This is a genomic window from Dyella flava (assembly GCF_016904955.1).
Classification (GTDB): Bacteria; Pseudomonadota; Gammaproteobacteria; order Xanthomonadales; family Rhodanobacteraceae; genus Dyella_B; species Dyella_B flava.
Genome location: NZ_JADIKE010000037.1, coordinates 458,199 through 540,994, shown reverse-complemented (window position 1 = coordinate 540,994; position 82,796 = coordinate 458,199). Strand labels below are relative to the sequence as shown.

The window sequence follows — 82,796 nt, the reverse complement described above, 5'->3', positions numbered from 1 at the left end:
CTCTATCCGTTCCAGGCGCGCATTACCTCCGCCGACCACAAGACCATCAATCAAGCTCATCGTGGGCTGTTTGCGCATCGCCGTTCCTCTTCGTCGGATGGGGATAGTTTTGCAAACATCCCGCGAAAGCGGGAACCCATCTTGCTCTTGCCTTTAAAGCAGCTCTTGCCATTAAAGCAACATGGGTTCCCGCTTTCGCGGGAATGACGGCCGCGCACGTGTCCCTTTGTTTGAACGTCGAGGGCGGAGCGCTGTCGCTCCGCCCGCCGCCGATCGTCACGGCTTCTGCTGCGACGGAATGAACTGCGTGCGCACTGCTTCCGCCAGCTGATCCGGCGGGAGCAAGCCCTGGCCGACGATAAAGTCGTTGAAAGCCTGGCGATTGAAGTTCTTGCCCAGCGCCAGTTCGGTCTGCAGCCGCAATTGCTCCAGGCGCATGTAGCCGTAGAAATACGCCGTGGCCTGACCGGGGCTGTTGAAGGTGAAGCGGTCCAGTTCCTCGTGGGTCATCGCTTCAGATAAACCCACGTCATAGCGCAGTACATCGTGTGCGCGTTCCTTGCTGATCAAGCCGAGATTCAACATCGGGTCGAGGAAGGCACGCGCTGCGCGCACGAGGCGGAACTGCAAAGTGATGAACTGACCCGCGGGCGGTTCGTAGGGCATCATCTCCGCTTCCGAATACAGCGCCCAGCCTTCCACGTTGACGCTGTTGAAGGCGAAGATGCTGCGCGCCAGCGACACGCCGCGCTCTACCATCGCGGAGAATTGCAGTTCGTGGCCGGGGCGTCCTTCGTGGGCGGTCAGCGTCCACGCGGCGGCCTTGAAGGTGAAGTCGTCATAGGCATCGGCCGCATTGGCCTGGGTGGTTGGATTGCCCATGGTCAGCACAAACGTCCCGCGTTCGCCGTGGTTATTGATCAGGGGCGGCGGGTCCATATGTGGCGCGGGCTGGTTCGCGGTCTCCGCCTCGGAAGCCAGGCGCATCTGCATCTCGCGTTGCGGCAGCGTCGCGATATGTTCGCGGCGGATGATGTCTTCGATCTTGCCGATCACTTCGTGGTACCACGGCACCACGTCGTCCTTGCCGAGTTGCTGCTTCTTCAGCGCCTTGAGCACATCGCGATAGTCGGTGGCGTCGATGCCTTCGGCCTTGGCGACGACGGGTGCCATCATCTGCATGGTCGAGCGCACTTCCACGAACTCGAGCTGCGCCTGCTTGATCAGCTCTTCCGGCGGAATATCGATGCCGACCTGTTTCAGGTTGTACGCATAAAGCGGTTCCGGCAGACGGAAATCGTCGCGCTGGCGCGGCACGATGGTGCTGTGCACCCAGGCGTCGTAATCCTTCAGCTGGGCTTGCATCGCATCCAGCGCCGCCTTGCCCTCGGCATTGTCGAGCTTGTATTTGGCGAAGAGTTGACGAATGCCGTCGACGTAATGCTGCGTGTTGGACAGCTGCTGATCCACATCACCCTTGTACGGGCCAAGCAGGTTTTTTTCGCCAAGGCGTGCGGTGGTCTGTGCTTCGGCCAACTGAGTGATCGGAGTGCAACCGGGCGCCTGGCCCACGTAGCATTGCAGACGCTTGAGCGCGAACGGACGGCGCTTGGCGTCCACCTGATCAGTGAGCAGGGCGAACTCGCCGTTGAAGATCAGCTGGCCCATGTCCTGATAGGGCAGCATGTATTTGTGGTTGAGATCGATGCCTTCGATTTGCAGATCGGCGGCGTGGATCATGATCTGCAGATCCTGACGAACATTCGGATCTTTCTCTGTCGTCAGCATGCCCTGCAGTTTGGTCTTGGCCTGGATAAACGCGGCGCGTTCGCGCGCATCCACATCCGGCTTGAAGTCAGCAACTTTGTCGTCGTAGCCCGGCAGGCCGAGTTGCGACGCGCTTTCAGGGTTGAAGCGGGCCTGCGTATCGAGCAGCACCTGGGCATCGGCATTGCTGCGCGCGACCCAGGCGGGCGGTTGGTGGGTTTGGGCGCGTGCGGATCCAGCGGCGGCCAGCGCCATCGTGATGGCCAAGGCAAGACGTTTGGTCATGAAGACATCCCCAGGGTTTAGTGGGGTGAGCTTATCGGTGTCTCCCGCCGGGCGTCATGTACCTAAAGACGTACCTAAAGATGCAGTAGCCAGACACCCGCGGCCATCGCCACCATGATCAGCGACAGCACCAGCTTGACCAGCGCGCCAAACAACAGGCCCAGCCACGTGCCCATGCCGACATGGGCCGAACGCAGGACGCTGCCACTGGAAAACAATTCGCCCGCCAGGGCGCCGACGAAGGGGCCGAGGATCAGGCCGGGCAATCCGAAGAACAGGCCCACGATGGTGCCGATCGAGGCGCCCCATACCGCCAGCGAACTGGCCCCCACGCGTTTGGCGCCAAGCGACGCCGCGATAAAGTCCATCGCGATGCCGAACGCGGCGATGAGGCCCAGGACGATCAGCCAGGTCGTGCCGAGGTGGCGATAGTTATCCACGGCAGCCGCCAGCCAGATGCCGCCGAAGATCATCGGAATGCCCGGCAGGTTGGGTAGCACCGCGCCGATCAGGCCGATCACGACCAGGGCGGCGGCGAGTACGTAAAGTGCGGCATCCAGCATGGTCGTCGCTCATCCTCACGCGGTTTGGCCGCGAATCGTCCACAATAGTCCGTTGACAGCCTGCGGCGGGCAAGCCGCAGGCGCCACCCTGGCGAAAGGCCCGTGCCACATAGCGATTCCACCCTGCTGAAGGCCGACGAGCTCGGCCGCATCGAGATCGTCCAGCGCGACGGGATGCAGATCATCCGCCGCGATATTCGCGCGGCCCGTTGGTGGGCGCGTGCTTTCGCGCGTAGCGCCGCCGCGCGCGAAGCCCGTGCGTTGGCCAAGCTGGATGGCATAGACGGCGTACCACACCTGCTCGGCTGGGATGGCTACGAGTTATTGCGCGGCTACATCGCCGGTCAGCCGATGCAACAAGCGCAGCCGCGTGACCCTGCCTATTATCGCGACGCCCTGCGCCTGCTTGCGCAACTGCATCGCCGTGGCATTGTGCATAACGATCTGGCCAAGGAGCCGAACTGGCTGGTGCGCAGCGATGGACGTCCGGCGCTGGTGGATTTTCAGATCGCGTGGACACGTGGCCGTCGCGGCGGTCTGTTTCGCTTGCTGGCACGCGAGGACCTGCGCCATCTGCTCAAGCACAAGCGTACTTACTGCGATCATGCGCTCAGCCTGCGCCAACAGGCGATGCTGAAAACGCCGGCGTTGCATTCGCGGCTGTGGCGGGCGACCGGCAAGCGCCTGTACAAACTCATTGCCAGGCGCGTGTTTGGCTATTGGGACAACGAAGGCAAGGGCCGCGTGCGCGACTGACCACATGCACGCGCAGGTCGAGTAGGTTGGGTAGGTTGGGTTAGCGCAGCGTAACCCAACGATGTTTGTCGCTTCGATGGAATTCCGTTGGGTTACGCTGCGCTAACCCAACCTACCCACTGCGTGCCACGCAGCAAGCATCGCGACTGCTGCGCGATGTGACCTTACTTCTCGACGAACGCCCGCTCAATCACATAATCACCCGGCTCGCGCGTGCGTGGCGACGCCTGGAAGCCACGCGCATCGAGCAAAGCGCACAGGTCATCAAGCATGGCGGGACTGCCGCACAGCATCAGGCGATCGGTTTCCGGATTGAGCTGGGGCAGGCCGATGGTCTGCGCCATCGCGCCATCGACGATGTTGTCGGTGATGCGGCCACGATTGCGGAACGGCTCGCGCGTGACGGTGGGGTAGTAGATCAGCTTTTCACGCACCAGTTCGCCGAGGTATTCGTGCTGCGGCAGTTCGTTCTGCAGATAGTTCGAATAGGCCAGGTCGTTGATGTTGCGCACGCCATGCGCCAGCACGATCTTCTCGTAGCGATCATAGGTTTCCGGATCGCGGATGATGCTCATGAAAGGCGCCAGGCCGGTGCCGGTGCCGAGCAGGTAGAGATGCTTGCCGGGTTTCAGGTCGGTCAGCACCAGCGTGCCGGTCGGCTTGCGGCTCAGGGTGAGCTGGTCGCCGGGCTTGAGGTGTTGCAGGCGCGAGGTGAGCGGTCCGTTTGGCACCTTGATCGAGAAGAATTCCAGATGCTCTTCCCACGCGGCGCTGGCGATGGAATACGCGCGCATCAACGGCCGTCCATCCACCTCCAGGCCGATCATCACAAACTGGCCGCTGTCGAAACGGAAGCTTGGATCGCGCGTGGTGCGGAAGCTGAAAAGGCTGTCGTTCCAGTGATGTACGTCAATGACTTGTTCGGTCGCCAAAGCCACCATAGGTTTGTCTTCTCGGATTGTGCGGTTGGGGAAGCGCGCTGTGCCACACAGCGGGCTGGCTCGCGGGGAGAGGCTGGGGTGCCGTTGCCGTACGAGCGCCAGACGTTTGTCCGGCAATAGGGGCTATAGGTTACGCGATTTGGCCCGTGGCTGTGTTATGGACGCCGTTCATATGGGGCCGCTGGCGGCTTGGACAAGCGGTCTGCCGATCGGACCGCCTGGGATCAGGGCTTGATGGGCCTGTCGCGCCGCCGGTTTCGCCGACGGCGGAAGTGGGCGTATGGCAACGCCCACCACGCACACCAATCGCCGGAAAACCCCTACATTTTTCAATGCTTCGTTTCGATACATTAGACCCCGTCATCAGCGTCAACGCGTACCAGGCAGCGCCGATGACCCATGCAGCAATGTATGGAAGTCGCGGATCGTGAGAGGTCTCAACTCCCACGACCCGCTAAACCACAACAACTGTGAGGTAGTTGAAATGGTCTCCACAGATCATACGGCACCTGTTTGCCCATCGGTTCCCCCCGAACCGCAATCCAAATCCGTCCCATTCGCCGACTATCAGCTTTATCCCCTGAGCCTTGCGCAGGAAAAAAAGCTGACCGACACCATGCGACTCGCCGGCACCGCGCTGGCCGGTCAAGTGATTCAGGACCTGCTCGCGTACAGCGACGCCTACCAGCGTGCTTTTCCCCGAGCCCGGCGCAACAACGTCAGCCCCTGGCCGTTAACCCCCGCACAAGCCAGTGGGCTGCATGCCGCGCTGTACTACCTGCGTCAGTACGTCGGCACGCTTAGAACGGAGACGGATGGATAACACGCTCGTGCCGTAGGATCGCTTCCCGGCACACTGCGTGAGGAACAGTGTGCCGTTTTTAAGGTGAGGCGATCTGGTGGGGCGAATGGGGCAACATCTTGCGTGGATATTTCTGTAGTGCGTTGTCGGTAGACACGATCACAGCTGTCATTACCCCGCAGACAGATCATCACAAACTTTTCACGTGCCGACGGGCAGGTTTCCGCCGGTTGTCACTCGCTACAACGACAGGGGAAAACAATGGACGTCAGTCGTACCGCTTCGCTGGGGCGGCGTTTGTCAATATTGCGGCGCGGTTACCGCATCGGGTGAGTCGCATCAAGAATCATGGCGTTGCTGCGAGCACAGAACGTGCGCGCGGGATGTGGCCTTTGATCACGTAGGCCGTGCAATCTATATGCTTACTCGCAAAAAATCATTTCATCAATCACCTTCATTATGGGGGATCCATGGAAAGACGGAAATTTCTTGGCGCTGTTCCTCTGGTAATCGGTGGCAGCTTGGCGATGGTTTCCAGCGAATCGAGTGCTCAAACACAGGCCTCGACAATATGGACGAATGTTAAAGACTTCGGAGCCACAGGGAATGGAGTCACAGACGATACGGCGGCAATCCAGGCGGCGATCAGTTCCCTTCAACAAAACAACGACTACCGTGGCGGTGTCTTGTACTTCCCGGCCGGGCAATACATATGCAGCGCGACTCTTGCTTTCACGTCATATGCTACTGGCGACGTGCACAACATTATCGTCCGTGGTGATGGGCCTCAGTGCACGTATTTGGATTTTACGGCGGCCAGTTCTGGATCAGCAGGTCTGACATTCAATTTCGGCGCGCAGTTTGGTGTTGAAGACATCATGATCAACGGAGCGCCTGGCGACGGCGTTTTGGTTGGCGCGGGTAATACAGTGGGTGGATCAACTTACTGCTCACTTTTCACCATAAGGAACGTTCGAGTTCAAAATTGTGGTAACAACGGATTTGCGTTCATCAATGCTTATATGGGAACAGTCGAGGAATGCTGGTCAACTGGTAATAATGGCATAGGCTTTCTCTTCAATGGCTACCATACGTCGATTAAGGCGAGCCGCTGTTGGGCCAGCAACAACACTGGAATTGGATGGTCACTAAACGGCATGACTTATTCATCTTTTATATCATGCGGCGCCGACAATAACCTCTGGGGCTATGCCATGACGAATATGGTGGGAATTGCTTTCGTCAGTTGCGGTGCCGAGAGCAACAAAAATGATGGATGGTTGATGGAAACATCTACGTCGTCTACCACTGGACTTCCATCGGAAGTCGTGGACATTCATGGCATGACGTTTACTTCATGTTCCAGTTACTTCAATAGCCAAGCCGGAGAAAATGCATACGCCTCTCACATTGCGGCGCTTGCTACAAATAACCGCCCCATTGAATTCAAGATGTCTGGGAATACGTCGTTCTGTAATACAGGGTCTAGCGTAAGCATGGTGCTAAATGCAACATCAGGGCCCATTACTGTGTATGACGAGCTTTCCTACTTCAATGGCAGTTGGGTGACTAGCGGCACGGTGACGCATAAAACGTTCTGAAGATTTTTGCGCACATTCGTAATTTGAGGGAAAGGTTCGAGCGGGGAAAGGGGCTGCCATTTCCCCGCTCTCGTCAATAGGCAAATAGATACCCGTCTCCGTGATGACCAGAGACAGGTATCTCCCATACAGTCTTGACCCTCAGCCGCTGTTTTGTGTGCGGTGCCAAGAACGGACCAGTCACCGTTCTGGATCTAGGTCGTATGACCATCCCGTCCAAACACTCATCGGTCACCACGGTGTCCGTCCATGTGTACGCAACGGATCGGGTTGGGGCCACCCATCAACCGTTCAAATAGTGAATGCCCTGATTGTACGCAAATCGTAGGGTGGTCGGTAGCGTGAGAGAATGCTGGCGTGTGCGTAAAGACACGTTCGCGATTGCTTTTGCCCAAGGCAGACTTGCGTGATCGACGTGCTCGGGAGATTTTGATGGCGATCGACGGTATCAGCCACGTGACCTTTCTGGTCCGGGACCTGGACCGAATGGCGACGTTCTTATGTGATGGCCTGGGCGCGAAAGAGGTCTATGACAGTCAGGGCGAGAACTTTTCGCTATCCAGGGAAAAGTTTTTTGTGCTGGGTGGCGTGTGGATCGCCGCGATGGAAGGCTCGCCTCCTGCAGAGCGAACCTATCGGCACCTGGCTTTCAAAGTCGATGAAGCCGACTTGCCGCTGTTCGAGCAAAGGCTACGCCGACTGGGTGTCGATATCAGGCCGCCGAGATCCAGAGTGGAGGGTGAAGGCGCTTCGCTTTACTTCTACGACTTCGATAACCACCTGTATGAGTTGCATGCCGGCACGCTGGAGGAACGCGTTGCCTGCTACAGGCGTTGAGTGTGAAGCAGTTCAAAAAGGGATGGAGAGAAGTAGCTGAGCAATTAAGCAGGTTTACTGGAAACTCCATGCGATGCTTCGCTTGTCCGTAGCCCGCATGATGAAATGGATCGATAGTGCCCGCGGAGTCCTGGTGCGACTGGCTTTATGGAGTGCCGGCAACTCGTATGTTGCATTCTTGTTGCACTCCTGATCGGACGCCAATTGACAAGTGCCGCTTCGACCTAAAGACTCTCAAAGGGTGGCCGAGAAAGCGGAAAAGGCCTTGGGGTCGACACGGATCACGCGGAGGGGGCATGAAAGTCAAAAAGGGTGTGGGATGCGCGCTGGCTCTTATCGGGATGGTTGGCGCGGCGAATGGCAATGCGCAAACTGAAGCTCCGAATGCTGCCGACGGTTGGCGTCCGATTACGCGTTCCTGGGCGCACAATTTCACAGTGCTATGCAAAAGAGGCAAGGACCTCATCTATGGCGTTTACGACCATGGTCCCGGTAATACAAGTAACTGGGCCATAGCCCGGCATATTTCTATTAAAACAGCGCCGGACGGACGCATCACGGCTATTTCTCTTACCCGTGGCTTCCATTATGCGGACATCCCTGACACCTATTTCCCCGCTAGCGATGTCTCGTGTGATATCGCCGAAGAGTAGTGACGGGAAGGTATGACTGTGGCATCAGTCAGCGCGGAGTTTGCCGCGCTGACTGATACTTTGTGCTGATTTATTGCATCGAGCCCATTCGGGTGAATCGGGGGGGGCTCAGTGTCTTTCGGTCCATCCATTTCTGGCGGTTCGCGTGCTGGCCGGATGGATAAATTACAGCGACGCCGGGCGATTGGATCACCGGCCGCGATGTCGACGCTTTAAGTTTGAGCCGCAATATCGGGAGCGCGTCGTAAGCTTTAGCGATGACGTTGACGCATGTGTATCCATATGGATACACTATGCGCATGTTCACGATCAAACAAACGGACGAGTTCTCCAAATGGATGAAAGGCCTGCGGGATATGACTGCACGCGCCAAGGTGATCGTACGCATCAAGCGCCTTGCTGAGGCGCAACTTTGGGGACGCCAAGCATTTTGATGGCATCACGGAGTTGCGCATCGACCACTGACCAGGCTATCGGGTGTACATGGCCAAGAAGGGCCAGACGATCTATTTGCTGCTGTGCGGTGGTGATAAGTCGAGCCAGCGCAAAGATATCGAGAAGGCGAAAAAGATACTCGCGGACTGTGATACGTGAGCGTCCGAGCAATATCCAGAAAGAAATAGAAAGTGGAGCGTAGCCATGTCTACTAAATTATCGACGTTCGACCCTGCCGAATATCTCGACAGCGACGAGGCCATTGCGGCCTACATGAATGAAATCCTCGCCACGGGCGATGATGACCTTTTCTTGTCCGCGGTGTCGGACATCGCGCGTGCTCGTGGCATGTCACAGATCGCCGAAATTAGCGGCCTGGGTCGCGAGAGCCTTTACAAGGCGCTCAAACCAGGCGCCAAGCCGGGGTTTTTCACCATCGCTAAGGTTGTGGCCGCGTTGGGCGTCAATTTTCGGGTGACCGCAAAATCCGCTAAGCCCCCAAGGCCCAAGACAATGAAGGTGGCCAAGGTGGCTAGGCCATCTAACTCAAAGCCAGTGAAAGCCGCTGCCAGGACCGCGCGTAAGCGGTCGGCGGCCTGATGGTGAGTCCCCAGTCGATGGCTGTCCTCTACGTGTCGCTGTCCTGGACGTCGTCCAGGGCTACGTGATCGCTTACCGAAGCTCTGTTCTCCAGTTTGACCGATGTGATGTCACCAATCTCCTTGCGATATCACTTGATCAAATCGCCCAGCATATAGCGTTTGCCAAATGGCTCGCCCTGCGCTCGGCTGCTGTCTAGATCCGATTCGCGCCGCCGCATCCACTCGTTGGCGAGTGCTTTGCGGCCAAACGTTTCGAATTCACTATGGACAACTTTTCCGCCTTTTTTAAAACGGATGATGGCCGAATATCGAGTCACGCCCTGTCTGTTGGGGCGCGTAAGAATCGGTCCCACGGTGCAACATGCCTCCTTGCGTTGCACTTCATGTTACATCGAGGTCGAAAAAACGTGCGAAAATGGCCGAATATATCCGGCAATAAATTATGAGTGATCCCGCAAAAAGCGCTGAAAAGAACGGCCTGTCGCTCAATAGCGAGAGTTGGCGTTTGTCCGTCGCACCGATGATGGACTGGACCGACCGCCACTGCCGGTATTTCCACCGGCTGCTGTCGCCCCATGCCCGGCTTTATACCGAGATGGTGACCAGCGCCGCGCTGGTACGCGGCAAGCAGCTGCGCCTGCTGGAGCACAGCCAGCAGGAACATCCCGTCGCTTTGCAGCTGGGTGGCAGCGATCCGCAGGAACTGGCCGAGGCGGCGCGTTACGGTGCGCAGGCCGGCTATGACGAGATCAATCTCAATGTGGGATGCCCGTCCGATCGCGTGCAGTCCGGGCGCTTCGGCGCCTGCCTGATGCGCGAGCCGGAGCTGGTGGGCGATTGCGTGAAGGCGATGCGCGATGCGGTATCAGTGCCGGTGACGGTGAAGTGCCGGATCGGTGTGGATGATCAGGACGAGTATGCGGACCTGCAGCATTTCACCGAGACCATGCTTGCGGCCGGTGTCGAGATCCTGGTGGTGCACGCACGCAAGGCCTGGCTGCAGGGTTTGTCGCCGAAGGAGAACCGCGAAATTCCGCCGCTCGACTACGAGCGTGTGTATCGCCTGAAGCGTGAATTTCCGCAGTTGCTGGTGATTATCAATGGCGGCATCACCACGGCGGAAGCAGTGCAGGAGCATCTAACGCACGTGGACGGTGTGATGCTGGGGCGCGCGGCGTATCACGACCCCTACGTACTGGCGCGGGTCGAGGCGGCTTTGTACGGCCTGCCGTTGCCGGCGCGTGAAGATGTTTTGCAGCATATGCGTCCATATATCGAGGCGGAGCTGGCGCGAGGCACCTCGCTGAAACATATCTCCCGGCACCTGCTGGGCCTGTATCAGGGCGAGCCGGGGGCGCGTGGATTCCGGCGTACCCTGAGCGAGGGGGCGCATCAATCCGGTGCGGGCTGGTCATTGATTGAGCAGGCGATCACCCCGATGCGGGTTGCGGCCTAGCCTGGCGCCCGCGCCTATTGGTCGTCCGGTCATTATTCAGCCCCGATTCCGCAGTATGTCGGCTCAGCCGGATGCCTTTCCGGCCCCTCAACTCACGGGTCTATGGGTTCACATCACGGTCTAACATGGGCGATGGCAGTTGCAGGGCTGCTGGTGGCTGGCACGGCCGCAGCCCAGTCGTCGCCACAAAACGGCTTGAGCCTGGATCAGGCCGTTGTGCGTGTACAACAACAGGTCGGCGGCAAGGTACTGTCGGCTGAGCCGCGCCAGATCGGGCACAGGGTGGAATATCGGATCAAGGTTCTGACGCCCGAGGGACATGTTCGTGTCCTGGCCGTTCCGTCAGATGCCACCCGTGCACCGGCTGCGGCACAATCCACCAAGAAGTCCCCCAATGGCGGAAGCAAGAAGGAGAAACACTAATGCGCATCCTCCTGGTCGAAGACGAAGCGCCGCTGCGCGAGACGCTGGCAGCCCGCCTCAAGCGCGATGGGTTTGCCGTGGATACCGCCCAGGACGGCGAAGAGGGCATCTACCTGGGTCGCGAAGTTCCATTTGACCTGGCCATCATCGATCTTGGCCTGCCCAAGATGTCGGGTATGGACCTGGTCAGGGCCTTGCGTGAAGCCGGTCAGCGCTACCCCATCCTCATTCTCACCGCACGCGGCAGCTGGCAGGACAAGGTCGAAGGCCTCAAGCACGGTGCCGACGACTATCTGGTGAAGCCTTTCCATGTCGAGGAATTGCTCGCCCGCATCAACGCGCTGGTGCGCCGCGCGAGCGGCTGGTCCAAGCCGGTGCTGGCCTGCGGTCCGATCAAGCTCGATACCACGGCGCAGACCGTGTCGGTGGAAAGCAAGCCCGTCGATCTCACCAGCTACGAATATAAGGTGCTGGAATACCTGATGCTGCACGCCGGTGAACTGGTGTCGAAGGCCGATCTTACCGAGCACATCTATCAGCAGGATTTTGATCGCGATTCAAATGTGCTCGAAGTCTTCATTGGCCGTCTGCGCAGGAAGCTGGATCCGGACGCAGCGATGAAGCCGATCGAGACGGTGCGCGGACGCGGGTATCGCTTTGCCATTCCTCGCAGCGAAGACGAATGATGCAGCACAGCGCCGCCCGTTCTCACTGGCGGCGCGCGCTGCGCTTACTACCGGCCTGGTGCTGGCTGCATTCCTGGGCGCCATCGGCTGGACGTTGTCGCGCACCTATGCGGCCAGTGAGCTCAACAAGCTGCAGGATCGCCTGCACGACAATGTGATCTCCTACATCACCGGCACCGACGTGCGCCGCGATGGCAAGCCGTTGATGCCGGACACGCCGCCGGATCCGATGTTCGCGCGTCCGGGCTCGGGCCTGTATGCGGTGGTGCTGGGCAACGATTTCCACTGGGAGTCGTCGTCTGCGCTGGGGCGTGATTTCAGCTTCCTGCATCAGCTGGAGCCGGGGCAATCGCAGTTTGTCGGCCCGGTCGATACCGAATTGGGACGACTCTATTACTACAGCTTCGGCGTGGCGCTGGACGTGCCCGATCACGATCCCGTGCGCCTCACTTTCACCGTGGCGCAGACCGAAGACGAACTGGAGGGTAATACCGCCGTCTACCGGCGCAGCCTGGTTGGCTGGCTGGCCACGCTGGGCGTGATGCTGATCGTGCTGCAGCTGATGCTGCTGTACTGGAGCCTGACGCCGCTGCGCAAAGTGGCCAATGACATGAGCCGCGTCGAGCGCGGTGATACCGATCACCTGGATAGCCAATATCCGATCGAGCTGACTGCGCTTACCGAGCGCATCAATGCCTTTATCGATAGCGAACGCGAGCAGCGCACGCGCTATCGCAATACGCTCGCCGATCTGGCGCACAGTCTGAAAACGCCGTTGGCGGTGATTCGTTCGCAGCTTGAATCGTCCAGCGACATTTCCGTGACGGCGCGTCTTCCGGTGCTCGACCAGGTGCGCAGGATGGATGAGCTGGTGGCCTATCAGCTCGCACGCGCCGCCACCACCGGACGCCAGACGTTTGCCAGCGCCGTGCCGGTTGCCGGTTACGCCGAAGATCTGGTGCAAAGCCTGGAAAAGGTCTACGCCGCGAAAAACGTACTGTGCGAATTTGATATCGAGGATGGTGCGGCGTTTTACGGCGAACAGGGTGATCTGCTCGAGCTGATGGGCAATTTGCTGGAGAACGCCTTCAAATGGGCCGGCCACCACGTATTGCTGGTGGTGAAGGTGCTGCCGCAGGCAGGGCGTCAGCGCCCGGGCCTATTGATGAGCGTGGAAGACGATGGCCCCGGCATCGACGAGCACAAGGTCGAGAAAGTCCTACAACGCGGCGTGCGTGGCGATGAACGCGTGCAGGGGCATGGCATCGGCTTGTCCATCGTGCAGGACATCGTGCGCGCCTATCGGGGCGAGTTGACGGTGGATCGCTCGGAAGAGTTCGGCGGCGCGCGTTTCAGCGTGATGTTGCCGCCCAACTAAAACCTGTTCGGGCAAGGCTTATTGAATCGAACCGGGCAGCAGGGATTGCCACCCCAGCCCAGAGCTGCGCGACGAATCGCCTGACGTTGCGTCGCTGCCGCCCATATGAGCCGGGGCATCGTCCGAAGCGCTACTGGAACTGGAGGCATGGCTGCTGCTGGATGATCCAGACGAGCCGCTGGCGCCGCGCGGAATACTCAAAGCGTCACCGCTCACCGGCGACGTGTCGTGGCTGGCACTGTGTTCGGCGGTATGGCTGGTGCCGCTATAGCTGGAACCGGATGTACCCGTACCCATGCTGCTGGTAGCCGTCGTCCCGGCGGCCGTCGCGTTAGCGATGGCGCCTAGACTCAGCAAGTATCCGAGCAGTAGCGGTGTGGCACGCATGGCAATCAGCCCCTCTATCTCCCGGATGGTCCCAGAAACCCCGCCGGTACGCCAGTGCCCTGGCCGGGAGCGTGGCTGGAAGCGCGCCAGCCGGTAGAATCTGCCGATGCTACGTTCTTGTTCCCATTACCTTATGCGGCCCCTGTTGGTCGATTGTCTCCTGGACTACTGAGACCATGCAGCCGCAACAGATCCTGGCCGCCCTGGCCACTGGGGAGTCGTTATCCGGTTCGCGCCTGGCCGCCGAAGCGGGTTTGACTCGCGCGGCGATCTGGAAGCAGATCGAAACCTTGCGTCATCGAGGCGTGCCGATCGAGTCCGCCGGCGCGGCCGGCTACCGTTTGCCGTGGCCGATCCAGATGCTGGATGAGCCTGGTATCCGCGCCGGATTACCCACGGCCATCGCCCGTCGCGTGGGGGCGCTGGATCTGTATTGGGAGCTCGATTCCACCTCAAGCGAATTGCAGCGGCGCGGCATCCAGGCGCCGGATTTCAGCATCGTGATGGCGGAGACACAGACGGCGGGACGCGGAAGGCGAGGGCGCACCTGGCTGTCGCCGCCGGGGTTGAATCTTTATGTGTCCTGCCTGAAGCGGTTCGAGGCGGGCTTTGCCGCGCTATCGGGCTTGTCGCTGGCCACGGGGGTGATTGTGCTGCGTGCCTTGCATGCCCTGGGCATCGATGGAGCCCGGCTGAAATGGCCCAACGATGTGTTGGCCGATGGCGGCAAGCTGGCCGGCATCCTGGTTGAACTCAGCGGCGAGTACCAGGGGCCGTGTGCAGCCATTGTCGGTATCGGACTCAACCTGCGGCTGACCCCGGCCTTGCGCGAGCAGGCGGGACAAGCCGTGTGCGATCTGGCCAGTCTTGCCGATGGTGTGCCGCCTGATCGTAACCACATGGCGGCGGCCTTGATCACGAGCCTGGTCGAGGGGCTGGATCAGTTCGAGCGCGAAGGCTTCGCGGCTTTTATCGACGAATATGCCGGGCATGATGCCTTGTGCGGTATTCCACTTCGCATAAGTAGTGCTGCCGGTGAATTCGATGGCATGGGGGCCGGCATCGATGCACGCGGCGCGCTGCAGGTGCAAACCGCCAACGGCATGCAATGTATCGATAGTGCTGACGTGACGGTGCGCCGCGCATGAGACTTCTGCTTGATCTGGGCAATACGCGATTGAAGTGGGCTTTCGCGACAGCCGATGGCTGGTCCGCGCGTGGTGCGGTGGCGTGGAATGAAAATGTTTCCGCGGTGCTGCCATCGGCGTGGAAAGCACTTGGTTGTCCGGATCGTGTGCTCGGCGCATCGGTCGTCGATGCGGCCCGTGAGGCGCAACTGGAAACACTCGTCAAAGACGTTTTTGCCCGCGATGTCATGTGGGTGCGCACGCCTGCCGAGGGCTGCGGCGTGCGCAATGCATATGCCGAACCGCATCGCCTGGGCGTGGATCGTTTTCTTGCGATGGTGGCCGCGCACGCTGCCGGACACGCGCCCTGCGTGCTGGCCGGCATCGGCACTGCGCTGACACTTGATGCGCTGACCGCAGACGGGCAGCACCTGGGGGGCTTGATTGCGCCGGGGCCCCTGCTCATGCAGCAGTCATTGCTTGGCGCCACGGTGCGCGTGCGTCCCGAGCATCCGGGTGTAATACGTGACGTGGCCGACAACACCGCCGATGCGGTGGCGTCGGGTTGCTGGCAAGCCGTGGCGGCATTGGTGGAACGCTTCGCCAAAAATATCAGCAGGCAGCACACCCATGGCATGCAACGCGTGTTGCTGGATGGCGGCGACGCCACCCTATTGCTGCCGCTGTTGGATCTGCCTGCCGAAGTGGCGGCCGACAGCGTCTTGCGCGGCCTGCTTGTGTGGGCTGACTCACATCCGGGATGCACCTAGCCCTAGAATCGCTCGACCCAAGACGGTGGATGGCCGATGTTCCTGCGCCTGCTGTTCGTGCTGCTGATTGCCCTCAATATCGCGGTTGGTGCATGGCTGCTACTGGGCCAGAACGACACGCACGCGCGCCTGGCGACCGACCCTGGCGTACCGAAGCTGCGCCTGCTGTCGGAGTTGCCGCCGCCGGCAACCACGGTTGCACATGCCGCTTCGGTTGCCACGCCGTTCACCCCGTCATCCGCGGCTGCTCCGGCGCCGGCAGTGACCGCCGCGCCGGCAGCCTCAGCGAGCATACTGCCGCCCTCGCCGAATGCGCTCAGCTACGCCTGCATGGCATTGGGTCCGTTCGCGACGCAGGAAGATCTGCGCATTGCGCGCAACGCACTTGGCTCAGAAGTGCAGCGCATGCGTGCGCGCCAGGAGCAGACGACGGAAAGCAAGGGCTGGTGGGTGCATCTGCCGCCCAGCCCGAATCATGCGGCGGCGTTGGCGCAGGCGCGTGAGCTTGGTGCGCGCAATATCCAGGATTACTTTGTGGTGGGCTCCGGCGATAACCAGAACACCGTGTCGCTGGGTTTGTTCAAGGATCCGGCCAATGCACGCAAGCGGCGGGATGAGATCACCGCCGCCGGCTTCCCGGCCCAGATGAGCGAGCGTACCGAAACGGTGCCGGAGTACTGGCTGGACCTGATTCCGGTCGATAGCAACCACTTCGACTGGCGCAGCCGGGTCCATGATCCGGCGATCGGATCGCACAGCACGGGCTGCTTTTAAGCGGGTGCTGAGCGTTCGCGGCGCTCAGCTGGTGATCGCAAGGTGAGCGCCGAGGTCAGACAATGGCGCGGCGATCAGGATGCGCGCCAACAGCAGCACAATCACCACCACGGTCGGAGAAAAATCAATGCTCCCCACCACCAGCCTGCCCCGCAGCGGACGCAGCACCGGTTCGACGATGTGGCCGGCCAGCCGGACCAGCGGTTGATACGGATCCACTGACAACATCGTGAGCAGCGACCAGCCAAAGATCACGATGATGTAGAACAGCAGGATGAAGTCGAGCAGATCGGCGAGCGACAGCACCAGCAAGCCCGGTATGAGCGGCATGAAACCGCTGAGGACAAAGATCAGCAGGCGCTCGATAAGCAAGGCCAGCCACACGACCAGCAGGGCGGCAAGGTTGATGCGCCGCCAGTTCCGCAGCACGCGGCGGACCGGCGCCAGCACCGGATTGGTGTAGCGATAAATAAACTGGCTGAGCGGGTTGTGAAAGTCCGCACGCGTGGCTTCAGCAGCCAGACGCACCAGGAACAGCGTGGCGATGGCACCGAAGGCCACCTGGACCAGCATCGACAAAGCGTTTAGCAGATATGGCATCAGGGTTTTCCTAATTATTCCTTGTCGAGCGCGGCAGCCAGTTCTTCGCCGCGGCGTGTCGCAGCGGCTACGGCGCGAGCCACGACACGTGGGAGCTGGTCGGCGCTGAAACTTTCCAATGCCGCCTGGGTGGTACCGTTCGGTGAGGTCACGCGCTGGCGCAAGGTGGCAGGTGCTTCGTTGCTTTCCGCCAGCATGCGTCCTGCGCCAAGGCAGGTCTGGGTAGCCAGGATCCGCGCGGTTTCACGCGGCATGCCCTGCGCGACGGCGGCATCCTCCAAGGCTTCGACGATGGCGAAGAAATAGGCCGGACCGGAGCCGGAAACGGCGGTCACCGTATCCATCAGCTTTTCATCATCGATCCAACGGGTGACGCCCACCGCATCCAGGATGTGCTGCGCCTGCTCCCGCTGTTGCGGTGTCACACGCGGATTGGCGCACAGGCCGGTGACGCCGGCGCCGATCAGGGCAGGGGTGTTGGGCATGCAGCGCACGATCGGCAGCAGACTGCCGAACCAGCGCTCCAACTGGTCGATGCGCACGCCGGCTGCAATCGAGAGCAGCAACGGGCGGTTGCGCTGCAAGGTGTCGCGCAGTTCGGCGTAGATGGTCGGCATGATCTGCGGTTTTACCGCCAGCACCAACACGTCCGCGTCAGCCGTCGCTTGCCGGTTATCGGCAAAGGTAGCCACGCCAAAGTCGCGGGCCAGGGCGTCGCGTGCCTGTGCCAGCGGCTCGGCTACGCGCAGGTTGCTGGCCGCCGCGCCGGTTTTCAGCAGGCCGCCGATCAGGCTGCGCGCCATGTTGCCGCCACCGATGAATGCGATACGTGTCATGTTGCCCAAATCCGGCTGATTCCAAGTGGCATACCTTACCGGAGGTGGGGTGTTACTAAGAACTGGTTGGTCCGGCTCTGGCGAACGCGGAGGGCCAGAACCGGGCGTCTTCGATCGAGGAAAGTGACGGGGGCCGGGCCTTCGCCGGAGCGGCGGCGAGCCCGAAGATCGCAGCAGGCGCGTGCTGTGCGGCGCTTGCTTCCCCCGACTTTTCTGTGCTCACGCGCGCATTTAGGCAATTGAAAGACTGGCTGTTTCACCACTGCCCCGAGTAGTATCAAGCCGGCTGCAAGGGATAGGGGGAGCGGCGGGCAGATCTGCCCGTGTCCGCGCGTCCATCCAAGGTGACTTACCGTCGTCCTGTTTGTGGCCGAGCTTCCATCATTGACGATCGGTTTAGGGGAAACATCCGATGGATATCGCCGAACTGCTTGCCTTCTCGGTGAAGAACAAGGCGTCCGACTTGCACCTGTCGGCGGGCCTGCCGCCGATGATTCGCGTGGATGGCGACGTGCGTCGCATCAACATCCCGGCACTGGAACACAAGCAAGTGCATGCGCTGATCTACGACATCATGTCGGACAAGCAGCGCCGCGACTATGAAGAATTCTTCGAGGTCGATTTCTCCTTCGAGATTCCCGGCCTGGCCCGCTTCCGTGTCAACGCGTTCAACCAGAATCGCGGCGCGGGTGCGGTGTTTCGTACCATTCCGTCCGAAGTGCTGACCCTGGACGACCTGGGTTGTCCGAAGATCTTCCGCGAGCTGATCGAACAGCCGCAGGGCCTGATCCTGGTGACCGGCCCGACCGGTTCGGGCAAGTCCACCACGCTGGCGGCGATGGTCGATCACATCAACAAGAATGAATACGGTCATATCCTCACCGTCGAGGACCCGATCGAATTCGTGCACACCTCGCAGAAGTGCCTGGTCAACCAGCGCGAAGTGCATCGCGACACGCACGGCTTCAATGAAGCCTTGCGTTCGGCACTGCGTGAAGACCCGGACTACATTCTGGTGGGCGAGTTGCGCGACCTGGAAACCATCCGCCTGGCGCTGACCGCCGCGGAAACTGGTCACTTGGTGTTCGGCACCCTGCATACCAGCTCGGCCGCCAAGACCATCGACCGCATCATCGACGTGTTTCCGGCTGGCGAAAAGCCGATGGTGCGCTCGATGCTGTCCGAGTCGTTGCGCGCGGTGATCTCGCAAACGCTGCTGAAGAAAGTCGGCGGCGGCCGTATGGCGGCGCACGAGATCATGGTCGGCATTCCCGCCATCCGCAACCTGATCCGCGAGGACAAGGTGGCGCAGATGTATTCCTCGATCCAGACCGGCCAGCAGTACGGCATGCAGACGCTGGATCAGAACCTGCTCGACCTGGTCAAGCGCGGCCTGATCGCGCGCCAGCAGGCGGTCGGGTATGCGAAGAACAAGGAAGTGTTCAAGTAAGGCCGGATGGGGAGTCGTCTCCCCGTCCTGATAGATATCCCTAGGGGAGAGTGCCATGAGTGAATTCGACTTTACCTCGTTCTTAAAGTTGATGGTCCACAAGAAGGCCTCGGACCTGTTCATCACGGCTGGCGTGGCGCCCTCCATGAAGGTGCAGGGACGTATCGTACCGATCACCCAGAGTCCGCTCTCGGCGCAGCAGTCGCGCGACATGGTGATCAACGTGATGACGCCTTCGCAGCGCGAAGAATTCGAAAAGACCCACGAATGCCAGTTCGCGATTTCCGCGCAGGGCGTGGGCCGTTTCCGTGTGTCCTGCTTCTACCAGCGCAATTGCGTGGGCATGGTGCTGCGCCGGATCGAATCGAAGATCCCCACCATCGAGGAACTGAGCCTGCCGCCGGTGATCAAGCAGCTGGCGATGACCAAGCGCGGCATCATCATCTTCGTGGGTGCGACCGGCACCGGTAAATCCACCTCGCTGGCGGCGATGGTCGGCTACCGCAACCAGAATTCGACCGGCCACATCATCACCATCGAAGACCCGATCGAATACGTGCACAAGCACGAGGGTTGCATCATCACCCAGCGCGAGCTGGGCATTGATACCGACAGCTGGGAAAACGCGCTGAAGAACACGTTGCGCCAGGCGCCCGATGTGATCCTGATCGGCGAAGTGCGTACCCGTGAAACGATGGAGTACGCGATCAACTTCGCCGAGACCGGTCACCTGTGCCTGTGCACGCTGCACGCCAATAACGCCAACCAGGCGATCGATCGCATTCTTCACTTCTTCGCGGAAGATCGGCGCCAGCAGTTGTTCATGGATTTGTCGCTGAATCTCAAGGGCATCGTGGCGCAGCAGCTGATCCCCACGCCGGATGGCAAGGCACGCCGCGTTGCGATGGAAGTGATGCTGGGCACGCCGCTGGTGCAGGACTACATCCGCCAGGGTGAGATCCACAAACTCAAGGAAGTGATGAAGGAATCCACCAACCTCGGCATGATGACGTTCGACCAGAGTCTGGTGACGCTCTACCAGGCGGGCGAAATCAGTTACGAAGATGCATTGCGCCACGCTGATAGCGCCAACGAAGTGCGCCTGCGTATCAAGCTGTCGCAAGGTGGCGATGCGCACACCCTGTCACAAGGCCTGGAAGGTGTGGAACTGGAGGAGGATCGCTCCAACCAGAACGGTCTTGGTGGCGGATTCCTGCGCCGCTAGCACAGGCTTGCATCACGGCAACAAAAAAGGAGCCTGAGGCTCCTTTTTTGCGAGTGGGCGTTGCTCAGCCCGTTTACTTCAACTCGGTATGCGTCGTGATCACCAGGCCCTGATCACCCATCTGCACATTCGCGCCAATCGCCTTGATGTGCTCCGCTTCCGACTCCATCGCCGCAAATTGCGCCTTGGTGTTGGCAAGCGCCGTGTCGGCTTTCTTCTGGTCAGTCTGCGGATCGGAACTGTCCGGGTTCATCGTGGCCGCCATGCTCGCTTCATTTTCGGCGCGGTCGGCCAGCAGCTTGATCCAGTTGGCGTACATGTCACCGTCGAGGTGCATGCGCATCAGTTCGCCGGTGTCGCCGGAGGGTTGCTTGAGCAGATCGGCCAGCTTGCCGTCTTCACCGTCACCCACTGCTATGCCAAGCGACTTGCTGCCCATGGCTGCCCAACCCGTTTCGCCCAGTGCATTGGTGAGCGGCTGAGGCAAGGCGGCCGGCTTGCCGTCCATGGTGAGTTTCAAGCCTGCCATCAGGGGGCTGGTGACCTGCGCCATCGCCAGCAGACCGGCTGGGTTGTTGGTGCCAATCACCAGGCGACCCGAGAATTTCGGCATACCGCCGTTCGGGTTGGGCGTGTAGCTGTCCAGCGCAATGTGCAGGCCAAGCAGATCGCCGATCGGCGGTACGGCTGCCTTCTGCGCGCTTTCGCCGATATTGCTGAAACTGTCGTTGAGGTTTTCCAGCATCGGGCAGCTGAAGGGCTGGGCTGCCACGGCATCGGCCTGTGCGCTCCAGAAAGCGCGCAACTGGCTCATGGGTAGGGCGAGGCTCAGTTCGAACGGCGCGCTGGGGTCGCTGCCCAGACCAGGCAGTTCCACCTTCAGGCCATTGAACGCGCTGACGATATCGCTGGCCAGCGATACGTCGAAGCGGATGTCACGGCGTTTGCCGTCGAGCGTGGTGTAGCCCATGCTGAATTGCGGTATGCGCGCAGCGATGCGGTTCGCGTCGGTCTGGCAACTGGCGGGAACCTGCATCAAGTTAGCCACCGGCTCGCCGGTCTTGGCCGACTCGCTTTCAGCGCGGGCCTTGAGCAGGGTGAGCGCCATCGGATCCTTGCCATCGGCGAGCAGCGGCAGCAGCTTGGTCAGATCGACCTTACCCACGGCCCATTTTGCGTAGCCCTTGGCCTTGGCCAGATCGGTCAGGGCGTCGGTGTCCTGAATACTCTTGCTTGGGCGGTCCAGGCCCAGCGCCTGGCGCACCAGCGGCTGCGCCGCATCATCCGGCAGCATGGCCAGCACGGCCTGCTTGCCGACGACCGCGATGATGAACTGCAGGTGGGAAGCCGTTGCGACATAGCGCTGGTAGCTCTGCGCGCCCAGCGTGACCACGTCGAACTTCTTGCCGTAATCGGTCTGGATCTTGGTGACGAAATTCTGGAATGCCTGGATATCCGCCAGTTGCAAGCGCAGCACCGGGGACAGACCCAGACCATAGAACGCCGCATGGCCCTTGGGATCGATACCGGTGTCCTGGATGACCTGCTCGGCGGTCTTGCCGTCGAACTCGCCGGCCACCGTGCGCAGGTACTTGGCCATGTCCGGATCGGTCGCCTCGATCTGGTCGGCCTGCGCCTTCATCTGCGCTACTTGTGCCGGCATCTCGGCATCGGCCTGGGCCAGGATGGCTCCGCGCGTGCTGTCATCGAGCACGTCGAGATTGGCAATGACGTAGGGGGTGTCCGCCGGCACGAAGGCCAGGGGGGCATCCTTGTCCTTGTGCGAGCAGGCGGCCAGCAAGATACCGGCCAGCGCTATCGCAAGCACACGCTTCGTCTTAAGCATAAACGTTCCCTAGGCTGTTATTTAACCCCGATATTATGCGCTTTTATGACGTGATCGCGGTATGCGCGTGCTGAGCATATGGGTCTTGTGCCCATGGTAGGCAAGCCCTGCCGGGGTGGCCGATACCGGTGTACGCCCTCAGGCACTCCACCGAATGGGCAATGGCCCCGAATCATTATCTCTTCGGTTTTATTACGGATCACCACGACACCGATTTACAAGTCGCGATGTTTGTCATGAGTCATGACAGCATGCCGCGACTTGGTCAGTGCATTCTTTAGAAAAGCATTTTCATTGAAGCGGAATCTTGCAGGCGACGGGCGCAGCCTGTATTGCGCATGTCGCTGACCGCTCCAGGTCACGCAGTGCATGGCACATGTGCCCATGCACGGTTCTCCTTGTTGGCATGGCACAGGATGAATGCATGGTGATGGCGCCATTCGCATCAGGTCATTACTGCTCCACGCTTCACCGCTTTGCGCAATGCATGGCGAGGTAGATATGTAACCCCCGAGTGTCTGGCTCAACACGCAACATATGTCCACGAGAGTCATGGTTATCGACCCTCATGGAGATTACTGACAGGGATGTCATGCGGGGAATGAAACATTTTTCGGGACAAGCGTGTTTGGCACTTTCGCGCCTCACGTCGCTGCATCGGTGGGGGTTTTGTCAGTGCGCAAGCGCACCAGCGGAAGCTGAAAGCCGGCTGCCTGGGGAAAGGCGATGGCGTGTCAGCTTTTCGATTCCATGAATTTGCGTTGGCGCTAAACCACTGCGTATCGACGATCAGAGATGGGTGGCAGCAGGCGGAGTCGTCATGCCATGGCGCATGACTCGTGTTTTACCTGCACCGTTTTACAGCTGAGCGGTGTTTTCAACATCCGTCGTGTTGACGGATATCCACAAGCAAAGTCCTCCAAGGAGTTCAAATGAAACCTCTCAAGTATGTATCGGGCATGGCTATGGCAGCTGCCGTCGTTGTCGCCGGCGCGGGCCATGCAACCACGATTGGCGGCGGCACGATTACCTTCGTCGGCACCATTACCGATAACACGTGCTCGGTCGAAGGTGGTGCCGGTACTGGCGGCGGTCTCGATGATTTTGAGGTCACCATGGATCCGGTAAAGGCCTTTTCGCTAAATGGTGCAGGTACTACCGCCAACGCGAAGGAGTTCCAGGTCATCGTCGGTGGTCCCGGTCAGGGGACTTGCCAGGATGGCAAGGTCGCATCGATGTACTTCCTGCCGGAAAGCCCGCAAGTAAACGCGGTCACCGGAAACCTGAGGAACTCGCTACCGGACCAATCCACCAATGTGGAAGTCCAGTTGCTGAAGGGTGACATGTCGCCCATCAATCTGGATCAGGAAGCCAGCGGCATGCAGACGGCGACGATCGAGAACAATACCGCAACGCTGTCGTATTTCGCGCAGTACTACGCCACCGGTCCGGCTACGCCCGGCCTGCTGGAAACCAATGTGATGTACGCCGTCGATTACAACTGATCGCTGGCGCGGTACTCCTGTCGGCGGCCGTGCGGGCCGCCGACGCTCTCCCCTTGAGGTGACTTATGACAAACCTATGGCGTTTCGCCATGGCGGGCGTGCTTGCGTTTGCCTGCCTTTTCACAGGTCGAAGCGAAGCCAGTGTGATCATCGACGGAACGCGGGCGATTTATCGGCCGCAAGATCAGGAAGCCACGGTCAAGTTGACCAACATGGGCAAAAAGCCCGTGATGGTGCAGGCATGGATGGACGGTGGCGCAGGCAAGGCAACTCCCGATGCCGCCAAAGCACCTTTCACGCTGACTCCGCCGATCTTCCGGCTGGACCCGGGCAAGGCACAAGCCATACGCGTGCTCTATACGCACGAGCCATTGCCCGCGGACAAAGAAACGCTGTTCTGGTTGAGCGTGCTCGAAGTGCCGCCAAAAGCGAGCAATCCGGATGGCCGCAACATCCTGCAGTTTTCCATTCGAACCCGTATCAAATTCTTCTTTCGTCCTTCCGGCTTGCCGGGGAACCCCGCGGCCGCGCCGGATCAGTTGAGCTGGAAACTGGTGACGGGTGAGGGCGGCAAGGGTGTTGCCTTGCAGGCGAGCAATCCAACGCCGTACTACGTCAATTTCGCGCACGTCGGTCTGAGCGCGGCAGGACATCGCTACATGCAGCCGGGCGGCTTGGTCGCTCCCGGGGAAACGGCGGTGTTTCCGATCAAGCAACTGGATAGCCGCCCGAACGGCGAGATCAAGGCCGTGTTCGACGCCATCAATGACCTCGGCGCCATCGGTGCATACGAAAGGCCGATCAATCCTTGAATTCCGTTTCCACCATTTACGACTTATGTGCGCGTGCGAAGGCACGTTCGGCAACAGCCAACAGGAGAAAAGCGCATGCCATCAAGGAAGGCAGCTGCCATGCAGGAAAAGGTTCCGAACCCCTATTCATGGCATCGGGCATTGTTACCAGGACTGATCCTTAGCGCATTGACTGCCGGTGCGCACGCCGCGGCGGCAGCCAACCCGGCATCACTGGGTGGTGCAGACCCGATTACATTCGACGCATCCTTCTTTCCAGGCGGTGAAGCGTCTGCCATTGATTTGTCGCGTTTCGAGAAATCGGGCTATGTACCACCCGGCAGATATCACGGTGACGTGCTGGTCAATAACAGCTGGCGTGCGCGTGGCGACATTGTTTACGTCAATGTGCCCGGCATGCAGTCGGCGCAGCCCTGCTACGACCCGGTCATGCTGGCCAGTTATGGTATCGATCTTGGCAAGGTGTCGGCGGACCTCACTCATCATGCACGCAAAAATATGCCCGAAGGAACGTTCTGCGGAGACATCGGTGATTACATTTCGGAGGCGAGCGCAAGCTTCGATCCCAGCCAGCAATCGCTATCGCTCTCCGTACCCCAGCTCTACATGATGCGCGATGCACGTGGCTATGTGGATCCTTCGCAATGGGACGAGGGTATCAATGCCGCGGTCTTGAGCTACAACACGAATCTCTATCGTAGCGACATGAACGGAAGAAGCCGGAACAACGGTTACCTGGGGCTCAATGGCTCGTTGAAACTGGGGTCCTGGCATATCTACCATCAAGGGTCGCTCAACTGGGCCGGACATCTTGGATCCCATTACCAGTCCGCCGCGACGTACCTGCAGCACGACATCCCTGCCTGGAAGGCCCAGTGGGTAGCGGGTGACACGTTTACGCCGGGCGATATGTTCGACAGCGTACGCCTGCGCGGCATGCGCATGTACTCCGATCCGCAAATGCTGCCGCAATCGCTGCGCGGCTACGCGCCGGTGATACATGGCCTGGCTGAAACCAACGCACATGTGGTCGTGCGCCAAAACGGCTACGTGATTTACGACACCACGGTCGCTCCCGGGCCATTCGTCATCGATGACCTGTACCCCACCGGTTATGGTGGTGATCTGAACGTGGAAATTACCGAAGCCGATGGGCGTATACGCCGCTTTACTCAGCCTTATTCGGCGGTGCCCCAGTTGCTGAGGAAAGGTCAGCAGTTGTGGAGTGCTGCGGTGGGCCGGGTGAATCAGCAAGGAATGGACGATCTGCCGGTGATCGCACAATTGACTTACCAGCGCGGGCTGAGCAATTTGTTGACGGGCTATGCCGGGGCAACGGCGGGCAGCGAATATCGCTCCATGTTGGCGGGCATGGCTTTCAACACGCGTGCCGGGGCGCTATCCACGGACATGACGTATGCCGCCAATCGTGTTTCAGAGCAAATAAAGAGCAGCGGCTATAGCCTGCGTCTTGGCTATGGCAGAAACTTTTCCGACACGGGTACCAGCGTCAACGCCTCTGCGTATCGCTACGCTTCTCCGGGCTTTGTTGGCCTCGGTGATGTCATGGAGCTGCGCAATGCGGCGAGATTCGGCAATGAAAACTACGTCATGCGTCCCCGCAATCGAATGGACGCCAATCTAAGTCAGTCGCTTGGTGATGACTTCGGGCAGCTGTACTTTTCCGCGTCATGGCGCAATTACTGGAACAACAGCAGCAGGCAGCTTGATTTCGGTGCCGGCTACAGCAATCGTTGGAAATGGATGAGTTATAGTTTTTCAGTGCAACGAACGCGGGACACCGTCAGCTCCGTATTGCAAAGCAATGAGCTGATTGACCGCATTCCCGGTGCGCTGGACGGCTACTTTGCATCGGTGCTGCAGAACACCATCCGCGATACGCGCATCTTCTTCAATATTACCCTTCCGCTTGGTCGTTCTTACAACGTGCCGACGCTTGCAGCGTCGGTTACTCGCTCTCACAACAGTGGTGACAACAGCCAGGTGTCGCTCAATGGATCACTGGGTGAGGCGCGGCGTCTTACCTATTACGCGTCGCTGGGCCATAACGATGGCACGTCGGCGTCACTTAATGGCCAGTACAACGGAAGCTCCGCCAATATCACGGGTTCCTACAGCGCCGCAAGCAGTTATCGGCAAACGGGCGCAGGTATCAGTGGCAGTGTGGTTGCACACTCGGAGGGCGTCACGTTCTCACCGCCGGCAGGGGATACGATCGGCCTTATTGACGCGCGCGGTGCCACCGGCGCCAAGGTGGACGGAAGCGTCAACTCCCGCGTTGACTCGTCCGGCTTTGCTATTGCGCCCTACCTGACGCCCTATCAACTTAATCAGGTGGCGCTTGACCCCAAGGGGACCGACAGCAACGTCGAAATGAAAAATACCATGCAGCAGGTGGCGCCGCGTGCCGGTAGTGTCGTGCGTTTGCGTTATGAGGTGGATACGAGTCGCATGCTGCTGGTTGACGTGAAGCAGACTGACGGACGACCGGTGGCGTTTGGCGCAGAGGTGTTCGACGATCAAGGGCGCAGTGTGGGAGTGGCTGGACAGGCTAGTCGCCTGATTGTCCGCGGTGCGGAACACGCCAAGTCACTGACGGTTCGCTGGGGCGATGATCAAGACCAGCACTGCAAGGTGGATTTGCCGACATCGTCCGCTGACCCTCAAGACCGTAATGAAACACAGGTCGTTCAAGCGACTTGCCAGACGACCATGGCCGCGACATCGATACCGGAGACGTCATCGCAGGCGAAAAGCGACGACGCAGCAGGTTATCAATAAAGCCGTCATGGATTTCGCCCATGGTCGATGGAGCAGCGGTGTCTTTGTGCCAGCGCATTCGCTTGTTACGCCCGGTCCCAGGAGATTCCGGCATTTTTGATCAAATGCCGGAATCCTGGAAATGACAGGTTATGGATGAGTGGTTTCATCCGATCCACTTGTTGGGGCAATGAATGTAAGTTGTGCCGGTTCGAGCAAATCAAGCTGGCGTTCATGGCAAGTCATCGTGGATTCCGAGTGGCCTGGTTCCGGTTGAACTGAGCAAGTATTGATGCTCAAGCTTGTCCGCACATGGCGATGCTATCCCGCATTGCCGCCGTGCTATGAGCGAAGCATGAAGGGTATTTTCTGTGATTTGTGCGATGCGTGCGCGTGTGATCTGGCTGCGCAGGACCGAATATACGCGTCGCGCGTTGGGATGTCGCGATAAGTTATGAAGTCTTGTTGCGATTGTTTGCGTCGGACAAAACTATAGGTGTGCGGCGAATGGCCATGTTGACGAGCATAGTACGTGTATTAAAGGCAGCCTTGTCTCACTGAGCTATCCATGGCTGCATGCGGGCAGTTCGGCTCGTCAAGGTGAAGAAATAGAGAAATAGAAGCGTGATAGAGCAGCGTTGCCTGTTTTTATGGAGTGGGTCGCCGCTGATCATGGCATGGATGTTTGCTTATAAAAAATGTCAGCCGAAGTTTTTTGCGTGTGGCTTTGCGCTGAGCGCTATCTGTCTAGTGCTCATGAAGTGAGCGACAGAATGATCTCGAAAAATACTTCTCCTTCACGTAGCGTACGGCACACAAGTCAGTTGATTTGAGTGCGTCGATGGAAAGATGTCTTGTTGGATCGTTGTGCCCGTTGTGTGATGGTCATCATTATCGGTGTGATGTCTTCGTCAGGAATGAGGCTTGGATCGTTTGCCCGTCGGCATGCGCGTTACCTGGCAATGTAGGACAACGAGGTGAGATAACGGCTTTCCAGAAAGATTTGTCACATCATTGTTTTCATCTGCTTGCGCGATGCCCTGATCCAGGGGTGCTGCTTGGTTCGTCATCTTTTCGGTGATCGAAGATATGTGCGGGAAATCGACCGTTTGCGGAAAATCGCTTTATCCACGGCGTATGGCGAATTAACGTCAATGTGCGAAAGGCGCGTCGTCTTGCATGCGTCGTCTAGGTGGCTTGGTTGTGGCTTGAATTGAATTTTTCATGCTGACGTAGCCAATCCATTGCCCTGCTGCGTTGCTGCGGATAGTCGCCAGTCGCAGCACGGAATTGCTATGTCCGTCACGCAAAGGGTCGAGCATATTTCGATCCTTCCTGGGCGTTTGCATCGACGTGATGCGTCGTTGGCTCGTGATCTTCGCTAGGAGTTTCTTCCTTTTACTGCATCCCTATCATCATCCGGATTGCCGGTGGCATTCCGTTATCACGCATCCATTTCGTGGATTTTTATGCTCCATGCATGCGGTAGTTATGTAACACCCATGCTTGGCTAGCGACGAACACTATCACTTGGGAGCGCCATTCAAGGCGGCGGTGATAACAATAAGAAGTATAGGAAGTGGCTTGTGAGGAACGGAATACCTTTTGCAGCAGAAGAGCAGTCGTGGTTTCAGTTCAAGGCTGCCAAATCGCGCTTACTGATGTTGGATGGTTTGGGCGCAGAGATGCTTGAGCCAAAACCAAAATCGATTCGTCTTGATGGAATGTCTACTTGTGTAAGGTTGGAGGGTTTGTATTGGGCCATTTTGAAAACGATGGCCGATTGCAATCGCATTACGACTAACGCGCTTCTTACTGGGCTGGACAGGGAGGTGCAAATGTATCGGGGCGGAGTGAAGAACTTCAGTTCCCTCATACGCGTGATGAGTACGGCGCATCTGCTCAAGATGTGCCCGGAGGGTGTGCGTACGCTGATCATGGAGAATATTGCATGAGGCGGGCAGGCCGATCCTCGCTTCTGCTTGCGCAGGTGCTCGCGGTAACTTTTATGTGGGTGTCTCCATCTGTTAAGGCGGCGAGCGTTCCCTGGCGGGATGGGATGGTTGTGTACAACGCCAAGGGGAGGCCGCTGGCGCAGGTATTGAAGGAAATTCTCGCGACCCAGCCATTTCCGGTCGTGATCAAATCGGATGTCCGTGGTGAGGTTAATGGCCAGTTCGAAAAATCGGCTCGCGCCGTCTTCTCCGAGCTGGAAGCTGCGTACGGGTTTACCTGGTATTTCGACGGTTCGACGATGTATATCGCCTCAAGCGCCGACAACATGTCCGAAGTGGTGGGCATCGCGCCACTGGGCGGAACGCAGGCGATGCGAACCTTGGCCGATTTGGGCTTGATCGAGCCACGCTTCAATTTGCGTGTTTCGGGTGGAAGCGTGCTCGTATCTGGTCCGAGCCGCTATGTGGAATTGGTTGTGAAGGCACTTGATAGCGAGCGTGAACGTGCCTCGCTTGCGCTCAGCCAACGGAGCATGTCGCTGGTCGGCTCGTTGGCCAAACCACCGCCCGGCGGTACGCAGATGGAGATCAGGGTTTTCCCTCTACGCTACGCGCAGGCGCAGGACAGTCGACGTGTTCTTCGGGATGGTGATGCGGCGAATAACTACGTGGTTCCCGGTGTCGCCACGCTTTTGCGTAACTTGTTGAAGGGTGCCTACGCCACAACGCAACCCGATAAGGATGACTTGCTGAAGGGGGTGGCGGCAGGCAGCGCCCTGGCGTCTCTTCCGTCGGTTTCGGGCGGGGAAGGTGACGGTAATGACCTCCGTACCCAGGCCCTGCTGGCCATTGTTGCAGGGCAGCGGCGCGGTAATCCACAGGAGGGGCAGGTCGACCGGGACGTGCACATCCAGGCCGACGTGCGCACGAATTCGGTGGTGATTTTCGACACGCCGGCGATGATGCCCCTTTACGCGCCATTGATCGAGCAGCTGGATCGTCCGCAGGCGCTGGTGCAGCTCGATGTTGCCATCATCGATATCGATAGCAGTGATGTTCACGACCTCGGCGTGGACCTTTCAGTACGTGGAGACAAGGCGGGAATGTCCTCTGGTTCCGACGGCTTGAATTTCCAGGCCATGAACGGACTGGATATGAACAGGTTGAATGCGCGAATTGCCATGTTGGAAACGAAGGGCCGCGCACGGGTGTTGTCTCGTCCGAAGATCATGACGTTGAACAATACCCAGGCCACGATGGGTAACGAGCAAACTTTTTACGTCAAGACCAGCGGCGATCGCTATGCGAGTTTGACACCGATTAGCTCCGGGTTGTCCTTCCGCGCAACGCCTTTGGTGATTCCCGTGGATGGTGCACCGGCGAAAATCAAGCTCGAACTCGAAATCGACGATGGCGGCTTTACCCAGCTAAATGTCGATGACATCCCCGGATCCAGTCACAAATACCTGGCCACGGAGGCAGTGGTCGAGGATGGGCAAAGTCTGCTGGTGGGTGGTTTCCAGTACGAAAACGTAGGCAGCAGCATGTCGGGTGTGCCGGGGCTCAGCCAGGTGCCCGGGGTGGGGGCATTATTCCGTCGCACGCAGAAGTCACATCAGCAGATCGAGCGGCTGTTTCTGATCACGCCGCGCGTCATTGACGATTATTTGAATGATACCTCGCTGATGCAGGCCGTCTTGCCGTCAAGCAGCGTTCCTTTGGCCAAGCCGCATGGCGCAAACCGGGCGGCGCGGATGGATGACGATAACCCCCAGTTCTTGAACGTCTGGTCCGCATCGCGTCGAAGCATCGATATGGCGCCACCGAATATCTTGCCGACCAAGCCGCTGGCACCCGTTCCCAATCCTGCTGGCGTCGAAGATAAGCGGAATGAGGTAAATGAAAGTGGCGCGAAGAAGCCGCCTTCCATAAAAGTTGGCGATGCAAAAAAGGAAGTGAAGAGAGACGCTTCTACTAGTAGGAAAGCGCATGCGGGCGCACCGGCCCCCAGCACCGTTATCCCTTCCAATACGACCGATTCGGCAACGCGATGAATGCCGCGGTTGTGGAAACATGCGTGCTCCGCGTTCTATCCGGCGTTCATGCCGGTGCGGTCATTCATCTCGTTGATGACCGAGTTTGGACCGTTGGCTGCGGCGAATCGGCGGGCATATGTTTGCTGGATGAAAATATCCAGGAGCTTCATGCACGCCTGATATGGATATCGGGCGAGCATGTCTGGCGGCTGCGGGCAGAAGCCGATGACATCTCGGTATTTGGCTACCCGCTCAAGCAAGGCGCTGAAGCTGATCTCATGATCGGTGCCCAACTATGTTTCGGACAGGTGGCTTGCGAAGTCGTTACGGCCTCCGGATCAAATCCTGAGCAAGCGGACACGCTCGCCTCCGCAGATGCGGCAAGGTGTTACCAGGCACGCATGCGCTTCCTGCGCAAGGCGCACCGCATCGATTACAGCCTGGCACTGGCCCGTTCCCTCATGCAGAAACGATATGTGATGCCGTTGCTTTGGGCCGGTGTCGCCAGCGCGGGGGTGATTGCTGTCCTGCTCAGCAAGCCCGACCTGTCTACCGAATATCGGGAAGATAGCGTCAGGGAGATTCGCCGGGTCTATCCCGACGTCGAGCAGCATCTGAACCCGGTTACCGGGTTCACCACCTACACCGGTTATGTCAAAGATCAGCAGCAACTGGGGGCATTGCGGCAGATGGCCTTGAAAGCCAATTACGGCGCGGTGGTCATGAATGTGCTTCCCATGGATATTTTGGCCACCAATGTCTCTGCCATGTTGGAAGAACACTATCGCGATGCGCAGGTCAGCGTAGTCGGACCGGGTGAGATCACAGTGGATATCGGCTCCGTCGATGCCATCAAGGATCTGGATGGATGGAATTTTCCGAAGATACAGGCCAAGGTTTTGCACGAATTGCCTGAGCTCAAGCTGCTCAGCATGAACCTAAGGCGGCCGTCACTCGACAAAGTGGACGTGCCACTGGATCGCCTCGGTTTCAGCGTGGTGTCTTCCTCAGCCGATTTGCCATTCGTGATCAATCAACACGGTGATCTGTTTTTTAGCGGCGCACACGTCAGGGAGGGCAGGTTGGACGATATAAGTTTATGCGAGGTAAGGCTGGTATCGGATACCGAAGCGGCCACGTTCAACATGGTCGCTTCCAAGGAGAAAAACGTTGATTGCCGATAAAAAATCACCCTTTGAAGTGGATGCGAAGGCGTCCTCCGATCGTCAGAAGGATGCTGAAAACATGGAGATCTCCGTGCGTAATACGCTCGCCACGCTGCACGAACTGGAGCAGATGCAGCGGAAGGCTGCCACCGAGGCGATCTCGGTAGCTGCCGCGCGCAGGCACGAGGAACTGATCCTCGGCATTGCCGTGGCTCGTCAGATCGTCATCGGATTGAAAAGAAGGGCTTCGCCCTGAACGCAATTCAGGGCGTCTGGGTGGTGCTTTCGATTCGCAAAAAAACGCCGGCCACTTCAACTTCATCGCGTGTGATTGCTCGGGCGATGTCGGCAAACAAATATAAAAATATTGCCAGCAAGAAAAATCGATAAGCGATGATGATTGCGCGCCCGGCTGAATCAATGGGTCGGCACTACTAAAGGAAGGTTCGCGATATTCGGCAGCATGCGAGGTTGCCGGAATAGGTTTCTTGCTGAAAGGAATCAATGAGTCGGGACTTCTTGGAGGTCATTTTACCGGGCAATGGACCTCATTTTTAACAGCGTGCCCGGGATATCTAGGAGAGAAACATGGCAGTTAATACTGACTCAGGTAAGTACATCACCATGCCGGATGGCTATGGATATCAAGATGCTGACTACGGCAATTCGTATCGGGATCAGGGTAAGAGCATTCTGGAGCAGACGAGTAGCGTCATTGGGTCCGCGGCCGGCACTATCTATCGTCCGGACCAGGTATCCACGGCCAAGGCCAATGCAGGTATGTTCCTCGGTCAGCTGCAGGAAGCCAAGGCACGAATCCTGGCCGGCGATCCGACAGCGTCCATCGATGCCCAATATTACCTGGGTATGTTCCAGGACATCATGAAGCTCGCCGAAGCAGAGCAAGAGGGTGAGTCGAGCGTCAACCAGAACGCTTACAGCTTGGCTTCCCGCTGACGCTATCGGCGTTTAGCCATGGAACAAGGTGGACCGATGAAGCAGGTCCACCTTGTTGACACGCCGGCAAGCACGTTGTGCTTGCGGGAAAGGTTGATGACTTGATTATGGCTGCACGTGTCATATGACCCGATCCTCCATTGAAAAAATGATGCCGGAAAGAGCGCTCGTGGCGTTGATAAACATCGGCCATTCCGCGCGCAAGGAAGGCATGGTCAACCAGTCGGAGCGTCTATTCCAGCATCTTTCGCATGCCTATCCGCTGAGAGCTTTTCCTTATATCGGCATCGCCATGGCATGCATGGAAAAGGGTCACTACCCACGTGCGTGCACTGAATTCGAGCAGGCCATGCAAAACGGTGGCGAAGGTGTGGACCTCTTCATATGGGCGGCCTTCTGTTACTACCGATGCGGAAGGTACGACAAAGTGGCCGAATTGCTGCATAGGGTCGAGGTGGAGGAGGCGCGCGGTGAATCATATGGCGTCAAGCAAATGAAGGATCTGTTGCTCGAAGACGCGAAGGTCGCTCGCCTATATCGCAAATAGAGCAGTTCATCGAAGAGGATTAGTGTATGAATAGCATGGAAGCGCCCGCCCTTATATCCATGGGCCTTTACGATGGTGTGTCATCACCGACGTATGATCAGGCCGTCGTCAGTGTCGGTCAGGCCGATGGACTGTTAAAAGCATTGGATCAAAAGATTGATAATTTCAATCAGGAAATACATAGATCAATGCTGGATATTCCAAACGGCAGTCCCACCGCCGCGTTCGACTTTCTGTCGTCCGTATTGGGAAGGAAGGATCTTGTCGGCCTGGTAACGGCAAGCGTCGGGGGCGTTATCAATTCGTACAATCGACTTTCCCAGATGTTCACATGAACAAGCTGAGATGGATGTTGCCGGTTGCTTTGGTTGTCCTGGCAGGTTGCAGTTCTTCGTTTCGCGAAAACCTGGACGAACGGCAGGCCGACGACATCGTCGTGCTACTTGAGCTGCAGGGGATCAAGGCGGAAAAAGTGCGCGCCAAAGACGGCAGCTGGAGTGTCGATGTTGAGCGAAGCGGACAGGTCGCCGCGGAGCAGATCATGCAGGCCTATGATCGGCCGCGGCAGAGCCACCCGAATCTGGGCGATATTTTTCCCGGCGGAAGTCTGCTGCCTAGCGAAACGGAGGAGCGTATTCGATACGAATATGCTCTGTCGCAGGAATTGAGCGCAACGGTAGAAAAGATAGACGGCGTGCTGACGGCGCGCGTACAAGTGGCCATTCCGGACAAAGATCCCAAGCGCGCAACGCCCGCGCGACCTTCCGCCTCGGCGATGATTCGGTATCGTAGCGATCAGCGTATGGACCTTCTCAAGCCACAGTTGAAGGCGTTGATTGCCAATAGTCTGGTCGATGGATCGACCGACAATGTGGAACTGCTGATGCTGCCGGTTTATCCGGTGTCTCAGACCAATGCCATGCAGGAGGTGAAGACCCACCTCGGTTTGCGTTATAGGGCATCAGAGTGGGTGCGCGTGGCGATCATGACGGGCCTGCCGTGGCTCGTCGCATTTTTGGCGCTGATCGCTTTTCTGCGTCTGAGAGTAAACGCGGGAAGCGCCTCCTGGTCAGAATATGTTGCTAAATCGCGGCAGTGGTATGCGGCGTATCGCAATAGCCGGCAATCTTCGAATAAGGCCGGCAGTGCAGGCGCGGGCTACGCGGCAAGAGGTCTCGCGGCCTTGAAGCCGGGGAAGTCCAAGTCTCCGCCAAAGCCATAGGCGTTTCGGAATGCTACCCGTTGATCCTTCACTGGCGCGGTCGGCGCTCTCGCCAGCCATGCGCGTGTCCGATGATCGCTTGCGATCTCCCTATACCACCCTTTGTACGCGCGGTATGCGCATTATCAATATTCCCTTGCTGAGGTTCGGCGCTCCACCCGGTGACGAATCGCAGTGCCGGGCACTGGCATGGGTGATGAGTGATGGCGAGCGGATACTCGCCGGCGTGCTGTGTGCGGCAGTGATGGCACAGAGTCGGGTGATGCGAAGGCTGCTCGTATCGGGGCCGTTGCGTGAACGGCTGGCTTCGATCATGGGTATGGAACGCCTGGCCGATGCGCTCAGGTATCCGTCAGAGGATCTCGCTCCCGTTGTGGATTCCCCTGATGTAGAGGATTTGCGCGCCATCGGTTATGCCGTCATGTATCGCTATCTTCGCGCGAAAAATGTGTGCATGTCGCGACTTCTATTGCGATCCATGCAGCGAGACGACCCATGCCTTGGCCGGAGCGTTGCGTGGACGAAACGCATGAAGGGGCACTCTTGCGTGCCGATCGGAGCGCTGGTGGTGGATAGCTTTTAGGCAGTACAGGCAGATTTGAACGTGATTATTGCGAAGATAGGCGAATGGTCCATTTATGGAAGCGGGATACTTTCGAGCGAAGACATGGATGCGCTTGATACTCTCGGTTTGCTTGAGCGGAGACTCTTCGAAGAGTCAAAGGATACGCGCCGCCGTTTGGCCAAGGCTCTGCACAAGGCTAGAGGAACGGCAAGGAAAAAAGGCTATGAGTTGGGCCGTAATGAGGCATTCGCGCAAATATCTTCACTATTTGCGTCACACCTGAAAGTGTGGGGCGGCGCGGAAAAAAACTTGAAGTCGGTGGTCGAGAGGGTGCTTCGCGAGGCGCTTGGTGACCTTCCCAAAGAGGCGCTGCTGCTTGCTCGCATTGAGCAGGCAATCCTGGCTGCACGGCAGCAGACTGTGGTGCGTATACATGTACACCCATCGGTGTTCTCCCTGATCGACGGCGTGATCCAGAAAATCAACAAGCAGTACGGCGACGCCGGCTGCGAGGTGGTGGCCGATGTGCGCCAGCATGAAAGCGAGTGCCGCATCGAGACCGAAAAGGGCGTGTTTGAGGTCGATTACGACAGGCAGGTTCGGGCATTGTGTGATGATCTGCTGCGTGAATTGAAAATAGATCTCGACCATGCTGGGGTGGCCGTGTCATGACAGCCTTCACCTGGTCGCCATCCCGAGGCTTGAGCCGCACGGTCGCGGGTATAAGAAATTTCTACGCCGGCACGCGGGCCACGACATCCGTCATGGCGCTCATTCAAGACACGCAAAGTCCGGTTTTCATCCTGGAAGATCCGCTTCCCAGGTATTCAATGGTCTGTACCTGCAGGTGCAGCTACGGCGAATGTCTCATCGGACTGGATATAGGAGCGATCTCCCATGCCTACGCGGCAGATACGGTTTCCCAGGTGGCACAAGAGCCTTCAGCTATACGCGAATGGCTTGACTGGTTGATCACCCCCTGGATGGGACCGATCGAGCGGCACCTCGGCGTCCCCTTCTCATTGGTGAAAGGTGAGCTGGATGCCGTATTTCCGTGGAACAGCGTGGCGTTCTGCATTGATGTCAACGGCAAGCGGGGGCACGTTGCGATTGCCGGCGAAGGACTCGACCGCCTGCCGTGGCAGGCGCTGCTTGTGAGTGAAAAAACCGAGCGGCCACCGATGCATTTGCTGGTCGAGGTTTATGCGCTGATTTCGGCAGGATCCTTCCCGTTGCGAGATGTCCGCACGCTCGCCCGTGGCGGCATGCTGCGGTTTGCCGAGTGGAATTATCAACTGCATCTGGGCGCCCTGAAACACGGCATTCGTTTAAGCATGAGCTACAAGGATGAGGGAATGAGCATGGGCGCATTGACATGCGATAACGCGGATCAGTGGAACATGATCTCGCTGGAGCGTCGTCAACTGGACGGATCGTCCGCATTGGAAGATATCGGGCTTACCGTGGAAGTTGTGCTCGATCAGCGGCTGATTTCTCTCGCCGAGGTGGAGCGATTACGCAAGGGATCGGTCTACCCCATCCCATCCGCACATGCAGGCAAAGCCGTCGCGCTGTGCTGTAACGGACGCATATTCGCGCGAGGGGAACTGATCAGCGTGGAGGGGCAGCTAGGCGTCCTGGTCAGCGAGGGTGTGGGGGATGTTTTGTGAGCGTCGAAGCGTCGCTACCGGCGATGGGTGGTTTTCCGAGCATATCGGTCATCCTGGTGACGATGACCGTGCTGGGTTTGCTGCCGTTGCTGGTGGTGATGACGACCTCGTTTACCAAGATTTCAATCGTACTGGTTTTGCTGAGGAACGCGTTGGGCGTTCAGCAGGCTCCGCCCGGTCTCGCCATCAGTGGTCTTGCGATGGTGGCTACCCTCATCGTGATGACGCCGGTGTGGCAGCAGATCACCGCCCGCCTCGACATTCCCGCCATGCTGGACGGACGCGAGCAGCCCTCGATGACCGATATGGTCGATGCAGGGCGTGTTCCGTTAGAGACTTTCATGCGAAGGCACGTGGATAACGATGAACTGGCCTCCTTGAATAAATTGGTGTCGGACATGCACCTCGGCAATGATGGTGCTGACGACATGAAAGTCGAACCGGGGCATGAATCCTGGCCGGTTTTGGTGGCCGCGTTTGCGATCTCGGAAATCGGTGCGGCGTTCAAGATAGGCATGTTTCTCGCGATTGGATTCGCGGTGATCGACCTGATTGTGGCCAATCTGCTGATGGCCATGGGGATGACCATGTTCCCGCCGTCGACGGTATCCATTCCCCTCAAGTTGCTGGTATTCGTGACCACGCTGGGTCTGCCACGGCTCATGCACGGTCTCATTGCGTCGTATCCACGCTGATGTCCGAGACCGAGATCCTTCATCAGGCTTTCCGGGTCATTCTGTTCGGCACGGCGCCGGCGCTGCTCGCTGCAGTGGTGGTCGGCATCCTCGTGGGAGTGTTGCAATCGGTCACGCAGATTCAAGACCAATCGATTGGCTACGTGACCAAGCTGGCTGCGGTGTGCCTGGTTCTGCTGGTGATGTCGCGCTGGTTGATGCAAACCCTTGATCAGTTGTTTGACGCGATTTACCGGCTTATCCCTGGTCTGATGACGGGGCCGCTATGAGCGACCCGCTTGATGTCGCTTTGGGGCTGCTGTTCGCGTCATTGCGCACGGCGTTGATCGTGCTGTTTCTGCCCATGGGCAAAAAATCTTCGGCAGGGAAGGCTTTTGCGTTGCCGTTTTCGTTGGCGGTCGGGCTGTGCATCCAGAGCGCCTTTCCGATGCATGTTTCGCCGTCGTCACAATGGTTGCTGCTGGGAATCAAGGAGGCTGCACTAGGCGCGGTATTGGGCTTTATGGTCGGGCGCATGTTTCTCGTGGTGGGTACGGCGGGAGCGTTGATGGACCAGCAGGCGGGCTATACGGTTGGTGCCCTGTTTAATCCGAACATGGGGCGCAGCGCGGGGCCGATCGAGACGATCTACACCCTGTTGCTGATCTACTTGCTGATGACGGCTGGGGAGGGGTTTTATTTTCCGAAGGTCATCATGGCCACCTATGCCGTATGGCCGATTACCGCCTTCGCACCACCCATGCACTCGATCCAGGGTTTTATTGATAGTGCACTGAGTACCGGTCTGGATCAGCTGATCAGCATGAGCATGCAGGTGGCCATACCCATGTTGGGGATGCTGATGTTTGCGGACTTATGCGTCGGTTTGTTTAGCCGTTATGCACCGGAATTCAGTCCATTGAGTGCTTCGATGGCTACCAAGGCGTTTCTGGTGGTCCTGATGCTGGCGTTGACCTTGAGCAGCCAGATTCACTATTTGCGCCGGCTCATTCTTTGGATGACCAGGGTCCAATGAGCGAAAAAACCGAACAACCTACCGATCGGCGTTTGAAAGATGCCGCTGAAAAAGGCGATTTGCCACGAAGTCAGTCCTTTGTGACGGGGTTCGGCATGCTTGCCTGGTGGCTTGCATTGCCGGCGGGCGCGAGTGTGGCGTTCGGTGGTCTTCTGTCTTACGCGCGGCGACTGCTTTCGTTGCAGGTCATGCGGGATGAGCCTGCGGCCGGGCGATTTTTCCTGCAGGTGCTGGCCGCTGGCCTGGTTATTCCCTGCGTGATCAGCATGGTCATGGCGTTTGGCTTGGGCTGGCTGCAAACCAGAGGGCGAATCGCGAGCAAGCGTTCCTGGTTTGATCTGAAGCGGCTCAATCCGTTATCCGGCATCAAGCAGATGTTTAGCCTCCAACGATTGCTGGGAATCGTCATGGGCCTGATCCGCACCGTCATCATTGTCCTGATCAGTTTCTACCTGGGACGCGGCCTGCTTTCCGATTTGCAGCACATGCCCACGGATCGTCGCTTGTGGACGGATATCTTCATGTATGCCTTGTCCGTCAGCTGGAAGGCCTTTGGCATGATCGTCGTTGCCTGCGCGTGTCTTGGCATGGCCGACTTCCTGATGCAGCTGCGTCTATGGATACGGCGCAACAAGATGTCCAAGGAGGAAGTGAAACGAGAGTACCGCGACCGGGAGGGCGATCCCCACGTCAAGGCGGTCCGCAAGAGTATCCATCGGGAAATGACATAAGGAAATGTCAATGAATAGCATGCAATTTGGCGATTTTAAACGATTGGACATTACGCCATTCGTCGAAAAATACATCGATGTGGCGATGGGTCTGGTGTTTTTGACGATCATCATGTTGCTGGTATTGCCTACGCCGGGCTTTATGCTGGACATGGCCATTGCCGCCAACTTTTCTTTTTCGATTTTGCTGGTTGCGGTGGCGATCTATATCAAGTCGACACTCGACCTGGCCACGTTCCCCTCGCTGCTGTTGTTGACGACGCTGTTCCGGCTTGGGCTCGCCGTTGCCACCACCAAAGGCGTTCTTCTGCACGCCCACGCGGGCGATATGGTGCAAGTGTTCGGCGAATTGGTGGTTGGCGGCAACGTGGTGGTGGGCCTCGTGGTCTTCCTGCTGTTGTGCACGGTCCAGTTTGTGGTGGTGTCCAAGGGCAGCGACCGTGTTGCCGAAGTGGCGGCGCGCTTCACCCTTGACGCCATTCCGGGCAAACAGATGAGCATCGACGCGGACCTGCGCGCGGGGGTGATCAGTGCCGATCAGGCGCGTGAACGCCGCCAGGTGCTGCAACAGGAAATCCAGCTTCACGGCGCCCTGGATGGCGCCATGAAGTTCGTGAAGGGCGATGCGATGGTTGGCCTTATCGTGGCGCTGATCAACATCGTCGGAGGTATTGCCGTTGGTGTACTACAGCGCCATCTGCCATTCCATGATGCTGTCGGTACGTATGTCATTCTTACGGTGGGTGACGGCCTGGTCTCGCAGATTCCGTCGTTGATGGTGTCCATTTCGGCGGGCCTGGTCATCACGCGTGGTGACACGGATATGTCCACCGACAAGAATGGCAACCTTGGCCGGCGCATTTACGATCAGGTGGCCAGTCAGCCGCGGCCCGTATTGATGGCGGCGGTCATGGCATTCCTGCTCGCGGTGGTTCCGGGATTTCCGCATCTGCAATTCATGGTGATCGGGCTGGCCCTGCTGGGCATTGGAACAGCCAGGCGCAAGCGGGAGCAGGTGGTGGCCAGTTCCCGGCAGGCGCCCATGCCGAACATGGCGCGCGACGGCTCGCACTACGTCCCCCTTTTGCTCGATACGGTGGAATTCGGTACGACGGTGCCGTTGCGGATACGCGTGGGGCGGGGTGCCTTCAACGCGATCGTGCCGGCCGATTTCAATCGTGAGCTGGGGAACATAAGGCAATACCTGATGCAGAACCTCGGCTTGCCCTTTCCAGGTTTGTCCATGGTGGGCGAGCCGTCGATGCACGAGCCCTCATACATCATCGAGGTCAATGATGTGGCCGTGATGTCGGGCGAGTTGCATGCCAATGAGCTTCTGGTCTTCGGCGAGCCGGAGATGTTGAAAGGCTGTTCGCACGAGCGCCCATCGCTCTATCCGGGCAGCAGCGAAGCCTATTGGGTGGACGAACGCGAAGCAGAATCGGCCAGGGCCGCCGGTGCGGGCGTGGCCAGGCCGAGTGAGGCGCTCGCGGCGCAGATTTACGCCGTGTGTTATCGGCATGCCACAGATTTCGTGGGAACCCAGGAGGCGCAATTCCTGTTGGATCGCATGCGTACGACGTTCCCGGATCTGGTGACATCGCTGACCGGCACGGTCACGGCAACGGCGTTCGGCCGCCTTTTGTCCGATTTGCTCGAAGAATCGATCTCCATCCGCAATTTGCGCGCTATCTGCGAGGCGATCATGCGTATGCCGCCGGGAGATCGTTCGCGTCATCGCTTGCTGGAGGCGGCGCGCATCGCCGTGGTCCCCATGGGCATCGGGGCGTACGTCGATGCGGAAACCGGTACGTTACCAGCCATCGTCATTGATGAATCCTGGGGGATGGTGCTGACGAATGCGCTGCGGACCGATGTCGATGGCGAACCGTGCCTGGCACTCGGTTATAACGATTTGCAGGGATTCCAGGCTGCATTGCGCAAGGTGTTCGAGGCAACGTACGGATCAGCGGTGCTTTTGACATCCTCCACGCTGCGTAAGCACGTGGCTCAGTTGGCGAAGCAGATTGACGACAAGCGCTATGTCCTGGCGGTGGAAGAAATTCCGGTTGGGACCGTAACGATCGACAGGGTCGCGGTCGTGGAGCGAGGCAATGCCTGACGTACGTGCTTGGAATGACGCCCCGCGTATGGCGGGCGCGACCGCGGTTCGTCACGGAGGCAAGGTTGTATCGGTCGTCGGTACCCTGGTTAGAGTGATTGGCCTGCAGCTACGCGTTGGCGACTTGTGCCGCATCTATACGTCTTCTTCCGATCCGGGACTGATGGGCGAAGTGATCGGTATCGAGAACGAGCAGATGATCGTGATGCCATTGGGCAGCATGACCGGACTTTCCTCCGCGAGCATGGTGGAGGCGACGGGAGGGGGCCTGCTGATCCCGCAGGCGAAGGACTTGCTCGGGCGCGTCGTGGATGGGTTCTGCCGCCCGCTGGATCAGAGGCCGCTGGTGTCACCTCGGGTCAGACCGGTGACCGGTGACATTCCCTCACCCTTGTCCAGGCCGGTGATAGACGAACCCTTCATCACGGGCGTAGGCGCCATCGATGGACTGCTTACCTGCGGCGTGGGCCAGCGCGTGGGTATTTTTGCACCGGCAGGGGTAGGCAAGACATCCTTGCTGGGCATGCTCGCGCGATTTTCCGCCGCCGACGCCATCGTGGTTGCCTTGATCGGCGAGCGAGGACGCGAGGTGCAGGAGTTCATGCAGCACGCGCTGGGGGATGAAGCGCTGCAGCGTTCGACGATCGTCGTGGCGACATCCGATCGTCCCGCGGCCGAACGGATCAAGACGGCACATACGGCATCGGCGATTGCCGAAGAGTTGCGTGCGGATGGCCGGCGTGTCTTGCTGTTGTTCGATTCATTGACCCGCTTTGCGCGCGCCTTGCGCGAGGTGGGGCTGGCTGCCGGCGAGCCACCGGCGCGCAGAGGTTTTCCGCCCAGCGTCTTCGCGGCGCTGCCCGGGCTGCTGGAGCGCTCAGGCAGGAACGAAGCCGGTTCGATTACCGCCTATTACACGGTGCTCGCCGAGGATGATGACGGCAGCGATCCGGTTTGCGAAGAGGCGCGTTCACTACTCGACGGTCATATCGTGCTTTCCAGCGAGTTGGCGGCGGAAGGTCATTATCCGGCGATCGACATTCTTGCCAGCAAGAGCCGTGTGATGCAAAACGTTTGTGGCCATGAGCACCTTGGCATGGCGAAAGAGATCAGGAAATGGATGGCCGATTACAAGAAGTCAGAGTTGTTGATACGCCTTGGCGAATACCGGCCCGGCATTGAACCGGAGCTCGATGAGGCGGTTCGGAAGAAAACACCGATTGCGCAGTGGTTGTCTCAGTCATCGCAGGACGCAAGGGCGTGGGAGTCGACGCAGGCATCGATGAGGAAGCTCACGGGTGGGTAATGTTTCGATCACCGTGTGGTGAAAAGCGTGACGCGGGGCAGCCGAGGCGATGAGGCGCGCGCAGGTCATTGCGCTTGCCGAAAGCGGGCTTGGAACGGTAACGCAAATACGGCATCAGCTTTCCACGGCACGCATGAGTCGTGCTTCGCACGCCTATCTGGCGGCTGAGCAACGCGCCAGAGAGCTTGCTGCGCAGTTGGATGGATTGAACGAAGAGATGAGTCGGGTTCGTGAAGCCTGCATGCGGGCAGTCACCGAGAATGTCGGCGGCGCCGCGATGTATCAGGTCGTTTTGCGCGCGTTGGATGCCGATATGCGGCGGACCCACGTACGCATGGATATGCAGGAAGAAGAATGTCGTGGGCTTCTTCATGAGCTGAAGCTGGCCAAAAAGCGGGTGGAAAGCCTGGAAACAAGGCTTGACCTCTATCGCAAGGTCGAGTGCCGGGCGAAAGCCATGGGTGATGAGAGGGTCGATGAGGCATTTCAGGATTAAGCAGACGTGCTTCCGATCCCGGTTTTGCGCGAGCCCCTACAAGCTGTGGCCCGGATTTGAGATCGGGTTGCACGCTGTTCGCCCCGATTCTTTCGTCGTGTCGGTGCTTGCTGGGCGAATGTCAATGGACTACTACCCGGTCATATCAAGCGACTCGTAGTCTGACCCACGCGCCTATCTCGCAGCGAATAGGCACGCCGATGGTTAAGGTTCAGCGTAAGAGGTTTCTTTATGAAGGATGTTCTGTTTCGCTTTCTGCGTTCGTGTCTTCGAACTGACGCCGATGCGGTTGCCCGCAATGTGGAAAAGCATCTTAAAGGCCGCGTTCCCGACATGGTGATGGCCCAGGCGATAGCGCGTGCGATGCGGCGACTTGCGCAGGGCTGCTCTCCGGCTGCTGCGACGCATCTGGCGGTCATCTGGGCGATCAACGTCGATCATCCGGAGGTGGTGTCATGATGCGTTCGCCGATCACGCGTAGCGACCGCCCACTGACCAATGGTGAGCGTCTGGCTGCATGGTGTGAGGCGGCCCACCGGCATGCGATGCGAGTCGACTCATCCGTATACAAAGTATCGCCGCGCCGCTCGCCATGCCTGTTTTTGAAAGCGGGTGCCGGCAACAGCTGTGAGACGGAGGCGAAACATGATGGGGGGCGGAAGTAAGTCATTCAGAGACGCCGTCACCGGTAAGTATGACGGAGTTGATCTTATTGTTCTGTCCTCTTGAGAAAATGATCAGATTATCGGTGATTGCGGCTCAAAAATCGGCGGAACATAAATGGTGCCGGTCATTCAAACGTCGACGGACGCCGATCCTCGAGCGGATATTTTGACTGCAAATATAAAAAGTCAAAATTCATATTTCATTTTATTTAATTAAATCATTGAAGAAACATGGTCCAAGGGGCCTTGAGGAAATCTGCGCGGCAGCGGTGATGTCCCAGCGGGCACACGCGCTGTGGTGGAGATGAGCGAGATGGCATGTGCCTGCGGCGTTTGCGAAGACAGCGGTGCGTGCCGATCTCCTCGGTGATAGCTCCGTTCCAGCAACGGGCATGTGCAAATCATAAGGAACGATATATGGATACCAGTAGCATTAATTCATCTTTAGCGAACATCACCTTTAACGGATATGGCGCCATTAACGGGTCCAGTAGTGATGGCTCGAAACCTGCCGCGACCCAGGGGCCGCAGGTTACATCCGATGCTTCTGTGTTCGACGAGGGCGGCGCGCTGGAGCAACCGGATGACAGGGCCCGTTTCGGGATACACCATCCGCCGATCCAGGGTTCGTGTTGCAATCGACCAGGCCCGCCTGGCCCGCAAGGTCCGCGAGGTTGGCAAGGTCCGCAGGGCCCACAAGGCCCGCGAGGTTGGCAAGGCAAGCAAGGGCCCGAAGGTAAGCAAGGACCCGAAGGTAAGCAGGGGCCGCGAGGTTGGCAAGGCGTGGCAGGGCCGCAAGGCAAGCAAGGACTGCGAGGCGAACAAGGACCACAGGGCGAGCAAGGGGCCGAAGGTAAGCAAGGTCCGCGAGGTTGGCGAGGCATGACAGGGCCGCAAGGCGAACAAGGGCCGGAGGGCAAGCAAGGACCGCAAGGCGAGCGCGGTGTGCAAGGCGAGCAAGGACTGAAAGGCGAGCGTGGGCCGCAGGGCGAGCAAGGACTGAAAGGCCAGCGCGGACCGCAGGGCGAGCAAGGACTGAAAGGCGAGCGCGGGCCGCAGGGCGAGCAAGGACTGAAAGGCCAGCGCGGACCGCAGGGCGAGCAAGGACTGAAAGGCGAGCGCGGGCCGCAAGGCGAGCAGGGACCGGAAGGCAAGCAAGGGCCGCGAGGCGAGCAGGGGCCGGAAGGCAAGCAGGGACCGAAAGGCGATCAGGGACTGAAAGGTGATCGCGGGCCGGAAGGCAGGCAGGGATTGAAAGGCGAGCGAGGCCCGCAAGGTCAGTCGGGTGGGCTCGGTCTTTCCGAAAAGAAAAAACTATGGCTCGGAGACTTTCTAGCCGGCCAGGCGGGCAAGGCACCGATTAAGCATGGACATCATGCAGAGAGTCAGAACAAGGCTTCTATATCGCAATTGATCCACAACGGTGCTGAATATCTGAAGGACAAAATACATTCATCAAAAGGGAGATCCGATTTCGATTACTCCGATAAAGATGTCGATGATGTAGAGCAGCAAGTGACAAGCCTCCTTGTTGGCGAAGACTGCGCGCGCGAACCTACGACTCCGTCCTCCCAAGAGAACGAGATGCGTATCGGTCAAGACGGTACAAAAAAGCAGGGCACTGTATTCCCTGCGTCCGATTCAGCCGCTGGTGGAAGTCAGCCATCGAGCCACAGCGTCGGCGGATGGTCGAATAAAACTCAATCCAAGACCATCGTATTCAATAATTACTTTCGACGTTGAATAAACATGGTCTAAGAAATCTGCCCAGCAGCGGCGATGTTTGTGCAGACATGCAAAGCCGCTGCGGCAAGGGTGGACGGAAGGGTGTGTACGGATTCCGCTCGCGACACCCGCCGATTTCGTCGGCGTCACGATGGTCCCGTTTCAAAAACGGATATATACAAATCAAAGGAAAGATATATGAATATCGCTGACATCAATTCATCGCTAATGATTGCTGCTAATGATGTTGCTGATGCGACTGGTGCATTGGTTGCTGGAGCGGCTGCAGGTCTGTCTCCCCAGGTAACGTCAAATGCTTCGCCATTCGATATTTTCGGCAAGGCCGCGGCTGCCGGTGCCGTCGTGGACGGTGCCGCAACGGACTTCCTGGGCAAGGCTGAGCAAGCGCTTGCTAACGCATTGGCCGTAGTTTCGTTAACGGGTCCGGCACTCGCTTCGCTAACGCGCACCCACCGGAGCTAGTTAGTCATGGGTGGGGCGACGAGTGCCAGTACATGCTGGCACTCGTCGCAAGCGTTTCACGTCTAAGGAAGGACTTATGGCAAGTATTGGTTTGTGCATGATCGTCCGTAATGAGGCGCATATCATGGAGCGATGCCTCGGATCGGCGTTGCCTCTGATCGACTATGCCTGCATCGTCGATACGGGATCGGACGACGATACCGTGGCGGTCATCCGGACGTTTCTGAATAAGCATGGCGTGGCGTGCAATATTTATCGCGACACGTGGCGCGATTTTGCCAGCAACCGCAATGCCGCGTTGAAATGGATGCACCTGCGGCCGGATATCGATTATTGCCTGATGCTCGATGCCGACGAGGTGGTGCGTTATGAGCCGGAATTCGATATCCGTCGTTTCAAGGCGCAACTGCAGCTGGATGTCTACGATGTGCGTCTGCGGTCGGAGGGTGCCGAATGCACACGAGTAGCGTTGTTCGAAAACAACATAGCCTGCTATTACCGTGGCAAGCTACATGAATTCATCGAAGTGCCGTCGGGTGTGACGCGTGGCGATGCCGTTGGGTTTTATCTTGATGCCGTGCATGACAGTGCACGTAACCGTGATGCCGGGAAATTTTTGAATGACGCCCGTGTCATTGAGGAGGCGATGGTCGAAGAGACCGATCCCTTCATGCTGTCGCGTTATAGCTTTTACCTGGGGCAGTGCTACATGGATGGCGGCGAATTTCGTCGCGCGATCAAGGCATTTCATCAGCGTGTACGGTATGGCGGCTGTCAGCAGGAGGTGTTTATCAGCTTGCTGCGCATTGCGCGCCTGATGGTGGCGCTCGGCTATCGTGAAGAACGGGTGTTGCACGCTTATTTGCAAGCTTGGTCGGCATGCCCGGAGCGGGCAGAGCCACTGCACGATCTGGCTGCTTACGCTCGCGTGAAAAAACAGTTTCATTGGGCGCGCTTGTTTTCCAGCTTTGGCCTGCGTCTGGAAAAGCCTGCGCAAGGACTGTTTGTGGAAAGCGATCTCTACGACTACAAGTTGCTCGATGAATATGCGACTGCCGCTTATGGTTGTGGCGACTCTGCCGGTTCGCTGGATGCATGTACGCACCTGTTGAAGCGTGCGGCGTTGCCGGCGGCCGAGCGGGAGCGCATTCTGGCCAATGCGGGTATGGCCTTGGCGCGATTGGGGTGAGCATCGACTAGTGGCTACGCACGGCGATTTGCTCCCTCTCCCTACTGGGGAGAGAGCCTGCCCCGGACTTGATCCGGGGGCTGGGGTGAGAGGCCGCGCTTGCCGATAACGTCAATCTTCGCTTGATCAATGCCGCATCCGGTCGCGATGCTCGATGTGGTTACCCTGTTCCAATTGCTCCAGCGCCTCGCCAATCAGTTTGCTGATGAGTTGAAAGGTGAGTTGCATTTCCCAGCGGGGAATCATCACGGTCCCATCTTCGTCGGTAGGCGACGCCTCGTCGCTGGCGACGTTCGCCATGATCATCAGCAGGTGCTGAAGGTTTTTCAGTTCGATGTAGTCGTCTTCAGACAATAGGTAGTGCTTCAACCCGAACGGGTCGATGTAGGTGCTTTCCATTGCTGCGCTCCACGGGTTTAGGTCGCCCGCGCATTGCGCGCGGGCGAAGGGTCTGCAAGAAAAACCTGCTCGTTTCAGCGGAATCTGTCACTTCCGCTAGGACGATTACCCACTTGGGCCCGACGCCGCGCAGTCTGAGCGGCGGTGAAGTAGCGCTGATGTCGGCTTGGCGGGGTCACGCGTAGGCGTGCGTGCCGTAAAATCGGGGATAACCATGATTAACTTCCTTGGAGTTTGTTATGGCCAGCGGATCGTTTGGGTTGCCTCCCAGGCGATCCGCGCTACTTCTCTAGTGTCGGGCGTGTCGTGGTCATCGCTGGGATGGGCCCGCCCGACATATCCAAGATTGCATAAGTACGACCTGGGTGGTGCGAAAAGGTGTGAATTTGTGGCGATGGAAAATTTGCCGCGTTTGCGCAGCTCTCCCTACGCGCCGTAACAGCTCCCTCTCCCCTCCGGGGAGAGGGTTGGGGTGAGGGGCTGCGCTTGCGGGAAAATTCAGAGCCGCATCAATGTTTCTTTGCAGGCTCGTCGCGAGGTTGACCCCTCACCTCAGTCCTCTCCTCGCTCCTCAACGCCGAGCACATCCATGTGCTCTCCCCGCGTGCCCCGGAGGGGAGAGGAGGAAAAGCGCTCCACGGGTGAAGTTCTGGCCCCGGAAGGGGCGGACATAACTCGCCAAATCGCCTAAACTAAGCGGCTGCGCCGGCATAGCTCAGTTGGTAGAGCAACCGCCTTGTAAGCGGTAGGTCGTCTGTTCGAGTCAGACTGTCGGCACCAAATTATCATCCGGGCACACCCGGTGAAGGCCGAAAGCCTTGCTATAGCTAGGCTTTCGGCTTTTTTGTGCCTGGTCTTATGCCGGGGCACCCATGGCAATCTACCGTCCAGTGACGGTAGCTGGCCTGCCCACACTGGATGTGACCGCCATGGCATTGACTGATGCCGTCGTTTGCAACCGCAGGCCCGCCGAAAACCGCAGAAGCTCAGGGATGGCGAGCCCTTTACTTGCGAACCTTAATGGCTCCGGCTGTTGGCGCTTTGACCACCTTTTCAGTGGTGAGAGCAAGATCTGAGCAAGAGCAGTTATCCCGAGACGGGACTGGCGGATGCACGCAGTAGGCGGGTGTCTGCTCCCAGACTATTGCCGGTAGGACGCGCCCCTAGCGAGCACTGTGCCGCTGAGAGAGCCGCTGGCGTGGTGCGTGCAGGAAATGCTTTGCCGCGATCGCAAAGAAATGGTTCGCCACCTGTCAGGACTTGGCGCAGGCGACGCACAGCAAGATGCGCTGGATGTTGGACGACTTTTCCCTTCTGTGGATTGATGCCCGTCCCATCTGGGAAATCGGTGCACTTGAGATGCTGACTGTGCTGTGACGAGTGGAGTCGTGTGGAGGTCACCTCACAGCGGCTCAAGTCCATCCGCCTTCCGGCGTTTTGCCGCACGGCGCCAACGGGTGGGGCGTGGAGCCTTCCCGCAGCAGAAATACGATGTGTGCTCTAGACCCCAAGACTTGCCGTCACGCAGGCATCACTGATTCTGCAAAGATGAACGAACTACAGCTGCAGCTGAAGGTAATGGCTTAAAACTCTGTGGGGGAATGCTGCTTCGTGGCAGGGTGCGGCCTCAAAAGCAAATCCACTTGCTACCGTACAAACCAGCCTTGATGCCGTGTCTAGGCCGCACGGCTTTTTTGTGCGTGACGGGTACCACTTGTCCATCGCGCGGCTTCAAATGTCTTTATATCAGTCCCGCCCTCCAGCAGAAATGCCTCACGCAACCGTGAATGCAACACACCCTCAGATGTCAACTCCTTTTAATTCCGCTCGCGTCTATTTCTGGCGAGCGATGAGCGAGAACGAGCTGGAGGACGATCAATGTGATGACATCATTGCATCGCAAATTGCACATTCGCGGGGGGAGCTGTTCGCTGCAGCACGAGACGGTGATCAGCCGACGCTGCTGCCACGCGGTGCCCTCGCCACGCATGTGCCGCAGCTAAGCGAAATCGAGCGTGCGGCGTTGATCAGCGCGCCCTTGGCACTACTGCAATTGGCGCCACTGCAGCAGGTGGCGGGTGCCCACCTCGCTGGTGCGGTGCAATTGGCGCATGTTCACCAGGTAGCGGGTGCCGCCCTGCTACGCATTCATGCGCGCACCGTTGGCAACGGCAGTGCTGCCAACGGGCAGGCCCACGCATTCGACACGTTATTGCGAAAGTCGGGCTTCGTTCTCCCGGAGGTGCACGCATCGGCGTTCACGTTCGATCCTCGGTTTGATGACGAGTCTTTTGCACTGCCGTCTTTTTTACTGTCGCTTGGTCTAGCTCGTCGGCGCCACTTCCACGCAGCCATTGGTGCGGCGATGTTGCTCGCACTCGCCGGCCCGATCCTGACGGATGCCGAAACTTCCCGCGTGGATGTGGAGGATCTAGAGACTGCCGTCATCCATTGCATTGAGGTGGAAGGCGAGGCTGCGCGACTTGGTATCGAGCAAGGCTTCGCCGCGGCCCGTGCGTTACTTGAAGCGTTCCTCACACACTTACGCGCCAGGCTCGACATGGAGACGCAGCAGGTCGCGGAACGCCGCGTGCTAGATGTGTTGAAAAAAATCGGGACTTGTCCGTTCGGTTATCACAAACGAGGCCGTATGGCGGGGCGGCCGATCGATAGCTTCTTTGTGCCAGAAACCTTTTCGCCTTCGATGGTGCTGCAGGCGCTCGCCCGGTCGCCGTACGTGGTTCCGGGTGCGCCTGAGAAGAGTCGATTACTGACGGAGCTGACGCAGCCTGACGGCCCAATGTTTCGAGTTTTCCCGGATGACGACCTTGCAGCCCTGGCGAGTTGGGTCAAGCAGCTTGCTCCAACTCGCGATGTCTCATTAGCCAGGACGCAAATACTGGACCGCGCATTGCCGGTGGTGCCCGCAGATCCGCCGCCTGGTTTGCCGCCGAGGCGGATGCGTCGCCCTAGTCTGCGCGAGCTGTATTACCGCCTAGTCAATCTCGAATTGCACGAGGATGGCCGTCGAGTCGCGCGCGAATACGCGAGACAGTGGCTCGCGCGTCATGCCGTGCGCCTTGATCACGGCCGTACGCGCTTACCGTTTTCCCGGTATTCGCATGGCGCGTTGCGAGACTGGCTGGACCAACAGCATGCCACGCAGGTTTCCAGCTATCAGCCGCTGGAGGGGGCGCCCGACGAGACATGCGAACAAGTCGTACGCGACGCGCTGCAACTCGCACCGTTGACCCTTATCGATGGCGCGTGGCTGCGAGGCTTCGTCCAGCCGGCCTGGGTTGGTACCCCAATTGGCGCGACGCTCTATCGTATCTATGCGGACGAGCTTGGCAACGTTGACACGGTGTTGCATCACGGCAACATCTATCGCGACCTGCTGCGATCGATGGGGCACGTCTTGCCGGACTTCACTTCACGCGAGTTCGCCGAACATCCGGACTTCGATGACAGTGCGTTTAAAGTGCCAGTCTTCTGGTTGAGTGTGTCCTTGTTTCCTAGGGATTTTCTGCCGGAGATCCTTGGGCTGAATCTCGCAATGGAGCTATCGGGCGTGGGTGGGCAATACCGCCGCTCCGGTGAGGTGTTGGCGCACTACGGATTCAGTGCGCAATTTACTGAGCTTCACAATTCGATCGATAACGTCGCGACCGGCCATACGGCCTGGGCGATCAGCGCAATCCAGTCTTACCTTGACGACACGTACCTGCAAGGCGGCGGCGAACAGGTCGACGTCCAATGGCGCCGCGTTTGGACAGGTTATCGAGCATTGCAGTCGCCGGCTTGGCACACACTGTTTTCCGCGGCGCTCCCGCGCCTGATTCGCTGACCGCCTCCATTTGACAAGGCCGTTCCTCGTGATCCAGCTACTGCCTTACTTTCTAATTACCGTTCTCGTAATCAACCTGGCTCCAGGCCCTGCGATGATGTTTGTCATGCAGCAGTCACAGCGCCGGGGTGTGCAACGGGGCCTTGTCGCCGCGCTCGGCATTGAGTTCGGAGTGTTCATTTACGTACTGCTTACCGCGTTCGGCGTGACCGCGTTATTCAGGCAATATCCGCCGTTGTACACCGGGCTGCAGGTGTTCGGCGCTGCGTATTTGCTATACCTCGCATACAGTTGTTGGCCCCGGCCACGCAGCGTTGCAACGGATCGTCTGGAGCAGAGCACGCACCGAGGCACGTTCGCCAAAGGGGTGTTGATCAACTTGACCAACCCAAAAATTGCGCTGTTTTTCCTCAGTCTGATTCCGCAGTTCGTTCCTCAAGGCAGTGATGCACGGACTTTCGTCATCTACGGACTCATCTTCAACATCGGCGGCCTGTTGGTTAACGGGGCGGTTGCCTTACTGGCCGATCGGGTGTCACGCGTGCTCAAGGGGGCGGCCTGGTTCGAATACATCCCGCCGCTGTTGTTCACTGCTATTGCGATCTTCTCGATCTGGAACCGCTTAAGATGAACTGGATTCTTGGCATTTCCGCCTTCTACCACGACAGCGCAGCCACTTTATTGCGCGATGGCAAAGTGTTTTGCGCCTTTCAGGAGGAGCGCTTCAGCCGTGTCAAACAGGACAAGCGCTTTCCTCGGCATGCGATACGTGCTTGCCTCGATTTCGCTGGGCTGACACTGCGCGACATCGAAACCATTTGCTACTACGAAGACCCGCCAAGCAAGTACAACCGTATCGTGTCGACCTACTTCCGGCATTTTCCCAAAGGCACCATGCTCTTCGCGAAGGAGTTCCCGCGCTATCGCGCCCATAAGCAACTCCTCGCGGCCATGTCGCGGCAGCTCGAAACGGAGTTCGGCGATGGCGCGGCGCCCGTACGCGCGTCGGAACACCATCTATCGCATGCCGCGTCCGCATACTATCCGTCGCCATTCTCGTCTGCCGCGGTGCTTTGTGTGGATGGTGTCGGCGAGTGGGCGACTGTTTCCGCGTGGCATGGCAAGGGTAATCGGCTCGTGCCACTCTGGACAATCGATTTCCCACACTCGCTCGGACTGCTTTATTCCGCTTTCACCTACTTCTGTGGCTTCAAAGTCGATTCTGGCGAATACAAGCTGATGGGACTCGCGCCGTATGGCGAACCGGTTTATGCCGACCGGATCGAGCGTGAGATCATCGACCTTCGCGACGATGGTAGTTTTCGGCTGAATCCGCGCTACTTTGACTATGAAACCGGCGCCCGGATGACGTCGCCGGCGTTCGATCGCCTGTTCGGCGGGCCTCGCCGTGAACCGGAAGGACCTATCACGCAACGCGAGATGGATTTAGCAGCATCGATCCAGCTTGTTACGGAGAAGGTCATGTCTGCGTTGGTTGCGCGGATTCGTCGCGATACCGGCGAGCGCAATCTGTGCCTTGCCGGTGGCGTCGCATTGAACTGCGTGGCGAACGGCAAACTTCTCAAGGAAGCCCATTTCGACCATCTGTTCGTTCAGCCTGCGTCAGGTGATGCTGGGGGCTCGATGGGGGCTGCGTTCGTCGGTCACTTCGCGGCTCATCCGGAGGCGGAGAAGTTCAGTGCCGACGACAGATCGCAAGACGACTTGCAGGGAAGCTACCTGGGTAACGAGTATTCGGATGCCGAAATCTGCCGGCACCTTGACGCGCTCGGTGCGCGCTATGAGGTGTTGAACGAGGTGGAACTGGTCGCCCGTACCGGCCGAGCGATTGCCGACGACAAGGTGATCGGATGGTTCCAGGGGAGGATGGAGTTCGGGCCGCGCGCGCTTGGGGCACGCTCGATTCTGGGTAATCCGTGTTCGCATTACATGCAGCGGACTATGAACCTGAAGATCAAGTACAGGGAGTCATTTCGCCCGTTCGCGCCCGCGATTCTCGCAGAGCACGCGGGAGATTGGTTCGATCTCGACACCGTGAGTCCCTACATGTTGATTGTGGCTGGGCTGAGGAACGATCGGAGAAAAGCCCTCGATGCACGCGACGCTGCGCGCGTTGGCCTCGACAAGGTCAATGCTGTGCGCGCCGATATTCCAGCCGTGATCCACGTTGACTACTCGGCCCGGATACAGACGGTCGACGGGCACCACAACAACCGTTTTCGCCGATTGCTTGAGGATTTTCATGCTAGGACTGGATGCCCGATCGTGATCAACACGTCATTTAACGTGCGCGGCGAGCCGATTGTGGAGTCGCCCCGTGACGCGTTCACTTGCTTCATGCGCACCGGGATGGATTGCCTAGTGATCGGGTCAGCCTTTTTGGAAAAGAAGGCTCAAGCAGCCTGGAACGAGAAAATCGACTGGAGAGTCCAATTTGAACTCGACTGACCTGCCTGTTCTGACCCACCGCGAAGCGGTGCTTGACGTGTATCGGTATACGCCGCAAATTAAAGACTACGATCGCTTCATGCACTGCGGTGCGCGCTGGCTACCGTATACGATGTATTTCCACGAAAAGAATTTTGTGTCTGATGCGATCAACACCGATATGCTTGGTTTTCGCTTCGCACATTTCTGCGGTAGGCGCTATTCGGTGGCCGAGCTACCGTACGGCGCGCCGGTTAGCCTCTTGGTTGGAGGCTCGACCGCGCTGGGGGTAGGGGCTTGTTCTGATGAAGCAACATTGGCATCGCGGCTAGCCGTGGAGACTGGCGAAATTTGGCTGAATTTTGCGGGGCGTGGTTTCAATGCCATGCAAGAATTGATCATGTTCCTGATGCACCAAGGAAAATTTTCGCGGATCAATCGTGTGGCATTGCTTAGCGGGGTCAATACGTTGGCGCTGGAAGGTATTCCCGAGGAATTCTCCAGTGATCACGGTCGCTACTACTACTCCTTCGAGTTTCAGCACTATATGAATCTTTTCAACGAGGACATGAAGCGCAAGAAGAACAGTTTCAATGTGATCGGCCAGTCTAGGGCGTCGGTACTGAGTCGGCTTAAGTTCTGGGAGAGGCCGGGAGAGAACCCGGCTGATCGCGTGATCGATGACTCGACAGTTACGCTGGACGAGCGCATCGAGCGCGCCGCCGCGCAAATTGCCAAGGCATTACGTCAATGGGCGTTGTTGCTCGCCGATTTCAAAATTCGCCCGATCTTCTTTCTGCAGCCATTGAGTTATTGGTGCGAGAAGGAGATGACACGGGAGGAGCGTGGAGTGTTCCATGCTATCGACAGCTGCCCTAACAACTTTTACCGGCTTTTCAGCAAGGTGCTAGGGAAAGAGGTGCATCAGCCGTTCTTTGAGGCGATTCGCTGCAAGACAAACGATATTGTCTGCCATGACATGAATCAATTGCTGCGTTCGTCGCCGAGCATGAAAGAAACCCTGTTTGTGGATCGGGTGCACTTCAACGATCTAGGCAACGCCGAACTGGGTCGACTTATGGCGCCACTCGTTTGACCAAGGAGGAGACATGTTTATTAAGAGAATTTTAGGTTTTTTTACCAAGCCGTTCCGTCGCAAGAAGAAGAGTTCGTCGATTTATCCACTGCGATAAGGGTGGGCGTGGGCACGGCTCGTTGAGCTCCCAGGCGGGGCGGCCTTGCCGGGCCAATCCGATATAGTTTTCGAACGGTACCCCGAGTGTTTGCCGTGGCGTTCAACGGATTTGTTAGGTTGAAACGATCACTCGGTCGCGACCGTGGAAATCATCGACGGGGCCGGGGGCACCCAGTAGCCAAGCCATCACCAGCCGTAATGTCCGGAAGGGCGGCGGGTGATGCCAAATTGTTTTGAAAAATCGCTCAGCTGAGCGGATTTCCGGCGATGATGGGGTGCCGACGACCGCACCAACTGTACCAAAAAGCCCGCAGCGATGCTTTTTTTTGTTGTCTGCGGCCTGCACGGGGCGGCCGGGCTTCCCTTTCGGGGGTACGCCCGCGGCGCTGGCGACCAGCTAAACTTGCTGCTCCGAGTAAGAAAATGTCGAGAAAGCGGTATGAGCAAGCAGGTGATTGCACTGGTCGGCGTGCCGACCGATATCGGCGCCGGGCACCGTGGCGCTTCGATGGGGCCTGAGGCCCTGCGCGTGGCGCAACTTGCCGAAAAGTTGCGGCGCCGCGGTCTGAACGTGATCGATCGCGGCAATCTGCATGGCCCGATGAATCCCTGGCAGCCGCCGGATAACGGCTACCGCCACCTGCCTGAAGTGATCGCCTGGAATACCGCGGTGCACGCGGCGATCCACCACGAGCTGCAGGCCGATCGTCTGCCGATCATGCTGGGTGGCGATCATTGCCTGGCGATTGGCTCGATCAGCGCGGTGGCGCGTCATTGCCGCGAAACGGGCCGCAAGCTGCGCGTGCTGTGGCTGGATGCGCATGCCGACTTCAATACGTCGCAGGTGACGCCTTCGGGCAACATCCATGGCATGCCGGTGGCTTGCCTGTGCGGCAATGGACCGCGCGAACTGGTGGAGATTGGTGAGCATGTGCCGGCGACTACGCCGGATGTGTTCCGCCAGATCGGCATCCGCTCGGTCGATGAAGGTGAGAAGCGCCTGGTGAGCGAAGCGCGAGTGGATATCTACGACATGCGCCATATCGACGAAGTGGGTATGAAGCGGACCATGGAAGAGGCGCTCGACGGCCTCGATGCGGATACTCATCTGCACGTGAGCTTCGACGTCGATTTCCTTGATCCGTCGATCGCGCCGGGCGTGGGCACGACGGTGCGTGGCGGTCCGGGCTATCGCGAAGCGCAGCTGTGCATGGAGATGATTGCCGATACGGGCCGGCTGGGTTCGCTGGATATCGTTGAACTCAATCCTGCTTACGACAAGCGCAACCAGACTGCCAAGCTGGCGGTGGAACTGGTCGAGTCGCTGTTCGGTAAATCCACCTTGATGCGCGGGCCGAACTAAGGCCGTGGCGCTGCAAGTCACGGCGAGCAACTTTTGCCCGTACACTGCATGAGTCCAGTCCGCGCCGCCTGGCGCGGACGTATCACCTTATTCGGCAGGAGCCGATTCGAGTATGCAAACCCGCGTTCTTACAGGCATCACCACCACCGGCACGCCGCATCTGGGCAACTATGTCGGTGCGATCCGGCCGGCTATTGCGGCCAGCCGCCGCGCGGATGTCGATGCCTTCTACTTCATGGCCGACTATCACGCGCTGATCAAGAGCGATGATCCGGCCCGCATCGAACGCTCGCGGCTGGAAATTGCCGCGACCTGGCTGGCAGCCGGGCTCGATCCGAACAAGGTTACGTTCTATCGGCAGTCCGATATTCCGGAAATTCCGGAGCTGACCTGGTTTCTGACGTGCGTCACCGCCAAGGGGCTGCTCAACCGTGCGCATGCCTACAAGGCATCGGTGGACAAGAACAACGAGCTCGGTGAAGACGCGGATGCCGGCGTTACCGCGGGCCTGTACATGTATCCGGTGCTGATGGCCGCCGATATTCTGGCGTTCAACGCGCAACAGGTGCCGGTGGGCCGGGACCAGATCCAGCACATCGAGATGGCGCGCGATATTGCGCAGCGTTTCAATCACATCTACCACCGTGAGTTCTTCGTGCTGCCTGAAGCGCTGATCGAGGAACAGGTCGCGACGCTGCCCGGCCTGGATGGCCGCAAGATGTCCAAGAGCTACGACAACACCATCCCGCTGCTTGCCGGTGGTGCGAAGCAGCTGCGCGAAACCATCATGCGCATCGTTACCGATTCACGCGCGCCGGGTGAGCCGAAGGATCCGGATAGTTCTGCGCTCTTCATGATCTTCCGTGCCTTCGCCAGCGAGGCGGAAAGTGCCGCGTTCCGTCGGGCCCTGGAAGAAGGTATTGGCTGGGGTGAGGCCAAGCAGGTGCTGTACGAACGTATCGAAGCCGATGTGGCGCCGATGCGCGAGCGTTACGAAAGCTTGATTGCACGCCCAGCTGCCATCGAGGAAATTCTGCACGAAGGCGCGCGCAAGGCCCGCGCGATCGCGGCGCCGAAAATTGCCGAATTGCGTGATGCCATCGGCCTGCGTGCGATGTCGTCGGTAAGTCTGCATGCCGGCAAGGCGAAGTTGCCTTCGAAAGGCGGCAAGTCGCCGCGCTTTGCCAGCTTCCGCGATAGCGACGGCAGCTTCCGTTTTCGCCTGTTTTCTTCGGACGGCGATGAGTTGCTGCTGTCCAAATCCTTCAAGGATCCAAAGGCAGCCGGCGCGGTGCAGAAGAAGCTGAAAACACTGGGTGGCGCAGCCGCTACGCTGCACACGCTGTCGCTTTCGCTGGTGCTGGAACTGGATGGCGAGCCCGTCGCCAATACGCCGGACTATGTCGACGAGCCGGCTCGCGATGAAGCGCTTGAATACCTGCGCGAGGCGCTGGATCTGCTGGCGGCGCAGGAAAGCGAATAATCGGTTTTGATCATGTCTGTTGGGCCGGATGCTGATATCAGCATCCGGCCCTTGTTCGTTTTACAACTTATCGCGCGTTAGCCCCCTGAAGGCGATGGTGTCGATCCGCTGCTGCTCGTACTGGATGCGCTGACGGTCAAGCCGCTGCCGTCGACGCTCTTCACGCCTTTCACCTGCTTGGCCAGGTGCTCGGCGCGAGTCTTTTCCCTCGTCGATGTTGCGGTGCCGGTCAGCGTGACTACGCCATCGGTGGTGCTGACTGAGATGTCCGAGGCTTTGACGCCTTTGGCCGCGGCCAACTTGGATTTCACCTTGGTGGTGATCCAGGTGTCGTCCACCTTGCCTGGCACCGTTTCATTGCTCGATGAGGTGCTGCTGGCCGGCTGCTGGGTTTGCTCCGGCATGCTCTGGGAAGGGGTTGTGGCCTGCGCTGAAAGAGCGAACGGCGCGGCGGCAAAGAGCATCATGATGCTGCCGGCGATCATGGATTTGCGCAGAAAAGACGTGTCATGCATGGCAATCTCCTTTGGCGTATGAACTGCATACGCATGACATGTGCGGCGTATGCAGGCGCATCACGATCGATCCGCAGATGCATGGCAACAAGTTGCATGTGAAATCGACGTTGCGAAACGTTACGGTGCGCCGTGTTTGTTCATACTCGTGTGGAAATTGCGAATGCTTTGTTTCGCGGATGTTTTCATGCATGTAAGGGATGGGTTTACCGCCGACGTGCCCGTGGCGTCACAAGCGTGACATCGCACTCTGCTTAAGTAGATCGGGCCCGGCTAGGTCGGGTGCATGCCTATCAAGGAGAGTTGCATGAATACCGAGCACGAGATTCATCATCATCACCACGAAGCGGCAAAACATCTGGAAGAGGCGGCCAAGCATCATCGCGAAGCGGCCAAGCATGCCGAAGCTGGCGATCATGCGAAAGCCAGTCATCATGCGCATCTGGCCCACGGCCACAAGCTTCACGCGATCGAGCATGCCGAGCATGCGGCCAAGAAGCACGCGGACAAGCATCACACGCACTGAGTGCGGCGAACGATCATCCCAGGAGGCGGCACGGTCAAGGATGACCCCCGGGGATGCCCCGATCCATGCTGCGCAGGTGTCAGCGACCGCGCGGATTCATTTCAAATGATGGGGCGATGCGCAGAAGGCGCACGGTCTGGGCTGCTTCGCTTGGCAAGGCAGCTAGGGTGTGCAGGCTGAAGTACACCGACTTCAGCCTGCACCGATGTGTATCAGAACACGTGTTTCAGCACGACGAACAGTACGCCGGCCAGGATGATCGAAGCGGGCAGGGTGAGCACCCATGCCATCAGCAGATTGCGCACGGTAGACCATTGCAGGCCCGAGCCATTCGCGGCCATGGTGCCGGCGACACCGGACGTCAGCACATGGGTCGTGCTTACCGGCAGGTGATACATGTCGGCCGCCTGGATCAGGCCCATCGCCACCAGTTCCGCCGATGCGCCTTGGGCGTAGGTGAGATGTTCCTTGCCGATCTTTTCGCCGACCGTCACCACGATGCGTTTCCAGCCGACCATCGTGCCGAGGCCGAGCGCAAGCGCGACGGCGACTTTGACCCATAGCGGGATGAATTGCGTGGCCTTTACGCCAAGGCCGCTCCAGGTCGTGAGCGTCTTGTATTGATCACTGTCAGCGCTCAGGCCGGACTGCTTCAACACCAGCGGCATCACGGTGTTGGCCAGATAGATGTCATTGCGCACGTTGCCCATCTGTTCCTGCGGCACGGCGCGAAGAGAGGAACGATTGCCAACTTGTTGGTCGATTTCGTTGATCAGCTGCGACAAGGCCGGGATGGTGTCGGCTTGCAGTTGGTGTTGCTGGATGGCTGTGGTGACGATGTCACGCGGGCTTCCACTGACGGTGGCGCCGTGATCAAGCGTGGTCAGCACCTGCTGCACCTTGACCGATACCTGATGAAAGGTTTGCACCTGGCCACCCGCGACCGCGCCATTGAGCGCATAAGCGGTGGGCACGGTGCCGATCAGGATCAGCATGATCAGGCCCATGCCTTTCTGGCCGTCATTGGAGCCGTGGCTGAAGCTCACGCCGGTGCAGGTGAGGATCAACAGCAGGCGGATCGGCCACGGCGGCGGCTTGTTGCCTTCCGGTGCGCGATACAAGGCGGGAATCTTGATCAAGCCTTTGGCCAGGTACATCAGCAGTGCGGCGAGAATGAAGCCTGCAATAGGGGAGAAGACCAAGCCCCTGAACACACCGATGGCGGCGTTCCAATCCACGCCGCTGGTGGCGCTCTTCGCGGCGGTGAGCTGATTGGCCAGGCCGACGCCGATGATCGAACCGATCAAGGTATGCGAGGAAGAATTCGGCAGACCGAAATACCAGGTGCCGAGGTTCCACAGGATCGCCGCCAGCAACAGTGCGAAGACCATGGCGAAGCCCGCGCCGCTGCCGACCTGCAGGATCAGTTCCACCGGCAGCAGCGAAACGACGGTGAAGGCGACCGCGCCGGACGAGGTCAGCACGCCCATGAAGTTGAATAATCCCGACCAGATCACCGCGAGATTGGGCGGTAGCGAGTGGGTGTAGATCACCGTCGCCACCGCGTTGGCGGTGTCATGGAAACCGTTGACGAATTCGAAACCCAGTGCAATCAACAAGGCGACGCCGAGCAGAATGAAGGGAGTGGCCGAATGCGAGCGGACAATCGAAAGATCATCCATCAGGTGGATGGCGGCATAGCCGACGCCCACCAGCAGGATCAAACCGAAAATGATGCCGAAAATGCGCCCCGAACCTTGGCTTGGCGACGCGGTGCTTGCAACAGCTGCTTCTGTCTGCATGAGCATGCCCCTTGGTGGTCAGCCTGATCGAAGCTAAGCACTGCGCAAGACAAGGGCGTGACAAACTGGTATGTGATTGGCTTCAGATGGACGGCTGATTGAGCCCCGTTTGCGCTTGCAGCATGTTGCGGCGATAGGCGCCCGGTCCGCTGTGGTAATGCTTTTTGAACACCCGTCCGAAAGCGGCCTCGGAAGCATAGCCACAGCGCTCGGCGACCTGATTGGCGGCCATGCCTTCGCGCACCAGCAGGCGTGCCGCCAGTTCCATGCGCACGGTGGTTACCCACTCCAATGGCGGCATGCCGCCCAGTTCGGCAAAGCGCCGCGCAAAGGTGGCGCGCGAGAGATGTGCCTGCTCGGCCAGTGCGCCCACGGTCCACGGATGCGCGGGGCGTGACAGCACGGCCTCCACGGCACGGCACATGCGTGCATCGGCCAGCAAGGCGAGCACGTTGCCGTTGAGCTGTTTTTCCGCCATCAGATGACGCAGCAGCAAGGTGAACAAGGCGGTGGAGAGCTCGTCGATCACGGCACCGCCGCCAGGCTTGGGGTCCACGCTTTCGCTTTGCATCATGCTGATCAGGGCGCGTAGCGCGGGGCGCTCGCTGCTGCGGATATGCACGACGTCCGGCAAGGAGCGGAGCAGCGAGCCGCCGGTTTCGCGCATCACAAACATGCCGCACAGCATGTCCATCGGCCGGCCCGGGCCATCAACGCGGATTTCAGTGACCACGCCGTTGAAGTGGCGCTGGCTTGAATCATCCGGCGGCGAATCGTGCTCGTTGAGCTCGACGCTTTCCAGCGAATGACTGACGCCTTGCGGAAAGACCAGCACATCACCCGCCTCGAACACCTGGGTGCGCTGGCCGATGCGCAACCGCAGCTTGCCGCCGAGGATCACGTGATAGGGCACATGGCCGGGTGGGGCGAGTGGATGTTCAGCGGCCCAGACCCCCGCCAGATGGCAATGCAGGTCCACCCTTCCGGCGGGAGAGAGCATTCGGACAAGGTGGCTAAGGCTGTCCATGGCTGAGACGAGTGAGCAATAAATGGAGACGTTTGTGTGCAGATAGAGGCGCTTCTGGCGCCTAAGATAGCTCCACGGATGCGGCGACGCGAGTTCCCGCACCGATTCCTAAACCCTTATTGGAGAATCCTCATGAGCCGTCTGCACACCATCGAAATCAACGAAGCCACCGGCGAAACCGCGCAGTTGTTTGGCGCCATCAAGAAGGCCATCGGCACGGTCCCCAATGCCTACCGGGCCCTCGGCAGCAACGCCCCGGCGGTGCTCGGCCACGTGCTGCAAACCGGCGCCGTGCTGAAGCAGGGCGAGCTGAGCGCCCGTGAGCAGGAAGCGATCAATCTGTCCGTCAGCGAGGCTTCGGCCTGTGACTATTGCCTGGCCGCCCATAGCCTCACCGGCAAGATGGCCGGGCTGAGCGCCGAACAGATCCAGGAAGCCCGCAAAGGGAGCTTCAGCGCCGATGCCAAGATCGACGCACTGGTGAAGTTTGCCGTCCGCCTGGTCAAGACCTCGGGCACGCTGCCGGCGGATGCGGTGGAGAGCGTGAAGCAGGCGGGTTACAACGATCGTCAGATCGTCGAAGCCATTCTGGCGGTGAGCGCGATCCTGTTCACCAACATGCTCAACCGCGTCAACGACACGGTGCTCGATTTCCCGAAAGCGGCCTGATCGCCGGGCATAAAAAAGCGATCGCCGATGCAGCGGCGATCGCCAAGCTCATTTGGGTTAGAACGTCCGCTAAGTGCGACTAACCGTAAAGCTTCATTGTTATTGCTGGGCGGAGGTGGTGCTCGTGGACTGCACCGGGTGCTCAGCCTTGAACTGCTGCCACTGCGCCTGGCGGGCCTGGAAAGCGGCCTTCTGGGCGGTGTACTGCGATTGCTGGGTGCTGGTCAGCACGCTGGTGTAGATCTGTGCGGTAACGGCAGCGCGGGAAGTGATGCGGGCGCTGGTGAGATTGGCTTCAGCCTGGGCCAGGCTGGCAGCGGCGGCCTGGTAACCCGACGCATTCGGCGCCATGGCTTCAAACGCCTGGCGCTGCTGGCGAACGGCCTGGAACTGCGGCTTCAGCTGGGTGAAGCTCTGCTGCACGATCTGCTTGACCTGGGCTTTCTGGGCGTCGGTCAGGTTCAGGCCGCGCAGTTCCATGAAGCCGCCGCCATGGTGGCCATGGAAGCCGCCGCCGAAGCCACCGCCCTGTCCACCCGGACCGGCGAGTGCCAGTGCGGAGCAGCCGAGGGCCGCAGCCAGGATGATCGACAGGGTCATAGTCTTACGCATATCAAGCTCCTGCTTGTTGGGGGTTGTTGGTGATTATTGGAAAGCAGGGGCGCGTTTAAGATCTTTGCGGCCGTGTAAAGAAGGGTAAAGTCAGGATGGCGTAAGCGCGGAACAGCCAATCACAGCCGGTAATGCGATAGTAGGCAGGTTCTTTTCGAAGGCTGCTGCTGCGTATCCATGTCTCGAATACTGATTGGCGACGACGACCGCGAACTGTGCGCCCTGCTGTCCGAATACCTGCGCCGTGAAGGCTTGCAGGTCGAAGTGGTGCATGACGGCGAGGCCGTACTGGCCCGGTTGCGCGATCCGGCCACGCGCCCGGATCTGCTGATTCTCGACGTGATGATGCCCGGTCGCAGCGGTCTCGATACGCTGCGCGAACTGCGCGCGCAGCATCGCATGCCGGTGATCATGTTGTCCGGACGCGGTGAACCGGTGGATCGCGTGGTCGGGCTTGAACTGGGCGCAGACGACTATCTCTCCAAACCCTGCCTGCCGCGCGAACTGTTGGCGCGCGTGCGTGCGCAACTGCGGCGGCACACGGCCGAGGGCGTTGGCGTGCTGACGGCCGGTGTGTTGCGATTGTTGCCCAGCGAGCGGCGCGCTTACGCAGGCGAGCAGGAACTCAATCTCACCGGCGCAGAATTTGCACTGTTGCTGATGCTGGTGCAGCGTGCGGGCGAGGTGATCGACAAGACTTCGCTTACGCGGGTTGCGCTGGGTCGGGAACTGGAGCGCTTCGATCGCAGTATCGACGTGCACGTCAGCCGATTGCGCCACAAGCTGGCGGAAGCTTCGCCGCAGTCGCCGCGCATCGATTCGATCCGCGGCGCCGGCTACGTCTTGCTGTCCAACGCCGGAGGGCAGGCGTGAGCTCGTCCAAGAGTCCGTTTCGCAGCCCGTTGTTCTGGCGCCTGCTGATCTTCTTCTGCATCGCCAATTTGCTGGTGCTGGTGCTGGGAAGCTGGCTGACCAGCCGCTTCATTGCGTTTTCGGCCGGACAAGGCATTGATTGGCCATCGTTGGCGCAAGCGGCCGAAGACGCGTATGACAATGGCGGCCCCGCCGGTCTCGATGCCTGGGCACAGCAGCAGCGTGCGGGAGGTATCGAGGTGACGCTGTACGAAAACGGCGAGCCGTTGCGCGATATCCGGCTGCCGGAACCTGTGCGTGAATCGCTGCCGGATTGGCTCGCTTCCGGTCACAGCGTCGAATTGAACCCGTTTCCCGGCTTTTACATTGCGGTGGAGCCGGTGACCGGCGCCGATGGACATGTGCGGCAACTGGTGGGCATCAGCAGCTCGCGCGCGCGCATTCCGCGGCACATGCGCGAGAAGATTCTGCTCGCCGTGCAATTGGCGCTGTCACTGCTGGTGATTGGCGGGATCGGCTGGTGGGTGGCACGCAGCGTGTCGCGCCCGGTCGAGGCGATGCGCGATGCGACGCGCAAGATGGCTGCCGGTGCGTTTACTACGCGCGTGGACAAGCGCTGGAGCGATGCGCACGACGAGCTGGGCCAGCTCGCACGCGACTTCAACGGCATGGCCGAACGCATTGAAATCCTGGTGGCGCACGATCGAGGCGTGCTGCAGGACCTTTCCCACGAACTGCGCTCGCCGCTGGCACGCCTGCACTTGATTCTGGATCTGGCGCAGCACAGTGAAGATTCCACGCAAGCGGCCGCACATTTTCAGCATGCCGAGCAAGAGATCGCCCGGATGGATCGCATGACGGCGGAAATGCTGGCGCTTTCGCGGCTCGAAGGCGGCTTGCCGGGAATGGAGCGGGAATCGGTAGATCTGGTCGAGCTTGCGAAAGAACGTCTGAATGCCGCGCGCGTCGAGGCAGAAGCGCGATCTATCCAGTTGCAGCTCGCGGATACGGGGCCGGTGACCGTTTGGGGCAGCGGTATCCTGCTGGAGCGTGCGCTCGACAATGTGATCGCCAACGCGATCAAGTTCAGCCCGGCTCAAGGGCAAGTCGAAGTCAGTGTCAGCCGTCAGCTCGGACAGGCGCAGGTGCGTATCCGTGATCATGGGCCGGGCGCGCCGGCCGACGAACTGGGCTTGCTGTTCAGGCCGTTCTTCCGTGGCACCAACGCCGCACATGCCAATGGGCATGGTTTAGGACTGGCCATCGTGCACCGCGTCATGCAGGTGCATGGTGGGGACGTCACCGCCAGGAATGCAGAAGGCGGCGGACTTGAGATCACGATGCAATTGCCGGAAGGCATGGCTTCGCAACCAAGCTGAGCCGTTTCGGCAATCTGTCCCTGATGTAGTCGACACGCTTGAGATGTGTCAGATACCGCGCGTGTAGGAATTCATGCCGTGTGCGAATGCTGTACGGCAGCGGGAGGAGTACGAATTTAGGTCGAGTGCTGTAGGGTTTCCACCACAAGCCGTGTGGACTTTTCCTTCCTTACGCCATCTGTACGCGTCACTTCATCCGAATGCCAGTACGAATGCAGAATCGGAAGCTCGATAGATAGCTGCATGGCAGGGAACGATGAGCACATCCGAAAACAAGACGCTTTACATCGGCGAAGGATTCGAAGGGCCGGGCGTCAATCTCGCCCACATCAACGTGCTGGTGGGGCCGCGCAGCGGTCCGGCGGGCCAGGCATTCGCCACTGCGTTGGCGACACCGTCAGCGGGGCACGCGCCGTTCGTCATCATTGCCCGACCCGGTGTACCGACCAAGCCGCTGACGCTGTACGTCAACAAGGCGCAGATCGTGAATGATTTTCACGGCAACGCTACCTGGGGCGCCTCGCAGGCCGGCATCGCCAAAGCCGTGGCCGAATCGCTGCAAGAAGGCGTGCTGCCGCCAGAAGCGGAAAACGATTGGGTGGTGGTGTCCGCCAATTGGGTCAATCCGGCTTGCGATGATCTGGATGCCGTTTACGAGAACAACTACCGCGCCGCCAAGAACGCCATCCGTGCGGCGATGCTCGGGTTGCCGCAGCGCGATGAAGTCTTTGCCGCCGCGGCCCAGGTGAGTAATCCGTTCTACACGCCGAAGGCCTGAACGGTTGTCCCCCCAAGGAGATCAATCAACGTATGGAATACGTACGTCTTGGCCAATCCGGCCTGAAAGTATCGCGTCTGTGTCTGGGCACCATGAACATGGGCACGCCCAAGTGGAAACCGTGGATTTTTGACGAAGCGCAGAGTGAGCCGATCGTGCGGCATGCGCTTGAGGCCGGCATCAACTTCATCGATCTGGCGGATTTCTATTCCACCGGCGTGGGTGAAGAAGTCGTCGGCCGCATCTTGAAGCGTCTCGTGCGCCGCGAAGAGGTGGTGATCACGACCAAAGTCGGTTACGACATGGGTGACTATCCCAATGCCGGCGGCCACTCGCGCAAGCACGTGATGGATGGCATCCACGGTTCGCTGAAGCGCCTGGACATGGATTATGTGGACATCTACATGCTGCATTTCTTCGACGTGAACACGCCGGTCGAGGAAACCATGGGAGCCTTGAACGACATCGTCCGCACCGGCAAGGCGCGCTATATCGGTGTCTCCACCATGTACACCTGGCAGCTTGCCAAGATCATGCAGGTTTGCGAGCGCAACGGCTGGGACAAGCCGATCAACATGCAGCTGCAGCTCAACCTCGCTTATCGCGAAGAAGAGCGTGAAATGATTCCGTATTGCGCCGACCAAGGTCTCGGTGTGTCCGTGTTCAGTCCGCTCGCACGTGGCCTGCTCGCCGGTGATGTGAACTCCACGCGCAATCAGACTGACTTCTTTACCTCGCAGATGTATGGCGACAGGGCCTCGCACGAGATCGCCGCCTCGGCGGCGCGCGTGGCCGCGCGTCGCGGTGTGTCGGCAGCGCAGATCGCACAAGCCTGGGTATTGGGTCGCTCGAATATCGATTGCATGCTGGTGGGAGCGGATTCCGCCGCCCAGTTCGATAGCGCGCTAGCCGCGTTGGCGATGCGGCTGGACGAGGAAGAGCTGCATGAGCTGGACCGCAACTACACGCCTTGTGACCTGATCAACGATTACACCGCCGGTTGCCGCATCCCACGCGAACCGCGTGAAGCGCAAGGCCGGTTTGCAGCAATCGAAGGAAGTGCAGCATGACCCCATGGGTACGTAACGGACACTACATCAACGGCCAGTGGCTGACGGGTGAGCAGACCTATCCGGTCTTCAATCCGGCCACCGGCAAAGTCATCGTTAATGTCGCCAAGGGCGGTGCCGCCGAGACCGAACAGGCCATCACCGCAGCGGCGGCGGCATTTCCTGCATGGCGTGCACTGACCGCGAAGGAACGCAGCATCAAGATTCGCCGCTGGGGTGAGCTGATGCTTGAGCATCGGGACGCGCTGGCGGACTTGCTCAGTCGCGAGCAGGGCAAGCCGCTGGCTGAGGCGCGTGGCGAAGTGGTTTATGCCGCGAGCTTTCTCGAATGGTTTGCGGAGGAAGCCAAACGCGCTTACGGCGATGTCATTCCCAGCCCATTCCCCCACTCGAGGATCGTGGTGACACGCGAGCCGGTCGGCGTCGTGGCAGCGATCACGCCGTGGAATTTTCCATTGGCCATGATTACCCGCAAGGCGGCCCCGGCCCTGGCAGCGGGCTGCACGATGGTGCTCAAGCCGTCGGAAGAGACACCGCTTTCGGCATTTGCGCTGGCGGTGCTGGCGGAACAGGCAGGTGTCCCGGCGGGTGTGTTCAATGTCGTGTCCGGCGATGCGATTGCGATTGGCAAGGTGCTGACCGAATCGGAGGTCGTACGCAAACTGTCCTTCACCGGCTCAACCCGCGTCGGCAAGCTGCTGGCTGCGCAATGTGCGGATACGCTGAAAAAGCTGTCGCTTGAATTGGGCGGCAATGCGCCTTTCATCGTGTTCGAGGATGCCGATATCGAGGCGGCCGTGCGCGGCGCGATGGCTTCGAAATTTCGCAACACGGGACAAACCTGCGTATGCGTCAACCGGTTCTATGTGCAGAGCGGTGTCTATGATGCCTTTACCAAGGCCTTGACAGCTGCGGTCGGCAAACTGCGTGTTGGCGATGCGTTGAGGGGTGATGTCGATCAGGGCCCGCTGATCAACCCGGCTGCGCTCAAGAAAGTGCAGAGCCATGTGGCGGACGCGCTGGGCAAGGGTGCCAAGGTTTTAACCGGCGGCAAGGAACATGCGCTCGGCGGCACGTTCTACGAGCCCACCGTGCTGGCAGATGTCGTACCCACGATGCTGGTGGCGCAGGAAGAAACATTCGGCCCTGTCGCAGCATGTTTTCGCTTCGATACCGAAGAGGAGGCCATCGCTGCCGCCAACAACACGCCTTTTGGTCTTTCCGCCTATTTCTATACACGCGATATGGCGCGCGCATGGCGCGTTGGCGAAGCGCTGGAGAGCGGCATGGTCGGCATCAACGAAGGCATCATTTCGACCGAAGTCGCGCCGTTTGGCGGTGTGAAGCAGTCCGGTCTGGGACGTGAAGGCTCCAAGTACGGACTCGATGAATACCTCGAGCTGAAGTACATGATGATGGGTGGCCTGGGTTGATCCACGGGTGGAGCCAACACGCTCCGCCGACGCATCACGGCAGGCGAGCACATCGCCTGCCGATGATCCGGGCGCAAGAGGCGCCCATTCACGAGACAAGGAGGCACGATGGCCAGCGGTGACGGACAGGCAACTTCGGTGCGAGCGTTGGGCGATGCAAGCAAGCAGGAGCCGCAACGCGAATACACACTCCTGGACGATGTGCCGCTTAACGGGTTTCACTGCAAGATTGCAGCTTTGACCTTCGGTGCGCATCTCACGGAAGGTTATGCACTGGGCACGGTGGGCCATGCGCTACCTTCGCTCAGCCATCAGATGGAACTGGATGCCGTTTGGAATGGTTTGATCGGTAGTTCCGCCCTGGCCGGCATTTTCGTAGGTAGCCTGATATTTGGCTGGCTATCGGATCGTATCGGCCGGCAGAAAATATTCCTGCTCAGCTTTCTGATTATCACGCTGGCGGCGTTTGCGCAGTTCTATGCCGCTTCGCCATTGATGCTGTGTGCCTTGCGACTGCTGCTTGGTATTGGCATGGGCGGAGATTTCGTTGTCGGGCATGCGATCCTGGCCGAGTTTTCACCACGCAAGCATCGTGGCGTGTTGCTGGGGTCATTCAGTGTGATCTGGACGATCGGCTATGTAGCCGCGAATGTAATCGGTATGCACTTTGCCGATGCATCGCCCGATGCATGGCGCTGGCTGCTGGCCTCGGCAGGTGTTCCGGCCTTGATCGTGCTGGTTCTGCGGATGGGCACGCCGGAATCCCCGCGCTGGTTGCTTGGCAAGGGACGTCGGGCCGAAGCGCAGGCCATCGTGCGGCGTTTCTTTGGCGATAATGTGAAGCTTGATGCCGGCAAGATGCCGGAACACTCGCATGGGGGCGGATATGGCCGCCTGTTCCAGCCGGACCTGATCCGCCGCACGCTATTCAACTGCATTTTCTTCGTTTGCCTAGTGATCCCGTACTTCGCGATCTACACCTTCTTGCCCGGCATTCTCAAGGTGCTTCACCTTGGCGAGAGTAGTGCCGATCTGCTTTTGAACGGCTTGTTGGTGATCGGTGCGATCTTCGGTATCTGGCTTACCGTTGTTTTGCCGCGCCGCGTCTTCCTGATCGGCTCGTTCTTCGTGGCCTGCGTCACCTTGGCTGCGCTCAGTCTTCTGCCCGAATCCGCGACCATGGCGCTGATCGTGGTCTTTGCGGTGTTCACCCTGATCATGTCCGCCGTCTCGAACCTGGTCGGTGTATTCCCGCCGGAATGTTTCCCGACCGAAGTCCGGGCCTCGGGTGTTGGACTGGCCATTGCGTGCAGCCGACTGGGTTCGGCCGTCGGTACATTTCTGTTGCCGATAGGCATGGCGCATGTCGGCCTGCAACCAGCGATGATGATGCTTGCGGCCATTCTCCTGATCGGCATGCTCGTATCGATGGCGTGGGCGCCGGAGACACGCCATTTGTGCCTGAATGAGGCTGCAGGCTCCTGATTTTCCATGCGATATGAGGATGTTGGGTCGGGTGATGCGCGGTGTGTGCCTTGGTGCTAACTGTGATTGGTTTCACATTTTTGATGGAGGTCCGCTGTTTGTAACTAAAGCTTCTTAATCCGGCGTCGATAGATCCAAATCGATTCACGGGTCGGGGGAGCTCATGATTCGCTATACGATCAAGTTACGAATGGGCATGCGGCTCAGCTTGCTGCTGCTGTTTCTGATGGCGATCGGCATAGTGGGTATCTATGGGATCGACCGCGCCAATGCCGGTGTCGAACAGCAATATCGCGAAGATGTGCTGGCGCTGGGCAAATCGGGGCGCCAGATAGATACGCCGGATCCGGCCAGACGCGCCGATGCCGAACAGGCTTTCGAGCAAGAGCTTGCGCGTGCCCAGTCGCGTTACGCGCAGATCAGTGCTCAAGGTCAATTGCTCCGGACGGTTGCACTTGGCGTCGTGCTGTTTGGTCTGTTGTTGACGGTCATCAGTGATGGCGTGTTTGTTCGTTCCATCACGGTGCGCATCCGTGATGCTTTGGAACTTGCCCGCACCATCGCGAATGGCCGGCTCGACAATCACATTCCCACGCTCTACAGCGACGAGATCGGCGAGCTGCGCACGGCTTTCCGCGAGATGGACGAACATTTATCCAGCGTGATCCGACGCGTCCGAGGCAGTGCGGACACCGTCAACGGCACATCGCAAGCACTGGCGTCGGGCAACGGCGAATTGGTCACCCTGATGCGCGACCAGGCCTCTTCGCTGGGGCAGGCCGCCAACAGCATGGAAGCGATGACGCAGCTGGTCCGACGCACCGCCGACAACACCAGTGAAGCAGACCGACTCGCCGTGGAAGCGCGTACGCAGGCTGAGCGCGGCGGCGCGGCCATCGCGCGAATGACGCAAGCGATGGATGAAATCGGCCAGTCCAGCCAGCGCATTGCGGATATCACCGGCGAGATCGACGGTATTGCCTTCCAGACCAATTTGCTGGCCTTGAATGCTGCGGTGGAAGCTGCACGAGCGGGCGAACAGGGGCGTGGTTTTGCCGTCGTTGCCGGGGAGGTGCGCGAGCTTGCTCAACGCAGCGCCACGGCCGCGCGCGAGATCAAGCGCTTGATTGGCGAAAGCCAGGTCGTGGTCGATGAAGGTGCACAGTGGGCACGCCGTTCCTGCACCGATGTCGAGGATATCGTCCGCAGCGTGCGCAAGCTCAGCGACATCGTGGGCGAGATTGCCGCGGCCAGTGAGAGTCAGGCCTCCGACCTTGCTCAGGTAAGCACCACGGTCACCCGCATGGATGCCGGCATGCAGAAGCATCACGAACAAGTGCAGGGCGTCAATCGGGCGAGTCAGGCCTTGCTTGAGCAAGCCGGCATGCTGACGACGGAAGTCGAGTTTTTCAGCTTCGCCGACAGAGCGCGTGTCGCCGCTGGATGATTTGCTTTAGAGATCATTGCATCGCGCTTCGTGGCAGGCCGTTCTCCTGCAGGCGGGAGTGATCCGAGCAGCGTTGGCGTTGCCTTCATGGTGTGCAAGCAAGCGTCATTGGATATGTTCCTTACTTCGGGAAATGCGGCATGGACAAACATTACGACATCGCGCTGGTCGCCTATTCCTTCGTCATTGCCTCGCTTACCGGGTATTGCGGCATCGAGATGACCTCACGCGTCCGCCGTGCCGTGGAGGACAAAAGGTTGTGGATCATCGCCGCGGCATTCGCCTTCGGCACCGGCGTCTGGGGCATGCATTTCATGGGCATGGTCGCATTGGTCCTGCCGGTGCCGGTGACGTTCAACGCCTGGCTGACGTTTGCCTCGTGGGTCGTTGCCGTGCTCGTTAGCGGGATTGGTTTTTACGTGATACGTAACGGCGTACGCATCGGCAGTTGGTTGGTGGCTTCCGCCTTGATGGCCGCCGGCGTTTGCTTGATGCACTACGGCGGCATGTACGCCATGCAAATGGGTGACGGATTGACTTATCGCCCGTTGCTGTTCTGGATTTCGGTGGCCATCGCTTTCGGCGCCAGCGCCGCGGCCTTGCTGATCATGACCTGGCTGCGCGACAGCGAGCGCTGGCCGGGCGTACTTGCCCGCATCGGGGCCGCGCTGGTGATGGGATTGGCGGTGACCGGCATGCATTACACCGGCATGGCGGCCGCGATGTTCGCGCCGGGTGCGTATTGTTCGCCGACGAATGGTTTGAATGAAGCCTGGATGATTCTTGGGCTGGTCATCGCTGCAACCGCCGTTGTGAGCCTTTCACAATGGGCGGCGTTGTTGCGGTGAAGTCATAAAAAAAAAGCGCCCGGACCGGGCGCTTTTTTTGTTTGGAGCTGACGATCAGTTCGGCAACGACAAATCGTCCAGCAGCGCCTTGAGGAAGCGCGCGGCCTCGCCACCGGTGGCAGCGCGATGATCGAAGGTGACGCTGATCGGCATGCGACGATGCACTTCGATGCCGCCCATCACCGCGACCACATCGTGGCTGAGCTTGCCGGCACCGATGATCGCCACGCACGGCGGCACCACCACCGGCGTTGCATAGCGGCCGGCGAACATGCCGAAGTTGGACAGGCTGATGGTGTAGCCGGCCAGTTCCGACGGCGGAATCGTGCGGTCTTCCACCTGCGCGCGCAGGCGCTGGATACCGGCACGGATACCGGCGCCGTCGAGCACGTCGGCGTTGCGCAGTGCGGGCACGAACAAGCCATCTTCCGTATCGACGGCGATACCGATGTCCACGTGCGGATGCAGCGTGCGGGTGAGGTTCTTGCCGTCGAACCAGGCGTTGAGCGCAGGCACGGTCTTGCAGGCGACAACGATGGAGCGAATCAGGCGAGCGGTGATGTCCTGCTTGCCGATCCAGGCGTGCAGGTCGGCATCGTCCACCAGCGTGGTGGGCACCACGTTGGCGTGCGCATCAGCCATCACGCGGGCCATGTTGCGGCGGACACCCTTGAGCTGTTCCGGTTGGCCGCTGGCTTTTACGCTCGGCGGAGCCGTGCGCACCGGCTTGCCGGCCTGCGACATCGGCGTGCGTGCCGGTTCCGGCTGCGGCAGTTCGGGAGCGAGATGACGTCCGGCAGACGCGGGCACGGCACGGGCCGGCGCCGAGCCGAGTGCGGCGGTGCCGTTGGCGGCTGCATTCTTGACGTCCTGCATGGTCACCACGCCATCGGCGCCGCTCGGGCGCACGCGGCTGATGTCCACCTTCAGCTTCTTGGCCAGCGCGCGCACGGCCGGCACGGCCTTCACGCCGCCCACGCTGGAGGCGTGCTCCACATGTACGTGGCTGCCGCTGACCATGGCGCCGACCACGGTGCCTTCGTCTTCGCGATCGGCGGTGCCGTTGCCCGATTCGATTTCGCCGCCTTCATCGGAGGCGGTGACTTTCTTCGGTTCGGCCGCGGCTTTCTTCGGGCCATGATGATGGCCGGTGGCTTCAGCCTCGGCGCGCTGCTTGGCGTTCGGATCGGGTTCGAATTCGGCCAGTGCGGCGCCGGTTTCGATCACGTCGCCCGCAGCGCCGTGCAGCTTGGTGACCTTGCCGGTGTAGGGCGAGGGCACGTCGACCACCGCCTTGGCGGTTTCCATCGACACCAGCGGGGCGTCGAGCTTGATGGTGTCGCCTTCCTTTACGTGCCATTCGACGATGGTTGCGTCGGGCAGGCCTTCGCCGAGGTCCGGCAGGTAGAACGTCTTGATGTCGGCCATGAGTCAGTTCCCGTAATCTGCTTGATGTGCTTTTTGTCATCATCCCGGCCTGGACCGGGATGATGCTGTCGTTATGTTCAGGAGTTGGCGAGCGTGCGCTTGGCGGCTTCGACCACACGTTCCGTACTCGGCAGGTACTTCATTTCGAGACGGAACAGCGGGATGTGCGTGTCGTAGCCGGTGACGCGCTCGACCGGCGCCAGCAGGTCATACAGGCATTCCTCGGCGATGCGTGCGGCGATTTCCGCACCGAAGCCGGCGGTCTTGGGCGCTTCGTGCACGATCACGCAGCGGCCGGTCTTCTGCACCGATTCGGCGATGGTGTCGAAGTCGAGCGGGGTGAGCGTGGCCACGTCGATCACTTCGGCGCTGATGCCTTCTTCGGCCAGCGCGTCGGCCGCTTCCAGCGCTTCCTTCACCTGCGCACCCCAGGTCACGATGGTGACGTCGGTGCCGTCGCGCAGCACGAAGCACACATCGAGCGGCAGCGCTTCGCCATCATCCGGCACTTCTTCCTTGTACTGGCGGTAGATGCGCTTGGGTTCGAAGAACATCACCGGATCCGGATCGCGGATTGCGGCAAGCAGCAAGCCGTACGCACGTGCCGGCGACGACGGCATTACCACGCGCAGGCCCGGGATGTTGGTGAACAGATGTTCGTTTGCTTCGGAGTGATGTTCCGGCGCACGAATGCCGCCGCCCCACGGCGCACGCCACACGGCCGGCACGGTGATGCGACCGCGGGTACGGTTGCGCAGGCGCGCGGCGTGGCAGGCAATCTGCTCCATCATCGGGTAGATGAAGCCTTCGAACTGCGCTTCGGCGACCGGCTTCATGCCTTGTGCGGCAAGACCGACGGTGACGCCGGCGATGGTGGTTTCGTCCAGCGGGGTGTCGAGCACGCGCAGTTCGCCAAACTTTTCCTGCAGACCCTGGGTGGCGCGGAACACGCCGCCATTGACACCAACGTCTTCGCCCAGCACTACCACACTCGGGTCGTGGGCCATTTCATAAGCAAGAGCCTGGGTGACGGCTTCGATAAGAGTGATTTGTGCCATGACTTAGTGCGCCTTCTTGTCGAGCGAGAGCGCGAGGTCGCGCTGTTTGGCGAGGTCTGCGGGAACTTCGGCGAAGGTGTAGTCGAACATCGCCGTGACGGGCTGGGTCTTGGTTTCGAGGTAAGCGTTCACCTCGTTATCCATCCAGTCGTCGCACTCGGCTTTCCAGGCCTCTTCCTTCTGGTCGTCCCACACGCCCTTGGCGACCAGCCAGTTGCGCAGGCGCTTCATCGGCTCCTTGGCCCAGGCGTCTTTCACTTCCTGCTCGCCGCGGTAGCGACGGGCGTCGTCGGCGGTGGTGTGATCGCTCAAACGGTAGGTGACCAGCTCCAGCACACTGCCGCCCTGGCCGTTGCGGGCGCGTTCCAGCGCGTCTTCCATCGCCTTGCGCACGGCGATGATGTCGTTGCCGTCCACCTGGATCGAGAACAGGCCGGCGGCAATGCCTTTCTGTGCGAGGGTCGGCGCACCGGACTGGATCTTGCGCGGCACCGAGATCGCCCACTGGTTGTTGACGATCACTGCCACCATCGGCAGGTTCTGTGCGCCTGCGATGTTGATGGCGCCGTAGAAGTCGCCCTTGGACGAGCCGCCGTCACCGATCGTGCACACGGCCACGCGCTTTTCGCCGCGGATGCGGAAAGCCAGCGCGGAACCGGCTGCGTGCAGGCACTGCGTGGCGATCGGCACCGACCAGGCGAAGTCGTGACGTGCGGGTTCTTTCTGATAATCGTTACCGCGTTCGTCACCGCCCCAGTACATGTACACCTCGCGCGGCTGTACGCCGCGATACAGCTGGGCGCCGTATTCGCGGTAGCTCGGAGCCAGCACGTCTTCCGGCTTCATGGCGCTGCCGATGCCGACGTGCGCGGCCTCGTGACCGAGACAGCTTGCATAGGTGCCGAGCTTGCCGGTACGTTGCAGTGCTACCGACTTCGCGTCAAAGACGCGGGTCGACATCATCAGCTTGTACAGCTCGACCATGTGGTTAAGGTCTTTGGCGAACTCAGGCAGGTCGTCACGGACCTGCTTGCCTTCGGCGTCGAGGTATTGCAGATATTCGATTTCAAACTTGGCGGCGATGGACACGACTCGCTCCCGGGGTGGGGTAAGGAAAGGATCTCTGCGGGGAGGCGAGGCCCATCCAGTGGGGCCTGACGCACAGGGAAAGTCCCGGAAAAGACCACATTTGATAACAGGCAGCCATGTTGCGGTGCAAGGCACACCGCAGCATGCGAGGGCGTACGTAGGACATCCCCAGACCGGGTAACATGAGCATCTTTGCGGGTTTGCGGGCACCATGAAGGACAACCAGCGTGACCTTGAGGCAGGCATTCAGATCGATCTGAGTGGCCGGATGACCTACGACGGCTACCTGCGGCTGGACCAGCTCCTGGCCGCCCAGCAACCCCTCAGCCAGCCCCCGCACCACGACGAAATGCTGTTCATCGTGCAGCACCAGGTGGCGGAGCTGTGGATGAAGCTGATCATTCACGAGCTCAAGTCGGCGATCGCGCACCTGCGCGTCGACGACCTCGATACGTGCCTGAAAATCCTGGCGCGGGTAAAGCAGGTGCAGCGCCAGCTGTTCGAGCAGTGGGCGGTGCTGGAGACGCTGACGCCCTCCGAATACCTGGAGTTTCGCGGCGTGCTGGGCTCGTCGTCGGGCTTTCAGTCGCTGCAGTACCGCATGATCGAATTCATGCTGGGCAACAAGAACGCGCAGATGCTCAAGGTATTCGACTATGACCCGGCGGTGCACGCGCAGTTGCGCGAGGTGCTGGAAGCGCCCGGCCTGTACGACGAATTCCTGCGCTACCTGGCGCGCCGCGGGCATGCGGTGCCGGCGGCGCGCGTGGAGCGCGACTGGAGCGAGCCGTATCAGCGCCATGACGATCTATTGCCGGTGTTCAAGCGCATTTACGAACAGCGGGCAACGTTTTGGCCGGAGTACCACATGTGCGAGCAACTGGTGGATGTGGAGGAAAGTTTCCAGCTTTGGCGTTTCCGCCATATGAAAACGGTAGAGCGGATCATCGGACATCGCCGCGGCACGGGAGGTTCCTCGGGCGTGGCGTTTCTGAAGAAAGCGCTGGATCTGGAGTTTTTCCCCGAGCTGCTGGATGTGCGCACGGTGCTGGGAAGCTGATCTGCCTTGCCGGCAAGGTGATCAAACACTCCGGGATGGACTGCACTGACGCCAAAGCCGGGTTGCTGCGTTGCATTTGACTAAAGTGCATTCGGCTCGTTACATCTTTTTAATCCAACGCCCAGGGGGAGATACGTGAGCCAGAGTTCCGAAGCCAGCATGGCCGGTGCACCCGATTTTCCGCAGATGCTCGGTCATCCGCGTCCGCTGTGGATGCTGTTCATGACCGAGTTCTGGGAGCGCTTCGCGTTCTACAGCGTGAGTTGGGCCTTGGCGCTGTACATCGTGGCGCAGTTCTATCACGGCGATCCCTCCGGGCAGGCCTGGGCCAGCAAGATCTACGGCGCTTACACCGCGCTGATCTATGCCACCGGCATCTTTGGCGGCTATGTGGCCGACAAGCTGATCGGCTACCAGCGCTCGATCCTGCTGGGCGCCCTGGTGATGGCGGCCGGCTTGTTCACGATCATGCTGCCGAATCAGCAGGCGATGCTGTACGGACTGGCGATGGTCGTGGTGGGTGACGGCCTGTTCAAGCCGAATATCTCGTCCATGGTCGGACAGTTGTACGGCCCCATGGATGAGCGGCGTGATCGCGGTTTCACGCTGTTCTACATGGGCATCAACGCGGGCGCGTTTGTCGCGCCGCTGCTCACCGGCTGGCTGGCCAGTTATTTCACCGATACCCCGTTGCAGCAGAACTATCGGCTGGTGTTTGCCGCCGCCGGTGTGGGCATGGTGTTGAGCCTGTTGTGGTTCTGGTTTGGTCGGCGTGGTTTGCGCGGTGTCGGGCGTCCCGCGCCGGAGGCTGCAAGCCGGTTGCGTGTGCTTTGGGTGTTCGTAGGTGTGGTGATCGCGGTACCGATTGTCTACTGGCTGCTGTCCCAGATCGGCGCGATCGGCCTGCAGTGGTTGCTTGGCCTGCTGTTCGTTGGCGTGGCTACCATGCTGATCGTCGAGGCTGCGCGTCACGATACGGTGCAGGTGCAACGGGTGATCGCGATGATGATCATCTTCGCCTTCAACCTGCTGTTCTGGATGTTCTACTTCCAGCTGGGCACGTCGTTTAACTTCCTTGCGGAAAACATGGTCGACCGCAAGATGTTCGGCGGCTGGGAATTCCCGGTGGGCTGGTTCCAGTCGGTGAGTCCGCTGGCGATCATCGTGCTGGCGCCGATCGTCACGCAGGTCTGGGCCTTCCTGGCCAGATCGCACCGGGAGCCTTCGATTCCGCGCAAGTTCGGCCTTGGCCTGATCTTCAACGGACTGGGTTTTCTGGTGCTGATGTATGCCTTGTCGCGCCTGATCGATGCGCACGGGCTGATCCCGTTCTGGCCGCTGACCGCTTGCTACGTGCTGCAGACCGTGGGTGAGCTGTGCCTGTCACCGATCGGCCTGTCGATGGTGACCAAGCTGGCGCCACCGCGCCTGGTCGGTGTGGCCATGGGCGGCTGGTTTCTCTCGTTGGCGGTGGGCGGCAATCTGTCCGGTCTGCTGGCGGGCCACATCAGTGGCGAAAACGGCATGACGGCGGCGTCGGCGCTGAGCGGTTTCACCTTCAGCTTCTGGCTGCTGGCCGGTGCCGGCGTGCTGCTGCTGTTGATCTCTCCGCTCATCAACAAGCTGATGCACGGCGTGAAGTAAGCGCCCGTCGAAGCCAACGGGCGGTGCCGTGCCGCCCGTTGGCTGTTGGTACCGGCTTACTTCTGCGACACCGGCTGGAGTTTGTCCAGGATCCGCGTGAGCCATTGCCGCTCTTCCTGATCCAACTTCTCCAGCACCTCGCGCTCACGCGCGCGCGCCATCGGCGCCACGTCATCGTGAATCAGCCAACCCGCTTCGGTGAGGCTCAGCACCGAGCGGCGCTTGTCTCCGTCGTGGGTATCGCGGTGCACCCGTCCGGCGCTGACCAGCCTGGCCAGTGCGCGGCTCACCGCCACCTTGTCCATCAATGTGCGCTCGGCCACTTCCCGGGCGGATAGCCCGTGGAAGCGGGCCAGCACGGCCATCACGCGCCATTCGGTCACGCTGAGGTCGTAACGCCGCTGGTAGTCGTCCGCAATCGCCTGGCTCACCGTGTTGGAAAGAATCGATAACCGGTAGGGCAGGAAATGTTCCAGTTCCAGGGGGGCATGCTCGGCTCCGGCAGGGGCTGGGTTACGCGGGTTTGACATTGTGGCGATATTCCTTGCAATTAGTTTCACATGTAACTATAACGTAGGTCTTATCTCGATGGTGGCACGCTCCCGTAGTCGCCGTCGCGCATCGACTTACGTCAGGAGAGCGCCATGAACGCCCAGCCCAATCTCGGCATGCAAGTCACCACCTTCGAAAACCCCATGGGCATCGACGGATTTGAATTCGTCGAGTTTGCCGCACCGGCCGGCCGTGGGGGCGAACTGCATGCGCTGTTCAAGAGCATGGGCTTCAGTGCCGTGCTCAAGCACAAGAGCCGTCCGATCACGGTCTATCGCCAGGGCGGCGTGAACTTCCTGGTCAACGAAGATCCGCATTCCTTTGCTGCCGATTTTGCCGCCAAGCACGGCCCCTGTGCCTGCGGTTTTGCGATCCGCTTCAAAAATCCGGCGAATGAGGTGCTCAAGGCGGTGATCGCCAATGGTGGCGAAGCATCGACCGACAAGACCGACACCAAGGCCGTGAATACCCCGGTCGTGAAGGGCATTGGCGACTGCATGCTTTACCTGGTCGACCGTTACGGCAGCGCGGGCAGCATCTATGACGGCGACTATGTGCCGGTGCCCGGCGCTGATCAGAATCCGGCCGGATTCGGCCTGACCTTTATCGACCACCTCACGCACAACCTCTACTTCGGCAACATGCAGAAGTGGTCCGATTACTACGAGCGCCTGTTCAACTTCCGCGAGATCCGCTACTTCGACATCAAGGGCGCCAAGACCGGCCTGGTGTCCAAGGCGATGACCGCGCCGGACGGCATCGTGCGCATTCCGCTCAATGAATCGAACGATCCGAAGAGCCAGATCAACGAATACCTCGATGCCTATCATGGCGAAGGCATCCAGCACATCGCCTGTTTCACCGACAACATCTACGACACGGTGGAAGCGATGCGCGCGACGGGCGTGGAATTCCTCGACACCCCCGATACGTATTTCGACGTGATCGACATGCGCATCCCCAATCACGGCGAGGATGTGCCGCGTCTGGCGAAGAACAAGATCCTGATCGACGCCGATCCGGAAACCAAGCAGCGCAAGCTTCTGCAGATCTTCACGCAGAACAACATCGGCCCGATCTTCTTCGAGATCATCCAGCGCAAGGGCAACGAAGGTTTCGGCGAAGGCAACTTCCAGGCCTTGTTCGAGTCGATCGAGCGCGATCAGATGAAGCGCGGCGTGCTGTAAACGCACTCCCATCTCTCTGTATCGAGAGATGCGTACTAAAGTAGATCCTCGCCGCACCCCTGTTCCATCGGAGCAGGGGTGTTCTAACAAAGAGTGATGCGTGTGATGGAATCGAAGGGTTACCAATCCGGCTTTGGCAACGAGTTCGCCAGCGAGGCGATTACGGGCATTTTGCCGAAAGGCCAGAATTCCCCGCAGCGCGTGGCGCATGGCCTGTATGCGGAGCAGATGTCGGGCTCGGCATTCACCGCGCCGCGACATAGCAATCGTCGCAGCTGGCTGTATCGCATCCGCCCCGCCGCGATGCATCAGCCGTTCCAGCCGCGACCGCATGCCACCTTCCATAACCGGTTCGACGAGGCGCCGGCCACGCCGAATCAGTTGCGCTGGGATCCGTGGCCGATGCCGGCTACGCCCACTGATTTCGTCGATGGTCTGGTGACGCTCGCCGGCAACGGCAGCCCGGCCGAGCAGGCCGGTTGCGGTATCCATATCTACGCCGCGAACAGCTCGATGAAGGGCCGCTTCTTCTATGACGCGGACGGCGAGCTGCTGATCGTGCCGCAGCAGGGACGTTTGCATATCGCGACCGAAATGGGCGTGCTCGACGTGCAGCCGCTGGAGGTTGCGGTGATCCCGCGCGGCGTGCGCTTCCGCGTCGAACTGCCCGATGGCCAGGCGCGCGGTTATGTCGCCGAAAACTTTGGCGCATTGCTGCGCTTGCCGGACCTCGGCCCGATCGGCGCCAACTCGATGGCGCTGCCGCGCGACTTCCTCGCGCCGCATGCGGCTTATGAAGACGTGGAAGGCGATTTCGAGCTGATCAACAAGTTCCAGGGCGCCTTGTGGAGCGCGCGCATCGATCACTCGCCGCTTGATGTGGTGGCATGGCACGGCAATTACGCGCCCTACAAATACGATCTCACGCACTTCAACACGGTGGGTTCGATCAGCGTCGATCATCCCGATCCGTCGATCTTCACCGTGCTGACCTCGCCCAGCGACACCCCCGGCACGGCGAATGTGGATTTCGTGATCTTTCCGCCGCGTTGGCTGGTGGCCGAGCACACTTTCCGTCCGCCGTACTTCCATCGCAACGTCGCCAGCGAATTCATGGGCCTGATCGAGGGCGTGTATGACGCCAAGGCCGGTGGTTTCGCTCCCGGTGGCGCGAGCCTGCACAACTGCATGAGCGGCCATGGTCCGGATGCGGCGAGTTTCGAGAAAGCCAGCGTTGCCGACGTGAGCAAGCCCGATCATCTCACCGGCACGATGGCCTTCATGTTCGAAACGCGCAAGGTGATCCATCCGACCAAACAGGCGCTCGATGCCCCGCAGCTGCAGCAGGATTATTACCAGTGCTGGCAGGGCATCAAGAAGCACTTCAATCCGGAGCGTGCGTGACGTGCACTCGCCAGCGCGCGGTATGGGCGCGTGGCTGGCAGGCATCGTGGTGTGCTGCTGTTCGAAACGGATAAGCCGGTAAAGTAACCCGGTGGCGCGTAGGTGTGCCGCCGCAAATCGATGACGTGGAAGGCTGCGCGTGAACGCGGCCGACGGAGTGAAGGCATGAAACTGGGCAGTCTCAAAGAAGGCGGTCGTGATGGCACCTTGATCGTGGTCAGCCGCGATCTGAAGCATGCGGTGAAGGCCGCCGGCATTGCGACCACCCTGCAGGCGGCGCTGGATGACTGGTCCAATACGGCGCCGCGCTTGAACGCCTTGTCCGATGAATT

80 protein-coding genes and 1 tRNA gene (1 of these 81 only partly in view) are annotated in these 82,796 nt (G+C 59.5%); 64 read left to right on the top strand and 17 right to left on the bottom strand.

The window, feature by feature from the left end; all coding sequences use genetic code 11:
• Positions 1-207, top strand: a 207-nt coding sequence (locus ISP19_RS15710) for a hypothetical protein (RefSeq protein ID WP_204683338.1), incomplete at its 5' end; no start/stop codon positions are given.
• A gap of 69 nt (positions 208-276) precedes the next feature.
• Here ISP19_RS15710 and ISP19_RS15705 read toward each other — a convergent pair.
• Together ISP19_RS15705 and ISP19_RS15700 are read right to left on the bottom strand one after the other, a co-directional pair.
• On the bottom strand, positions 277-2,052 hold the full coding sequence (locus ISP19_RS15705) for a DUF885 domain-containing protein (RefSeq protein ID WP_204683337.1): 1,776 nt from the start codon (positions 2,050-2,052) through the stop codon (positions 277-279).
• 74 nt (positions 2,053-2,126) lie between these two features.
• Complete coding sequence (locus ISP19_RS15700) at positions 2,127-2,612, bottom strand: DUF456 domain-containing protein (RefSeq protein ID WP_204683369.1); 486 nt, start codon at positions 2,610-2,612, stop codon at positions 2,127-2,129.
• Between the two features lie 177 nt (positions 2,613-2,789).
• Here ISP19_RS15700 and ISP19_RS15695 point away from each other — a divergent pair, with 177 nt between their 5' ends.
• On the top strand, positions 2,790-3,371 hold the full coding sequence (locus tag ISP19_RS15695; protein WP_239556875.1) for an RIO1 family regulatory kinase/ATPase domain-containing protein: 582 nt from the start codon (positions 2,790-2,792) through the stop codon (positions 3,369-3,371).
• 164 nt (positions 3,372-3,535) lie between these two features.
• On the opposite strand, the gene ISP19_RS15690 is transcribed toward ISP19_RS15695, so the two are convergent.
• Positions 3,536-4,312, bottom strand: coding sequence for a ferredoxin--NADP reductase (locus ISP19_RS15690; RefSeq protein WP_204683335.1), 777 nt, complete (start codon positions 4,310-4,312; stop codon positions 3,536-3,538).
• A 484-nt stretch (positions 4,313-4,796) separates the two neighbouring features.
• Between ISP19_RS15690 and ISP19_RS15685 the strand changes: the two genes are divergently transcribed.
• The 6 genes from ISP19_RS15685 to ISP19_RS15660 all read left to right on the top strand — a co-directional run bounded on the left by ISP19_RS15685 (position 4,797) and on the right by ISP19_RS15660 (position 9,240).
• Entirely contained in the window at positions 4,797-5,135 is a 339-nt protein-coding gene (locus ISP19_RS15685; protein ID WP_204683334.1) for a hypothetical protein, read from the top strand.
• A gap of 449 nt (positions 5,136-5,584) precedes the next feature.
• Complete coding sequence (locus ISP19_RS15680; RefSeq protein ID WP_204683333.1) at positions 5,585-6,715, top strand: glycosyl hydrolase family 28-related protein; 1,131 nt, start codon at positions 5,585-5,587, stop codon at positions 6,713-6,715.
• Between the two features lie 432 nt (positions 6,716-7,147).
• The gene (gene fosX, locus ISP19_RS15675) at positions 7,148-7,552 is read left to right on the top strand and encodes a FosX/FosE/FosI family fosfomycin resistance hydrolase (protein WP_239556837.1); all 405 of its coding nucleotides are present in this window, start codon (positions 7,148-7,150) and stop codon (positions 7,550-7,552) included.
• Between the two features lie 296 nt (positions 7,553-7,848).
• Positions 7,849-8,205 carry a hypothetical protein gene (locus ISP19_RS15670; protein ID WP_204683332.1) on the top strand — a complete coding sequence of 119 codons (357 nt, stop codon included), beginning with the start codon at positions 7,849-7,851 and terminating at the stop codon, positions 8,203-8,205.
• 299 nt (positions 8,206-8,504) lie between these two features.
• The gene (locus tag ISP19_RS21515) at positions 8,505-8,639 is read left to right on the top strand and encodes a type II toxin-antitoxin system RelE/ParE family toxin (protein ID WP_338082388.1); all 135 of its coding nucleotides are present in this window, start codon (positions 8,505-8,507) and stop codon (positions 8,637-8,639) included.
• A 205-nt stretch (positions 8,640-8,844) separates the two neighbouring features.
• A complete protein-coding gene (locus ISP19_RS15660; RefSeq protein ID WP_204683331.1) occupies positions 8,845-9,240 on the top strand; it encodes an addiction module antidote protein in 396 nt (131 codons plus the stop codon).
• 130 nt (positions 9,241-9,370) lie between these two features.
• Here ISP19_RS15660 and ISP19_RS15655 read toward each other — a convergent pair whose 3' ends face one another.
• Entirely contained in the window at positions 9,371-9,559 is a 189-nt protein-coding gene (locus ISP19_RS15655) for a hypothetical protein (protein ID WP_204683330.1), read from the bottom strand.
• Positions 9,560-9,684: 125 nt separating this feature from the next.
• Here ISP19_RS15655 and dusA point away from each other — a divergent pair, with 125 nt between their 5' ends.
• The 4 genes from dusA (at position 9,685) to ISP19_RS15635 (ending at position 13,185) form a co-directional block, all read left to right on the top strand.
• Positions 9,685-10,698, top strand: a complete 1,014-nt coding sequence (dusA, locus tag ISP19_RS15650; RefSeq protein WP_204683329.1) for a tRNA dihydrouridine(20/20a) synthase DusA — start codon at positions 9,685-9,687, stop codon at positions 10,696-10,698.
• Between the two features lie 132 nt (positions 10,699-10,830).
• Positions 10,831-11,121 (top strand): hypothetical protein, encoded by a 291-nt coding sequence (locus ISP19_RS15645; protein WP_239556836.1) that lies wholly within the window; start codon positions 10,831-10,833, stop codon positions 11,119-11,121.
• On the top strand, positions 11,121-11,807 hold the full coding sequence (locus ISP19_RS15640) for a response regulator transcription factor (protein WP_204683327.1): 687 nt from the start codon (positions 11,121-11,123) through the stop codon (positions 11,805-11,807). Before ISP19_RS15645 ends, ISP19_RS15640 begins: the two co-directional genes overlap by 1 nt.
• Positions 11,779-13,185, top strand: a complete 1,407-nt coding sequence (locus ISP19_RS15635; RefSeq protein ID WP_239556835.1) for an ATP-binding protein — start codon at positions 11,779-11,781, stop codon at positions 13,183-13,185. The genes ISP19_RS15640 and ISP19_RS15635 overlap by 29 nt, the downstream gene beginning before the upstream one ends.
• An 18-nt stretch (positions 13,186-13,203) precedes the next feature.
• Here ISP19_RS15635 and ISP19_RS15630 read toward each other — a convergent pair whose 3' ends face one another.
• Complete coding sequence (locus tag ISP19_RS15630; RefSeq protein WP_204683326.1) at positions 13,204-13,572, bottom strand: hypothetical protein; 369 nt, start codon at positions 13,570-13,572, stop codon at positions 13,204-13,206.
• Between the two features lie 176 nt (positions 13,573-13,748).
• Here ISP19_RS15630 and ISP19_RS15625 point away from each other — a divergent pair, with 176 nt between their 5' ends.
• Genes ISP19_RS15625 through ISP19_RS15615 form a run of 3 tightly spaced genes read left to right on the top strand, consistent with a single transcriptional unit; the run spans position 13,749 to position 16,243 of the window.
• Positions 13,749-14,720 carry a biotin--[acetyl-CoA-carboxylase] ligase gene (locus ISP19_RS15625; RefSeq protein WP_204683325.1) on the top strand — a complete coding sequence of 324 codons (972 nt, stop codon included), beginning with the start codon at positions 13,749-13,751 and terminating at the stop codon, positions 14,718-14,720.
• Positions 14,717-15,469, top strand: a complete 753-nt coding sequence (locus ISP19_RS15620; RefSeq protein ID WP_204683324.1) for a type III pantothenate kinase — start codon at positions 14,717-14,719, stop codon at positions 15,467-15,469. The genes ISP19_RS15625 and ISP19_RS15620 overlap by 4 nt, the downstream gene beginning before the upstream one ends.
• A 36-nt stretch (positions 15,470-15,505) precedes the next feature.
• Positions 15,506-16,243 carry an SPOR domain-containing protein gene (locus ISP19_RS15615; RefSeq protein WP_204683323.1) on the top strand — a complete coding sequence of 246 codons (738 nt, stop codon included), beginning with the start codon at positions 15,506-15,508 and terminating at the stop codon, positions 16,241-16,243.
• A 24-nt stretch (positions 16,244-16,267) separates the two neighbouring features.
• Here the strand turns inward: ISP19_RS15615 and ISP19_RS15610 are convergent, their stop codons facing one another.
• Both ISP19_RS15610 and proC read right to left on the bottom strand, forming a co-directional pair.
• Positions 16,268-16,843, bottom strand: coding sequence for a YggT family protein (locus tag ISP19_RS15610; RefSeq protein WP_204683322.1), 576 nt, complete (start codon positions 16,841-16,843; stop codon positions 16,268-16,270).
• Between the two features lie 14 nt (positions 16,844-16,857).
• Positions 16,858-17,679, bottom strand: coding sequence for a pyrroline-5-carboxylate reductase (proC, locus tag ISP19_RS15605; RefSeq protein ID WP_204683321.1), 822 nt, complete (start codon positions 17,677-17,679; stop codon positions 16,858-16,860).
• Positions 17,680-18,091: 412 nt separating this feature from the next.
• Between proC and ISP19_RS15600 the strand changes: the two genes are divergently transcribed.
• Together ISP19_RS15600 and ISP19_RS15595 are read left to right on the top strand one after the other, a co-directional pair.
• The gene (locus ISP19_RS15600) at positions 18,092-19,129 is read left to right on the top strand and encodes a type IV pilus twitching motility protein PilT (protein WP_204683320.1); all 1,038 of its coding nucleotides are present in this window, start codon (positions 18,092-18,094) and stop codon (positions 19,127-19,129) included.
• A gap of 55 nt (positions 19,130-19,184) precedes the next feature.
• Positions 19,185-20,354, top strand: a complete 1,170-nt coding sequence (locus ISP19_RS15595) for a PilT/PilU family type 4a pilus ATPase (protein ID WP_204683319.1) — start codon at positions 19,185-19,187, stop codon at positions 20,352-20,354.
• Between the two features lie 73 nt (positions 20,355-20,427).
• On the opposite strand, the gene ISP19_RS15590 is transcribed toward ISP19_RS15595, so the two are convergent.
• On the bottom strand, positions 20,428-22,200 hold the full coding sequence (locus ISP19_RS15590; RefSeq protein WP_204683318.1) for a hypothetical protein: 1,773 nt from the start codon (positions 22,198-22,200) through the stop codon (positions 20,428-20,430).
• Positions 22,201-23,132: 932 nt separating this feature from the next.
• Here ISP19_RS15590 and ISP19_RS15585 point away from each other — a divergent pair.
• From ISP19_RS15585 to ISP19_RS15465, 25 genes are all read left to right on the top strand, one after another.
• Complete coding sequence (locus ISP19_RS15585) at positions 23,133-23,705, top strand: fimbrial protein (RefSeq protein ID WP_204683317.1); 573 nt, start codon at positions 23,133-23,135, stop codon at positions 23,703-23,705.
• A gap of 65 nt (positions 23,706-23,770) precedes the next feature.
• Positions 23,771-24,517: a fimbrial biogenesis chaperone gene (locus ISP19_RS15580; protein WP_204683316.1), complete on the top strand. Its 747-nt coding sequence runs from the start codon at positions 23,771-23,773 to the stop codon at positions 24,515-24,517.
• A gap of 75 nt (positions 24,518-24,592) precedes the next feature.
• Positions 24,593-27,319, top strand: a complete 2,727-nt coding sequence (locus ISP19_RS15575) for a fimbria/pilus outer membrane usher protein (RefSeq protein ID WP_204683315.1) — start codon at positions 24,593-24,595, stop codon at positions 27,317-27,319.
• A gap of 1,565 nt (positions 27,320-28,884) precedes the next feature.
• Positions 28,885-29,253 carry a ribbon-helix-helix domain-containing protein gene (locus ISP19_RS21335; RefSeq protein WP_204683314.1) on the top strand — a complete coding sequence of 123 codons (369 nt, stop codon included), beginning with the start codon at positions 28,885-28,887 and terminating at the stop codon, positions 29,251-29,253.
• Positions 29,254-29,363: 110 nt separating this feature from the next.
• Positions 29,364-31,307: a type III secretion system outer membrane ring subunit SctC gene (gene sctC, locus ISP19_RS15565; protein ID WP_204683313.1), complete on the top strand. Its 1,944-nt coding sequence runs from the start codon at positions 29,364-29,366 to the stop codon at positions 31,305-31,307.
• Complete coding sequence (locus tag ISP19_RS15560) at positions 31,304-32,473, top strand: hypothetical protein (protein ID WP_204683312.1); 1,170 nt, start codon at positions 31,304-31,306, stop codon at positions 32,471-32,473. The genes sctC and ISP19_RS15560 overlap by 4 nt, the downstream gene beginning before the upstream one ends.
• Positions 32,460-32,711 carry a hypothetical protein gene (locus ISP19_RS15555; RefSeq protein ID WP_204683311.1) on the top strand — a complete coding sequence of 84 codons (252 nt, stop codon included), beginning with the start codon at positions 32,460-32,462 and terminating at the stop codon, positions 32,709-32,711. The genes ISP19_RS15560 and ISP19_RS15555 overlap by 14 nt, the downstream gene beginning before the upstream one ends.
• A 332-nt stretch (positions 32,712-33,043) precedes the next feature.
• A complete protein-coding gene (locus ISP19_RS15550; protein WP_204683310.1) occupies positions 33,044-33,412 on the top strand; it encodes a hypothetical protein in 369 nt (122 codons plus the stop codon).
• A gap of 169 nt (positions 33,413-33,581) precedes the next feature.
• The gene (locus tag ISP19_RS15545) at positions 33,582-33,959 is read left to right on the top strand and encodes a tetratricopeptide repeat protein (RefSeq protein WP_204683309.1); all 378 of its coding nucleotides are present in this window, start codon (positions 33,582-33,584) and stop codon (positions 33,957-33,959) included.
• 26 nt (positions 33,960-33,985) lie between these two features.
• Positions 33,986-34,294: a hypothetical protein gene (locus tag ISP19_RS15540; RefSeq protein ID WP_204683308.1), complete on the top strand. Its 309-nt coding sequence runs from the start codon at positions 33,986-33,988 to the stop codon at positions 34,292-34,294.
• Positions 34,291-35,181, top strand: coding sequence for a type III secretion system inner membrane ring lipoprotein SctJ (gene sctJ, locus ISP19_RS15535; protein WP_204683307.1), 891 nt, complete (start codon positions 34,291-34,293; stop codon positions 35,179-35,181). Before ISP19_RS15540 ends, sctJ begins: the two co-directional genes overlap by 4 nt.
• A 115-nt stretch (positions 35,182-35,296) precedes the next feature.
• The gene (locus ISP19_RS15530; RefSeq protein WP_204683306.1) at positions 35,297-35,764 is read left to right on the top strand and encodes a hypothetical protein; all 468 of its coding nucleotides are present in this window, start codon (positions 35,297-35,299) and stop codon (positions 35,762-35,764) included.
• Positions 35,765-35,785: 21 nt separating this feature from the next.
• Entirely contained in the window at positions 35,786-36,418 is a 633-nt protein-coding gene (locus tag ISP19_RS15525) for a FliH/SctL family protein (RefSeq protein ID WP_204683305.1), read from the top strand.
• A complete protein-coding gene (locus ISP19_RS15520; protein WP_204683304.1) occupies positions 36,415-37,416 on the top strand; it encodes a FliM/FliN family flagellar motor switch protein in 1,002 nt (333 codons plus the stop codon). The genes ISP19_RS15525 and ISP19_RS15520 overlap by 4 nt, the downstream gene beginning before the upstream one ends.
• Positions 37,417-37,439: 23 nt before the next feature.
• Positions 37,440-38,111 (top strand): EscR/YscR/HrcR family type III secretion system export apparatus protein, encoded by a 672-nt coding sequence (locus ISP19_RS15515; protein WP_275577140.1) that lies wholly within the window; start codon positions 37,440-37,442, stop codon positions 38,109-38,111.
• Entirely contained in the window at positions 38,111-38,380 is a 270-nt protein-coding gene (locus ISP19_RS15510; RefSeq protein ID WP_204683302.1) for a flagellar biosynthetic protein FliQ, read from the top strand. Before ISP19_RS15515 ends, ISP19_RS15510 begins: the two co-directional genes overlap by 1 nt.
• Positions 38,377-39,126 (top strand): flagellar biosynthetic protein FliR, encoded by a 750-nt coding sequence (locus ISP19_RS15505; protein ID WP_204683301.1) that lies wholly within the window; start codon positions 38,377-38,379, stop codon positions 39,124-39,126. Before ISP19_RS15510 ends, ISP19_RS15505 begins: the two co-directional genes overlap by 4 nt.
• Positions 39,123-39,857 carry an EscU/YscU/HrcU family type III secretion system export apparatus switch protein gene (locus ISP19_RS15500; protein ID WP_204683300.1) on the top strand — a complete coding sequence of 245 codons (735 nt, stop codon included), beginning with the start codon at positions 39,123-39,125 and terminating at the stop codon, positions 39,855-39,857. The genes ISP19_RS15505 and ISP19_RS15500 overlap by 4 nt, the downstream gene beginning before the upstream one ends.
• A 10-nt stretch (positions 39,858-39,867) precedes the next feature.
• On the top strand, positions 39,868-41,979 hold the full coding sequence (locus ISP19_RS15495; protein ID WP_204683299.1) for a flagellar biosynthesis protein FlhA: 2,112 nt from the start codon (positions 39,868-39,870) through the stop codon (positions 41,977-41,979).
• Positions 41,972-43,285, top strand: coding sequence for a FliI/YscN family ATPase (locus ISP19_RS15490; protein ID WP_204683298.1), 1,314 nt, complete (start codon positions 41,972-41,974; stop codon positions 43,283-43,285). The genes ISP19_RS15495 and ISP19_RS15490 overlap by 8 nt, the downstream gene beginning before the upstream one ends.
• Before the next feature lie 49 nt (positions 43,286-43,334).
• Complete coding sequence (locus tag ISP19_RS15485) at positions 43,335-43,781, top strand: hypothetical protein (RefSeq protein WP_204683297.1); 447 nt, start codon at positions 43,335-43,337, stop codon at positions 43,779-43,781.
• Between the two features lie 231 nt (positions 43,782-44,012).
• Positions 44,013-44,240, top strand: coding sequence for a hypothetical protein (locus ISP19_RS15480; protein ID WP_204683296.1), 228 nt, complete (start codon positions 44,013-44,015; stop codon positions 44,238-44,240).
• A gap of 1,088 nt (positions 44,241-45,328) precedes the next feature.
• Positions 45,329-46,189: a collagen-like domain-containing protein gene (locus ISP19_RS21330; protein ID WP_239556834.1), complete on the top strand. Its 861-nt coding sequence runs from the start codon at positions 45,329-45,331 to the stop codon at positions 46,187-46,189.
• 180 nt (positions 46,190-46,369) lie between these two features.
• Positions 46,370-46,654: a hypothetical protein gene (locus ISP19_RS15470; RefSeq protein ID WP_204683294.1), complete on the top strand. Its 285-nt coding sequence runs from the start codon at positions 46,370-46,372 to the stop codon at positions 46,652-46,654.
• Positions 46,655-46,730: 76 nt separating this feature from the next.
• A complete protein-coding gene (locus tag ISP19_RS15465; protein ID WP_338082387.1) occupies positions 46,731-47,843 on the top strand; it encodes a glycosyltransferase in 1,113 nt (370 codons plus the stop codon).
• A 126-nt stretch (positions 47,844-47,969) separates the two neighbouring features.
• On the opposite strand, the gene ISP19_RS15460 is transcribed toward ISP19_RS15465, so the two are convergent.
• Positions 47,970-48,242 carry an XAC0095 family protein gene (locus ISP19_RS15460; RefSeq protein ID WP_204683292.1) on the bottom strand — a complete coding sequence of 91 codons (273 nt, stop codon included), beginning with the start codon at positions 48,240-48,242 and terminating at the stop codon, positions 47,970-47,972.
• 704 nt (positions 48,243-48,946) lie between these two features.
• Between ISP19_RS15460 and ISP19_RS15455 the strand changes: the two genes are divergently transcribed.
• The 7 genes from ISP19_RS15455 to ISP19_RS15425 all read left to right on the top strand — a co-directional run bounded on the left by ISP19_RS15455 (position 48,947) and on the right by ISP19_RS15425 (position 58,578).
• Positions 48,947-49,022: transfer RNA gene (locus ISP19_RS15455), tRNA-Thr, on the top strand.
• 1,003 nt (positions 49,023-50,025) lie between these two features.
• A complete protein-coding gene (locus tag ISP19_RS21510; protein ID WP_204683291.1) occupies positions 50,026-52,089 on the top strand; it encodes an iron-containing redox enzyme family protein in 2,064 nt (687 codons plus the stop codon).
• A 28-nt stretch (positions 52,090-52,117) separates the two neighbouring features.
• Positions 52,118-52,720 carry a LysE family translocator gene (locus tag ISP19_RS15445; RefSeq protein WP_284384675.1) on the top strand — a complete coding sequence of 201 codons (603 nt, stop codon included), beginning with the start codon at positions 52,118-52,120 and terminating at the stop codon, positions 52,718-52,720.
• On the top strand, positions 52,717-54,558 hold the full coding sequence (locus tag ISP19_RS15440) for a carbamoyltransferase family protein (protein ID WP_204683290.1): 1,842 nt from the start codon (positions 52,717-52,719) through the stop codon (positions 54,556-54,558). Before ISP19_RS15445 ends, ISP19_RS15440 begins: the two co-directional genes overlap by 4 nt.
• On the top strand, positions 54,545-55,633 hold the full coding sequence (locus ISP19_RS15435; protein WP_204683289.1) for an SGNH/GDSL hydrolase family protein: 1,089 nt from the start codon (positions 54,545-54,547) through the stop codon (positions 55,631-55,633). The genes ISP19_RS15440 and ISP19_RS15435 overlap by 14 nt, the downstream gene beginning before the upstream one ends.
• Before the next feature lie 538 nt (positions 55,634-56,171).
• On the top strand, positions 56,172-57,095 hold the full coding sequence (rocF, locus tag ISP19_RS15430; protein ID WP_204683288.1) for an arginase: 924 nt from the start codon (positions 56,172-56,174) through the stop codon (positions 57,093-57,095).
• A gap of 112 nt (positions 57,096-57,207) precedes the next feature.
• A complete protein-coding gene (locus tag ISP19_RS15425; RefSeq protein WP_204683287.1) occupies positions 57,208-58,578 on the top strand; it encodes a tryptophan--tRNA ligase in 1,371 nt (456 codons plus the stop codon).
• Between the two features lie 77 nt (positions 58,579-58,655).
• Here the strand turns inward: ISP19_RS15425 and ISP19_RS15420 are convergent, their stop codons facing one another.
• The gene (locus tag ISP19_RS15420) at positions 58,656-59,093 is read right to left on the bottom strand and encodes a BON domain-containing protein (RefSeq protein WP_204683286.1); all 438 of its coding nucleotides are present in this window, start codon (positions 59,091-59,093) and stop codon (positions 58,656-58,658) included.
• Positions 59,094-59,400: 307 nt separating this feature from the next.
• On the opposite strand from ISP19_RS15420, the gene ISP19_RS15415 reads away from it, so the two are divergent.
• A complete protein-coding gene (locus tag ISP19_RS15415) occupies positions 59,401-59,619 on the top strand; it encodes a hypothetical protein (RefSeq protein WP_204683285.1) in 219 nt (72 codons plus the stop codon).
• 212 nt (positions 59,620-59,831) lie between these two features.
• On the opposite strand, the gene ISP19_RS15410 is transcribed toward ISP19_RS15415, so the two are convergent.
• Positions 59,832-61,421 carry an inorganic phosphate transporter gene (locus tag ISP19_RS15410; protein WP_204683284.1) on the bottom strand — a complete coding sequence of 530 codons (1,590 nt, stop codon included), beginning with the start codon at positions 61,419-61,421 and terminating at the stop codon, positions 59,832-59,834.
• A gap of 82 nt (positions 61,422-61,503) precedes the next feature.
• Entirely contained in the window at positions 61,504-62,448 is a 945-nt protein-coding gene (locus ISP19_RS15405) for an AraC family transcriptional regulator (protein WP_204683283.1), read from the bottom strand.
• 132 nt (positions 62,449-62,580) lie between these two features.
• Between ISP19_RS15405 and ISP19_RS15400 the strand changes: the two genes are divergently transcribed.
• On the top strand, positions 62,581-63,117 hold the full coding sequence (locus ISP19_RS15400; protein ID WP_204683282.1) for a carboxymuconolactone decarboxylase family protein: 537 nt from the start codon (positions 62,581-62,583) through the stop codon (positions 63,115-63,117).
• Between the two features lie 99 nt (positions 63,118-63,216).
• Here ISP19_RS15400 and ISP19_RS15395 read toward each other — a convergent pair whose 3' ends face one another.
• Complete coding sequence (locus ISP19_RS15395; RefSeq protein ID WP_204683281.1) at positions 63,217-63,729, bottom strand: periplasmic heavy metal sensor; 513 nt, start codon at positions 63,727-63,729, stop codon at positions 63,217-63,219.
• A 177-nt stretch (positions 63,730-63,906) separates the two neighbouring features.
• Here ISP19_RS15395 and ISP19_RS15390 point away from each other — a divergent pair, with 177 nt between their 5' ends.
• The 8 genes from ISP19_RS15390 (at position 63,907) to ISP19_RS15355 (ending at position 73,042) form a co-directional block, all read left to right on the top strand.
• Positions 63,907-64,602 (top strand): response regulator, encoded by a 696-nt coding sequence (locus ISP19_RS15390; protein ID WP_204683280.1) that lies wholly within the window; start codon positions 63,907-63,909, stop codon positions 64,600-64,602.
• Positions 64,599-65,981: a sensor histidine kinase gene (locus tag ISP19_RS15385; protein WP_204683279.1), complete on the top strand. Its 1,383-nt coding sequence runs from the start codon at positions 64,599-64,601 to the stop codon at positions 65,979-65,981. The genes ISP19_RS15390 and ISP19_RS15385 overlap by 4 nt, the downstream gene beginning before the upstream one ends.
• Positions 65,982-66,237: 256 nt before the next feature.
• The gene (gene fae, locus ISP19_RS15380; RefSeq protein WP_204683278.1) at positions 66,238-66,759 is read left to right on the top strand and encodes a formaldehyde-activating enzyme; all 522 of its coding nucleotides are present in this window, start codon (positions 66,238-66,240) and stop codon (positions 66,757-66,759) included.
• Positions 66,760-66,791: 32 nt separating this feature from the next.
• A complete protein-coding gene (locus ISP19_RS15375) occupies positions 66,792-67,829 on the top strand; it encodes an aldo/keto reductase (protein ID WP_204683277.1) in 1,038 nt (345 codons plus the stop codon).
• Positions 67,826-69,262, top strand: a complete 1,437-nt coding sequence (locus ISP19_RS15370; RefSeq protein ID WP_204683276.1) for an NAD-dependent succinate-semialdehyde dehydrogenase — start codon at positions 67,826-67,828, stop codon at positions 69,260-69,262. Before ISP19_RS15375 ends, ISP19_RS15370 begins: the two co-directional genes overlap by 4 nt.
• Before the next feature lie 108 nt (positions 69,263-69,370).
• Entirely contained in the window at positions 69,371-70,747 is a 1,377-nt protein-coding gene (locus ISP19_RS15365; RefSeq protein ID WP_204683275.1) for an MFS transporter, read from the top strand.
• A 163-nt stretch (positions 70,748-70,910) separates the two neighbouring features.
• Positions 70,911-72,194, top strand: a complete 1,284-nt coding sequence (locus ISP19_RS15360) for a methyl-accepting chemotaxis protein (RefSeq protein ID WP_204683274.1) — start codon at positions 70,911-70,913, stop codon at positions 72,192-72,194.
• Positions 72,195-72,334: 140 nt separating this feature from the next.
• Complete coding sequence (locus tag ISP19_RS15355) at positions 72,335-73,042, top strand: MHYT domain-containing protein (protein ID WP_204683273.1); 708 nt, start codon at positions 72,335-72,337, stop codon at positions 73,040-73,042.
• A 54-nt stretch (positions 73,043-73,096) separates the two neighbouring features.
• Here ISP19_RS15355 and ISP19_RS15350 read toward each other — a convergent pair whose 3' ends face one another.
• The 3 genes from ISP19_RS15350 to pdhA all read right to left on the bottom strand — a co-directional run bounded on the left by ISP19_RS15350 (position 73,097) and on the right by pdhA (position 76,617).
• Positions 73,097-74,470: a dihydrolipoamide acetyltransferase family protein gene (locus ISP19_RS15350; protein WP_204683272.1), complete on the bottom strand. Its 1,374-nt coding sequence runs from the start codon at positions 74,468-74,470 to the stop codon at positions 73,097-73,099.
• A gap of 77 nt (positions 74,471-74,547) precedes the next feature.
• Positions 74,548-75,528 (bottom strand): alpha-ketoacid dehydrogenase subunit beta, encoded by a 981-nt coding sequence (locus ISP19_RS15345; RefSeq protein ID WP_204683271.1) that lies wholly within the window; start codon positions 75,526-75,528, stop codon positions 74,548-74,550.
• Positions 75,529-75,531: 3 nt separating this feature from the next.
• Positions 75,532-76,617: a pyruvate dehydrogenase (acetyl-transferring) E1 component subunit alpha gene (gene pdhA, locus ISP19_RS15340; protein ID WP_204683270.1), complete on the bottom strand. Its 1,086-nt coding sequence runs from the start codon at positions 76,615-76,617 to the stop codon at positions 75,532-75,534.
• A 211-nt stretch (positions 76,618-76,828) separates the two neighbouring features.
• On the opposite strand from pdhA, the gene ISP19_RS15335 reads away from it, so the two are divergent.
• Together ISP19_RS15335 and ISP19_RS15330 are read left to right on the top strand one after the other, a co-directional pair.
• Positions 76,829-77,677, top strand: coding sequence for a tryptophan 2,3-dioxygenase (locus tag ISP19_RS15335; protein ID WP_204683269.1), 849 nt, complete (start codon positions 76,829-76,831; stop codon positions 77,675-77,677).
• A gap of 159 nt (positions 77,678-77,836) precedes the next feature.
• Positions 77,837-79,321: a peptide MFS transporter gene (locus tag ISP19_RS15330; RefSeq protein WP_204683365.1), complete on the top strand. Its 1,485-nt coding sequence runs from the start codon at positions 77,837-77,839 to the stop codon at positions 79,319-79,321.
• Between the two features lie 56 nt (positions 79,322-79,377).
• On the opposite strand, the gene ISP19_RS15325 is transcribed toward ISP19_RS15330, so the two are convergent.
• On the bottom strand, positions 79,378-79,851 hold the full coding sequence (locus ISP19_RS15325) for a MarR family winged helix-turn-helix transcriptional regulator (protein ID WP_204683268.1): 474 nt from the start codon (positions 79,849-79,851) through the stop codon (positions 79,378-79,380).
• 114 nt (positions 79,852-79,965) lie between these two features.
• Between ISP19_RS15325 and hppD the strand changes: the two genes are divergently transcribed.
• The 3 genes from hppD to ISP19_RS15305 all read left to right on the top strand — a co-directional run.
• Positions 79,966-81,060 (top strand): 4-hydroxyphenylpyruvate dioxygenase, encoded by a 1,095-nt coding sequence (gene hppD, locus ISP19_RS15320; protein ID WP_204683267.1) that lies wholly within the window; start codon positions 79,966-79,968, stop codon positions 81,058-81,060.
• Between the two features lie 105 nt (positions 81,061-81,165).
• Positions 81,166-82,464 (top strand): homogentisate 1,2-dioxygenase, encoded by a 1,299-nt coding sequence (gene hmgA, locus ISP19_RS15315; RefSeq protein WP_239556832.1) that lies wholly within the window; start codon positions 81,166-81,168, stop codon positions 82,462-82,464.
• Between the two features lie 165 nt (positions 82,465-82,629).
• Positions 82,630-82,796, top strand: partial view of a fumarylacetoacetate hydrolase family protein gene (locus ISP19_RS15305; RefSeq protein ID WP_204683265.1) — the 5' end (the start) only. 817 nt of this gene lie beyond the right edge of the window; the window shows 167 of its 984 coding nt (coding positions 1-167); it begins with the start codon at positions 82,630-82,632; the stop codon falls past the right edge of the window.

Coding starts and splice junctions, on each gene's coding strand:
- ISP19_RS15705 (WP_204683337.1), bottom strand. CDS start 2,052: ATGACCAAACGTCTTGCCTTGGCCATCACGATGGCGCTGGCCGCCGCT.
- ISP19_RS15695 (WP_239556875.1), top strand. CDS start 2,790: ATGCAGATCATCCGCCGCGATATTCGCGCGGCCCGTTGGTGGGCGCGT.
- ISP19_RS15690 (WP_204683335.1), bottom strand. CDS start 4,312: ATGGTGGCTTTGGCGACCGAACAAGTCATTGACGTACATCACTGGAAC.
- ISP19_RS15685 (WP_204683334.1), top strand. CDS start 4,797: ATGGTCTCCACAGATCATACGGCACCTGTTTGCCCATCGGTTCCCCCC.
- ISP19_RS15680 (WP_204683333.1), top strand. CDS start 5,585: ATGGAAAGACGGAAATTTCTTGGCGCTGTTCCTCTGGTAATCGGTGGC.
- fosX (WP_239556837.1), top strand. CDS start 7,148: ATGGCGATCGACGGTATCAGCCACGTGACCTTTCTGGTCCGGGACCTG.
- ISP19_RS15670 (WP_204683332.1), top strand. CDS start 7,849: ATGAAAGTCAAAAAGGGTGTGGGATGCGCGCTGGCTCTTATCGGGATG.
- ISP19_RS21515 (WP_338082388.1), top strand. CDS start 8,505: ATGTTCACGATCAAACAAACGGACGAGTTCTCCAAATGGATGAAAGGC.
- ISP19_RS15660 (WP_204683331.1), top strand. CDS start 8,845: ATGTCTACTAAATTATCGACGTTCGACCCTGCCGAATATCTCGACAGC.
- dusA (WP_204683329.1), top strand. CDS start 9,685: ATGAGTGATCCCGCAAAAAGCGCTGAAAAGAACGGCCTGTCGCTCAAT.
- ISP19_RS15645 (WP_239556836.1), top strand. CDS start 10,831: ATGGCAGTTGCAGGGCTGCTGGTGGCTGGCACGGCCGCAGCCCAGTCG.
- ISP19_RS15640 (WP_204683327.1), top strand. CDS start 11,121: ATGCGCATCCTCCTGGTCGAAGACGAAGCGCCGCTGCGCGAGACGCTG.
- ISP19_RS15630 (WP_204683326.1), bottom strand. CDS start 13,572: ATGCGTGCCACACCGCTACTGCTCGGATACTTGCTGAGTCTAGGCGCC.
- ISP19_RS15625 (WP_204683325.1), top strand. CDS start 13,749: ATGCAGCCGCAACAGATCCTGGCCGCCCTGGCCACTGGGGAGTCGTTA.
- ISP19_RS15620 (WP_204683324.1), top strand. CDS start 14,717: ATGAGACTTCTGCTTGATCTGGGCAATACGCGATTGAAGTGGGCTTTC.
- ISP19_RS15615 (WP_204683323.1), top strand. CDS start 15,506: ATGTTCCTGCGCCTGCTGTTCGTGCTGCTGATTGCCCTCAATATCGCG.
- ISP19_RS15610 (WP_204683322.1), bottom strand. CDS start 16,843: ATGCCATATCTGCTAAACGCTTTGTCGATGCTGGTCCAGGTGGCCTTC.
- proC (WP_204683321.1), bottom strand. CDS start 17,679: ATGACACGTATCGCATTCATCGGTGGCGGCAACATGGCGCGCAGCCTG.
- ISP19_RS15600 (WP_204683320.1), top strand. CDS start 18,092: ATGGATATCGCCGAACTGCTTGCCTTCTCGGTGAAGAACAAGGCGTCC.
- ISP19_RS15595 (WP_204683319.1), top strand. CDS start 19,185: ATGAGTGAATTCGACTTTACCTCGTTCTTAAAGTTGATGGTCCACAAG.
- ISP19_RS15590 (WP_204683318.1), bottom strand. CDS start 22,200: ATGCTTAAGACGAAGCGTGTGCTTGCGATAGCGCTGGCCGGTATCTTG.
- ISP19_RS15585 (WP_204683317.1), top strand. CDS start 23,133: ATGAAACCTCTCAAGTATGTATCGGGCATGGCTATGGCAGCTGCCGTC.
- ISP19_RS15580 (WP_204683316.1), top strand. CDS start 23,771: ATGACAAACCTATGGCGTTTCGCCATGGCGGGCGTGCTTGCGTTTGCC.
- ISP19_RS15575 (WP_204683315.1), top strand. CDS start 24,593: ATGCCATCAAGGAAGGCAGCTGCCATGCAGGAAAAGGTTCCGAACCCC.
- ISP19_RS15560 (WP_204683312.1), top strand. CDS start 31,304: ATGAATGCCGCGGTTGTGGAAACATGCGTGCTCCGCGTTCTATCCGGC.
- ISP19_RS15550 (WP_204683310.1), top strand. CDS start 33,044: ATGGCAGTTAATACTGACTCAGGTAAGTACATCACCATGCCGGATGGC.
- ISP19_RS15540 (WP_204683308.1), top strand. CDS start 33,986: ATGAATAGCATGGAAGCGCCCGCCCTTATATCCATGGGCCTTTACGAT.
- sctJ (WP_204683307.1), top strand. CDS start 34,291: ATGAACAAGCTGAGATGGATGTTGCCGGTTGCTTTGGTTGTCCTGGCA.
- ISP19_RS15530 (WP_204683306.1), top strand. CDS start 35,297: ATGCGCATTATCAATATTCCCTTGCTGAGGTTCGGCGCTCCACCCGGT.
- ISP19_RS15520 (WP_204683304.1), top strand. CDS start 36,415: ATGACAGCCTTCACCTGGTCGCCATCCCGAGGCTTGAGCCGCACGGTC.
- ISP19_RS15515 (WP_275577140.1), top strand. CDS start 37,440: ATGGGTGGTTTTCCGAGCATATCGGTCATCCTGGTGACGATGACCGTG.
- ISP19_RS15510 (WP_204683302.1), top strand. CDS start 38,111: ATGTCCGAGACCGAGATCCTTCATCAGGCTTTCCGGGTCATTCTGTTC.
- ISP19_RS15505 (WP_204683301.1), top strand. CDS start 38,377: ATGAGCGACCCGCTTGATGTCGCTTTGGGGCTGCTGTTCGCGTCATTG.
- ISP19_RS15500 (WP_204683300.1), top strand. CDS start 39,123: ATGAGCGAAAAAACCGAACAACCTACCGATCGGCGTTTGAAAGATGCC.
- ISP19_RS15495 (WP_204683299.1), top strand. CDS start 39,868: ATGAATAGCATGCAATTTGGCGATTTTAAACGATTGGACATTACGCCA.
- ISP19_RS15490 (WP_204683298.1), top strand. CDS start 41,972: ATGCCTGACGTACGTGCTTGGAATGACGCCCCGCGTATGGCGGGCGCG.
- ISP19_RS15485 (WP_204683297.1), top strand. CDS start 43,335: ATGAGGCGCGCGCAGGTCATTGCGCTTGCCGAAAGCGGGCTTGGAACG.
- ISP19_RS15480 (WP_204683296.1), top strand. CDS start 44,013: ATGAAGGATGTTCTGTTTCGCTTTCTGCGTTCGTGTCTTCGAACTGAC.
- ISP19_RS21330 (WP_239556834.1), top strand. CDS start 45,329: ATGACAGGGCCGCAAGGCGAACAAGGGCCGGAGGGCAAGCAAGGACCG.
- ISP19_RS15470 (WP_204683294.1), top strand. CDS start 46,370: ATGAATATCGCTGACATCAATTCATCGCTAATGATTGCTGCTAATGAT.
- ISP19_RS15465 (WP_338082387.1), top strand. CDS start 46,731: ATGGCAAGTATTGGTTTGTGCATGATCGTCCGTAATGAGGCGCATATC.
- ISP19_RS15460 (WP_204683292.1), bottom strand. CDS start 48,242: ATGGAAAGCACCTACATCGACCCGTTCGGGTTGAAGCACTACCTATTG.
- ISP19_RS15440 (WP_204683290.1), top strand. CDS start 52,717: ATGAACTGGATTCTTGGCATTTCCGCCTTCTACCACGACAGCGCAGCC.
- rocF (WP_204683288.1), top strand. CDS start 56,172: ATGAGCAAGCAGGTGATTGCACTGGTCGGCGTGCCGACCGATATCGGC.
- ISP19_RS15425 (WP_204683287.1), top strand. CDS start 57,208: ATGCAAACCCGCGTTCTTACAGGCATCACCACCACCGGCACGCCGCAT.
- ISP19_RS15420 (WP_204683286.1), bottom strand. CDS start 59,093: ATGCATGACACGTCTTTTCTGCGCAAATCCATGATCGCCGGCAGCATC.
- ISP19_RS15415 (WP_204683285.1), top strand. CDS start 59,401: ATGAATACCGAGCACGAGATTCATCATCATCACCACGAAGCGGCAAAA.
- ISP19_RS15410 (WP_204683284.1), bottom strand. CDS start 61,421: ATGCAGACAGAAGCAGCTGTTGCAAGCACCGCGTCGCCAAGCCAAGGT.
- ISP19_RS15405 (WP_204683283.1), bottom strand. CDS start 62,448: ATGGACAGCCTTAGCCACCTTGTCCGAATGCTCTCTCCCGCCGGAAGG.
- ISP19_RS15400 (WP_204683282.1), top strand. CDS start 62,581: ATGAGCCGTCTGCACACCATCGAAATCAACGAAGCCACCGGCGAAACC.
- ISP19_RS15395 (WP_204683281.1), bottom strand. CDS start 63,729: ATGCGTAAGACTATGACCCTGTCGATCATCCTGGCTGCGGCCCTCGGC.
- ISP19_RS15390 (WP_204683280.1), top strand. CDS start 63,907: ATGTCTCGAATACTGATTGGCGACGACGACCGCGAACTGTGCGCCCTG.
- fae (WP_204683278.1), top strand. CDS start 66,238: ATGAGCACATCCGAAAACAAGACGCTTTACATCGGCGAAGGATTCGAA.
- ISP19_RS15375 (WP_204683277.1), top strand. CDS start 66,792: ATGGAATACGTACGTCTTGGCCAATCCGGCCTGAAAGTATCGCGTCTG.
- ISP19_RS15370 (WP_204683276.1), top strand. CDS start 67,826: ATGACCCCATGGGTACGTAACGGACACTACATCAACGGCCAGTGGCTG.
- ISP19_RS15365 (WP_204683275.1), top strand. CDS start 69,371: ATGGCCAGCGGTGACGGACAGGCAACTTCGGTGCGAGCGTTGGGCGAT.
- ISP19_RS15360 (WP_204683274.1), top strand. CDS start 70,911: ATGATTCGCTATACGATCAAGTTACGAATGGGCATGCGGCTCAGCTTG.
- ISP19_RS15355 (WP_204683273.1), top strand. CDS start 72,335: ATGGACAAACATTACGACATCGCGCTGGTCGCCTATTCCTTCGTCATT.
- ISP19_RS15350 (WP_204683272.1), bottom strand. CDS start 74,470: ATGGCCGACATCAAGACGTTCTACCTGCCGGACCTCGGCGAAGGCCTG.
- ISP19_RS15345 (WP_204683271.1), bottom strand. CDS start 75,528: ATGGCACAAATCACTCTTATCGAAGCCGTCACCCAGGCTCTTGCTTAT.
- ISP19_RS15335 (WP_204683269.1), top strand. CDS start 76,829: ATGAAGGACAACCAGCGTGACCTTGAGGCAGGCATTCAGATCGATCTG.
- ISP19_RS15330 (WP_204683365.1), top strand. CDS start 77,837: ATGGCCGGTGCACCCGATTTTCCGCAGATGCTCGGTCATCCGCGTCCG.
- ISP19_RS15325 (WP_204683268.1), bottom strand. CDS start 79,851: ATGTCAAACCCGCGTAACCCAGCCCCTGCCGGAGCCGAGCATGCCCCC.
- hppD (WP_204683267.1), top strand. CDS start 79,966: ATGAACGCCCAGCCCAATCTCGGCATGCAAGTCACCACCTTCGAAAAC.
- hmgA (WP_239556832.1), top strand. CDS start 81,166: ATGGAATCGAAGGGTTACCAATCCGGCTTTGGCAACGAGTTCGCCAGC.